At 68.8% G+C, this 88467-nt stretch carries 80 protein-coding genes and 1 pseudogene (1 of these 81 cut by a window edge); 36 read left to right on the forward strand and 45 right to left on the reverse strand.

What is annotated here, in order from left to right; genetic code table 11:
• Positions 1 to 992: the 5' portion of a formimidoylglutamate deiminase gene (locus tag ACRAQ3_RS19780; RefSeq protein WP_432257077.1), read on the reverse strand. 364 nt of this gene lie to the left of the window's left edge; the window shows 992 of its 1356 coding nt (coding positions 1-992); the start codon lies at positions 990 to 992; its stop codon lies beyond the left edge, outside the window.
• A gap of 89 nt (positions 993 to 1081) precedes the next feature.
• Here ACRAQ3_RS19780 and hutI point away from each other — a divergent pair, with 89 nt between their 5' ends.
• The 4 genes from hutI to hutU are packed head-to-tail and all read left to right on the forward strand — an operon-like array spanning position 1082 to position 6283.
• A complete protein-coding gene (gene hutI / locus ACRAQ3_RS19785; RefSeq protein ID WP_432257078.1) occupies positions 1082 to 2290 on the forward strand; it encodes an imidazolonepropionase in 1209 nt (402 codons plus the stop codon).
• Positions 2287 to 3825: a histidine ammonia-lyase gene (gene hutH, locus ACRAQ3_RS19790; protein WP_432257079.1), complete on the forward strand. Its 1539-nt coding sequence runs from the start codon at positions 2287 to 2289 to the stop codon at positions 3823 to 3825. The genes hutI and hutH overlap by 4 nt, the downstream gene beginning before the upstream one ends.
• Positions 3822 to 4619, forward strand: a complete 798-nt coding sequence (gene hutG / locus ACRAQ3_RS19795) for an N-formylglutamate deformylase (RefSeq protein WP_432257080.1) — start codon at positions 3822 to 3824, stop codon at positions 4617 to 4619. Before hutH ends, hutG begins: the two co-directional genes overlap by 4 nt.
• Entirely contained in the window at positions 4619 to 6283 is a 1665-nt protein-coding gene (gene hutU / locus ACRAQ3_RS19800; protein ID WP_432257081.1) for a urocanate hydratase, read from the forward strand. Before hutG ends, hutU begins: the two co-directional genes overlap by 1 nt.
• A 48-nt stretch (positions 6284 to 6331) precedes the next feature.
• Here hutU and ACRAQ3_RS19805 read toward each other — a convergent pair whose 3' ends face one another.
• Complete coding sequence (locus ACRAQ3_RS19805; RefSeq protein WP_432257082.1) at positions 6332 to 7021, reverse strand: GntR family transcriptional regulator; 690 nt, start codon at positions 7019 to 7021, stop codon at positions 6332 to 6334.
• A gap of 399 nt (positions 7022 to 7420) precedes the next feature.
• The gene (locus tag ACRAQ3_RS19810) at positions 7421 to 8281 is read right to left on the reverse strand and encodes an NAD-dependent epimerase/dehydratase family protein (protein WP_432257083.1); all 861 of its coding nucleotides are present in this window, start codon (positions 8279 to 8281) and stop codon (positions 7421 to 7423) included.
• Between the two features lie 92 nt (positions 8282 to 8373).
• Between ACRAQ3_RS19810 and ACRAQ3_RS19815 the strand changes: the two genes are divergently transcribed.
• Both ACRAQ3_RS19815 and ACRAQ3_RS19820 read left to right on the forward strand, forming a co-directional pair.
• Positions 8374 to 9270 (forward strand): LysR family transcriptional regulator, encoded by an 897-nt coding sequence (locus tag ACRAQ3_RS19815; protein WP_432257084.1) that lies wholly within the window; start codon positions 8374 to 8376, stop codon positions 9268 to 9270.
• A gap of 343 nt (positions 9271 to 9613) precedes the next feature.
• The gene (locus ACRAQ3_RS19820) at positions 9614 to 11725 is read left to right on the forward strand and encodes a S9 family peptidase (protein ID WP_432257085.1); all 2112 of its coding nucleotides are present in this window, start codon (positions 9614 to 9616) and stop codon (positions 11723 to 11725) included.
• 30 nt (positions 11726 to 11755) lie between these two features.
• Here the strand turns inward: ACRAQ3_RS19820 and ACRAQ3_RS19825 are convergent, their stop codons facing one another.
• From ACRAQ3_RS19825 to ACRAQ3_RS19860, 8 genes and pseudogenes are all read right to left on the reverse strand, one after another.
• A complete protein-coding gene (locus tag ACRAQ3_RS19825; RefSeq protein WP_432257086.1) occupies positions 11756 to 13036 on the reverse strand; it encodes a TRAP transporter large permease in 1281 nt (426 codons plus the stop codon).
• Positions 13037 to 13047: 11 nt separating this feature from the next.
• Positions 13048 to 13626, reverse strand: coding sequence for a TRAP transporter small permease (locus tag ACRAQ3_RS19830; RefSeq protein ID WP_432257087.1), 579 nt, complete (start codon positions 13624 to 13626; stop codon positions 13048 to 13050).
• A 90-nt stretch (positions 13627 to 13716) separates the two neighbouring features.
• Positions 13717 to 14718: a sialic acid TRAP transporter substrate-binding protein SiaP gene (locus tag ACRAQ3_RS19835; protein ID WP_432257088.1), complete on the reverse strand. Its 1002-nt coding sequence runs from the start codon at positions 14716 to 14718 to the stop codon at positions 13717 to 13719.
• Between the two features lie 37 nt (positions 14719 to 14755).
• The gene (locus ACRAQ3_RS19840; protein ID WP_432257090.1) at positions 14756 to 15799 is read right to left on the reverse strand and encodes an Ldh family oxidoreductase; all 1044 of its coding nucleotides are present in this window, start codon (positions 15797 to 15799) and stop codon (positions 14756 to 14758) included.
• A gap of 102 nt (positions 15800 to 15901) precedes the next feature.
• Positions 15902 to 16522: pseudogene (locus ACRAQ3_RS19845) on the reverse strand (GntR family transcriptional regulator); the annotation flags it as partial.
• A 260-nt stretch (positions 16523 to 16782) separates the two neighbouring features.
• Complete coding sequence (locus tag ACRAQ3_RS19850) at positions 16783 to 18123, reverse strand: mechanosensitive ion channel domain-containing protein (RefSeq protein ID WP_432257089.1); 1341 nt, start codon at positions 18121 to 18123, stop codon at positions 16783 to 16785.
• A 48-nt stretch (positions 18124 to 18171) separates the two neighbouring features.
• A complete protein-coding gene (locus tag ACRAQ3_RS19855; protein ID WP_432256982.1) occupies positions 18172 to 18573 on the reverse strand; it encodes an acyl-CoA thioesterase in 402 nt (133 codons plus the stop codon).
• A gap of 209 nt (positions 18574 to 18782) precedes the next feature.
• Complete coding sequence (locus ACRAQ3_RS19860; RefSeq protein ID WP_432256983.1) at positions 18783 to 19385, reverse strand: LuxR C-terminal-related transcriptional regulator; 603 nt, start codon at positions 19383 to 19385, stop codon at positions 18783 to 18785.
• A 98-nt stretch (positions 19386 to 19483) separates the two neighbouring features.
• On the opposite strand from ACRAQ3_RS19860, the gene ACRAQ3_RS19865 reads away from it, so the two are divergent.
• On the forward strand, positions 19484 to 20011 hold the full coding sequence (locus ACRAQ3_RS19865) for an autoinducer binding domain-containing protein (protein WP_432256984.1): 528 nt from the start codon (positions 19484 to 19486) through the stop codon (positions 20009 to 20011).
• A gap of 52 nt (positions 20012 to 20063) precedes the next feature.
• A complete protein-coding gene (locus ACRAQ3_RS19870) occupies positions 20064 to 20564 on the forward strand; it encodes a hypothetical protein (RefSeq protein ID WP_432256985.1) in 501 nt (166 codons plus the stop codon).
• Between the two features lie 12 nt (positions 20565 to 20576).
• Here the strand turns inward: ACRAQ3_RS19870 and ACRAQ3_RS19875 are convergent, their stop codons facing one another.
• Complete coding sequence (locus ACRAQ3_RS19875; RefSeq protein WP_269397636.1) at positions 20577 to 20861, reverse strand: hypothetical protein; 285 nt, start codon at positions 20859 to 20861, stop codon at positions 20577 to 20579.
• Positions 20862 to 21255: 394 nt separating this feature from the next.
• On the opposite strand from ACRAQ3_RS19875, the gene ACRAQ3_RS19880 reads away from it, so the two are divergent.
• Entirely contained in the window at positions 21256 to 21468 is a 213-nt protein-coding gene (locus tag ACRAQ3_RS19880; protein WP_432256986.1) for a hypothetical protein, read from the forward strand.
• Positions 21469 to 21580: 112 nt separating this feature from the next.
• Positions 21581 to 22231 (forward strand): protein-L-isoaspartate(D-aspartate) O-methyltransferase, encoded by a 651-nt coding sequence (locus ACRAQ3_RS19885; RefSeq protein WP_432256987.1) that lies wholly within the window; start codon positions 21581 to 21583, stop codon positions 22229 to 22231.
• Positions 22232 to 22528: 297 nt separating this feature from the next.
• On the opposite strand, the gene ACRAQ3_RS19890 is transcribed toward ACRAQ3_RS19885, so the two are convergent.
• Entirely contained in the window at positions 22529 to 23245 is a 717-nt protein-coding gene (locus tag ACRAQ3_RS19890) for a Crp/Fnr family transcriptional regulator (RefSeq protein ID WP_432256988.1), read from the reverse strand.
• A gap of 223 nt (positions 23246 to 23468) precedes the next feature.
• On the opposite strand from ACRAQ3_RS19890, the gene ACRAQ3_RS19895 reads away from it, so the two are divergent.
• From ACRAQ3_RS19895 to ACRAQ3_RS19920, 6 genes are all read left to right on the forward strand, one after another.
• Positions 23469 to 23891: a hypothetical protein gene (locus tag ACRAQ3_RS19895; RefSeq protein WP_432256989.1), complete on the forward strand. Its 423-nt coding sequence runs from the start codon at positions 23469 to 23471 to the stop codon at positions 23889 to 23891.
• Positions 23892 to 24259: 368 nt separating this feature from the next.
• Complete coding sequence (locus ACRAQ3_RS19900) at positions 24260 to 24472, forward strand: hypothetical protein (protein ID WP_432256990.1); 213 nt, start codon at positions 24260 to 24262, stop codon at positions 24470 to 24472.
• A 56-nt stretch (positions 24473 to 24528) separates the two neighbouring features.
• Positions 24529 to 24681, forward strand: a complete 153-nt coding sequence (locus tag ACRAQ3_RS19905; RefSeq protein ID WP_432256991.1) for a hypothetical protein — start codon at positions 24529 to 24531, stop codon at positions 24679 to 24681.
• Positions 24678 to 25067: a hypothetical protein gene (locus ACRAQ3_RS19910; RefSeq protein ID WP_432256992.1), complete on the forward strand. Its 390-nt coding sequence runs from the start codon at positions 24678 to 24680 to the stop codon at positions 25065 to 25067. Before ACRAQ3_RS19905 ends, ACRAQ3_RS19910 begins: the two co-directional genes overlap by 4 nt.
• 168 nt (positions 25068 to 25235) lie before the next feature.
• On the forward strand, positions 25236 to 25628 hold the full coding sequence (locus ACRAQ3_RS19915) for a hypothetical protein (protein ID WP_432256993.1): 393 nt from the start codon (positions 25236 to 25238) through the stop codon (positions 25626 to 25628).
• 286 nt (positions 25629 to 25914) lie between these two features.
• Positions 25915 to 26688 carry an SDR family NAD(P)-dependent oxidoreductase gene (locus ACRAQ3_RS19920; protein WP_432256994.1) on the forward strand — a complete coding sequence of 258 codons (774 nt, stop codon included), beginning with the start codon at positions 25915 to 25917 and terminating at the stop codon, positions 26686 to 26688.
• Here ACRAQ3_RS19920 and ACRAQ3_RS19925 read toward each other — a convergent pair.
• Positions 26661 to 29438 carry an AMP-binding protein gene (locus ACRAQ3_RS19925; RefSeq protein ID WP_432256995.1) on the reverse strand — a complete coding sequence of 926 codons (2778 nt, stop codon included), beginning with the start codon at positions 29436 to 29438 and terminating at the stop codon, positions 26661 to 26663. The two genes, ACRAQ3_RS19920 and ACRAQ3_RS19925, sit on opposite strands and share 28 nt — an antisense overlap.
• 215 nt (positions 29439 to 29653) lie before the next feature.
• Positions 29654 to 32050 carry a bifunctional diguanylate cyclase/phosphodiesterase gene (locus ACRAQ3_RS19930; protein WP_432256996.1) on the reverse strand — a complete coding sequence of 799 codons (2397 nt, stop codon included), beginning with the start codon at positions 32048 to 32050 and terminating at the stop codon, positions 29654 to 29656.
• A gap of 421 nt (positions 32051 to 32471) precedes the next feature.
• Between ACRAQ3_RS19930 and ACRAQ3_RS19935 the strand changes: the two genes are divergently transcribed.
• The gene (locus tag ACRAQ3_RS19935; protein WP_432256997.1) at positions 32472 to 34781 is read left to right on the forward strand and encodes a PAS domain S-box protein; all 2310 of its coding nucleotides are present in this window, start codon (positions 32472 to 32474) and stop codon (positions 34779 to 34781) included.
• A 37-nt stretch (positions 34782 to 34818) separates the two neighbouring features.
• On the opposite strand, the gene ACRAQ3_RS19940 is transcribed toward ACRAQ3_RS19935, so the two are convergent.
• The 5 genes from ACRAQ3_RS19940 to ACRAQ3_RS19960 all read right to left on the reverse strand — a co-directional run bounded on the left by ACRAQ3_RS19940 (position 34819) and on the right by ACRAQ3_RS19960 (position 40879).
• Positions 34819 to 35367 carry a sarcosine oxidase subunit gamma gene (locus tag ACRAQ3_RS19940; protein WP_432256998.1) on the reverse strand — a complete coding sequence of 183 codons (549 nt, stop codon included), beginning with the start codon at positions 35365 to 35367 and terminating at the stop codon, positions 34819 to 34821.
• 13 nt (positions 35368 to 35380) lie between these two features.
• Positions 35381 to 38374 (reverse strand): sarcosine oxidase subunit alpha, encoded by a 2994-nt coding sequence (locus ACRAQ3_RS19945; RefSeq protein WP_432256999.1) that lies wholly within the window; start codon positions 38372 to 38374, stop codon positions 35381 to 35383.
• Positions 38371 to 38670: a sarcosine oxidase subunit delta gene (locus ACRAQ3_RS19950; RefSeq protein WP_432257000.1), complete on the reverse strand. Its 300-nt coding sequence runs from the start codon at positions 38668 to 38670 to the stop codon at positions 38371 to 38373. The genes ACRAQ3_RS19945 and ACRAQ3_RS19950 overlap by 4 nt, the downstream gene beginning before the upstream one ends.
• A gap of 9 nt (positions 38671 to 38679) precedes the next feature.
• Complete coding sequence (locus ACRAQ3_RS19955; protein WP_432257001.1) at positions 38680 to 39933, reverse strand: sarcosine oxidase subunit beta family protein; 1254 nt, start codon at positions 39931 to 39933, stop codon at positions 38680 to 38682.
• A gap of 115 nt (positions 39934 to 40048) precedes the next feature.
• Positions 40049 to 40879, reverse strand: coding sequence for a bifunctional allantoicase/(S)-ureidoglycine aminohydrolase (locus ACRAQ3_RS19960; protein WP_432257002.1), 831 nt, complete (start codon positions 40877 to 40879; stop codon positions 40049 to 40051).
• A 190-nt stretch (positions 40880 to 41069) separates the two neighbouring features.
• Between ACRAQ3_RS19960 and puuE the strand changes: the two genes are divergently transcribed.
• The 3 genes from puuE to ACRAQ3_RS19975 are packed head-to-tail and all read left to right on the forward strand — an operon-like array spanning position 41070 to position 44467.
• Positions 41070 to 42503 (forward strand): allantoinase PuuE, encoded by a 1434-nt coding sequence (gene puuE, locus ACRAQ3_RS19965; RefSeq protein WP_432257003.1) that lies wholly within the window; start codon positions 41070 to 41072, stop codon positions 42501 to 42503.
• Entirely contained in the window at positions 42500 to 42988 is a 489-nt protein-coding gene (locus ACRAQ3_RS19970; RefSeq protein WP_432257004.1) for an ureidoglycolate lyase, read from the forward strand. Before puuE ends, ACRAQ3_RS19970 begins: the two co-directional genes overlap by 4 nt.
• Before the next feature lie 51 nt (positions 42989 to 43039).
• Positions 43040 to 44467 (forward strand): uracil-xanthine permease family protein, encoded by a 1428-nt coding sequence (locus tag ACRAQ3_RS19975; RefSeq protein ID WP_432257005.1) that lies wholly within the window; start codon positions 43040 to 43042, stop codon positions 44465 to 44467.
• 58 nt (positions 44468 to 44525) lie between these two features.
• Here ACRAQ3_RS19975 and uraH read toward each other — a convergent pair whose 3' ends face one another.
• The 4 genes from uraH to ACRAQ3_RS19995 form a co-directional block, all read right to left on the reverse strand.
• Complete coding sequence (gene uraH / locus ACRAQ3_RS19980; protein ID WP_432257006.1) at positions 44526 to 44879, reverse strand: hydroxyisourate hydrolase; 354 nt, start codon at positions 44877 to 44879, stop codon at positions 44526 to 44528.
• A 233-nt stretch (positions 44880 to 45112) separates the two neighbouring features.
• Positions 45113 to 46891, reverse strand: coding sequence for a gamma-glutamyltransferase (ggt, locus tag ACRAQ3_RS19985; RefSeq protein WP_432257007.1), 1779 nt, complete (start codon positions 46889 to 46891; stop codon positions 45113 to 45115).
• A 78-nt stretch (positions 46892 to 46969) separates the two neighbouring features.
• Positions 46970 to 48031 carry an ABC transporter ATP-binding protein gene (locus ACRAQ3_RS19990; RefSeq protein WP_269397614.1) on the reverse strand — a complete coding sequence of 354 codons (1062 nt, stop codon included), beginning with the start codon at positions 48029 to 48031 and terminating at the stop codon, positions 46970 to 46972.
• Positions 48024 to 48851, reverse strand: a complete 828-nt coding sequence (locus ACRAQ3_RS19995) for an IclR family transcriptional regulator (protein WP_269397613.1) — start codon at positions 48849 to 48851, stop codon at positions 48024 to 48026. The genes ACRAQ3_RS19990 and ACRAQ3_RS19995 overlap by 8 nt, the downstream gene beginning before the upstream one ends.
• Positions 48852 to 48995: 144 nt before the next feature.
• Between ACRAQ3_RS19995 and ACRAQ3_RS20000 the strand changes: the two genes are divergently transcribed.
• From ACRAQ3_RS20000 to ACRAQ3_RS20025, 6 genes are all read left to right on the forward strand, one after another.
• A complete protein-coding gene (locus tag ACRAQ3_RS20000) occupies positions 48996 to 50261 on the forward strand; it encodes an ABC transporter substrate-binding protein (RefSeq protein ID WP_269397612.1) in 1266 nt (421 codons plus the stop codon).
• 72 nt (positions 50262 to 50333) lie between these two features.
• The gene (locus ACRAQ3_RS20005) at positions 50334 to 51284 is read left to right on the forward strand and encodes a carbohydrate ABC transporter permease (RefSeq protein ID WP_432257008.1); all 951 of its coding nucleotides are present in this window, start codon (positions 50334 to 50336) and stop codon (positions 51282 to 51284) included.
• On the forward strand, positions 51281 to 51646 hold the full coding sequence (locus tag ACRAQ3_RS20010) for an MmcQ/YjbR family DNA-binding protein (protein WP_432257009.1): 366 nt from the start codon (positions 51281 to 51283) through the stop codon (positions 51644 to 51646). Before ACRAQ3_RS20005 ends, ACRAQ3_RS20010 begins: the two co-directional genes overlap by 4 nt.
• Before the next feature lies 1 nt (position 51647).
• Positions 51648 to 52496, forward strand: coding sequence for a carbohydrate ABC transporter permease (locus ACRAQ3_RS20015; RefSeq protein ID WP_269397609.1), 849 nt, complete (start codon positions 51648 to 51650; stop codon positions 52494 to 52496).
• On the forward strand, positions 52493 to 54580 hold the full coding sequence (locus ACRAQ3_RS20020; protein WP_432257010.1) for an alpha-galactosidase: 2088 nt from the start codon (positions 52493 to 52495) through the stop codon (positions 54578 to 54580). Before ACRAQ3_RS20015 ends, ACRAQ3_RS20020 begins: the two co-directional genes overlap by 4 nt.
• Positions 54581 to 54591: 11 nt before the next feature.
• Positions 54592 to 56502 carry a beta-galactosidase gene (locus ACRAQ3_RS20025; RefSeq protein ID WP_432257011.1) on the forward strand — a complete coding sequence of 637 codons (1911 nt, stop codon included), beginning with the start codon at positions 54592 to 54594 and terminating at the stop codon, positions 56500 to 56502.
• An 18-nt stretch (positions 56503 to 56520) separates the two neighbouring features.
• Here the strand turns inward: ACRAQ3_RS20025 and ACRAQ3_RS20030 are convergent, their stop codons facing one another.
• The gene (locus ACRAQ3_RS20030; RefSeq protein WP_432257012.1) at positions 56521 to 57258 is read right to left on the reverse strand and encodes an SDR family oxidoreductase; all 738 of its coding nucleotides are present in this window, start codon (positions 57256 to 57258) and stop codon (positions 56521 to 56523) included.
• Between the two features lie 8 nt (positions 57259 to 57266).
• Positions 57267 to 59045: an IlvD/Edd family dehydratase gene (locus ACRAQ3_RS20035; RefSeq protein ID WP_269397605.1), complete on the reverse strand. Its 1779-nt coding sequence runs from the start codon at positions 59043 to 59045 to the stop codon at positions 57267 to 57269.
• A gap of 128 nt (positions 59046 to 59173) precedes the next feature.
• Between ACRAQ3_RS20035 and ACRAQ3_RS20040 the strand changes: the two genes are divergently transcribed.
• Together ACRAQ3_RS20040 and ACRAQ3_RS20045 are read left to right on the forward strand one after the other, a co-directional pair.
• Positions 59174 to 59899, forward strand: coding sequence for an AzlC family ABC transporter permease (locus tag ACRAQ3_RS20040; protein WP_269397604.1), 726 nt, complete (start codon positions 59174 to 59176; stop codon positions 59897 to 59899).
• Positions 59896 to 60216, forward strand: a complete 321-nt coding sequence (locus ACRAQ3_RS20045) for an AzlD domain-containing protein (protein ID WP_432257013.1) — start codon at positions 59896 to 59898, stop codon at positions 60214 to 60216. Before ACRAQ3_RS20040 ends, ACRAQ3_RS20045 begins: the two co-directional genes overlap by 4 nt.
• Here ACRAQ3_RS20045 and ACRAQ3_RS20050 read toward each other — a convergent pair.
• A complete protein-coding gene (locus ACRAQ3_RS20050) occupies positions 60201 to 61124 on the reverse strand; it encodes an NAD(P)-dependent oxidoreductase (protein WP_432257014.1) in 924 nt (307 codons plus the stop codon). The genes ACRAQ3_RS20045 and ACRAQ3_RS20050 overlap by 16 nt on opposite strands.
• 104 nt (positions 61125 to 61228) lie before the next feature.
• Here ACRAQ3_RS20050 and ACRAQ3_RS20055 point away from each other — a divergent pair, with 104 nt between their 5' ends.
• From ACRAQ3_RS20055 to ACRAQ3_RS20075, 5 genes are all read left to right on the forward strand, one after another.
• Entirely contained in the window at positions 61229 to 62626 is a 1398-nt protein-coding gene (locus ACRAQ3_RS20055) for an FAD-binding oxidoreductase (RefSeq protein ID WP_432257015.1), read from the forward strand.
• 4 nt (positions 62627 to 62630) lie between these two features.
• On the forward strand, positions 62631 to 63767 hold the full coding sequence (locus ACRAQ3_RS20060) for a fumarylacetoacetate hydrolase family protein (RefSeq protein WP_432257016.1): 1137 nt from the start codon (positions 62631 to 62633) through the stop codon (positions 63765 to 63767).
• Between the two features lie 90 nt (positions 63768 to 63857).
• The gene (locus ACRAQ3_RS20065) at positions 63858 to 64871 is read left to right on the forward strand and encodes a TRAP transporter substrate-binding protein (protein ID WP_432257017.1); all 1014 of its coding nucleotides are present in this window, start codon (positions 63858 to 63860) and stop codon (positions 64869 to 64871) included.
• A gap of 52 nt (positions 64872 to 64923) precedes the next feature.
• Positions 64924 to 65886 carry a D-erythronate dehydrogenase gene (gene denD, locus ACRAQ3_RS20070; protein ID WP_432257018.1) on the forward strand — a complete coding sequence of 321 codons (963 nt, stop codon included), beginning with the start codon at positions 64924 to 64926 and terminating at the stop codon, positions 65884 to 65886.
• Between the two features lie 17 nt (positions 65887 to 65903).
• Entirely contained in the window at positions 65904 to 66659 is a 756-nt protein-coding gene (locus tag ACRAQ3_RS20075; protein WP_432257019.1) for a FadR/GntR family transcriptional regulator, read from the forward strand.
• Here ACRAQ3_RS20075 and ACRAQ3_RS20080 read toward each other — a convergent pair.
• The 6 genes from ACRAQ3_RS20080 to ACRAQ3_RS20105 form a co-directional block, all read right to left on the reverse strand.
• Complete coding sequence (locus ACRAQ3_RS20080; RefSeq protein WP_432257020.1) at positions 66656 to 67531, reverse strand: DMT family transporter; 876 nt, start codon at positions 67529 to 67531, stop codon at positions 66656 to 66658. The two genes, ACRAQ3_RS20075 and ACRAQ3_RS20080, sit on opposite strands and share 4 nt — an antisense overlap.
• Positions 67531 to 68247 (reverse strand): SDR family oxidoreductase, encoded by a 717-nt coding sequence (locus tag ACRAQ3_RS20085; RefSeq protein ID WP_432257021.1) that lies wholly within the window; start codon positions 68245 to 68247, stop codon positions 67531 to 67533. Before ACRAQ3_RS20085 ends, ACRAQ3_RS20080 begins: the two co-directional genes overlap by 1 nt.
• Before the next feature lie 10 nt (positions 68248 to 68257).
• On the reverse strand, positions 68258 to 69751 hold the full coding sequence (locus tag ACRAQ3_RS20090; RefSeq protein ID WP_432257022.1) for a UxaA family hydrolase: 1494 nt from the start codon (positions 69749 to 69751) through the stop codon (positions 68258 to 68260).
• A 53-nt stretch (positions 69752 to 69804) separates the two neighbouring features.
• Positions 69805 to 71400, reverse strand: a complete 1596-nt coding sequence (locus ACRAQ3_RS20095) for a TRAP transporter large permease (RefSeq protein ID WP_269397594.1) — start codon at positions 71398 to 71400, stop codon at positions 69805 to 69807.
• On the reverse strand, positions 71400 to 72203 hold the full coding sequence (locus tag ACRAQ3_RS20100) for a TRAP transporter small permease subunit (RefSeq protein WP_269397593.1): 804 nt from the start codon (positions 72201 to 72203) through the stop codon (positions 71400 to 71402). The genes ACRAQ3_RS20095 and ACRAQ3_RS20100 overlap by 1 nt, the downstream gene beginning before the upstream one ends.
• A gap of 85 nt (positions 72204 to 72288) precedes the next feature.
• Complete coding sequence (locus tag ACRAQ3_RS20105; RefSeq protein WP_269397592.1) at positions 72289 to 73302, reverse strand: TRAP transporter substrate-binding protein; 1014 nt, start codon at positions 73300 to 73302, stop codon at positions 72289 to 72291.
• Between the two features lie 154 nt (positions 73303 to 73456).
• On the opposite strand from ACRAQ3_RS20105, the gene ACRAQ3_RS20110 reads away from it, so the two are divergent.
• Together ACRAQ3_RS20110 and ACRAQ3_RS20115 are read left to right on the forward strand one after the other, a co-directional pair.
• Complete coding sequence (locus ACRAQ3_RS20110) at positions 73457 to 74161, forward strand: GntR family transcriptional regulator (RefSeq protein ID WP_432257023.1); 705 nt, start codon at positions 73457 to 73459, stop codon at positions 74159 to 74161.
• A complete protein-coding gene (locus ACRAQ3_RS20115) occupies positions 74158 to 75003 on the forward strand; it encodes a fumarylacetoacetate hydrolase family protein (protein ID WP_432257024.1) in 846 nt (281 codons plus the stop codon). Before ACRAQ3_RS20110 ends, ACRAQ3_RS20115 begins: the two co-directional genes overlap by 4 nt.
• Before the next feature lie 40 nt (positions 75004 to 75043).
• On the opposite strand, the gene ACRAQ3_RS20120 is transcribed toward ACRAQ3_RS20115, so the two are convergent.
• From ACRAQ3_RS20120 to dctP, 11 genes are all read right to left on the reverse strand, one after another.
• Positions 75044 to 75625: a hypothetical protein gene (locus ACRAQ3_RS20120; protein ID WP_432257025.1), complete on the reverse strand. Its 582-nt coding sequence runs from the start codon at positions 75623 to 75625 to the stop codon at positions 75044 to 75046.
• A 101-nt stretch (positions 75626 to 75726) separates the two neighbouring features.
• Positions 75727 to 76662, reverse strand: coding sequence for a 2-hydroxyacid dehydrogenase (locus ACRAQ3_RS20125; protein ID WP_432257026.1), 936 nt, complete (start codon positions 76660 to 76662; stop codon positions 75727 to 75729).
• Entirely contained in the window at positions 76659 to 77450 is a 792-nt protein-coding gene (locus tag ACRAQ3_RS20130) for a hydroxypyruvate isomerase family protein (RefSeq protein ID WP_432257091.1), read from the reverse strand. Before ACRAQ3_RS20130 ends, ACRAQ3_RS20125 begins: the two co-directional genes overlap by 4 nt.
• On the reverse strand, positions 77447 to 78091 hold the full coding sequence (locus ACRAQ3_RS20135) for an aldolase (RefSeq protein ID WP_432257027.1): 645 nt from the start codon (positions 78089 to 78091) through the stop codon (positions 77447 to 77449). The genes ACRAQ3_RS20130 and ACRAQ3_RS20135 overlap by 4 nt, the downstream gene beginning before the upstream one ends.
• A complete protein-coding gene (otnK, locus tag ACRAQ3_RS20140; protein WP_432257028.1) occupies positions 78088 to 79323 on the reverse strand; it encodes a 3-oxo-tetronate kinase in 1236 nt (411 codons plus the stop codon). The genes ACRAQ3_RS20135 and otnK overlap by 4 nt, the downstream gene beginning before the upstream one ends.
• Positions 79323 to 80216: an L-threonate dehydrogenase gene (ltnD, locus tag ACRAQ3_RS20145; RefSeq protein ID WP_432257029.1), complete on the reverse strand. Its 894-nt coding sequence runs from the start codon at positions 80214 to 80216 to the stop codon at positions 79323 to 79325. Before ltnD ends, otnK begins: the two co-directional genes overlap by 1 nt.
• A 159-nt stretch (positions 80217 to 80375) precedes the next feature.
• Positions 80376 to 81878, reverse strand: coding sequence for a malonate--CoA ligase (locus ACRAQ3_RS20150; RefSeq protein ID WP_432257092.1), 1503 nt, complete (start codon positions 81876 to 81878; stop codon positions 80376 to 80378).
• 2 nt (positions 81879 to 81880) lie between these two features.
• Positions 81881 to 83137, reverse strand: coding sequence for a malonyl-CoA decarboxylase (locus ACRAQ3_RS20155; protein WP_269397585.1), 1257 nt, complete (start codon positions 83135 to 83137; stop codon positions 81881 to 81883).
• Positions 83134 to 84453: a TRAP transporter large permease gene (locus ACRAQ3_RS20160; protein ID WP_432257030.1), complete on the reverse strand. Its 1320-nt coding sequence runs from the start codon at positions 84451 to 84453 to the stop codon at positions 83134 to 83136. The genes ACRAQ3_RS20155 and ACRAQ3_RS20160 overlap by 4 nt, the downstream gene beginning before the upstream one ends.
• The gene (locus ACRAQ3_RS20165; RefSeq protein WP_085896972.1) at positions 84453 to 85001 is read right to left on the reverse strand and encodes a TRAP transporter small permease subunit; all 549 of its coding nucleotides are present in this window, start codon (positions 84999 to 85001) and stop codon (positions 84453 to 84455) included. Before ACRAQ3_RS20165 ends, ACRAQ3_RS20160 begins: the two co-directional genes overlap by 1 nt.
• A 56-nt stretch (positions 85002 to 85057) precedes the next feature.
• Entirely contained in the window at positions 85058 to 86038 is a 981-nt protein-coding gene (dctP, locus tag ACRAQ3_RS20170) for a TRAP transporter substrate-binding protein DctP (RefSeq protein WP_432257031.1), read from the reverse strand.
• A gap of 131 nt (positions 86039 to 86169) precedes the next feature.
• On the opposite strand from dctP, the gene ACRAQ3_RS20175 reads away from it, so the two are divergent.
• A complete protein-coding gene (locus ACRAQ3_RS20175) occupies positions 86170 to 86823 on the forward strand; it encodes a GntR family transcriptional regulator (RefSeq protein ID WP_085896970.1) in 654 nt (217 codons plus the stop codon).
• A gap of 3 nt (positions 86824 to 86826) precedes the next feature.
• On the opposite strand, the gene ACRAQ3_RS20180 is transcribed toward ACRAQ3_RS20175, so the two are convergent.
• Positions 86827 to 88164 carry a replication initiation protein gene (locus ACRAQ3_RS20180; RefSeq protein ID WP_432257032.1) on the reverse strand — a complete coding sequence of 446 codons (1338 nt, stop codon included), beginning with the start codon at positions 88162 to 88164 and terminating at the stop codon, positions 86827 to 86829.
• Positions 88165 to 88467 lie beyond the last annotated feature (303 nt).

Below are 88467 nucleotides of genomic sequence, written 5' to 3' on the forward strand. Positions count from 1 at the left end.
ATCCGGAGCTCTTCGGTCAGCGAGATGTTGACGTTGGAATCTGACCCGATCCCGAGGCCGCCGCCGGCCGCGACGTAGTCCGGGCCATTGAACGCCCCGTCGCCGAGATTGGCCTCGGTGATCGGGCACAGCCCCGCCACGGCGCCGCTCGCGGCCATGTCGCGAGTTTCAGCAACCGTCATGTGGGTCGCGTGGATCAGGCACCAGCGGCCGTCCACCGGCTGATTGTCGAGCAGCCATTCGACCGGTCGCGCGCCCAGCCAGTCCTCGATCTCGCGCACTTCGCGCGGTTGCTCGGCGATATGGATGTGGATCGGCCCCTGCCCGTGCCGCGCCACCAGCCGCGACAGTTCTCCGGGGGATGTGGCGCGCAGGGAATGGGGTGCGATGCCGATCCGCGCGTCCCCCGGCAGGTGCCGCAGCGCCGCCGAAGCCGCGTCGAACAGGCGCTCGAAATCGTCCACGCCATTGCCGAAGCGTCGCTGGCCCGCGTTCAGTTCGGCCTGCCCCGCGCCGCCATAGCTGTAGAGAACCGGCAGATGCGTCAGCCCGATGCCGGTCCGCGCCGCCGCCGCGAAGATCCGCTCGGACAGCTCGGCGATGTTGTCGTAGGGCATGCCGCCGGGCTGGTGGTGGACGTAATGGAATTCTCCGACGCTCGCATAGCCCGCCTCGAGCATCTCGACATAGGCCTGCGCCGCGATCGCCTCGATCTGTTCCGGGGTTAGGCGGTCCATGAAACGGTACATCAGCTCGCGCCAGGTCCAGAAGCTGTCCCGGCCGGCCTGTCGGAATTCGGTCATGCCCGCCATCGCACGCTGGAAGGCGTGGCTGTGCAGGTTGCCAAGCGCCGGCAGCAGCGTGTCCACGCGGGTATCATTGGCTTCGGGCCCGGTGCCGGGATCGATCGAGACGATCCTGCCATCGCGCAGATCCAGCCGGACATTCGTCGCCCAGCCTTCGGCCAGCAAAGCCTGCTTCGCGTATATCACGGGCTATATCCTACGATATTAAGGCGGTTATGTATAGACATATAGGCGGGCCGCCGATAAGAGGAAAGCAGAATCTGGAGACATGTCCGATGCCCGATGCGCCCCGGCTGCTGACCAACCTGACCGCCGCCACCCTGATCGGGGACGCGCCCTATGGGCTGGTTTCGGATGGGGCCATCGCCATCGAGGGGGGGCATATCCGCTGGATCGGCGCGCGCGCCGACCTGCCGTCCGATTTCGCCGGGGCCGAGCGGGTCGATCTGGGGGGGCGGCTGGTGACGCCGGGGCTGATCGACTGCCACACGCATCTGGTGCATGGCGGCGACCGCGCCGCCGAATTCGAGATGCGGCTGAACGGGGCCAGCTACGAGGAGGTGGCGCGCGCGGGCGGCGGCATCGTCTCGACCGTCACCGCGACGCGAGAGGCGACGCAGGAGGTGCTGCTGGCCGGCGCCCTGCGTCGCGCCGACGCGCTGATCGCCGAAGGCGTCACCACGCTGGAGATCAAGTCGGGCTACGGGCTCGACCTTGAAACCGAGCTTCGCATGCTGCGGGTGGCGCGGGCGGTCGAGAAGAACCGACCGGTGCGGGTGAAGACCAGCTTCCTTGGCGCCCATGCGGTGCCGGTCGAATACCGGGACCGGGCCGACGCCTATATCGACGAGGTCTGCATCCCGGCGCTTCGGGCCGCCCATGCGGAGGGGCTCGCGGACGCGGTAGACGGTTTTTGCGAGGGCATCGCCTTTTCCCCCGCCCAGATCGCGCGGGTCTTCGACGTGGCGCGGGCGCTCGGCCTGCCCGTGAAGCTCCACGCCGAACAGCTGTCGAATCTCGGCGGCGCGGCGCTGGCGGCGGGTTACGGCGCGCTTTCGGCCGATCACGTCGAATATCTCGACGAGGCCGGCGTGAGGGCGATGGCCGGGGCCGGTACGGTCGCGGTCCTGTTGCCCGGCGCCTTCTACACGCTGCGAGAGACGCAAGAGCCGCCGGTGCGAATGCTGCGCGATCACGGCGTGCCCATCGCGATCGCAACAGATGCCAATCCGGGCTCGTCGCCGCTGACCTCGCTGCTGCTGGCGATGAACATGGGCTGCACCCTGTTCCGCCTGACACCGGAAGAGGCGCTGCGCGGCGCCACCGTGAACGCCGCCCGCGCCCTCGGGCTGGACGATGTCGGGACCATCGCCCCCGGCCAGCGCGCCGAACTGGCGGTCTGGGATGTCGAGGCGCCCGCCGAGCTATCCTATCGCATCGGGTTCAACCCGCTGCATTCCCGCATTTTCGGAGCCGTTCAATGACCAGTCTGACGCTCACCCCCGGCGCGGTGACGCTGGCCGATCTCGCCCGCCTGTATCGCGGCGAAGCCGCCCTGCGCCTCGATCCCGCCTGCCATGGAGCCATCGAGGGGGCCGCCGCCCGGATCGCCGCCGCCGCCAATGGCGAAGCGGCGGTCTATGGCGTGAACACCGGCTTCGGCAAGCTCGCATCGGTCAAGATCGCGGCCGAGGACACGGCGACCCTGCAGCGCAACCTGATCCTGTCGCATTGCTGCGGCGTGGGCGATCCGATCCCGCGCGCGCAGACCCGGCTGATGATGGCCTTGAAGCTGCTCAGCCTCGGGCGCGGCGCCTCCGGCGTGCGGATGGAGCTGATCACCCTGATCGAGGAGATGCTGGCGCGCGGCGTGACGCCGGTGATCCCGGTGCAGGGCTCGGTCGGGGCCTCGGGCGATCTGGCGCCGCTGGCCCATATGGCGGCGGTGATGATGGGCCATGCCGAAGCTGTCTTCGAGGGCGAAACCCTGCCCGGCGCCGAGGCGCTGAGGCGCGCCGGGCTCACGCCGGTGGAGTTTGGCGCCAAGGAGGGGCTGGCGCTGATCAACGGCACGCAGTTCTCCACCGCCTTCGCGCTGGCGGGGCTGTTCGACGCCTGGCGGGCGATGCAGGCGGCGCTGGTCACCTCGGCCATGTCGACCGATGCGATCATGGGCTCCACCGCACCCCTGCAGCCTGAAATCCATGCCCTGCGCGGCCATGCCGGGCAGATCGAGGCCGCCTCGGTCATGCGCGCCCTGCTCGACGGATCGGAGATTCGAGAAAGCCACCGCGAGGGCGACAGCCGGGTGCAGGACCCCTATTGCATCCGTTGCCAGCCGCAGGTGACCGGCGCGGCGATGGACATGCTGCGCATGGCCGGCCGCACGCTGGAGATCGAGGCCAACGCCGCGACCGACAACCCGCTGGTGCTGACCGAGGCGGGGCTGATCGTCTCGGGCGGCAATTTCCACGCCGAGCCGGTGGGCTTCGCCGCCGACATGATCGCGCTCGCCGTGGCCGAGATCGGAGCCATCGCGCAGCGCCGCATCGCGCTGATCGTCGATCCGACGCTGAGCTTCGACCTGCCACCCTTCCTGACCCCCGCGCCGGGCCTGAACTCGGGGCTGATGATCGCCGAAGTGACGACAGCGGCGCTGATGAGCGAGAACAAGCACCTTGCCAATCCTTGCGTGACCGACTCGACGCCGACCTCGGCCAACCAGGAGGACCACGTCAGCATGGCCGCGCATGGTGCGGTGCGGCTGGGCCGGATGGTGGCGAACCTCGAGCGGATCCTTGGCGTGGAATTGCTGTGCGCCGCGCAGGGCATCGAGTTCCGCGCGCCGCTTTCCACCAGCGCGCCGCTGCAAGCGGTGCTGAACCGCCTGCGTATGCATGTCCCGCCCCTGACCGAAGACCGCTACATGGCCCCCGACCTCGAAGCGGCCGCCGCGCTGGTGCGCGGCGCGGATGTCGTCGAGGCGGCTGGCTCGCCGATGCCGGAGTTGGGCGCATGACCCCGGTCGAGGTCAGCCGCGGCGACGGCCCGGTGGTGCTGGGCCTGCCGCATACCGGCACATGGCTGCCCGAGAATGTCCGCGCCCGGCTGAACGCGCGCGGGCGTGGGCTCGGCGACACCGACTGGCACATCCACAGGCTCTATGATGGCCTGCTGCCCGGCGCGACGACCGTGCGCGCCACCTTCCACCGCTACGTGATCGATGCCAACCGCGACCCGTCGGGCCAGAGCCTCTATCCGGGGCGGAACACCACCGGGCTGGTTCCGCTGACCGATTTCGACGGCGCGCCGATCTGGGACGACGCGCCCGACGCCAAGGAGATCGAGGCGCGCCGCGTCGCCTATCATGCGCCCTATCACGCCGCGCTCGAGGCAGAGCTGGAGCGGGTCCGCCAACGCCATGGTGTGGCGATCCTCTACGACTGCCACTCGATCCGCAGCCATATCCCGTTTCTCTTCGACGGCACGCTGCCGGATTTCAACATCGGCACCAACATGGGGGCGACCTGCGCGCCCGCCATCGAGGCCGCGACGCGCGAGATCTGCGAGCGGTCGAAGGGTCACACCACGACCGTCAACGGTCGCTTCAAGGGCGGCTGGACCACCCGCCATTACGGTCGCCCGGCCAATGGCCTGCACGCGATCCAGATGGAGCTGGCGCAATCGACCTACCTGACCGAGGAGGCGCCGCCCTGGGTCCTCGACGTCGAAAAGGCCGACGGTCTGCGCGAGCTTCTCGCTCGCATTCTCGAATCTCTGGCCGACCTGGCCCCGTCCCTTGGAGGCAAATGATGACCGATCCTCGCCACAATATGCGTGACATCTATCCCCCGATCGGCTCCGAGATCACCGCCAAAAGCTGGCTGACCGAGGCGCCGATGCGGATGCTGATGAACAACCTGCACCCGGATGTGGCCGAGAACCCGCACGAGCTGGTGGTCTATGGTGGCATCGGGCGCGCGGCGCGCACCTGGAAGGATTTCGACATCATCGTCGCCAGCCTGAAGGAACTGGAGGACGACCAGACCCTGCTGGTGCAGTCGGGCAAGCCGGTGGGCATGTTCCGCACCCACAAGGACGCGCCGCGGGTGCTGATCGCCAACTCCAACCTCGTGCCGCATTGGGCGAATTGGGACCATTTCAACGAGTTGGACAGGAAGGGCTTGGCCATGTACGGCCAGATGACCGCCGGGTCCTGGATCTACATCGGCAGTCAGGGCATCGTGCAGGGCACCTACGAGACCTTCGTGGAGGCCGGGCGTCAGCACTACGACGGCAAGCTTGCGGGGCGCTGGATCCTGACCGGGGGACTGGGCGGCATGGGCGGCGCGCAGCCCCTGGCCGCCGTCATGGCGGGCGCCTGCTGCCTCGCGGTGGAATGCGACGAGACCCGCGCCGAATTCCGCAAGCGCACGCGCTATGTCGACGAGATCACCCATTCGCTGGATGAGGCGCTGCGGATGATCGAGCGCTGGACAAATGCCGGCGAGGCGAAATCCGTTGCGCTGATCGGCAACGCGGCGGACGTGTTCCCCGAACTGGTGAAGCGCGGCGTGCGCCCGGATATCGTCACCGACCAGACCTCGGCCCATGATCCGATCCATGGCTACCTGCCGCAGGGCTGGAGCGTGGCGGAATGGCGCGACAGGCAGGAAAGTGATCCCAAGGCGGTGGAGAAGGCCGCGCGTGCCTCGATGAAGGTGCAGGTCGCGGCGATGGTCGATTTCTGGAACGCCGGCGTGCCGACGCTCGACTACGGCAACAACATCCGCCAGGTGGCGCTGGAAGAGGGTCTGGAGAACGCCTTCGCCTTTCCCGGCTTCGTGCCCGCCTATATTCGCCCGCTTTTTTGCAAGGGCATCGGCCCGTTCCGCTGGTGCGCGCTGTCGGGCGACCCGGAGGACATCTACAGGACCGACGCCAAGGTCAAGGAGCTGGTGGACGATCCGCATCTGCACAACTGGCTCGACATGGCGCGCGCGCGGATCAGCTTCCAGGGCCTGCCCGCGCGGATTTGCTGGGTGGGACTGGGCGTGCGCCACAAGCTGGGGCTGGCCTTCAACGAGATGGTCCGCAATGGCGAGTTGAAGGCGCCGGTGGTGATCGGCCGCGATCACCTCGACAGCGGCTCGGTCGCCTCGCCGAACCGCGAGACCGAGGCGATGAAGGACGGCTCGGACGCGGTGTCGGACTGGCCGCTCCTGAACGCGCTGCTGAACACCGCCTCGGGCGCGACCTGGGTGTCGCTGCATCACGGCGGCGGGGTCGGCATGGGGTTCAGCCAGCACTCCGGCATGGTGATCTGCTGCGACGGCACCGAGGATGCCGATCGCCGGATCGCCAACGTGCTGTGGAACGACCCGGCCAGCGGCGTGATGCGCCACGCCGATGCGGGTTACGACATCGCCAGAACATGCGCGCGCGAGCACGGGCTGAACCTGCCCGGCATACTCTGACCGCCCGCCGAAACCCGCGCCCGCCTCCGTCGGGGCGGGCTTCGCGCCCTAGTACTGCGTGGTCATCCTGTGACCGCGCCGATAGGTCAGCCGCACCAGCGTGATGGCCTTTCCTTGAAGCCAGGTGGTGCGCTCGGCGCGAAACAGCGCGTCGCCGGTCGAACACCCGAGATGATCGGCGAGATCGCGGTCCGCCTCGACGGCCGAAAAGGCGATCTCGGCGTTCGAGAACGGAAGCTCGGCCACCAGCCACTCGTTCGGGCCGGTGGTCGAGAAATCCGCCTCCGTCACGCTCGGGACGACCTCTGGATTGATCCAGCGATCCTCGTGCTGGTAGGGCATGCCGCCCGCGTAATGCATGCACACCAGATGCAGCACCTGCTGACCGGCGGTCAGCTCCAGCCGGCCCCGCAGCCAGTCCGGCACCTCCTGCATCTTCCGATCCACCAACGCATAGCGATACTCCGCCCCCTGGGCCGCAATCTCCTCCCGCACGATGGGGATCGAGAAGCGGGCCTGCCGGATCGGCGTCATCCGCACCCTTGTGCCGGCCTTGCGCTTGCGCTCGACGATGCCCTCTTCGGCCAGCTCCCGCATCGCCCTGTTCACCGTGGCCCGCGCGCAGCCATAGCTCTCGGCGAGGTCGATCTCGTTCGGCAGGAGGCTGCCCGGCCGCATCACCCCGCGCGCGATCTGGTCGAGCAGGTCGGCCTTGACGTCCTTGAAGGTCACGCTCATCGATCCGCCTCTATTCCCACCTCGGCGGATCCGGGCAACGGACCGGCCCAGCTTGGTTATCGCCGGTCCGCCTCTGAAAAGAGCATACATAATATAATAAGAACAGACAATAGTATCGACTCGCGGGGTCGCCCAAAGATCGTCCGGTCTGCATTGGCATGGGGTATCCCCGCGCATTTTCCCTCAAAAGTGTCGGGAGACGTCGCCGCAAAGACCCGTGCCGATCCGTCAACCCTGACCGCAGTTGTCCAAAGAGAGGGCTCCGACCCCGACGAACCGCTCCGTTGCCTTGCCAGACAATCCGGGATGGCGTGGTCATGCTGGCCCCGGGACACGGAGCCGATCGGCAGTCCACGGTCGACACGATACTTTATGACCCACCATGCGACACGCTGGATTTCAATGGGTCTGGGGCCCAATCCGTGCCAGAACGACCTGTCGCAATTCGGTCGGGCGGAACTCGGGTAGCAGCTGCGCGAGCTTTTCGGGGGAAAGGCTATGCGGCGTGTTCCACAGATAGCGCATCTCGCGCAGCTCGCGCGCTAGTTCCCAGACCGGCGACAGGAGGGTCATCGCCCACCAGGGAAAGCGGGCGAAGCGCAGCGCGCGGCCGGTCGCCCGCTCCAGCTCCGCCTTCAGTTCAAGCGCAGTGAAGGCATGGCCCGGGAAAGGCACGTCCTCGAAGCGTTCGAGAGTGTCACGGCGCTCGGCCAGCATCACCGCCGCCCGCGCCCAGTCCGGAACATAGGCATAGGCCTGCAACACGTCGGCACCACCCGGCAGCGTGATCCGGCCCTTGCGGATGGCGCGCAGGAAGACGGCGCCCATCACGTCGCTGTCATGGTCGGGATCGATGAAGTTTCCGGCGCGCAGCACCACGGTCCGCACGCCCGAGGCGCGATAGGCCCGCTCCATCTCCACCCGGATCCGGCCCTTGCGCGCGACCGGGCGGTGCGGTGTCGCCTCGGACCACATGCCGCCTCGATCGCCGAAATTATAGACGTTGCCGGGAAGGATGACGGTCGCACCGGAAGCCCGCGCCGCGTCGATGACCCGCGCGGTGATCGCCGGAATGATCCGATCCCAGTCGTGATAGGCGGGCGGGTTCAGCCCGTTGACGATGACGTCGCAACCCGCGGCGGCCTTGGTCATGTCGGTGCCCCGGGCGTAGCGGCGCACGGTCCAGCCGGCGCTGGTAAAGGCATTAGCGGAATGGGCACCGATCTTGCCATTGGCGCCGAGGATCAGGACGGTGGGCATGGCTCTCTCCATTCAGGGTCCGGTAGAGAGGATGTGCGGCTCGGCATTGAATAGGAATTGCCAGATCTGGCATGATGCGTATTCATCAATGAATGGATACATCATTCGCCAATCTCGACTGGTCGCTGATCCGGGCCTTTCTCGCTGTGGCCGAGACCGGTTCGCTCTCCGCCGCCGCGCGGGCCTTGAGCACCTCGCAGCCCACGCTCGGGCGACAGGTGAAGGCGATGGAGGCGCAGCTCGGCGCGGAGCTTTTCCATCGCCGCCCCAAGGGCCTCGATCTGACCGAGACGGGCGCGGCGCTGGTCGAACCGGCCCGCGCCATGCGCGCCTTCGCGAACAGCATCGCGCTTGCCGCCGCCGGTCGCGAGGCGCGGCTCGAAGGCACGGTGCGGATCGCCGCGAGCGTCGCCATGGCGCTGCATCACCTGCCGCCGATCCTCGCCCGGATCCGAGCGGACGAACCTGCGATCCAGATCGAGCTCGTGCCCTCCGACAGCAGCAGCAACCTGCTGTTCCGCGAGGCCGATATCGCGGTGAGGATGTATCGCCCGCGGCAGCTCGACCTCGTGACAACCCATCTGGGCGATATCGAGCTGGGCCTGTTCGGCGCCACCGGCTATCTCGACCGGAGCGGCCGTCCCGTGCGGCAGGACGAGCTGCTGGAGCATGACTTCGTCGGCTACGATGCGAACCCGGCCATCCTCGACGGCTTCCGCGCCGCTGGCTTCGCGCTCTCGCGCGAATGGTTCGCCACGCGCTGCGACGATCACGCGGTCTATTGGGAGCTGGTGCGCGCGGGCTGCGGTCTCGGCTTTGCGCAGGCCAGCGTCGGCCGCGCCTGCCCCGGCGTGGAGGAAATCCGTGTCGGCCTCGAACTGCCGAGCCTCCCGGTCTGGCTCACCGCGCATGAGACGATGCGGCGCACCCCGCGCATCCGCCGTGTCTGGGACATGCTGGCCAAGGGGCTCGCCCCGCTCGTCGCTTGAGCCGGATAGCGGGGCACCGCAGGTTCATGGGTTTGTGCAGGGCCGCCGGACCCGCCGGGTTCCGGTACGTTCCGAGCGGGGCGGGGCGGGGTTGTCCGCGCGATAGGGCTTGGCCTTAAGCCGAAACGGGGAAGTTTTGCCAAGCACAGGCGTTCGGCTGTCAGGCGCCGGACAAGGGGGCGACGAGCCGCATCCTTCCAAGCCCACCGATGCCTTACCCTGCGCCTTGAGGCCCCCATGGGCGCATGCCGGGCGTGGCCGGCGATCGGCTACGGCTCTCGCGGGTCATTGTCATCCCGGGGCTGCGTCTCCACATTGCGCTCGAAGGATCCAAAGGACCGATATGCCCCGTTCGTTCAAAGCCTTGCCCGGCGCGCCCGTCGCGGAACGCCGCCCCTCCATCGCCCATGTCCACGGTGTCGATCTGCATGACGACTATGCCTGGTTGCGCGCGTCGAACTGGCAGGAGGCCATGCGGGAGCCGCAGAAGCTGCCCGCCGACATCGCCGGCTACCTGGAGGCCGAGAATGCCTATTACGAGGCGGCGATGGCCGACACGGTCGATCTGCAGGCACGGCTTGTCGAGGAGATGCGCGGCCGCATCAAGGAGGATGACAGCAGCGTTCCGCGCGATCACGGCCCCTTCGCCTACGCGATGCGTTTCGTGGAAGGGGCGGAGTATCCGCTCTTCACCCGCACGCCGCGCGACGGCGGCGCGGAACGGGTCGTGCTGGACGTGAATGCCGAGGCCGCGGCGCAGGCGTATTTCCAACTGGGTCGCAGGCAGGTCTCGCCCGACCACAAGGTCCTGGCCTGGACCGCCGACGTCAACGGCTCCGAGTTCTACCGCCTGTCGTTCCGCGACATCGATGCCGGCACCGATCTCGACTATCACATCGAGGATGTCGCGTCGCTCGCATGGGCCGATGCGCGGACGCTGTTCTACGTGCGCGTCGATGCGCGGCATCACCCGAACAAGGTGTTCCGCCACGTGCTCGGCAGCGATCCGGCCGAGGATGTCCTGGTCTTCACCGAGGCGGACACCCGCTACGGCGTCGCCGTCCACCGGCTGCGGTCGGGAGAGTTCGTCGCGCTGTCCACCGGCATGAACGACGAGAACGAGATCCACGTGATCCCCACCGGCGATCCGCAGGCCGCGCCGCGGGTGATCGAGCCCCGGACCCGGGGTCTCGAATACGAGGTCGAGCAGCAGGGCGACAGCTTCCTGATCCTGACCAATGCCGACGAGGCCTTCGACTTCAAGGTGGTACGCGCGCCGGTCTCGGCCCCCTCCCGCGCCAACTGGGTCGACCTGATCCCGCACGAGCCCGGCCGGATGATCGTGAGCCTCGCCGCCTATCGGGGCTGGACGATCTGGATGGAACGGCGCAACGCCCTGCCCCGCATCTGCTATGTCGCGCAGGGGCGGCCGATCTCGGAGGCGCGGCCCATCGCGTTCGAGGAACAGGCCTATTCGCTGGGAAGCGATCCCAGCCCGGAATACGACACCGACAGCTTCCGCTTCACCTATTCCTCCCCCACCACGCCCCCGCAGGTCTTCGACTACGACCTGTCGAGCGGCGAGCGGGTGCTGCGCAAGACCACCGAGATCCCCTCGGGCCACGACCCCGCGAACTACGTGACGATCCGGATGACGGCCACCTCGCATGATGGCGCGCAGGTACCGGTGACGATCCTGCACCACAAGGACACGCCGCTGGATGGCACGGCGCCCTGCCTGCTCTATGGCTATGGCTCCTACGGCGCGAGCATGCCCGCCGCCTTCTCCGCCAACCGGCTGAGCCTGGTGGATCGCGGCTTCGTCCATGCCATCGCCCATGTGCGCGGCGGCGAGGAGCTGGGGCGCAACTGGTACGAGGCGGCGAAATTCGGTGGCAAGCCCAACACGTTCCACGACTTCATCGCCGTGGCCGAGGCACTGGTCGATGGCCGCTATGCCGCCCGCCGCCGGATCGTCATCCAGGGCGGCTCCGCCGGGGGGCTGCTGGTGGGCGCGGTTCTGAACATGCGTCCCGATCTCTGGGCCGGGGCCATCGCCGACGTGCCCTTCGTCGACGTGCTCGCGACGATCCTTGACGACACGCTGCCGCTGACGCCGGGAGAGTGGTCGCAATGGGGCAACCCGATCGAGAGCCGCGAGGCATTCGACGACATCCGGGGCTATTCGCCCTACGACAACGTCACCGCGCAGGACTACCCGCCGATGCTCGTGACCGCCGGCGTCTCGGATCCGCGCGTCACCTATTGGGAGCCGGCCAAATGGGTCGCGCGGCTGCGCGCCACCAAGACCGACGACAACATCCTGATGCTGCGGACCAACATGAGCTCGGGCCATTTCGGCAAATCGGGACGCTTTGCCGCGCTCGAGGATGCGGCGCGCTCCTATGCCTTCGCGATCAAGGTCACCGGGACGGAGGACGGGGCGCGGAGCTAGCGCGCCCCGGCGCCCCGCACCCGACCGGCCCTAGCGATAGATCAGCGTCGGCAGCCACATGGTGACCGCCGGCACGAAGGTGATCAGCACCAGCACCAGCACCAGCGGGATCAGGAACGGCGCGGTGGAGACGACGCAGCGCTCGAACGGGATCCTGGCCACGCGCGCGAGCACGTAGAGCACCATGCCGACCGGCGGGGTGAGCAGGCCCAGCATCAGGTTCAGCACCATGATGACGCCGAAATGCACCGGGTCGATGCCGAGCTCCATCGCCACCGGCAGCAGCACCGGCACGAGGATCGTGATCGCCGCGACGGTCTCCATGAAGCAGCCGACGATCAGCAGGATCAGGTTGATCAGCAGCAGGATGGCCCAGGGCCGGTCCGAGGCTGAAAGCAGCATGCCCGCCACCGCCTCGGGCACCCGGTTCGAGGTCAGGATCCAGGCGAAGATCGCCGCCGCGGCGACCACGAACAGCACCACCGCCGTGGTCTCGATCGTGTCGAAGGTCACCCGCAGGAACCGCCGCAGGGTGAGCGTGCGGTAGATCACGAGCCCGAGGAACATCGCCCAGGCGCAGGCGGCGACGGCGGCTTCGGTCGGGGTGAAGGCCCCCGACAGGATGCCGCCGACGATGATCACCGGGGTCAGCAGCGACAGGAAGGCGCGCCCGAACGAGCTGACCAGCAGCGACATCTCGAACGGCTGGTCGCGCGGAAAGCCCCGGCGCCGCGCGAAGAAGGCGACCATCAGCATCAGCGACACCGCCATCACGATGCCGGGCACGAAGCCCGCGGCGAAAAGCTGGCCGATCGAGGTGCCGGCGACCACGCCGTAGATCACCATCGGCAGCGATGGCGGGATGATCGGACCGATGGTCGATGAGGCGGCCGTCACCCCCACGGCGAAGCCGGCATCGTATTTGGCGTCGCGCATCGCCTTGATCTCGATCGCGCCGAGACCGCCCGCATCGGCCACCGCCGCGCCCGACATCCCCGCGAAGATCACCGAGGCGCCGACATTCACATGGCCCAGCCCGCCGCGCATCCAGCCCACCAGCGCCAGGGCGAAGTTGAAGATGCGCTCCGTGATCCCGGCGGTGTTCATCAGGTTGCCCGCGAGGATGAAGAACGGCACCGCGAGCAGCGGGAAGCTGTCGACGCCGTTGATCATCCGATGCGCCACCACCATCGGCGGCGGCATCCCGTTGGCCAGGATGAACACCGCCGAGGACCCGGCGAGAGCGATGGCCACGGGCACCCCGAAGAGCAGCAGCGAGAACAGGATGATGAAAAGAAAGGCGATTTCCACGGCGGGCGCTCCTAGTCCATCGCGCGCACGGAGTCCGCGTGCTGCTCGGGGTCGATGAGTTTGCTGGTGCCGCTGCGCAGGTGCAGCCAGGCGTTGCGGATGGCATAGGCGGCCATCGCGGCGAAACAGGCGGCGACGAACCAGTAGACCAGGGATTTCGGCACGTCGATCGAGACCATCATCTGCCGGGTCCGGCCCGCGAGCTGGCCCGACAGGTAGGCAAGCCCGGAGTAGAAGGCGATCGAGACGAGGTCGATCAGCGTCTGCGCGACCCGGCGCAGCGGCCGCGGCACCCAGCGATACAGGAACTCGACCGCGATATGGGCATTCTTGCGCACCGCCATGACCGAGCCTGTGAAGGTGACCGCGATCAGCAGGAACCGCGCGATCTCCTCGGTCCAGCCGAGCGAGTCGTTGAGCACGTAGCGGGTGAAGAACTGGAGAAACACCACGAAGGCGAGCACCCAGAAGATCACCATGACCAGCGCATCGTCCCATCGCAGGTCCGACAGGTCGATCTCCTCCTCCTCGAGATGCAGCGCCGGCGTCGTCTCCTGCGGCGCTTGGGAAGTCCGGGGTCCTGATTTCATGGTCACTCGTCCCTATGGGGCATGTGGACCGGCCCCACTCCCGGGGGCCGGTTGGTCACGGTATGCGACGCGGGGACACGCGCGCGCGGGTCAGGACTCCTGGCCGATGGCCTGGAGCCGGTCGTAGGTCTCCTGATCCCAGCTGGCCATATCGCCCATATGCATGGCCTTCACCGCCTCGATGAACGGCTCCCGGTCGACCTCGTTGACGTTGACGCCCTGCTCCTTGAACCATTCGACCAGCTCGGCCTCCTGGTCGCGGATCGCCTCGGTGGCGCAGGCGGCGGCGTTGTCGATGGCCGCCGAGAGCGCCTGCTGGTCGGCCTCGTCCATGCTGCTCCAGGCCGGGCCGCCGACGATGGTCAGCAGCGCGTCGGTGATGTGGCCGGTCAGGTTGATGTCCGACTGCACCTCGTAGAACTTCTTGGCCTGGATCGTCGGCAGCGGGTTCTCCTGCGCGTCGACGGTCCCCTGTTGAAGCGCCAGATACACCTCGGCGAAGGCGATCGGCGTCGGGTTGGCGCCGACGGCCTCGGGGAACATCATGTAAAGAGGCGCGTTCGGCACGCGGATCTTCAGCCCGTCCATGTCCTCGGGCGTGGTGATCGGCTTGTTCGAGGTCACGTGGCGGTTGCCGTAATAGGTCAGCGCCTCGATCTGGTTGCCGGTCGCGTCGGCGTAGCCCTGGCTCAGCTCCTCGAACAGGTCGGAATTGCGGAAGGCGTCCCAATGCGCGTAGTCGCGGAACATGTAGGGCGCGCCGCCGATGGCGACCGGGCCATAGGCGCGGCCGGCAAAGAGCTGGCCGGTATAGATGATGTCGACGGTGCCGAGGCTGAGGCCTTCGTTGATATCGACCTCCTTGCCGAGCGACGAGGCCGGGAAGACCTCGATGCCGTAACGGCCGTCGGTCGAGGCGACCAGCTCGTCATGCGCCGCGACGGCACAGGTGTGGTAGGCCTCACTTACCTCGTAGACATGGGCCCATTTCAACATGCGTTCGGCGTCCTGCGCCGCGACCGGCCCGGCGGCGGTGAGCGCGGCCACCGCCGTGGTGGCCAGCGCGACGGTCTGGGTCAGCTTCGGTGTCATCGGTCTTCCTCCCTGGTTGATGTCTGACGTGATCCCGTCACCGCCCTCCCGAACGGTAGCGGAGCGGCTCGATCCCATGTGTTTCGGCAAAGCGCGCCAGCGCCTCGACCGAGCCGCGGTCGAGCTTCATCCCCTGCGCGCGCCGCCGCTCGGCCTCGGCCCATTCGCGCGCGCCCGGCGCCAAGACGGTTTCGCCCGGTGCGGCCGGCGACGCGGCGATGGCGGCGAGGTAGCGGCGAATGACGGCCTCGAAGACGGCGCGACCGCCGAAGGCCTCGGGGTCCAGCGCCATGACGAAGGCGCCGAGCCTGCGCGGTGTCGCCATGTCGTCGCTGATCATCGGCGGCAGCTCGAAGCTCAGCGGCGCGTCGGAAAAGGCGGTCGAGAAGATCTCGGCCAGCCCCGCGAGGCCCGCTCCCTTGTAGCCGAAAAGCGCGCCGCCCAGCGGGGCCAGCATCTCGACGATCGCCGGATCGGTGACGTTGACGCCCCGCGCGTCCGAGGCCACGTCCTCGGGCAGCGCCGCGCCGAGGCTGCGGTTGAGCTGCACGCGGTTGAAGGGAATGGCGCTCGTCGCCATGTCGAGCAGCCACGGCTCCCCCTCTCCGGCCGGCGCGGCGGCGGCGATGGGGTTGGTGCCGTGGAACCGCACCGCGCCGCCATGCAACCGCACGAAACTGTCGGAATTGCAGAAAGCGAGGCCCATCATGCCATGGCGCGCGATCTCCAGCGCATAGGCCCCGGCGGCTCCGAAATGCGACGAGCCGCGGATCGCCACCGCCGCGAGACCATGCTTCCGCGCCAGTTCCAGCGCCCGCGCCACCGCCGCGTAACCGGCCCGCGCGCCATGCGCGTCATCGGCCTCGAGAACGCAAGCGCCGCCGGTCTCCTGCACGATCTCGAGCTTCGGCGTCCGGTTCAGCCGCCCTTCGGAAAGCCCTTGCAGGTAATGCGGCAAAAGCCGGAACCCATGCGTGTCCACCCCGAGGGCCGAGGCATGCAGCAGCGCCTTCGTCACCGCCTCGATCGTCGGATCATCGGCCCCCACCGCCGCCAGCGCCGCGCGCGAGAAACGCTCCATCTCCTCCAGCGCGACCCGGACCGGGGTCAGCGCCTCCGACGCCGGCTCCGCCTCCGCCGCGAGCCGGGCGAGATAGGCCTCGATCGTGTCGCCGATATGCGTGGACAGGAGCGCGACCGCCGCTTCGCCGCGCCCGGCCGCGACGGCCTCGGCGATGGCGATATGCTCGCCGAGGGATTTCCGGTTCAGCGCGTCGTCGAGCGACAGGCGGTTGCGCAGCGCCTGCACCCGGAACGACAGCCGCCGGAAGTTGTCGCGCACGAAGCTGTTGCCGCAATTGTCGAAGATCGCGTCGTGGAAGTCGTGGTCGAGCAGCTTGTAGGCCCCGGTATCACCGCGCGACAGCGCCTCCTCCATCCGCGCAGCGATACCCTCGAGCGCCGCCCGAAGCGGGCCGGGATTGCGTTCGAGCGCCATCCGCATCGCCTGCAACTCCAGCATCTGCCGGAGCTCGCCCAGCTCCGCGATCTCGGCCGCGCCCATCGAGAAGACCCGAGCGCTTCGGCCCGCCGCCATCTCGATCAGCCCCTCGCGCTCGAGCTGCAGCAGCGCCTCGCGGATCGGACTCTTGCTCATGCTCAGCAGCTCGACCAGCTCAGCTTCGGGCAGCTTGCGGCCCAGCGGAAACGCGCCCTGCACGATCCGGTCGCGGATCGCCTCGCGCGCCTGCTCCGACAGTTTCTGGCGGTCCAGCCGCGCAGTCGCCGCAATGCTCTCCGACATTCAGCGCTCTCCCCGACTCAAAACGGTATACGATATATCGTACAGCGCAAGATTGCAGATCGGGCGTACTCGGGTGCGAGCCGGGCAGATGTCGTTGCGAACGGCGATGTGGATCGGCGGGTCGGGATCATGGGCGGGCCGGACTGCATGTCATGCCTGATCCGAAGCCGCGCATGCGCATGGACGGCGAGGCGGTGCCCCGCAAGTCCACCACGTCGAGGATACGGCCATCGGTTCGCGCCGCCCTGTCACCGGAGCCGTCACTCCCTCGGCGCGTCCTTGTGCAGCAGGTCGTCCGTCTCCTCGCGTTCGGCCTGGACCAGCGGGATCAGCGCCTTTTCCTCGGACTGGTGGAACGCGGCCGGGCCCGGGACAGGGCGCGCGGGTCGCGTCGGCGCGGACCGGGGCCCCTCCCCGCGCTCGGCCCCGGCGACGGGCATCGAAGCGCCTTCGAGCCGGATGCGATAGGTCGTATCGGGGATCGCGACCCCCGCCGCCTCGATCGCGCCCTTGACCAGACGGATCGCGTCGCCGCGCGCGGTGGCAAAGCCCGTGGCGGCCTGATCGATCCAGGCGCTGGAGCGAAGGATCGCCCCCGCCTCGGTCACGTCCTCGATCCACACCAGCGGCGCGGGCTCGGCCAGCACGAAGGGCAGGCCCGCCAGCGTGTCCTGCGCCAGAAGCCGCGTCGCCTCCAGATCGGCATCGGGGTCGATGCCAATGTCGAAGCTGAAGCGGCGCTCGGCATTGCGGGTGAAGTTGACGATGCGGCTCTTGAAGACCACCGCGTTGGGGATGCGGATGTGGTTGCCGTCGAGCGACAGCAGGATCGTCGCCCGCGATGTCAGGCGGATGACGCGGCCGGTGTCGCCCTCGATCTCGACGAGATCGTTGGGCTGGAACGGCTGGCGCAGGCTGAGCATGATCGAGGCCACGAAGTTCTCGACCGTGTCGCGCACCGCGAAGCCGAGCGCGAGGCCGACCAGCCCCGCCGCGCCGAGGATGGTGCCCAGAAGCGCCGCCGCCCCGGCCACGTCGAGCGCCACGACGAGCCCGGCGATGCCGATCGCGACCCGCACCCCCTGCCGGTAGAGCCCGGCGATGAAGGCGTTCGGCGCCAGCCTGTCCCAGAACCGGGCCCTCGCGACCAGAAGGCCGAGGCCCAGGATCAGCGCGAAGATGGCCAGCGCCACGAGCAGGAGCGGCAGCCGCCCCGCCGCCTGCCGCAGCCGCGTCGTGAAGCGGTCGAGCGCCGGGTTCAGCTGTTCGGCGATCTCCTGCGTCGCGGCGATCGCGCTTCGGACCGCCACCACGCCCTCGACCCGTTCGCCGATCGCGGTGAGTTCGGCGATCTCGGCCTCCTCGGCGACCTCGCCCGACAGCGTCACGACCCCCGCTTCGACCCCGACCGCGATGTCGCCATGGCCAAGCGCCGCGAGTATGGCGCCCAACCGCGCGGCGATCTCCTCATCAGGGCGCACCTCCGCGACCGCGATCGGAGCGGCCGGGGCCTCGGGCGCCTCCTCCTGCGCATGCGCGACGCCGCCCGCGGGCAGGCAGGCGACGAGCAGGATGGCAAAGAGGTTTGGCCAGCGAAGCATGGTGGCACAGCTAGGGCGCGACGGGCGCCGCTCCAGCGCGCGGTGAGGCTAAAGGTCGGGAAGCGCGCGCGGTTGGCCGTCCTCGTCGAGCGCGACGAAGACGAACAGCGCCTCGGTGACCGGGAAGCTTTCGGTCTCGAAACGGTTGCGGGCCCAGGCCTCGACCCGGATCTTCATCGAGGTCCGGCCCGCGGATTGCAGTCGCGCATAGAGCGTGACCTCGTCACCGACCTTGACCGGGCGCAGGAACTGCATGCCGTCCACCGCAACGGTGGCGTTGCGCCCGCGCGACCGCGCGGCTGCGAGGTTGCCCGCCGCGAGGTCCATCTGCGCCATCAGCCAGCCGCCGAAGATGTCGCCTGCCGGGTTGGTGTCGGCCGGCATCGCGATGGTGCGGATCACCAGATCGCCCTCGGGCTGCTTAGCCGCCCTGCCCCGATCATCGCCCATCATTCCGCCCCTTCGTCGCTATCGGCCCGTGCTGACCCGGTTCACAGAAGCAGCCGACGCGGCGGGGTTCAATCGCGAAGGCGCATGGGGACGGCTCCGTGTCACCGTGGCTGCACGACACGGCCGCCTGCTTGCGATCGAGCCGCTTTATCGAGCAAGGCGAGCTTCGGGGATCATCGGGTCACCGCCTCGCCCGGTGCCAACGGCCCTCAGATCAGGCCGAAGGTGGCGGCGAGCGAGGCCGCCTGCGTGCCGTTGCTCGCATTGAGCTTGAGGCGGGCATTCTTCAGCCGCTGCTTGATCGCGCCTTCCGACACGCCGAACTCAGAGGCGATCTGCTTGAGCTTGCCGCCATCCTTGATCCGCCGGAGCACGTCGAGTTCGGCCCGCGTCAGCGTCTGCGGTGGCGCCAGCTTTCGGTGCAGCTCCATGACGTAATCCGCAAGAAGCGCGAGCTCGGCATCGTCGTATTCACGGTCATCGCGGTAGAACAGCCCGTAGCTGCGCAGCCCGCCATCCTCGTTGTAGGAGGCGACGGCGCCGTGGCGCAGCCCCTGCTCCCGCGCCTGCGGGATGATCCGCAACGGGTCGTCCTCGCTCAGCTCCTGCAGGCGGATCGCGCCTGTGTGTTCATAAGACCACTTCAGGGAGGGGTCCGCGAAGAAGAACTTCTCGCGGGAGTAGAGTTCGACCCAGGAGCGTGGCAGGTGGATGGCCTCTCGGGCGGGAAAGGCAAAGCGGATCCGCAGCCCGAGGTAGAACCCGGACGGCCCCAAACGCTGTGCGACCTCGTAGGACAAATGCTCTGTCATCTCTTGGGCCTCATCGACTGATTGCCGCCCCGGAACCGCCTAACTGGACAAGGTTGACTGGCGGATCAACCAAAAAACTGCTCGGAGCCTGAAAAGCCATGTTCAATTCCGCCCATGATCCCCGTGGGACAGTAGATGATCCCGGCACGGTCGTGATTGCGACGTTGGGTCGCCTGATCGAGATCGCGCCGGCGGGGTTCGCGATCGGTCTGCATATCCGCTACATGACGCCGGCCTACATGTTCGAGAGCTACCCGGCCGAATGGCTCGACCTCTATGCGCGGGACGGGCTGTTGATGCGCGATCCCACGGTTCGCTGGGCGATGCATCATCATGGCGCGAAGCGGTGGGCGGAACTCGAGGAGCAGGATGGCGCCGGGGTTCTGGCCCGCGCCCGCGAATACGGCATCGTCCACGGCCACACCCGCTCGATCCACGAGGGCGACGACATCAGCTTCGGCGGTCTCGCGCGCAGCGATCGTGATTTCATGGCCGCCGAGATCGAGGAGGTCGGAGAGCTGATCCAGACCCTGCACGACGTCACCGACAAGCGCATGACGCTTGGCACCGAGGCCAGCGCCCGGATCCGCGACATGGCGGTCGTCATGACCGAACGGACCGGGTAGCGTCGTCGCGACGGCGGCAGGGCCGATAATCGCATGACGGGATAGGCTGGGGATGAAGCTTGCAGTGGCGGTTCTCTTGGCGGGACTTCCCGCCGCCGCTCAGGCCGGTTGCTTCGGCGCCGGTGAGCCGCTGTTCCATTGCCGTATCGAAGGGAGCGCCAAGCAGGTCGATATCTGCCTGCAGGACGGCGTCGCGCTCTACCGGTTCGGGCCGATGGACGGCGCGGCGGAGATGATCCTCGCGCGGCGGGTCGAGGATGTCGACCTACAGCCGTGGAACGGCATCGGCCGCTGGCTGCACGAGGCACTGCGGTTCACCAATGGCGAGACGGCGTACGAGATCTCCTACGGCATCGACCGGCTGAGCGAGACCCATGTGGTGGAGGCCGGGATCGCGATCCACGAAGCCGGTCGCGAAATCGCCCGGCTCGCCTGCCGTCCCGAGACGGCCCTAGGCCTCGATTTCACGCCGCTCTTCGAGGCAAAGCTGGCCGCCGGCCAGAACAGGTGCCCCGAGGCCGGCGAATGGCGGGCTGACTGCGTCGCGCAGTAGCCGGACCCGCGTTCAGATCGCGGCGCTGCGCCCCTTCGAAGTCGGCAGCGCCGCCGCGAGCAGACCCGGCATGTCGCCGATGATCCGCGCGTCACCGCCGAACTCGGCGCGGGCCTCGTCCGCGATCTGCTGCGCCTTCTCGATCGTGTCCGCCGGCTTGCGCCACAAGAACTCCTTCCTGCCTTTCGAAACCCGCCGGGCCACGACGTCGTATTCGGTGGCAGCCCTGAACTTGGTCCGGAGACGAAGCCCGGTTTCGGTGCAGTGGAGGGGGACGATCTCGATCGAATGGGTCATGAAGTCAGTCGCTTGCTGTTTCCGATGCCCGACGCCTAGCGCAATTCGCCTCGCGATGTAACCGGGGGCCGGACAAACGCCCGTGGGCTGTGTCGCTGTCTTTATCCGCTGACGGGAAGGGCCCTGCGCATCCGCCTTGCCAAGGTGGGAGTGCGCCGCATTGCATGGCCGGTCAGCAGCCCGAGGCGGTGGCCGGACAGGAACCGAGCGCCGGCTCCGCGTGGCGTCGGTGGCCATTCCGATCGCCCGTCACCACGTTTCACCCGGAGGGCGGGCTGATCCGTCGGTGTCACGGCAGGATGCCCGCCCACATAACGAGGGGAACGCCACGTGGCGCGGGGAACTGCGTCAACTCCGTCAGGGTTTTGAAGGCAAAGCCGCAGGAGGACGGATGATGACTGGCAAGGATGAGCGCGGGCACAGCGACCCGGCGCGCAAAAAGGATCTCGATGACGGCTACGAGTATCCCGGGCGGCGCACGCCTCCCGGGCATGTTCCAAATTCGATCATGGACGACCCCGGCACCGGCCTGACGGATGCCGAACGCCGTCGTCCGCCGGAACCCGAGGGCGACACCGCACCCCTCGGCACGACGAAGCCGCGCTGAGGACGGCATATGGAGTCCGAGGGCCATCGCATAGTGGCCCGAAGAGCATAACGTCAGCGCCCCGACGAGCCGCCGGGACGCGCCCCCGACCGACCGAGCAAGGGAGGGCACGATGTCGATGCAGGAAGCCCGGCAGGACATGGTCGCCCGTCAGCTCGCGGGACGCGGCATCGCCGATGAAGGGGTGCTGCGCGCGATGGGCGCGGTCCCGCGAGAGGCCTTCGTGCCGCCCGCGCATCACGGCCTCGCCTATGCCGACGGACCGCTGCCGATCGGCCGGGGCCAGACCATCTCCCAACCTTGGATCGTGGCCCGGATGATCGAGGCCGCCCGGATCGGGCCGGGCAGCCGGGTGCTCGAGATCGGGGCCGGATCGGGCTATGCCGCTGCGGTGATGGCGCAAATGGGTGCGCATGTGCTGGCGATCGAGCGCGACCCCGCGCTGGCGGAGGCGGCGCGCCTGCGGCTTGAGGATCTCGGCTACGAGCTGGAACTGCTGTGCGGCGATGGCAGCGCCGGCGCGCCGCAATCCGCCCCATTCGACGCGATCATCGTCTCGGCCGCCGGGCCACGTCTGCCCGAACCGCTGCGTCGCCAGCTGGCCCCCGGCGGGCGGCTGGTGATGCCGGTGGGCAGCGCCGAGGCTCAACGCCTGTTGCGGCTGACGGCGCCCGACCCGCCCGGCTCCGGCGACCCTCACATTGAGGATCTGGGCGGGGTGCGCTTCGTGCCATTGCTCGGGGCGGAAGGCTGGCCCTCGTAGGGCATGACGCCCGAACGGCGTTGCACATCTTCTCGGCGCGGCGGGGCTACGGCGATACGCGTACGACTTCCGCGACATGTTGGCGGTCCATCGATCTCTCGCCGCCGCCAAGGGGTCGCATCAGTGGGATCTATCCCCCAAAACCAAGCTACCATAAGCGGACACGGCCGGGTCCCGAATGCGAGGCGTTGTTCCGGATCGCGGAGCGCATGCCAGTCACATCGCCCGATGAGATCGATCAACCCGCCGCCGCCGAGGCGGAAACCTGACCCCTTCGGCGCGCGAGGCGCCGGGGGTTCACATCACGGTCGAGCCTTGTCCCAGCAAGCGGCGGTGATGCGCTTCGGGACCGCCATAGAACCCGTTGGTCACGTCCAGAAGCCCCTCGCGGTCGCGGATCAACACCCGTCCCCGGGTCGAGCGGATCAGCGCGCGGCCTTCGAGTTCGTGCAACGCCACGGTGACGCCGGCGCGTCGCACCCCCAGCATCAGCGCCATGAAATCATGCGTGAGTTCGAGCTCGTCCCCCACCACCCGGTCGTGGCACATCAGGAGCCATCGGGCGAGCCGGGTCTCCAGCTTGCCCCGCCCATAGGCCAGCGCGGTACCCTGTATCTGGGCTATGACCGTGTTGACGTAGCGCAGTAGTCGATCCCGGCAGGCCCCGTCTTCCATGAGACGCCGAACGGTGTCGGCGTCGGCGCGCCAGCCCGTCCCCGCCACCTGCATTATCACGTCGCTGGTGCTTCGGTCGTCGCTCAGCACGAGTGGCAAGCCGGTCATGCCTTCGCGCCCCACCAATGCCGCCTCGATGGTGAGGCCCCCGTTCTCGCTCGAGACGATCGAGGCGATGCCGCTCGTGAGGAAATAGGCGTATTCCAGCGGTCTGTCGTACCGCTCGATCTGCGTGCGCGCTGGCAGATCGACAAAGCTGAGTGATCTGCGCAGCCCGGACATGGTTCCGGCAGGCATGCCCCTGAGCAACATGTTCGACTCGGTGGATATGACTGTCATGCAACCTCCTCGCATGTTGGGCGAGAGGGTACCCAATCTCCCGACGACCATGCCCATCTGCGCTGGCGATCGATGGCCGCACCATATCAGTTGCGTCCCGGCTTCCCAAGCCAAGGCCGACGAAAGCGTACCAAATTGTCCTCTCGGACCAACGGTGCCACTCTGTAATCCTCGGGGAGGAAAGGCCACAGTCACACTGTTCCAATGAATTATAAAGGTTGCCGTGGGCGTGACCCAGGGCGAGCTTGCGAGCAATGTCGCGCGGCACGGTGCGCTCACCACCGAGGAGGGCCGGATTTCCCTGACCTGGGACCGGGCGGGCGACCGCGTGACGCTAGGCTGGCACGAGATCGGCGGCACCGGCGCGCCCGACGGGGCGGTCGATGGCTATGGCCTCGATCTGGTCGCGGCGCAGGTCGAGGACCCAACTGCATGGAAAGATGGCAGCGGGCTTCTCGCGAGACGGCCTCGTGTTCGAGCTGAGCTTTTCCTTGGAGCGCTGAATTATTTCAAATGGCAGGTCGCACCCGATTCAGAAGCACGGTTTTCGTTGCCTGCCATCGCCGAAACGCATTCGTTTTTCATGCGCCCACTCGAAGTGCGAAGGATATGTGACGTTCCGAATCGTTCGAAACGGTTCGCTTGAAGGAAGACCTTGGAGAAGCGATTCCCTTGAGCGCAGACCCCCTGCTCCAATGCATTTGAATGCAAAATACTTATAGGACAAGGCATCCATTCTCTGGGTAAACCACATATCCACAATATAATTTTCATGACAAACATATATGCGAAACCTGCCTTTCGGGGTGGGCTTCCGTAAATTCGTCGCCCCTGAAAACCCAATTCCGAGAACGGGTTCGCGCGCGATGGCGGTATTTGGCCTATACCTTCGTACGGGATTGAACCGGCTATTGTGGCGACGTCGCGTAACTGGTCTCATGTTGGAGGGGCCGTTCGGGCGCGAGCGCCGTTCGACCTTTCCAAAAGCCAATCTTTCTTGGGAGGGAATGATTGATGAGACGCGAACTCGGAAGCAATTCCGTGAGCAAGCAAGAACGGCTTCGCTTCGAATCCTTGGCAATTCTTTTGGAAGCCCAGCATGACAATACCGATGCCCGCATGCGCCATTGCCGCGAAGCCGCCGGAATCCTCAGACAGTTGATCGGGCGCATCGAGGCGGCCGAACGCCAGGCGGCCCGGCCGCGCTTCGTGTCGCAGGTCAGCTAGCGGTGAACAACGACGCAACGGTTCTGCAGCGCGCCCCCTCTGCTGGCGGGACGGAAATGCTGCTCGACCTCATGGCGGATGCCCTGAAGGACATGCTGCGCGCGCATGATGCGCCGACGGCCTCTCTGGCACGCAGATCTGCCCGCAACGCGCTGCAGGCCTATGCGTCGCTTGCCGATTGTTCCGAAAAGAAAGGAGGCCTGCGATGACGGCCGAAGTCAGACTGGCAAGGGTGCTCGGGCGCGAGTTTCCGCGTCTTCCCGTCACCGGGCGCTTCGAGTCCGGTGCCAATCAGGAGGCCGACCACGTCACGGTCACCGACAGGCAGGGTGGGATCTGGACGCTCACGCTGTTCAGCCGCGCGCCGCATGGCCGCCGCAACGGCCTGCTGCGCGAGCTTGCGGCGGCGGCGCGACGCTGCCGTCTGCACTCTGTCGATCGGCTCGGATACCGCGAGATCTCGGCCTTCGAGGTCACCGATTGGGTGGACCCGGCCCATCCCGGCCAGCCCGCGAAGCTGCGCCTGCGCGCCACCAAGCGGCTCGGACATTCCGACGAGGCCGATACCGACGCGAGGGCGGAGGATTTCGCCTGATCTCCGCGACGAACCACCCGGCCCGTAGCGCCTCGACGTCTTCGACGCAGACGGGCCGTACCACCCCGGGGGCCGAGTGAAACGACCGCCAACGTCCGCATCCGCACCCTCGATTTCCCCAAGGGCAGGCAACGTCTATTCTCTTTGTTCACAGGGGAGGACACGAGCATGATCAAGCACGCGAGCCACGCCGTGGAAGGCCGGATGCTCGATGCCGCGGGCGTCGCGGGGGCCTTGCGACGTTGGGTGCCGCTCGGCGCGACCGTTGCCGAGAACTGGGCACGGGAGTGGCGGATTCTCGGTGTCGCGCGCAATGGCGCGACCGCCTACCCGGCTTGGCAGTTCGACCAGGCCGGGCTGCCGATCAGCGCCATGCGCGATATCATCCTGTCCCTCAGGCCGGCGCTCGACGCCGAAGAAATGCTGGCTTGGCTGCACGCGCCCTGCGCGGCGCTCGGGGACCGCGCGCCCTGCGACGTGCTCCGCGAGGATCCCGAGGCAGTCAAGGCCGCCGCACGAAAGCGCGGGGCCGAGCCGACCCGCTATCCCATGGCGGGCTGACCCCGCTTCGGAAGCGAAGCGGTCGGCGAAGCCCCCATAGCCTCGTCAGCGGTCCTTCGGGCCGCGGGTCGTCACTCCTCGGCCACGGCCGTGCGGCAATTCGTACGTTCCTGCCGCGACCCCATGGCCTCTCGCAAATCCCGCTCGGAAATGTCGCAGCGCCGTCTGCGCCCGGACATTCACGCTCATGCCAGGCCCAGCCCCCTGCGCTTGGCATGTTTCGCGGTGCAGCCACGGAGGAATCGGCGTAGCAAGTCCCGAATGGCTCAGAAACGATAGGAACGGCATGACCCAAGTCACCAGAACCGCGATCGTGACCGGAGGGCTCTCGGGCATGGGGCTGGCCATCGCCCGCCGGCTGGCCCGCGACGGCGTCGACGTGACCATCGGCGCCCGCCGGGGCGGCGATGCCGACGCGGTGCGCGACATCCTCGGGGCGCAGGGCATCGAGGCCCGCGCCGCCGCGCTCGACGTGCGCGACAGCGACAGCGTCGCGCGCTTCGTGTCGGATGTGGTGGCGCGGCGCGGTGGCGTCGACATTCTCGTCAACGCGGCGGGGGTCTACTCCGAGGCCCCGGTCGCCGACCACCCCGACGCGGTCTGGGACGACCAGATCGACACCAACCTGTCCGGCACCTTCCGGATGATCCGCGCGGTGATGCCGCACATGACGGCGGCGGGCTGGGGCCGGATCGTCAACCTCGCCTCGGTCGCGGCGCATCAGGGCATGGCGAACAACGCCGCCTATTGCGCCTCCAAGGCGGGGCTTCTGGGCCTCGGGCGCTGCGTCAGCCTCGAAGGCGCCGCGCATGGCGTCACCTGCGTCTCGATCAGCCCGACCTGGGTCGAGACCGAGATGCTCAAGCAGTTCATCGACGCCGACATCGCCGCCAGCGGCAAGTCGCGCGAGGAGGTCCGCGCCAACTACGCCGCCTCGAACCCGCAGCACCAGCTGGTTCAGCCCGAGGAGATCGCCGAGCTGGCCGCCTTTCTGGTGAGCGATGCCGGCCGGGCGATCACCATGGAGGATGTTCAGGTCAATGCCGGCTCGCTCTGGTAGGCCGCGCGCCGCCGCGCCAGCAGCGCGGCGGCGTCACTGATCGCCTCGAAGGGCAGCTCCGAGACCCGCGCCCAAGCCTTCCGCGCCGCGGCACTGTCGAAGCTGGCGTCGGCGCGCAGCGTCTCGGGCGTCTCGGCGATCACCCGGGCGATGCCGGATGGCAGATCGACCGCCTCGACCCAATCCCGCGCCGGGAGCGCGCCGTCATGGGCCACGCGGGTTTCGGCCACGAGGTTGTAGATCGGCACCCCGGGCCCGGTGACCGGACCCAGCAGCATCGCGGCGGCAGCGGTCACGTCGGTCATCGGGAACGCCATGTCCTGCGGAAAGACCCCGGCCCGGAGCGCGGCGGCGAGGATGATCTCGCAGATGTCGCGCGGGTTCGGCGCGTCGAGATCGTAGAGCGAGGGCAGTCGAATGATGGCGGCGGGGACCCCGGATGCGGCGATCGCCGACTCGGCCGCGATCTTGGCGGCGCCGTAGCCGGTGCAGCCTTCCCATGGCCGCGCCGGTCCCTCGGGCCATGGGCCGCCCTGTTCGGGGAACACCGCGCTGGAGGAGCTGAACCGCAGGTCCGCCCCGGCGGCGCGGCAGAAGTCCAGCACCGTCTCGATGCCCCGCGCCGACCAGTCGAGCATGTCGTCCCGGCCGATCGCCATGTTCACCGTGGCGGCGCAATGGACGACCGAACCGACGCGCGCCGCCAGCGCGTCATGCGCCGCCTCGCCAAGCCCGAAGCGCGGCGTATCCAGCGTGCCGGGCACCATGACATAGCGCTCGGGCGCGACCCCGTGACGGCGCGCCGCCTCGGCCAGTCGCTCGGCGGCGTCGCGCCGCTTGTCGCGCACCAGGCTATAGACGACATGGCCGGGCGGAAGGTCGCGCGCGGCCCGCGCCAACACGTGGCCACCGAGGAAGCCCGTCGCCCCGGTCAGCAGGATGCCGGGCCGGTCGAACTCCGCGCCCGTGGCGGCATCGCGCGCCTCCGTCAGCAACCTGTGCAACCGGTCGAGCGGCACGTTCATGGCCAGCTCGAAATCCACCGGCCTGTCATAGCAGCGCTCCAGTTCGAGGATCAGGCTCACGCACATCAGCGAGTCGCCGCCCTGATCGTGAAAGCTGAGCGCCCCGTCGATCTCGTCCGGCGCCCGCCCCATCACCCGGGCCGCGGCGGCGATCACCGCGTCCTCCGTCCCGGCGCCCGCCTCTGCCGTCTCGGTCACCGGCGGCAGCGCGCGCAGATCGGCCTTGCCCGAAACCGGGTGCAGCGGGATCGCGTCGAGCTGCACCAGATAGGCGGGCACGCAATAGACCGGCAGGACGCCCCGCAGCTCGGCCGCGAGGGCGGCGGGCATCCGGTTGGTGCCGGGCCGCAGCCCCCAGCGCTCGGCATTGGCGCGGGCCTGCGCGGCATCGACGGCAAAGTAGAAGATCAGAGCCTGTCCCCGCGCACCGACCTCGCCCACCCATGGCACCGCCTGCGCGAAATCGAGGCGGCCGCGCATCGTGTCGGTCAGCTCGCGCGTCTGGATCGAAAAGCCGCGAAGCTTGAGCATATGGGCGACGCGGCCGATGATGTGCAGCGCGCCCTCCGCGTCGACCCATGCCTGGTCGCCGGTGTCGTAGAGCCGCGCCTCGCGACCTTCGATATTCAGCATGCGGAACCGCAGCCCGGTTTCCTCGGGGCGGTTCACGTAGCCCGGCCCCAGCATGCGCGGCCCCTCGAAATGCAGCTGCCCCGGCACGTCCGGCGGACAGGGGCGGTCGCTCTCGTCGAGGATCACCGCGCGCAGGTGCCGCATCGGCACGCCGACCGAGGCCGGGCCGTCGCCGCAGGGCCCGGTGAGCCGCGACATGCAGACGTCATGCGTCTCGCAGATGCTGTAGAGGTTCCACAGCTCCGCCCCCGGCAGCTTGGCGAGCGAGGCCGTGATCAGCCCGTCGCCCACCACCTCGCCATTGAGCACGACGCGGCGCAACGGCAGCGCGGCCGCGGTGTCGCGGTCGATCGCGGTCAGGAAGCTGTTATAGAAGGACGGGGTGAACAGCATCTCGTCGATCCGGTTGCGGATCAGGAAACCGGCGAGGCCGCGCGGGTTCATCAGCGTGTTGGGATCGGGAAACCACAGCTCCGCCCCCATGCGCAGCGGCCGGAACATCTCCCAGATCGCGAAGATGTAGATCCCGACCCGCATGCCCGGCGCATAGGGCGTATAGGAATCGCGCCATTCATAGGAGAGCTGGGCCGAGTCCTGCGTGACCGGGATGCATTTCGGTCGTCCGGTGGTCCCGGAGGTCGCCACGAGATAGATCGCGGCGTCCGGCCGGACCGGCGCCGCCTGCAACGGCGCCATCGGGGCGTCACCGATGGTCTCGAAGAGACGCCGCGCGTCCAGCACCTCGCAGCCCTGCGGCAGGTGGCCCGGCGTGACCGGCTGACAGGTCAGCACCAGCGTCACGCCCAGCTCCTCGCAGATGTTGTGCAGCACCGCCTGCGGCATCGCCGGGTCGAGATGCACGAAGGGCCGCCCGTGGATCACGCAGGCCGTGGCGCTCGCGGCCATGGCGAGGCCGGGCGCCCCGAAGACGCCCACCGCCGGTGCGCCCCTCAGATGCGGCGCGCTGCGTTCGACGAAGCTGCCCAGCTGGCCATAGCTCAGCCCGCCCGCCTCGTCCGCCATGGCGGGGCGGGACGCATGGACCGAGATGGCGCGCGCCAGCGCGGCGCCGACGGTTTGGGGGAGGGTCATGGCAACTGCTTCCTTGGAATCTGCTACGCGAGGGGGCCGACGGGACGTCTCCAAGGCGCGCGCGCCCCGGCGCGGCGCCGGGAAAAACCCCGCGCCGCCCGGATATGTGACCAAGATGCGTTGGAACTACAACCATGCGCAGAAAGCCCCCGCGCGCAGCGGCGGCGAAGCGCCTTACCTCAGGTCCCCCGGATGATCCCGCCCGGCCGCGCTCGTCATTCCGCCGCGACGGGCTCCGGGGCGGTTTCGGCCGCCCGCGCCAGAAGCGCGCCTGCCTCGGCGCCGCTCATCGGGCGGCCCAGAAGGAAACCCTGTGCCACGTCGCAGCCGAGCTGCATCAGCCGGTCGATCTGCTCGGAGGTCTCGACCCCCTCGCCCACCGCCCCGACCGACAATTCGCGCGCCATGCTGGTCACCGCCTGCGCCACCGCCCAAGCCTTGTGATCGCTCTCTGACACGTTGACGAAGCTGCGGTCGATCTTGATCTGGTCGAGTTCGAAATCGCGCAGATGGGTGAAGGAGGAATAGCCGGTTCCGAAATCGTCCATGGCGATCTTCACCCCCATGGCGCGCAGCGCCACGAGGTTGCGCGCCAGATGCGCGCCGTCGCGCACCAGCGCGGTCTCCGTCAGTTCGAGCGTCAGCCGCGCCGGGTCGAGACCGTGGCGTTCGAGCGCCTGTCGCACCACCTCGACGATCGAGGGCAGGCGCATCTGCACCGGCGAGACGTTGATCGCCACATGCACGGTGCCGGGCCATTGCGTAAGCTGGCGGCAGGCCTCGTCGATCACCCATTCGCCGATCTGCACGATCATGCCGTTCTCTTCGCAAAGCGGGATGAACTCGGCCGGTGGCACCAGCCCGCGCAGCGGGTGGCGCCAGCGGATAAGCGCTTCGAAGCCGAGGATCTCGCGATCGGACAGCCGGCAGATCGGCTGGTAGTCGAGCTCGAACTCGCGGCATTTGTGGGCCTGGACGAGATCGCTTTCCATCTGGCGCCGCTCCAGCGCCTTTTCCATCATGCCTTCCTCGTAGAACTGGATCCGGTTGCGGCCCAGATTCTTGGCGCGGTAGAGCCCCAGATCGGCGCGCTGCAGCGCCTCGGAGGCGCCGAGCCCGCCCTCGGTCAGGCTGGCGCCGATGCTGCAGCCGATGGAGATCTTGTGGCCGTCCACCTCGAAAGGCCGGCTCAGGCTCTCGATGATGGCGCGGCCGATCTCCGTCGCCTCGACCTCGCCTGCGCCGTCGAGCACCACCACCATCTCGTCGCCGCCGAGCCGGAACACCGTGGCGCCGTTGCCCGAGGCGTCGAGCAGCCGTCGCGCCACCTGAATCAAGAGGCCGTCGCCGACCGGGTGGCCCAGAGTGTCGTTGACCACCTTGAAGTGGTCGAGATCGAGCATCAGCAGCGCCTGCGGATTGCCCTCGGGATGGAGCGCGGCCATGTGGTCGCGGAAGCTGCGCCGGTTGGGCAGCCCGGTCAGCGCGTCGTGGAACGCCATATGCGCGATCTTGGCCTGCGCGGCGCGGTGCTCGGTGAAATCGTCGAAGGTCAGCACCACCTCGCCCGTGGGCATGCGCCGGCTCGAGATGCACAGGATCCGGCCATTGGCGAACTCCTCCTCGCTGCGCAGCATCTCGGTGCCGCTCAGCCGCTCCAGATGGGTCCTGACCACCGAGGCAAAGCGCGCGCCACCCCAGGCCCGGCCGCCCTCGACCACCTCGATCAGCCGCTCGATCCCGTCGCCGGGGCCGATCTCGGCCTCGGGGATGTCGAACAGCGCGTGGCAGCGCTGGTTGATCGCGGTGATCCGGCGCGCCTCGTCGATCATCACCAGCGCGTTCGACATGTTCTGCAGCGCCGCGACGAAGGAGGCCTCCTTGCGCTCGATCTCGCGACGGGCGCTGGTCAGGTGGCGGCGGTGCAGCATCGCGGTGACGGCGGCATAGCACAGCGCCAGCGTCGCCAGCGTGGTGAAGCTCGACAGCAACTGGCGATCGATGCCCGGCTCGACCGCGCCGATCACCCTGATGCTGAGCCCGGACATCGCGGTGAAATGCAGCGCGCAGACGCCGCCCACCAGCCCCAGCCCGCGCAGCCAGAGCCCCCGCAGGCTCGTGCCCGAGCAGCCCATCGCCGGCGCGAAGAAGCCTGCGCCCAGAAGCACCGCCAGCACCGAGGACGCCGGATCGTGATGCATGTTGTTCTGCATCGCCATCATGCCGGTGAAATGCATCGCGCCGACCCCGAGCCCGGCCAGCGCGCCCAAGGCGGCGCGGGGCCAGCGGCGGCGCAGCGGGCTGGCGAGCGCGAGCGGCAGGCCGACGCCGATCACCCCGACCAGCGCCGACAGCGCGGTGATGGCGGGGTCGTAGCTCAGCGTCGCGCTGGGGATGTGACCGATCATCGCGACGAAATGCGTGGTCCAGACCCCGAGCCCGGCCACCAGCGCGATCCAGCCCAGCGGCGCCAGCCGTACCGGCGACCCGGCTAAAGCGACCTGCCGCATCAGCGTCACCAGCGTCAGCGCCATGCCGGCGCAGACGATGATCGCGGTGACGAGGTAGTGGGGGCTGGTCTGCTGCAGGCCCTGCAGGATCGTCGTCACCATGTCTCGTGCCCCTCTTGCCGTCGCGCGCATATCTGCGGGCGAAACTCGACCGAATAATGGCGAAAACGGTGTTTTTGCAATCGGATCAGGGTTCGACGATGCGGAGTGGCCTGCTCTCCGCCCGACCAGAGCCATGAAGATGTGCGCTCTCACGCTTCCTCTCGACCGACATCGGACCCGCCGGAGCATGGGCAGAACGCGGCGACGGACCCCGAGATGGCGCATATCAGCCGGCCCGAGGACCCGTGTCATCCGCAACACCTGCAGCACCGAAACAGATGCGCCGCATGTCGGGCATCGGCGCATGGAATGCCCCGGAAACTTTTGCCGGCGCGTGAACCCGCCGTCCCGATCGGTGACCACTTCCGCCCGGGCGCAAACTCCCATATGCGTGAATTCTGATCACACCGAGCGTGACCGGATGAGAACCATCGATTTCCTGCAAGGGCTCGGCGTGGGCGGAAGCGACCGTGTCGACTGGCCCGCCGTGTTCGACCGCCTGCATGAGGGGCTGGTCATCGCCGAAGTGGTGCATGACGCCCGAGGGCGCGTCAACTGGCGTTACCTGCATGTCAACGAGGCCTGGTCCCGCCTCACCGGGCTGAGCGCCGAGGGTATCGCGGGCCGCCTCGTGACCGACGTCATCCCCGGCGTCGAACAGCACTGGGTCGAGGATTTCGCCGCGGTCGCCCTCGAACAGGAGCCCCGCAATTTCGTAGGCCCGGTCTCGGAGCTCGGGCGGATCTACGACATCCGCGCCTTCCCGATCTCGAAGGACCGCTTCGGGCTGCTGTTTCTCGACGTCACCGAACGCGAGGAAAACGAGACGAAGCTCAGGGAGCGGGCCGAGGTGCTGGAAGCGCGGATCCGCGACGAGTTCGGCGCCCGGGCCCGGGTCTGGGACGTGTCACCTGATATCCAGGTGGTCGCCAATCACGCGGGCTATTTCGAACAGGTGAACCCCGCGGCCACCGCCATCCTCGGCCATCCGAAGGAGGTTCTCCTCGCCACGCCCTTCATGGAGCTGATCCATCCCGAGGACCGCGTCGGCACCCTCGCAGCCTTCGAGAACGTGAAGCAGGACCAGCCGGTCCTGCGCTTCGAAAATCGATATCGCCATGCCGATGGCAGCTATCGCTGGCTGTCCTGGGTCACCGTGCCGCATGAGGGCAGGATCTACGCCACGGCGCGGGACGTCACCCAGGAGCGGGCCCATGCCGAGGAGCTGGAGCTGCGCCGGGCCGAGCGCAGCAATCTGTGGTCCGCCTCGCGCGACCTGCATCTGATCTGCTCGCTCGACGGCATCTACCAGGAGGTCAGCGACGCCTGGCAGTCGCAGCTCGGCTTCGCCCCGGAGGAGCTGGTCGGCATGCGCTTCGATGCGCTGATCCACGAGGACGATCTCGATTTCGCGCAGCGGCTCTTCGCGGAGCTTCTGGAGACCGGCTCGGTCGGCCATGTCGAGCTGCGCATGCGCGACCGGGCGGGCGAGTTCCACTGGCTCGGCTGGAGCGCGGTGATCAGCGGCGGCGTCATCTTCGCCACCGGCCGCGACCTCGGCGAGAAGCGCCGGCAGGAAGAGCAGCTGCGCCTCGCCGAAGAGGCGCTCGCGCAGTCGCGCAAGCTCGAGACGCTGGGCCAGCTCACCGGCGGCGTGGCGCATGACTTCAACAACCTGCTCGCGGCGATCCAGACCAATCTGAGCCTGCTGCGACGGCAGATCGAGGCGCCCGACGACCGGACCGTCACCCTGCTCGACCGCGCGCAGGCGAGCGCCGATCGCGGCGCCAAGCTCGTGCAGCACATGCTCGCCTTCGCGCGCCGTCAGGATCTCACCCCGCGCCCGGTCAATGCCTGCGCGCTGCTCGATGACATGGAGCCGCTGCTGCGCAGCTCGATCGGCCCGGGCGTCAGGATCCGGCGCCAATTCGACGAGGACGCACCCCTGGCCCTGGTCGATGCCAACCAGCTCGAGATGGCGGTGCTGAACCTCGTCGTGAACGCGCGCGACGCGATGGAGGGGCGCGGCACGCTCGACCTGAGCTGCCGCCTCGTCGAGAGGGTCGATGAACCGGACCTGTCGCCCGGCAGCTACGTGGTCATCGAGGTCAGGGATGACGGACCCGGCATGGATGCGGCGGTGCTGGCGCAGGCGACCGAGCCGTTCTTCACCACCAAGGGCGTGGGCAAGGGCACCGGGCTCGGGCTGAGCATGGTGCACGGGCTGGCGCGCCAGTCGGACGGCGCGTTCCGCCTCGACAGCGCCCCCGGGCGCGGCACCACGGCACGGATCTTCCTGCCGGTCGCCGTGACGGCCGACACGGACGCGCCGGAGCGACCTGGCACCAGCCGCGCCGCCGGGCCCGAACGACCGCTGAAGATCCTCGTGGTGGATGATGATTTCCTGGTGCTGATGGGCACGGTCGGCATGCTCGAAGCGCTCGGGCACGAGGTGCTGGAGGCGGCGCATGGCGAGGCGGCGCTCGATCAGCTTCGGGCCCACCCCGACATCGACCTGCTGATCACCGATCAGGCGATGCCGGGCATGACCGGGGCGCAGCTTGCCGAGGCCAGCCGGGCGCTGCGCCCGGAACTGCCGGTCCTGCTCTGCACCGGTTATGGCGAGCTGCCGCCGGGCAGCGAAAGCGTCATCGCGGGCCGGCTCGGTAAACCCTTCACCGAGGCCCAGCTCGGCGAGGCGATCTCCGGGGCGGTCGGCACCACGGGCTGAGGGGCCGAAGGCCCCGAAAGGCCGGGCGGAAGCCGCGTCAGAGCCCGGCCGCAAGCTCCGCCTGACCGATCTCCAGCAGCGCCCGGACATGCGGCGCGAAGCTGCGCCAAACGTCGAGCCGGAACTCCTGCGGCCCGTCGCGCCACAGCACCACCTGCACCGTGTCGAACACGGTGCGGACCGCACGTCCCGGCTCCAGAAGGTCGAGGTCGCGCGGGCAGGCGATGGTCAGCAGTTCCTGCGCCGCCGGGCCGCTGATGCGGTAGCTGATCTCGCGATCGGAAATCTCGGTGAGGTTGTGCGGCGCGGCCTCATACGCATCCCGCGCCGCGGCGAGGATCGCGTCACGGGCCGCCTCGGGCGCGCAGATCAGCCATTCATCCGGGCCGAGGCACAGCGCCGTGCGGCCCTGCGCCTCGGCGGTCCGCCCGATACGGTCGGGCAGATCGAGCCCGAGCGCCCGGCCCAGCGTCGCCGCCTGCGCGGGACGCACCCGCAGCGAAAACCGCGATACCGGCGCCAGCTCGTCGATGCGGACCCGCGCGGTGGCCTCCGCCAAGGTGAAATCATGCGTCTGGTTGGTCATCATCGCGCCTTCCTCAGAGCTTCAGCCGGTCGCCGTCGGGGTCATAGAAGGCGGTCGAGGTGATCTTCGCCCGCACCACGCCCTCGGGCATCGGCACATACACCGTCTCGCCCTCGCGATCGCGCCCGCCCTCGATCAGCGCCATGGCGATGGAGCGGCCCAGCGTGGCGCTGTGATAGGAGGAGGTCACGTGGCCGACCATCTTCATCGGCTTGGGCTGGTCCGGGTCGAGCACGATCTGCGCCCCCTCCTCCAGCTTCACCGCGCCGTCCTCGGTCAGGAGACCGACCAGCTGCTTGCGCTCCGGGGCGACGAGATCGGGCCGCGCCAGCGACCGCTTGCCGACGAAATCGGGCTTCGCCTTGCCGATCGCCCAGCCCAGCCCCGCATCCTCCGGCGTCACCGTGCCGTCGGTGTCCTGCCCGACGATGATGAAGCCCTTCTCGGCGCGCAGCACATGCATGGTCTCGGTGCCGTAGGCGGTGATGCCGTGCGGCTCGCCCGCTTGCATCAGCGCCTCCCACAGCGCCAGCCCGTGCCGCGCCGGCACGTTGATCTCGAAGCCCAGCTCGCCGGTGAAGCTCAGCCTGAACAGCCGCGCCGGGAAGCCCGCGACGCGGCATTCGGCGATCGACATGTGCGGAAAGGCCTCGGCCGAGATGTCGCAGCCTTCGACCAGCCCCGCCAGCACCTCGCGGGCCTTGGGCCCGTTCAGCGCCACGGTCGCCCATTGCTCGGTGGTCGAGGTGAGCCAGACGTCGAGATCGGGCCATTCGGTCTGGAGGTAATCCTCCATCATGTTGAGCACCCGCGGCGCGCCGCCCGTGGTGGTGGTGACGTGGAACAGGTCCGGCCCGAGCCGCCCGATCACCCCGTCGTCGCGGATGTAGCCGTCCTCGCCAAGGAGTACGCCATAGCGGCAGCGCCCCGGCGCCAGCTTGGTCCACGGGTTGGTGTACATGCGGTTCATGAACTCGACCGCGTCCGGCCCCGCCACCTCGATCTTGCCCAGAGTCGAGGCGTCGAAGATGCCGACCGAGGCCCGCGTGGCGCGGCATTCGCGCGCCACCGCCGCCTCCATGTCCTCGCCGCCTTGCGCAAAATACCACGCGCGGCGCCACAGCGAGACCGGCTCGAACACCGCGCCGTTCGCTTCGGCCCAAGCGTCGATCGGCGTGCGCCGCGTCACCTCGAATGTCGTGCCCCGGTGGTAGCCCGCGAAGGCGCCGAAGCTGGTCGGCGTGTAGGGCGGGCGGAAGGTGGTGAGCCCGACCTCGGGCGGGGCCTTGCCCACCGCGTCGGCGGCGATCATCAGACCGTTGATGTTCGACATCTTGCCCTGATCGGTCGCCATGCCGTTGGTGGTGTAGCGCTTGACGTGCTCGATCGAGCGCATCCCCTCGCGCACCGCCAGCCGGATGTCCTTGGCGGTGACGTCGTTCTGGAAATCGATGAAGGCGCGGACGCGGCTCGACTTGCGGTCGGTCGGCAGCTCCTTGTGGCTCTCGCCCGTCCCGGTCCGGTCATGCGCGACGGCAAGGGTCGTGGCCCCGGCCGCCCTGCCGAGCGCCGTCGCCGCCTCCGCCCCCGCCTTCGCCCCGTCGGCCAGCGCCGCCTCATAGCCCCAGAGACCGCGCCCCGCGCCCGCGATGTGGCAGTCCTCGGTCATCCGCCCGGGCAGGAAGGTCCGGCTCTCCTCATCCCATTGCAGGCTGCCCTTGGTGTGCGAGAACAGGTGCAGCGACGGCGTCCAGCCGCCCGACATCAGCAGGCAGTCGCAATGGATCATGCGGGGATCGCCGACGCGGCCCGCTTCGACCGGGTTCACCGTGACCGAAGAAATGCGCAGCCGGCCGCGCGTGCCGGTGACGGTGTGGCCCGCCAAAACCTCGATGCCGCGCACCCGCGCCTCGGCGCGCAGGTCTTCGCGCGGGGTGTCGCGGATGTCGACGATGGCGACGATCTTGGTGCCCGCCTCCGCCAGATCGAACGCCGCGTACCAGGCGCTGTCTTGCGAGGTGACGATCACCGCCCGATCGCCCACTTTCACGCCGTAGCGGTGCAGGTAGCTCTGCGCCGCGCCCGCCAGCATCACGCCGGGCCGGTCGTTGCCGTGGAACACCAGCGGCTTTTCCAACGCGCCTTGCGCCAGCACCACCCGGGCCGCCCGCACCCGCCACATCCGCTCGCGCGGGGCGTTCGCGGGGATCTCGTCGAGATGGTCGGTGAGCTTCTGACAGAGCCCGATCATGTTCTGGTGGTAGTAGCCGATCGCCGTGGTGCGGGTCATCAGCCGTACGCCGAGAGCGGCGAGCTCGGCCAGCGCGTCCGAAAGCCACTCCCAAGCCCCCAGCCCGTCGATCTCCACGCCGGGATCGGACAGGAGAGCCCCGCCCATCTCGGGGTTCTCGTCCACCAGCGTCACCCGCACGCCCGCCCGCGCCGCCGCGAGCGCGGCCATGATACCGGACGGTCCGGCGCCCACGACCAACAGATCGGTGTGCAGGTAGCGCGAGGCATAGCTGTCGGGATCGACCTCGGTGGGTGCCTTTCCCAATCCCGCGGCGTGGCGGATCACCGGCTCGTAGAGCTTGTCCCAGAAGCTGCGCGGCCACATGAAGGTCTTGTAGTAGAATCCGGCCGGAAACAGCGGGTGCAGCGCGTCGTTCACCGCGCCGAGATCGAAGGCGAGCGAGCCGAGCCGGTTCTGGCTTTCGGCCACCAGCCCCTCGCGCAACTCCTGCACCGTGGCGCGCGTGTTGGGCTCGAACCGGCCCTTTCCACGCGAGGTGCCGATGAGCGCGTTGGGCTCGGCGGAGTCCGCGGTCACCGGCCCGCGCGGGCGGTGGTACTTGAAGGACCGGCCCATCAGGTGGACCCCGTGCGCCAGCAGCGCCGAGGCGACGGTATCGCCGCGCAGGCCGTCATAGGACTTGCCGTCGAAGCTGAAGGTCACCGTCTCGGCGTGGTTCACCCGGCCCTTGCCGGGAATGCGGAACTGGCTCACTGCGCGGCCTCCAGCGATGCGAGGTCGGGGCGCGGCGCGCCCGCCTCGTAGGTCAGAAGAAACCGGTCGCTCACCGTGTCGCGCACCGCGTTGAAAAAGCGCGCGCAGCCATGGACATGGCGCCAGCGCTCGAAATGCGGGCCGCGCGCGTTGGTGCGGATGAACAGGAAGTCGCGCCATTCCTCGTCGGACATCGCCGAGGGGTCCTCGGGCCGAATGACATGCGCCTCGCCCGCATAGGCGAACTCCAGCTCCGGCAGGGTCTCGTCGCAATAGGGGCAGTGGATCAGCAGCATGTCGTCACCTCAATGCGCGACGGCGGCGGCCGCCGCCTCGTCGATCAGCCGCCCCGTGCGGAAGCGGTCCAGCGTGAAGGGGGCGTTGAGGGCATGCGGCTCGCCCGTGGCCACCGTGTGCGCCAGCACATGCGCTGCGCCCGGCGTCGCCTTGAAGCCGCCGGTGCCCCAGCCGCAATTGACGAAGAGGTTCTTGACCGGCGTCTTGCCGATGATCGCCGAGCGGTCCGGCGTCACGTCGACGATGCCGCCCCATTTCCGCAGCATCCGCATGCGGTTGAAGATCGGGAAGATTTCGCAGATCGCCGCCACCGTGTGCTCGATCAGCGGCAGCCCGCCGCGCTGCGAATAGCTGGTGTACTGGTCGGTGCCCGAACCGATCACCAGCTCGCCCTTGTCGGACTGGCTGATATAGGCGTGCACCGTGTTCGACATCACCACGCAGGGAAACACCGGCTTCACAGGCTCCGAGACCAGCGCCTGCAACGGGAAGCTTTCGAGCGGCATCCGCACGCCCGCGCTCTCCATCACCACGCTCGTGTGCCCCGCCGCCGAGACCGCGACCTTCTTCGCGCCGATGAAGCCCTTGGCGGTATCGACCCCCGTCACCGCCCCGTCGGGCCCGCGCCGGATCGCGATCACCGGGCAGTTCTGGATGATGTCGACGCCCCTCGCCGCCGCCGCCCGCGCATAGCCCCAGGCCACCGCGTCGTGCCGCGCCGTGCCCGCCCGCATCTGCAGCGCCGCGCCCATCACCGGGTAGCGCGCCTCCCGGGAGATGTTGAGCGGCGGGCAGAATTCCTTGGCCTCCTCGGCCGAAAGCCAGCGGTTGTCGACGCCGTTCAGCCGGTTCGAATGGACGTGGCGCTGGAAGGACTGCACGTCGTGGACGTTGTGCGCCAGCATCATCACCCCGCGCCGCGAGAACATGACGTTGTAGTTCAGCTCCTGTGACAGCCCGTCCCACAAATCGAGCGCGTGGTCGTAGAGCTTGGCGCTCTCGTCATAGAGGTAGTTCGAGCGGATGATGGTGGTGTTGCGCCCGGTGTTGCCGCCGCCGAGCCAGCCCTTGTCGATCACCGCGACATTGGTGATGCCGTGTTCCTTCGCAAGGTAATAGGCCGCGCCGAGGCCATGCCCGCCGGCGCCGATGATGATCACGTCGTAGCTCTTCTTCGGCTCCGCATCCGGCCATTGCTCGCGCCAGCCCTTGTGACCGGTGAGCGCGTTCTTCACCACGGCGAAGGCGGAATAGCGGGGCATCGGGCAATCCTCGGGCGGGGGCATCGCCCCCGCAGTGCCACGATCGCGCCGCCCCCGAGTGGATGGATGCGACGCATCGCGGCGGCGTTTGCGACATCGCCCGCCGGGCGGCGGCCTAGCGCCGGGGCAGGAAACCCGCGTGCCGGTTCACGTCCTTGTAGAGCAGGTAGCGGAACGGCCCCGGCCCGCCCGCGTAGCAGGCCTGCGGGCAGAAGGCGCGCAGCCACATGAAGTCGCCCGCCTCGACCTCGACCCAGTCGCGGTTGAGCTTGTAGACCGCCTTGCCCTCCAGCACGTAGAGCCCGTGCTCCATCACGTGGGTCTCCTCGAAGGGGATCACGCCGCCGGGCTGGAAGGTGACGATGGTGACATGCATGTCGTGCCGCAGATCGGCGGGATCGACGAAGCGGGTGGTGGCCCAGCGGCCCTCGGTGCCCGGCATCTCCGAGGGTGCGACCTCGGCGTCCGAGGTGACGATCGGATCGGGCTTCTCCAGCCCCTCGACCGGCTCGTAGAGCTTGCGGATCCAATGGAACCGCGCCGCCCCCTGACCCGCATTGCGCAACGACCAGCGACTGTCGGCGGGCAGATAGGCATAGCCGCCCTCGCCCATCTCGTGGCGGACCCCTTCGATCTCCAGCGAGAGCCGCCCCTCGACCACGAAGATCACCCCCTCGACCCCGGCCTCGGTCTCGCCGCGCTCCGAGCCGCCGCCGGGCTGCACCTCCATCAGGTATTGCGAGAAGGTCTCGGCGAAGCCGGTGAGCGGGCGGGCGATCACCCACAGCCGCGTGGCGTCCCAGAACGGCAGGTAGCTGGTGGTGATGTCGCGCATCGTGCCTTTCGGCAGCACCGCATAGGCCTCGGTAAAGACGGCGCGGCCGGTCATCAGCTCGGTCTGGGGCGGGTGGCCGCCGGTTTGGGCGAAATAGCTGCGCTCGGTCATGACGATCTCCTGTGCGGTCGCAAGGCAGTCTCGCACGGCCCGCCGGGCCACGGATAGCGCCGCTCAGGCACAAGGTACTTCAGCCTGCGCTTGATAATCGGGCGGGGTGTGAACGAGACAGCTTCAAATATTTTCATAAGATTCCCGACGCAGCGCTTTGCTAAGCTGCCCGCATCAAAGGAGGCCCCAAGTGAACCGCTACCCCCGCGACATGATCGGCTACGGCGCCGAGACCCCCGACCCGAAATGGCCGGGAGGCGCGAAGATCGCGCTGCAGATCGTGCTGAACTACGAAGAGGGCGGCGAGAACAACATCCTGCATGGCGACGCGGGATCGGAGGCGTTCCTGTCGGAGATCGTCGGCGCCGCCGCATGGCCGGGCCAGCGGCACTGGAACATGGAGTCGATCTACGAATACGGCGCGCGCGCCGGGTTCTGGCGGCTGCACCGGATGCTCAGGGACCTGCCCGTCACCGTCTATGGCGTGGCCACCGCGCTGGCGCGCAGCCCCGAGCAGGTCGCGGCCATGAAGGACGCAAACTGGGAGATCGCCAGCCACGGCCTGAAATGGATCGAGTACAAGGACGCCGACGAGGCCTCCGAGCGCGCCGACATGGAGGAGGCCATCCGGCTGCACAGCGAGGTGGTGGGCGAGCCTCCGCGCGGCTGGTACACGGGGCGGTCCTCTGACAACACCGTCCGGCTGGTGGCCGAGCAGGGCATCTTCGCCTATGCCGCCGACACCTATGCCGACGATTTGCCCTACTGGTCACGCTTCGGGGATCTCGACCAGCTGATCGTGCCCTACACGCTCGACGCCAACGACATGCGTTTCGCCACGCCGCAGGGTTTCAACTCGGGCGACCAGTATTTCTCCTATCTCAAGGACAGCTTCGACTGCCTCTACGAGGAAGGGCTCGAAGGCGCGCCCAAGATGATGTCGATCGGCCTGCACTGCCGCCTCGTCGGGCGGCCCGGCAGGGCGCAGGCGCTCAAGCGCTTCCTCGACTATGTCCGCCGCCACGAGGGCGTCTGGTTCGCCACGCGCTTGCAGATCGCCGAGCACTGGGCCGCGACGCATCCGCCGGTGGCGCGCGAGCGGCCCTCCGAGATGGAGCGCGACGCCTTCGTCGCCCGCTTCGGCGGCGTGTTCGAGCATTCGGCCTGGATCGCGGAGCGCGCGCATGGGCTGGAGCTTGGGCCCGCGCATGACACCGCCCTCGGGCTGCACAACGCGCTCTCGCGCGTCTTCCGCTCGGCCTCCGAAAGCGAACGGCTCGGCGTGCTCACCGCGCATCCCGATCTCGCGGGCAAGCTTGCGGCGGCCAAGCGGCTGACCGCCGAGAGCACCGCCGAGCAGGCCAGCGCCGGGCTCGACGCGCTCACCGACCAGGAGCGGGCGCGCTTCACCGAGTTGAACGATGCCTATGTCGCCAAGTTCGGTTTTCCCTTCATCATCGCGGTGCGCGATCACGACAAGGCGAGCATCCTCGCGGCCTTCGAGCGGCGCATCGACAGCGACCGCGACACCGAGTTCGCCGAGGCCTGCCGGCAGGTCGAGCGGATCGCGCTGCACCGGCTGCGCGCGATGCTGCCGCCGAGCGGGGGCGGGAACCCGGCATGAGCGGCGAGATCCGCACCGAGCCGCTGACCCGCGCGGCCTTCGCACCATTCGGCGACGTGATCGAGGCGGCGGGCGCGCCTGACAAGATCATCAATGCCGGGCTCTGCGGGCGGCATCACGACCTCGCCCGGCTCGATTTCGGCGCGGACGGCCGCGCCGGGATCTCGGTCTTCGACGCCAAGCCGCGCAGCCTGCCCTACACGCTCGACCTTGTGGAGCGGCACCCCGATGGCAGCCAAGCCTTCATTCCGCTCAGCCTCACCTCTTTTCTGGTCATCGTCGCGCCGGACGAGGATGGTCGGCCCGGTCGCCCGCGCGCCTTCGTGACGACGCCGGGCCAGGCGGTCAACCTGCTGAGGAACACGTGGCACGGCGTGCTGACGCCGCTCGAGGCGCCGGGGCTCTTCGCGGTGGTCGACCGCATCGGGCCCGGCGCAAATCTGGAAGAATACCGGTTCGAGGTGCCCTGGCGCGTCACCGGCTGATCGCGGGACCCGGCGCCAAGACCGGGCCCGCCCAAACACAGGGAGACAGGAATGGCCGATACCTCGATCGGAACCCCGGAACAGCTGCGGGATCCGAACTACACCCCCGCCCTGCACAAGGCGATCCCGCTGGGCATCCAGCACGTGCTTGCCATGTTCGTGGCCAACGTCACCCCGGCGATCATCGTCGCCGGCGCGGCGGGGTTCGGCTTCGGCTCGAACTCGCCGGATTTTCCCGAACTCCTCTACCTGATCCAGATGTCGATGCTGTTCGCAGGCCTCGCGACGCTCCTGCAGACGATCACCCTGGGCCGCATCGGCGCGGCGCTGCCGATCGTGCAGGGCACCAGCTTCGCCTTCCTGCCGATCATGATCCCGCTCGTGGCGGGCAAGGGCATCGACGGGCTGGCGGCGCTCTATGGCGGCATCGTGGTGGGCGGGCTGTTCCACGCCTCGCTCGGCCTCGTCATCGGCCGCATCCGCTTCGCGCTGCCGCCGCTGGTCACCGGCCTCGTGGTGACGCTGATCGGGCTGGCGCTGGTGCAGGTCGGGATCCAGTACGCGGCGGGCGGCGTGCCGGCCAAGGCGGCGGGCGCGGCCGAATACGGCTCGGCGCTGAACTGGTCGGCGGCGCTCGTGGTGATCGCGGTGACACTGGGGCTGAAGTTCTTCACGCGCGGCATGCTGGCGGTCTCGGCGGTGCTTCTGGGGCTGATCGCGGGCTACGCCTACGCCATGGCGGTCGGCATCCTCACCCCGGCCGAGGTCGCGGGCTCGTGGTCGAACGCCGCCGCCTTCGCCCTGCCGGACCCGTTCCGCTACGGGGTCGAGTTCACGGCGGCCGCGATCATCGGCTTCTGCCTGATGGCCTTCGTCTCGGCGGTCGAGACGGTGGGCGACGTGTCGGGCATCACCAAGGGCGGCGCGGGGCGCGAGGCCACGGATCGCGAGATCGAGGGCGCCACCTATGCCGACGGGTTCGGCACCGCGCTCGCGGGGGTGTTCGGCGGGCTGCCCAACACCTCGTTCAGCCAGAATGTCGGGCTGATCGCGATGACCGGGGTGATGAGCCGCCACGTCGTCACCTGCGGCGCGATCTTCCTGATCATCTGCGGGCTGGTGCCCAAGGTCGGCGCGGTGATCCGCACCGTGCCGATCGAGGTGCTGGGCGGCGGCGTGATCGTGATGTTCGGCATGGTGGTCGCGGCGGGGGTCTCGATGCTCGCCGATGTCGACTGGAACCGCCGCAACATGGTGATCTTCGCGGTCTCGCTCAGCCTCGGCCTCGGGTTGCAGCTGGAGCCGGAGGCGGTGCAGTACCTGCCCGAGACGGCGCGGGTGCTGCTGACCTCGGGGCTGCTGCCCGCGGCCTTCCTCGCCATCGTGCTGAACCTCGTCCTGCCCGAGGCGCTGGCCGACGAGGCACCGGCCCCCGCGCCCAAGCCGCACGGCCTGCCATTCGAGACGCCGCGCCACTGACGATCCTTCGAGCGGGAATGGCCAGCCCTTCCGGGGCTGGCCACCCGCCCGCGCGGCTTCAACTGCCGCGATAGGTCGAATAGCCGAAGGGCGAGACCAGCAGCGGCACGTGGTAGTGGTCGTCCGCCGACATGCCGAAGCGCAGCGGCACCGTGTCGAGGAAACGCGGGCTCTCGGCCGCCACGCCGCAGGCGTCGAGATAGTCGCCCACCGCGAAGCTCAGCTCGTAGGTGCCGGTCTCGAATTCGGCCTCGGGCAGGATCGGCGCGTCGGTACGGCCGTCCGCATTGGTCACCATCTCCTTGAGCACGACCCGCCGGTCGCCCTCGATCCGGGCCAGCTCGATCCGCATCCCGGCGGCGGGGCAGCCCCGCGCGGTGTCGAGAACATGGGTGGTCAGGTAGCCTGGCATCGCGTCACTCCTTGCAGCGTCGCCCGCAGAGTAGCGCGGCGCGTGGCGGAGGGAAAAGCGCCGCCCGGGCCGGGGGTGTTTCAAGTTCTTCCTGAGGATCGGGCGCGGCCCGAACGCTCGCGGCCCCGAGGCGGATGGTCAGTATCACCGGCGACCGGCCGGCCAGAAGGCGGGGCCGCCCGAAACGGCGACCCCGCCTTTCCGTCAATGGTGATCGCCCCCCAGACCGACACTCATTGCCCGAGCGCGATCCCCTCGCGGCGCGGATCGGCGCCGCCCGACAGCACCTCGCCGATCTCGATCGCGTGCAGCCCCGAGGTCAGGTCGCGGATCTCGGTCTCGAAGCCGATCTCCTGCAGCGGGGTCTGCAGCGCCTCGGCCTCGGTGCCCGCCTCGATGTCAAAGGTGCCGAAGCGGTTCACCAGATGCGGCGCGGCGACGGCCTGCTGCACGTCCATGCCCCAATCGGCCCAGTTGATGATGGTCTGCGCGACATAGCCGATGATCCGGCTGCCACCGGGCGAGCCCACCACCAGCACCGGCGTCTCGCCCTGCATCACGATGGTCGGCGCCATCGAGGAGCGCGGCCGCTTGCCCGGCTCGACCCGGTTGGCGATCGGGCGGCCCTCCTCATGCGTGGCGAAGCTGAAATCGGTCAGCTCGTTGTTCAAGAGGAACCCCCGCACGAACAGCCGCGAGCCGAAGCCGTTCTCGATCGTCGTGGTCATCGACAGCGCGTTGCCATCGGCGTCGACGATGGAGATGTGGCTGGTCGAGGGCAGCTCGATCGACATGTCGTCGCCCCAGAGCATCGCGTGCTGCCATTCCGGCTCGCCCGGGGCCACCTCCGGCAGCGCGTCGTCGCCCGCGAGCAGCGCCGCGCGGCCCGAGAGATAGGCCGGATCGACCAGCCCCTCGGTCGGCATCGGCACGTAATCGCTATCGGCCATGTAGCGGCCGCGATCCGCGAAGGCGAGCCGCGAGGCGTCGCCGATCAGCCGCCATGCCTCGGCGCTGTCGGGCCCCATCGCGCCGAGATCATAGGTGCCGAGCATGCCGAGGATCTGCCCCACCGTCAGCGCACCTGAGGATGGCGGCCCCATGCCGCAGACGTCGTAATCGCGATAGGCGGCGCAGACCGCGTCGCGCTCGACCACCTCGTAGAGCGCGAGATCGGTTTCCGACAGCACGCCCGGATTGCCCTCGGCGCCCTGCACCGTGGCGACGATGTCGGCGGCGATGCCGCCCTCGTAGAAGGCGTCGGCCCCGCCTTCGGCCATGGCGCGCAGCACCTCGGCATAGTCGGGATTCTTCAGCGTCGCGCCCTCGGCGATGGCGCTGCCGCCGGGAAAGAAATACGCGGCCGTCGCCGGAAAGCGCTGCAACCGCTCGGCATCCTCGGCGACCAGCGTGGCAAGGCGCGGCGAGACCGCGAAGCCCTCCTCGGCATGGGCGATGGCGGCGTCGAACAGCCCGGCCCAGTCGGATTTGCCCCATTTCTCATGCGCCGTCTCGAGCAGGCGCGGCGTGCCGGGGGTGCCGACCGACAGACCGCCCACCACCGCGTCGAAGAATTCGAGCGGCTGGCCGCTCTCGTCCTGAAACAGCGTCGGCGTCGCGGCCAGCGGCGCGGTCTCGCGCCCGTCCAGCGTGGTCAGCTCGCCGCTCTCGGCGTCGTACCAGACGAGGAAGGCGCCGCCGCCCAGCCCCGAGCTCTGCGGCTCGACCAGCCCCAGCACCGCCTGCACCGCGATCATCGCATCGGCGGCCGAGCCCCCTTCGCGCAGCACCTCCGCGCCCGCCTCCACGGCGAGCGGGTTGGCGGCGGCCACCATCCACTCCTGCGCCTCGACCGGGCGGCCCACGCGCTTGGCTTCGACCGCGGCCTGCGCCGCTTCAGACAGCCCCGCGATCTCGCCCGAGGAGGTGCCCTCGGTGGTGACGGCATCGGCGGCCTGCTGCGCGGCGGCGGGCCAAGCGGCCAGCAGCAGCGGGATCACGGCGTGTCTCATCGGTCTGCTCCTCTGCGAGTTGCAGACATTAAGCGCGCTACATGCCCCTGGGGCAAGCCCGGGCAGCCATCCCCGGTCCTAGCGCAGCCGCCGCTCGGTCGCGGCGTCGAACAGCATCACCCGCGCCGCATCGACCTGAAGGCCCACCCGGCTGTTCGGGCGCGGCGCGGGGTCGTCCTCGCGCAGCTCCACCACCAGCCGGTCGCCGGTCGCCGCGACCAGATAGGCATAGGAGACACCGCCGAGCCGCTCGACCAGGTCGACGAGGTGGCTGTCGCCCTCCGCGAGCGCGAGATGCTGCGGCCGCACGCCGACGGTCACCTCGGTTCCGGCCTCCGGCAGGCGGGCCGGCACCCGCAGCGTCTGCGCCCCGAGCCCCGGCGCCAGCACCCCCTCCGCGGCGGCGCTGCCGCTTACGAAGTTCATCGCCGGGCTGCCGATGAAGCCCGCGACGAAGCGGTTGTCGGGATCGCGGTAGAGATCCATCGGCGCGCCGACCTGCTCTATGTTGCCACCCCTGAGCACCACGATCTTGTCGGCGAGCGTCATCGCCTCGACCTGGTCATGGGTGACGTAGATCATCGTCGCGCCGATCTCCTTGTGCAGCCGCGCGATCTCGACCCGCATGTCGACCCGAAGCTCGGCGTCGAGGTTCGACAGCGGCTCGTCGAACAGGAACACCTCCGGGCCCCGCACGATGGCGCGGCCGATCGCGACGCGCTGGCGCTGCCCGCCCGAGAGCGCCTTGGGCTTGCGCTTGAGGTAATCGTCGAGCTTGAGGATGCGGCTCGCCTCGCGCACCTTCTCCTTGATCTCGGCGCTCTTGTGGCCGGTCATCTTCAGGCCGAAGCCCATGTTCTCCTCGACCGTCATGTGCGGGTAGAGCGCGTAGGTCTGGAACACCATCGCCACGCCGCGATCGGCCGGGTCGGCGCGGGTCACGTCCTGATCGCCGATGCGGATCTCGCCGGCGCTGGTCGCCTCCAGCCCGGCGATCATCCGCAGCAGCGTGGACTTGCCGCAGCCCGAGGGGCCGACGAAGACCACGAATTCACCGTCGCTGATGTCGAGATCGACGCCGTGGATCACCTCCACCTCGCCGTATCGCTTCACGAGCTTGCGCAGGGTGACGTCAGACATCTTTCTCTCCCTTGTCGCGGGCCTGCCCCTGATCGGGGAAGCGCCACGCCTCCATGTCCTTCGAGATGCACGCCGCCGTCTCGCGCAGCAGCGGCACCATCTTCTCCAAGTCGTCCAGTGTCTTGCGGGCGGTCACCGAGGTGACCGAGAGCGCGCCGATCACCCGGCCGCGCGCCGAGAGGATCGGCATCGCCACGCAGATGATGCCCGGCTCGTGCTCCTCGCGGTCGAAGGCATGGCCGCGGTCGCGGATCTCGGCCAGCTCGGCGCGCAGGGCTTGCGCATCGGTGATCGTCTGCGGCGTGAACCGGTAGAAGCTCTGCAGCGCCACCGCCCGGTCGAGCGCCGCCTCGTCGAGAAAGGCCAGCATCGCCTTGCCGACCCCGGTGCAATGCGCGGGCCCGACCTTGCCGGCCTGGCTGAACATCTCGACCGGGCGGGACGGCACCCGCTTGTCGACATAGAGCACCTGTCCCGCGTCGAGCTGCGCCAGATGCACGGTCTCGGCCGCCCGCGCCGCGAGCCGCGACAGATGCGGCCGTGCCACCGGCGCCAGCGAGGACTGCTCCCAGGCGGCATGGGCGAGCCGCATCAGCCGCAGCCCCGGCGCGTAGGTCTGCCGCTCCGGATCGAGCGCCAGCAGACCCTGATTCGTCAGCGTCTGCAGCAGCCGGTAGAGCGTCGCCTTGGGATAATCCGAGCGCTCGCGCAGCTCGTTGAACCGGACGGGGCGTTCGAACCCGGCCACAAGATCGAGCACCGTCACCGCCTTGCCGATGGTCCCGTCGCCCACCTGCTGTTCGCTTCGCTGCGCCCTCATCCTGCCCCCTCCGTTGCGTCCCGGCCCGTCAAAGCGTGCCTCGGCTGTTGACAAGCATAGGGCAGACCGGCGTATGATTTCAATATGCAAAACCTGGTCTCAGATAATGAGACTAGATTTGCCGGAGGAAATGGGGAGGAGACCATGGTTACTCACTACCGGGCCGCGCTTGCCGCGCTGGCCATGTCGACGTCGCTGGCCAGCGGCGCCTTTGCCGAAAGCCACGAGATGGCGCTTTCGGGCGAGCTGAAGATCTTCTCGGACATGTCCAACCCCGCGCCGCGCGCGGTGATGGAGGGCATGGTCGAACGATTCGGCGAGATGCATCCCGATCTGGACATCGAGCTGACGGTGATCGACCGCGAGGCCTACAAGACGCAGATCCGCAACTTCCTGACGGCGAACCCGCCGGACGTGGCGAACTGGTACGCGGGCAACCGCATGGCGCCCTATGTCGATGCCGGGCTGTTCGAGGACGTGTCCGATCTGTGGGAGGGCGAGCTCAGCGAGAACCTCGCCTCGACCAAGGGCGCGATGACGCTCGACGGCAAGCAATGGGGCGTGCCCTACACCTACTACCAGTGGGGGGTCTATTACCGGAAGGATCTCTACGAGGAGCACGGGCTTGAGGAGCCGCAGGACTGGGAGGCCTTCAAGGCCAACTGCCAGACTCTCCTGGACAACGACATCAAGTGCTTCACCATCGGCACCAAGTTCCTATGGACCGCCGCCGGCTGGTTCGACTACCTCAACATGCGCACCAACGGCTTCGACTTCCACATGGCGCTCGCCAATGGCGAGGTCGAGTGGACCGACGAGCGGGTGAAGCAGACCTTCGCCAACTGGCGCGAGCTGATCGACATGGGTGCCTATGTCGACAACCACACCGCCTATAGCTGGCAGGAGGCGCTGCCCTTCATGGTAAACGGCGAGGCGGCGGCCTACCTGATGGGCAACTTCGCCGTAGCGCCACTGCGCGAGGCCGGGCTCTCGGACGATCAGCTCGACTACTACCAGTTCCCGGCGATCAACCCCGACGTCGAACTGGCCGAGGACGCGCCCACCGACACGTTCCACATCCCCTCAGGGGCGCAGAACAAGGAGGCCGCGCGCGCCTTCCTGAAATTCGTCACCTCTGCCGAGAACCAGACCGCGATCAACGCGGGCGACGCGCTGGGGCAGCTGCCGGTGAACAGCGGCTCCTCGGTCGATGACGACAAGTTCCTGAAAGAGGGCTTCGAGGTGCTGTCATCGAACAGCCCCGGCGGCGTGGCGCAGTTCTTCGACCGCGACGCCCCGGCCGAGATGGCCAAGGTGGCGATGGAGGGCTTCCAGGAATTCATGGTCAAGCCCGACAATCTCGACCGCATCCTCGACCGGCTCGAGCGCGCGCGCCAGCGGATCTACTGATCCGCGCGACGCATGATCCCCGGGGGCGGTGCGCCGCCCCCGACCATTCCGTTCTCTCCCGAAGGTGCAGCCATGGCCCCGCTCCCGCCCTCCACCGCGCCCCGACCGGCAGCCATCCCCGCGAGCGGGCCCGCGCCGCGCGGCTGGTGGCGCCGCAACCAGATCGCGATCACGCCATGGCTGTTCCTGGCGCCCGGCATCCTGTTCTTCGCGATCTACGTGCTGATCCCGGTATTCCAGAGCTTCAACGTCTCGCTCTACGAATGGGACGGGCTAGGCGAAGCCGAATATGTGGGCTTCGCCAATTACGAGGAGATGTACTGGGACGACGCCTTCTACACCTCGCTGAGAAACAACGTGATCTGGCTGGTGCTCTACCTGCTGGCGATCCCGATGGGGCTCGCCATCGCGCTGTTCCTGAACCAGACCGTGACCGGCATCCGGATCTACAAGTCGCTGTTCTTCTTTCCCTTCGTGATCTCGCAGGTGGTCGTGGGCCTCGTCTTCAGCTGGTTCTACGACCCGTCCTTCGGATTGCTGAACGTGATGCTGGGCTGGTTCGGTGCGGGCCCGATCAACGTGCTGGGCGACGAGCGCTGGGTCACCTACGGCATCATTGCCGCCGGTCTCTGGCCGCAGACCGCCTATTGCATGATCCTCTATCTCACCGGCCTGAACGCCGTGGATCCCGAGCAGATCGAGGCGGGCCGCCTCGACAACGCCAAGGGGTTCCGGATGCTGTGGCACATCATCCTGCCGCAGCTGCGCCCCGCCACCTTCATCGCCTTCGTCGTCACCATCATCGGTGCGCTGCGATCCTTCGACCTGATCTCGATCATGACCGCGGGCGGGCCGTTCGGCGAAAGCCGGGTGCTGAGCTTCTACATGTTCGAGGTGGCGCTGTCGGAATACGGCTTCCGCATGGGCTACGGCGCCGCCATCGCCGTGGTGCTGTTCCTGATCATGCTGGTCTTCATCACCTACTTCCTGTGGTCGATGTACCGCGAGGAGCGCGGCCGATGACCCGGGGCGAATTCGACGCGCTCTGCGCGGCACGGCCCGGCGCGGTGCGGTCGGGCCCGGGCGAGCTCGACTCGTGGAAGATCGGCGGCAAGATGTTCGCCTGCTGGGGCGACGGCGAGACGCGCGCGACCAATACCGACACCGTGGTCGTCGCCACGCCGGACCGCGAGACCGCCGAGATGCTGGTCGAGGCGGGGGCCGCGCATTGGCCGCCCTATTTCCGCGGCGCCTGGGTCGGGCTGACGCTCGACGGGCTCGACCCCGAAGAGGCCCGCCACCGGATCGCCGTCAGCTACGGCCGTGTGCGCGCGGGCCTGAAGAAACGGGCGCAGGCCGAACTGCCGCCGATGGAGGAAATCTGAGATGTTCCCGACCCCGATCGACAAGCAGCCGCGCGGCGCGCAGATCGCCTACCAGTCGCTGATCCCCATAGCCCTCATCCTGTGGCTCCTGCCGCTGATCGCCGTGGCGATCTTCTCGATCCGCCCCGACGCCGATTTCGCCAACGCCAACTACTGGGGCTGGCCGTCCTCGTTCGAGGGTGTGACGAACTACTCCAAGGTGTTCTTCGAAAGCGACATGCCGCGCTACCTGTTGAACTCGGTGCTGATCACCGTGCCCACGGTGATCGGCGCGGTGGCGCTCAGCTGCATGACCGGCTTCGCGCTCGGCATCTACAAGTTCCGCGCCAACATCTGGATCTTCTTCCTGTTCGTCGCGGGCAACTTCGTGCCGTTCCAGATCCTGATGGTCCCGGTCCGGGACCTGACGCTCGATCTGGGCCTCTACAACACCAAGACCGGGCTGGTGCTGTTCCACATCGCCTTCCAGACCGGCTTTTGCACCCTGTTCATGCGCAACTTCATCCGCGCCCTGCCCTTCGAGCTGATCGAAGCGGCCCGCGTCGAGGGCGTCTCGGAATGGCGCATCTTCGTCTTCGTGGTGCTGCCCCTGATGAAGCCCGCCATCGCCGCGCTCGCCGTGCTGATCTTCACCTTCATCTGGAACGACTATTTCTGGGCCGTGGTGCTGACCCAAGGGGCCGAGAGCCAGCCGGTGACGGCAGGCATCACCTCATTCAACGCGCAGTACCGCGCCGCCTATCACCTGATGAGCGCGGGCAGCATCGTCGCCGCCCTGCCGCCCGTCGCCATGTTCTTCCTGATGCAGCGACACTTCATCGCTGGCCTCACCCTCGGAGCCGTGAAATGACCACCGACTGCTGGCGCCTCGACAGCTTTGCCCAGACCCTCGTGCTGGCCGCGACCGACGCGCGGCTGCCCGAGGTGGTCTATTGGGGCGCGCCGCTGCCCAGGGCCACCGACCTCGCCCCCATCGCCCGCGCCCATGCGATGGACCGGACCGGCGGCATGCTCGACGCCAATGCGCCGCTCTCGATCTGCCCCGAGGCCGATCGCAGCTTTCCGGGCCAGCCGGGGCTGAGCCTGCGCGACGCCGATGGGCGGGTGCTGCGACCACGGCTGCGGCTCGTGGAGGTCGAGGCGGCGCGCGACCGGCTAGTGGTGCATTGCGCCGATGCCGATCTCGGGCTGCGCTACGCCGCGCGGTTCGAGATCGACCCCGACACCCATGTGCTGGGCCTTTCGGCCGAGATCGAGAGCGACGCGCCCGTCATCATCGACTGGCTCGCCGCCCCGGTGCTGCCCGGGCCGCAGCTCTCGGACGAGATGATCGACATGGCGGGCCGCTGGATCGGCGAGTTCCGGCCGCAGCGCACGCCGTGGTCCTCGGGCATCCGCCTGCGCGAGAGCCGCACCGGCCGCTCGGGGCACGAGCATTTCCCCGGCCTGATCGTGCCGGGGCGCGGCACCACCGACACCAGAGGCGAGGCCTGGGCCTTTCACTATGGCTGGTCCGGCGGCCACCGCATGGTGGCCGAGGAGCTGCCCGACGGGCGGCGGCAGATCCAGTTCGGCCATGCCAGCGCGACCGAGTTGGCCCCGGTCACCCGCGCCGCCACCGCCCAGCTTCTGGCGAGCTATTCGCGCGCCGGGCTCAATGGCTGCGCCATCGCGTTCCAGCGCCACATCCGCGACCGCGTCGTCACATGGCCCGACCCCGACCGCCCGCGCCCGGTGCATTACAATTGCTGGGAAGCGATCTATTTCGACCACGATGTCGAGGATCTGAAGGCGATCGCCGACCGCGCCGCCGCCCTCGGCGCCGAGCGCTTCGTGCTCGATGACGGCTGGTTCGGCCGGCGCGACGACGACACTTCGAGCTTGGGCGACTGGTGGATCGACGACCGCAAGTATCCCGACGGGCTCGGCCCGCTGATCGAGCATGTCCACGGGCTGAACATGACCTTCGGCATCTGGTTCGAGCCGGAGATGATCAACGCCGACAGCGACACCCACCGCGCCCATCCCGACTGGGCGATGGGGCCGCGCGACCAGATCGAGGGACGCCAGCAGCTGGTGCTCGACATGACCCGCGAGGAGGTGCGCGACTATCTCTTCGACCGGATCGGCGCGGTGCTGCGCGACCACCCGATCGACTACATCAAGTGGGACCACAACCGGCTGCTCCCCTACCCGGACGCCGAGCAGACGCGCGGCATCTACGACCTGCTGGACCGGCTGCGCGCCGCGCACCCCATGGTCGAGATCGAAAGCTGCGCCTCCGGCGGCGGCCGCATCGACGCGGGCATCCTGTCGCGCACCCAGCGGGTCTGGCTCTCGGACAGCAACGACGCGGTCGAGCGGCTCAGGATGCAGCACGAGGCGGCGCTGTTCCTGCCCGCCGCCATCACCGGCAGCCATGTCGGTCCGCGCCGCGCCCATACCTCGGGACGGGTGCACGACATCCGCTTCCGCGCCTGGGTCGCGGCGCAGCGGCATATGGGCTTCGAGATGGACCCGCGTGAACTGACCGAGGAGGAGGCGCAGGTGCTCACCCGCGTCACCGCGTGGTGGAAGAACAACCGCGACTGGACCATGCGCGCCGACATCCACCGGCTCGACAGCGCCGACGGCGCGGTGATCGCCGAGGCGCAGATGGCACCCGATGGCGGCCGCTTCGTGGTCTTCGCGGGCTATGCCGAGAGCGCGGCGCAGATCCTGCCCCGGCCGCTGCGGCTCACCGGTCTCGACCCCGAGGCGAGCTACCGCGTCGCGCTGGTGAACCCCGAGGATCTGGGCGTGCTGTCGCGCGGGCCGCTGGCGCTCAAGGACGGCGCGCTCGACCTGCCCGGCGGCTATCTGATGAGCCACGGGCTGCACCTGCCATCCGCCTTTCCCGATACCATGTGGGTGCTCGAGGGCACCCGTCTCTGACGGACATCGCCATGACCGATCTCATCCGCACATTGGGCTGCTGCTACTATCCCGAGCAGTGGCCCCGCTCGATCTGGGCCGAGGATGCCCGCCGCATGGCCGAGACCGGCCTGACATGGGTGCGGATCGGCGAATTCGCCTGGGCGAAGCTGGAGCCCCGCCCCGGCGAGCTGCGCTGGGACTGGCTCGACGAGGCGATTTGGACGCTGGGCGAGGCCGGGCTCAAGGTGGTGCTCGGCACCCCCACCGCCACGCCGCCGCGCTGGATGCTCGATCGGCACCCCGACATGCTGGCGGTGGATGCGCAGGGGCGCCCGCGCAAGTTCGGCTCGCGGCGGCATTACTGCTTCAGCCACGAGGGCTACGCCACCGAGAGCGACCGGATCGTCGGCTTGATGGCCGATCGCTTCGGCCGCAACGAACACGTCGCGGCGTGGCAGACCGACAATGAATACGGCTGCCACGACACCACCATTTCCTATTCCGACGCGGCCCGCGCCGCCTTTCGCCGCTGGCTGCGCGCCCGTTACGGCGACATCGACGGGCTCAACACCGCCTGGGGCAACGTGTTCTGGTCGATGGAGTATCGCGATTTCGACGAGATCGACCTGCCCAACCTCACCGTGACCGAGCCGAACCCGGCGCATGCGCTGGCTTTCCGCCGCTTTTCCTCGGATCAGGTGGTGGCCTTCAATCGCCGCCAGGTCGAGATCATCCGGGCCCGCTCCTCGGCCCCGATCACCCACAACTACATGGGCCGGATCACGGATTTCGACCATTTCGCGGTCGGCGCCGATCTCGATTTCGCCTCGTGGGACAGCTACCCCTTGGGCTTTCTCGAAGACCGCGCCGGCGCCACGCCGGAGCAGCAGCGCGATTACGCGCGGCAGGGCGACCCGGATTTCCAGGCGCTGCACCACGACCTCTACCGCGCCGTCGGACGCGGCCGCTGGTGGGTGATGGAGCAGCAGCCGGGGCCGGTGAACTGGGCCCCGCACAACCCCGCCCCGCTCCCGGGCATGGTGCGGCTCTGGAGCTGGGAGGCCTTCGCGCATGGCGCGGAATGCGTCAGCTATTTCCGCTGGCGGCAGGCCCCTTTCGCGCAGGAACAGCTTCACGCGGGGCTCTTGCGCCCCGACAGCCAGCCCGCGCCGGCGCTGGAGGAGGCACGCCAGGTCGCGCGCGAGATCGCGCAGGCCCCTGCGGTGGCGACCGCCGCCGCCGAGGTGGCGATCCTCTTCGACTACGACGCCGATGCCGCGTGGGCGGTGCAGCCGCACGGGCAGGGTCTGAGTTATTTCGGCCTCGTGCTCGATCTCTACAAGGCGATGCGCGGGCTCGGGCTCTCGATCGACATCCTGCCCGCCACCACGCGCGACTTCACCGGCTACCGGCTGATCGCGGCGCCCGGGCTGATGCACATGCCGGATGCGCTGAAATCGGCGCTGGCCGCCACCGATGCCGAGGTGCTGATCGGGCCCCGCGCGGGCGCGCGCGATGCCGAGTTCTCGATCCCGGTGCCGCTGCCCCCGGCCTTTCCGGGCCTCGACGTGACCGTGGCCCATGTCGAGAGCCTGCGCGCCGACCGGTCCGAGCCGCTCGACCAGGGGGGCGCCTTCACCGGCTACCGCGAAGCGCTGGAAGGCGCGGCCAAGATCGTCGAACGCACTGCGTCGGGCGCCCCGGCGCTGATGCGCGAAGGGCGGGTGAGCTATCTCGGCGGCTGGCCCGACTCGGTCGCCGCAAGGCGCATCATCGCCGGTCTGTGCACGCGCGCGGGCCTCGACACGGTGGAGCTGCCCGACGGCATCCGCCGCCGCGACACCGGAACGGAGCGGTTCTGGTTCAACCACACCGAGCGGGCGGTGCAGATCGAGGGGCTCGACCTGCCGCCGATCTCGGTGACGCGGCTGTCGCGCTGAACCGGCCGGGCGCGGCGCTCAGCCGCGTCCGATGAAGGGCATCTTGGTCGCCATGACGTTCATGAACTGCACATTGGCCTCGGGCGGCAGCGATGCCATGTGCAGCACCGCATCGGCGACATGGCCCACATCCATCACCGCCTCGACTGCCGTGGAGCCGTCGGCCTGCGGCACGCCGCGCGTCATCGCCTCGGCCATGTCGGTGAGCGCGTTGCCGATGTCGATCTGGCCGCAGGCGATGTCGAAGGGCCGCCCGTCGAGCGACAGCGTCCGCGTCAGCCCGGTCACCGCGTGCTTGGACATGGTGTAGGGCGCCGAGCCCGGCCGCGGCACATGCGCCGAGATCGAGCCGTTGTTGATGATCCGCCCGCCCTGCGGCTGCTGGCGGCGCATCAGCCCGAAGGCGCCGCGCGCGACGAGGAACATGCCGGTGATGTTGGTGTCGCAGACCCTGAGCCAGTCCTCGACCGGGATCTCGTCGATCGGGCGGCCCGGCGCGTTGGTGCCGGCATTGTTGAACAGCGCGTCGAGACGGCCCCACTTGCTCTCGATCGCGGCGAACAGCGCCTCTACCGAGGCCGGGTTGGTGACGTCGCAGCTCTGGACCAAGGCCGTGTCGTAGCCATCGGCGGTTTCCTGAAGCGGCGCCTCGCGACGACCGGTCAGCGCCACGCGCCAGCCCGCTTCGAGGAACCGCCGCGCCGTGGCGCGGCCGATGCCGTTGCCCGCGCCGGTGATCAGGATCGTCTTGCTCATCTCTCGCCTCAATGATTGTCGCGCGGCAGGTCGCGGCCGACCTTGTGATAGGCCGTGGCCAGTTCGAGACAGCCGCCATCGGCGAGCTGGCCCACGTTCTTGCGGTAGATCTCCTGCCACGGCGTCTGGTTGCGCAGCTCGGGCGGCGACCACGCGGCGCGGCGCGCGGCCCATTCCTCGTCCGGCACCAGCGCGTCGAGGCGGCAGGCCCCGAGGTCGAGCCGCACCCGGTCGCCGGTCTCGAGCAGGGCCAGCCCGCCGCCCACCACCGCCTCGGGCGAGGCGTTGAGGATCGAGGGGCTCTCGGAGGTGCCCGATTGCCGCCCGTCACCCACCGTCGGCAAGTGGTTGATCCCGGCCTTCAGCACCGCGTCGGGCGGCTGCATGTTCACCACCTCGGCCGAGCCGGGATAGCCGACGCAGCCGACGCCGCGGATGAACAGGATCGTCTCGGCATCGATCTCCAAGGACGGGTCGTTGATCCTCTCGTGGTAATCCTCGGGCCCCTCGAACACCACGGCGCGGGCCTCAAAGATGCCTTCATGGCCCGGCCGGGACAGGTAACGCTCGCGGAAACCCTCGGAAATCACGGAGGTCTTCATCAGCGCGCTGTCGAACAGGTTGCCCGAGAGGACCAGAAAGCCCGCATTGATCCGCAGCGGCGCGTCGTAGGGCAGGATCACGTCGGTGTCCCGGCTCTCCCAGCCTTCGAGGTTCTCACCCATGCTCTTGCCCGAGGCGGTCATCGCGCCTTCATGCAGGCGGCCCGCCTTGCGCAGCTCACCCATCACGGCGGGCACGCCGCCCGCGCGGAAGAAGCTCTCGCCCAGATACTTGCCCGCCGGCTGCATGTTGACCAGCAAGGGCACGTCGAAGCCGATCTTCTGCCAGTCGGTCACGTCCAGCTCGACGCCGGCATGCCGCGCGATCGCCTGAAGATGCGGCGGCGCGTTGGTCGAGCCGCCGATCGCGGAGTTGGTGACGATGGCATTCTCGAAGGCCTCGCGGGTCAGGATGTCCGAGGGCTTCAGATCCTCGTGCACCATGGCGACGATGCGCCGCCCGGTCTCGTAGGCCATCGCCATGCGCTCGCGGAACGGCGCCGGTATCGCCGAATTGCCCGGCAGCGTCATGCCCAAGGCCTCGGCCATCGCGTTCATCGTGCTGGCCGTGCCCATGGTGTTGCAATGCCCGAGCGACGGGGCCGAGGCGCAGACCCGGCCCATGAACTCGTCATAATCGATCTTGCCCTCGGCCAGCAGGCGGCGGCTTTCCCAGATGATCGTGCCCGAGCCCGCGCGCTCGCCCTTCCACCAGCCATCGAGCATCGGCCCGCCATTGAGCGCGATGGCGGGGATGTCGACCGTGGCCGCGCCCATCAACATGGCGGGCGTGGTCTTGTCGCAGCCCGTCGTCAGCACCACGCCGTCGATCGGGTAGCCATGCAGCACCTCGACGAGGCCGAGATAGCTCAGGTTGCGATCGAGCGCGGCCGTGGGCCGCTTGCCGGTCTCCTGGATCGGATGCACCGGGAATTCCATCGGGATGCCGCCGGCGTCTCGGATGCCCGCCTTGATCCGGTCCATGAGAAAGACGTGGATCTTGTTGCAGGGCGCGATGTCGCTGCCGGTTTGGGCGATGCCGATCACCGGGCGTTCGCCCTGCAACTCGCCCTGCGTATAGCCCTGGTTCTGGTAGCGCTCGATATAAAGCGCGGTCATCCCCGGATTGTTGGGGTTGTCGAACCATTCCTGGCTGCGGAACTTGCGCTTCGCGCGGGTGTCCATGGCCCTCTCCTCCCTCTCGGCGGCGTCCCGACATCGCGGACCGCCTGTCTGCTTGTGGCAGGATCGCGAGATGGTATACCAGATGCAAGAGCCAATCCGGCTCTGTCGCATCATTACCGGAGCCACCCATGCCGCCGCCTCGCCATCCCTTCCGCGCGGGATTTCGCGACTGCCTGCCCTTCGTGTTGATCGTGATCCCGTTCTCGACCCTCTTCGGTGTCGTCGCCCGCGATGCGGGTCTCGACCTCCTGCAGGTGATGTCGATGTCGGTGATCGTCATCGCCGGGGCCTCGCAGTTCACGGCGCTGGCGCTGTTGCAGGACGGCGCGCCGGTCTTCGTGGCGCTTCTGGCGGCGCTGGCGGTGAACCTGCGCATGGCGATGTATTCCGCCGCCTTGGTGCCGCATCTGGGCGCGGCTCCCTTGGGCGCACGGGCACTCGCGGCCTATCTCATGGTCGATCAGAGTTTCGCCGTGGCGGTGCGCCGCTACGAGGACAGCCCCGGCATGACGCTGTCGCAGAAGCTGCGCTACTATTTCGGCTGCATGGCCGTGGTCTGCCCGATCTGGTATGGCTGCACGCTGGCGGGCGCGCTGATGGGACAGGCGATCCCGGCCTCGCTCTCGCTCGATTTCGCGGTGCCGGTCTGCTTCATCGCGCTGCTCGCGCCCTTGCTGCGCAGCCTGCCGCACCTGCTCGCAGCGCTGGTCTCGTCCATCGTCACCATCGGCTTTGCCTGGCTGCCGTGGAATCTCGGCCTGCCGATCGCCGCCATCGCCGCGATGATCGCGGGCGCGCAGGCGGAGCTGTTCCTGCGCCGCCGGGCAGCGCGGCGTTCGGAGTGCCCGGCATGATCGGCGCGAGCGAGTTCTGGAGTCTGACGCTGGCGCTCGGCCTCGGCACCTTCCTGATCCGGTTTTCCTTTCTCGGCCTCCTGGGCGGACGCCAGCTGCCCGACTGGCTGCTCTTGCACCTCAAATACGTGGGCGTCGCGGTGTTCCCGGCGCTGATCGTGCCCGCCGTGCTCTGGCCCGCCGCCACTGGCGGCGAAACCGAAGCCCCCCGGGTCATCGCGGCGCTTCTCGCCGTCGCCGTGGGCCTGCGCTTCGGCCCGATCGGCGCGATCACCGCCGGGCTCGCGACGCTCTACGCGGCTCAGGCCTTGCTCTGAGCCACCGCGCCTTCGAGGTCGAGCCCGTTCAGCGCGGCCACGTGATCGGCCAGCCACGGCACGTAGTCGCCGCCCTTCCCCGCCGCCTCCATCTGCGCGAAGGCATCGCGGATCGCCGATCCCATCGGATTGGCCATCCCCGCCGCCATCGCCATCGAGGCGGCATAGCGCGTGTCCTTGGCGGCGTTGGTGATCGAGAACTGGTGCACGTCGCGCTCGCGATCCACCGCCGCGCGCATGAAGGTCTCGAAGAAGCCGTTCGACAGCCGCGAGCCGCCGATCACCGATTGGATCGCCTGCGGGCTCAATCCCGACTTCACCCCCATGACCAGCGCCTCGGCATAGAGCGCGGCATAGCCCATGGAGATGAAGTTCATGACCAGCTTCATCCGGTGCCCGGCGCCCGTTTCCCCGACATGGTTGATGTTGCCGGCCCAGACCTCGATCACCGGTCGCACCTCGGCAAAGGTCTCGGCGTCGCAGCCGACCATCGCGTCGAGCGTACCCGCCTCGGCCTCCTTGGGCGTGCGGCCGAGCGGGGCGTCGACCAGCGTGACCCCCGCCGCCGCCATCTCCCCGGCCAGCGAAGCGGTCGAGACCGGGTCGGCGGTGGTGGTGTCGATCACGATCAACCCCTCGCGCGCGCCCGCCAAGATCCCGTCTTCGCCACGGATCACCGCCTCGACCTGTTTTGAGTTCGACAGGCAAAGATGGATGATGTCGCAGCTTTCGGCCATCTCGCGCGGGCTTGCCGCCTCGACCGCGCCTTGGGCCACCAGCGCCTCGACCGGCGCGCGGTCGCGGTTGCCCTTGACCATCATCGGATGCCCGGCCCGCAGCAGGTTCGCGGCCATGCCCCGCCCCATGTAGCCGAGCCCGATGAAGCCGATCTTCGACTTGTCCGTCATTGTTCCTCCCTCGCCGCCACCTGCGGCTTGATGCCTCGCAAAAATGGTATACCAATCGGGGTGGAGGACAAGCGCGGGTCGCGAGCCCCGCGCCGGGAGGACAGATGCAGACCATTCACCCCGCCGCCCCGGCGGCCATCGCCGCGCTCGCGCCGCTCTTGGGCGACCGGCTCTCCACCTCGGAGGCGCTGCGCGACCAGCACGGCGCGAACGAGGCGCATTACCCGCCCGCGCCGCCCGACGCGGTGGCATTTCCCGAAACCACCGAGGAGGTCGCGGCGATCCTGCGCGAATGCCACGCCCATGGCTGCCCGGTCACGGCGCAGGGCGCGGGCAGCGCGCTCGAAGGGCATCACCTCGCCATCCGGGGCGGCATCGCGCTGAGCCTTTCGCGCATGGACCGCATCCTCGCCGTGCACCCCGAGGACATGGACGCGGTGGTGCAGCCCGGCGTCACCCGCTCGCGCCTAAACGAGGAGCTGCGCGCCACCGGGTTGATGTTCCCGGTCGATCCGGGCGCCGACGCCTCGCTTGGCGGCATGGCCGCGACGCGGGCCTCGGGCACCACGGCGGTGCGATACGGCACGATGCGCGACAACGTGCTGGCGCTTGAGGTGGTGCTGGCCGATGGGCGGATCATCCGCACCGGCAGCCGCGCCCGCAAATCGAGCGCGGGCTACGACCTGACCCGTCTGATGATCGGCTCGGAGGGTACGCTCGGCATCATCACCGAGATGACGCTTCGGCTGCATGGCCAGCCTGAGGCGGTCTCGGCCGCGACCTGCCGCTTCGGCGGCGTCGCCGACGCGGTCGACTGCGTCATCGCCACGATTCAGTCCGGCCTCGCCGTGGCGCGGATCGAGCTTCTCGACGAGATGATGGTGCGCGGCTTCAACGCCTATCAGGGCAGCGACCTGCCCGAGGCGCCGCATCTCTTCGTGGAGTTCCACGGCACCCCCACCGGCGTCGGCGAACAGGCGCAGGCCTTCGGCGAGCTTGCCGGCGAATACGGCGCCTCGGCGATCCGCTGGACCGACCGGGCCGAGGAATGCCGCGAGCTGTGGCGCATGCGGCATCAGGCGCATTACGCCACCGGCGCGCTCGATCCCGGCAAGCGGACGCTGGCCACCGATGTCTGCGTGCCGATCTCGCGGCTGGCCGAGGCGGTGACCCATGCCCAGGGTCTCGCCCGCGAACTGCGCCTCACCTCGACCATCGTCGGCCATGTCGGCGACGGCAATTTCCATTGCGGGTTGCGGGTCGATCCCGCCGATGCCGACGAGGTCGCCCGCGTCCACCGCTTCACCGCCGCGCTGGCCGAAACCGCGCTGCGGCTCGGCGGCACCGTCACCGGCGAGCATGGCGTGGGCCTGGGCAAGATCGCCCACATGGCCGAGGAGCACGGCGATGCCGTCGCGGTGATGCGGTCGCTGAAAACCGCCCTCGATCCCAAGGGCATCCTCAACCCGGGCAAGATGCTGCCCGCCGACGACGAAGGCTGAACCGATGCTTCCCCAAGACCATTCCCGCGCCCTGCTCGCCGGTCGTGTCCAGCGCGACCAGGGCCCCGCCCTCGTCACCCTGCGCGAGGGCCGGGTGATCGACATCACCTCGCGCGAGGCCCCGACGATGCGCGACCTGATGGAGCGCGACGACCTCGCCGATTACCTGCGCGGCGCGCCGGGCGAGGATATCGGTGCCGTCGAGGAGATCTTCGCCGCCTCGACCGAAACCCCCGGCACGCCGCATCTCCTCGCCCCGGCCGACCTGCAGGCGATCAAGGCCTCGGGCGTCACCTTCGCCGAGAGCATGGTCGAGCGGGTGATCGAGGAGCAGGCGGCGGGAGACGCCGACCGCGCGCAGGAGATCCGCGCCCGGGTGCAGGGCGTGATCGGCGACAGCCTGTCGGGCATCGTCCCCGGCTCCGACAAGGCCGAGCAGGTCAAGGCGGTGCTGCAGGCCGAGGGGCTCTGGTCGCAATATCTCGAGGTCGGCATCGGCCCGGATGCCGAGGTCTTCACCAAGTGCCAGCCCATGGCCGCCGTCGGCTGGGGCGCCAGCGTCGGGCTGCACCCGATCTCGAACTGGAACAACCCCGAGCCCGAGATCGTGCTCGCCGTCGACAGCCGGGGCCGGATTCGCGGCGCGAGCCTGGGCAACGACGTGAACCTGCGCGACGTCGAGGGCCGCTCGGCGCTGCTTCTGGGCAAGGCCAAGGACAACAACGCCTCTTGCGCCATCGGCCCCTTCATCCGGGTCTTCGACGAACACTACACCATGGACGACATGCGCGCCGCCGAGCTGCGGCTCGACGTCACGGGCGAGGACGGCTTCAGGCTGGAGGGCCGTTCCTCGATGTCGAAGATCAGCCGCGACCCCGAGAGCCTCGTGGCCCAGACCATCGGCCGCCATCACCAGTATCCCGACGGCTTCCTGCTGTTCCTCGGCACGCTCTTCGCGCCGATCCAGGACCGCGACGCGCCGGGACAGGGCTTTACCCACAAGACCGGCGACGTGGTGATGATCGAGGAGGACCGCCTCGGCGCGCTGCGCAACACGGTGCGGCTCTCGACCGAATGCCCGGAATGGTGCTTCGGCACCGGCGCTTTGATGCGCAACCTCGCCGGGCGCGGGCTGCTCTGACGATTTTCTCGCGTCAGATTGTCGAATTGTCTGGCAATCTCGATGACCCTGCGGCAGGCTCCCGGGGGAGGATTTCACAGGGAGGGAACCATGAAGATCGTCTCGTCGCTCGCCGCCATCGGCACCGCGGCCCTGCTCGCGGGAACCGCGGCCGCGCAGACCACCACGCTGCGCATCCAGACCCAGCAATCGCCTGAATCGCCCGCCGGCCAGCAGGCCGCGCAATGGGTCGAGAAGGTCGAGAAGATGTCCGGCGGGGACATCTCGATCGAGATGTTCTACTCCTCGGCGGTGGTCAAATCCGCCGAGACCTTCGACGCCGCCGCCAACGGCATCCTCGACTGCGACATGACCAACGGCTCCTACCAGACCGGAAAGAACCCGGCCTTCCAGTTCGTGGCCGACGTGATGGGCGGCTACGACACGCCGCTGCAGTTCCTGGCCTGGATCCAGCATGGCGGCGGTCGCGAGCAGATCAACGAACTCTACAACGCCAACGGCATGGAGTTCGTCGGCGCCTGGCTCGGCGGGCAGGAATCGCTCAACTCGACCAAGCCGCTGAGCGGCATCTCGGACCTGCAGAACTTCAAGTTCCGCTCGCCCCCGGGGATGGAGTCGGAGATCTTCGCCGCGCTCGGCGCCAAGCCGGTGGTGATGGATTTCACCGAGATCTTCACGGCGCTGGAGACCGGGATCATCGACGGCGCCGACGCCTCGACGCTGGCCAACAATGTGGGCCTGGGCATCTACGACATCGCCACCCACACCACCTATCCGGGCTTCCACTCGATGTCCTCGGACCACCTCGCCTGCTCGACCGCGACATGGGAGGCGATGCCCGAGGCGCATCGCGAGATCCTCAAGGTCTCGATGGACAGCCTCGCGCTGGGGCTGATGACGCAGGTCATCGTCGACAATGGCGAGGCGCTCGACGCGCTGCCCGAGAAGGGCGTGACGCTGCATGACTGGTCGGCAGAGGATCGCGCCACCTTCCGCAAGGCCGCGACCGACACCTGGGAGGTCTGGGCCGCCAAGACGCCGGAGGCCCGCGCCATCGTCGACAGCCACCTCGAGTTCCTCGAGCGGATCGGCCTGCGCGACTGAGCCGTCCGGGGGGCCGCTCCGGCCCCCCGCCCCCAGACTGGAAAGTGACCCAATGAACATCCTGATCATCGGCGGCGGCGGCTTTCTGGGCCAGAAGCTGGCCCGCCGCCTCATTGCGCGCGGGGAACTGCGCGGCCGCGAGATCGCCGGGCTGACGCTGGCCGACATCGCCGCCCCCGCCCCGCTCGACGCGCCCTTCGAGGTCGCCCGCACCGCCTGCGACATCACCGACCGCGCGGCGGTGGACGCGCTCATCGCGCCGGGCTTCGACGCGGTGTTCCTGCTCGCCGCCGTGGTGTCCAGCCACGCCGAGGCTGAGTTCGAGGACGGCATGAACGTCAACCTGCACGGCGCGCTGAACGTGCTGGAGAGCCTGCGCCTGCAGGGCCGCGCCCCGGTGCTGGTCTTCACCTCCTCGCTCGCGGTGTTCGGCGGCGAGGTGCCCGACCCGATCCGCGACTGGACCATCCCGAACCCGCAGACCTCCTACGGCACCCAGAAGGCGATCGGCGAGCTTCTGGTCAACGACTACGCGCGCCGGGGCTTCGTCGATGGCCGGACGCTGCGCCTGCCGACGATCTCGGTACGCCCGGGCCGCCCGAACCGCGCCGCCTCCTCCTTCATGTCCTCGATCATCCGCGAACCGCTGAACGGCGAAGAGGCGGTCTGCCCGGTCGATCCGGAATTCCCGCATTACTACCTGAGCCCGCGGCTCTGCGTCGAGAACCTGATCCGCGGCGCCGAGATCGAGGCCGCCGATCTGGGCCGGAGCCGCACCATGACGATGCCGGGCCGCACCCTCACCATCCGCCAGATGATCGAGGCGATGACGGCGGTGGCGGGGCCCGAGCCGGCAAAGCTCATCCGCTTCGAGGACGACCCGGCGATCCGTGACATCGTGTCGGGCTGGCGTTTCGACTACGATCCTGCCAAGGCGCTGGCGCTCGGGCTCGAGGCCGATGCGAGCTTCGAGGAGAACGTGCGCTACTATCTCGAGGACGACCGGCCGGCTTGAGCCGCAGAAAGGATCGCGTGAAGCCCATCATCCAGACCCCGCGCTACCGGCTCGTGGCCGATGAGATCGCCGCCGCGATCCGCGCGGGCGATCTCGCCCTCGGCGCCAAGATGCCCGCCGACAAGGATCTGGTCGAGCGCCTGGGCGTCAGCCGCACCACGGTGCGCGAGGCGATGATCGCTCTGGAGCTGATGGGCTATGTGGTCACCCGTTTCGGCGCCGGCGCCTGCGTCGCCGAAACGCTGCCCGAGGCACCCTCCGAGCCGCCGGCCCAGCCCGGCTTCTACGAGTTGGTCGAGGCACGCTACCGGATCGAGCCCGAGATCGCCGCCGCCGCCGCGCCCTTCGTGGATGCCTCGGATCTGGCGCATCTGCGCGGGCTGGTCGCCGGCATGGCCGACCCCGCCTTGCCGCTCTCGGAGGTCGAGCGGCTCGACCGGGACTTCCACGTCACCATCGCGCGGGCCACCGGCAACTCGGTCTTCGTCGGCATCGTCGAGGAGTTCTGGCGCGCCCGCCGGCGCTTTCCCGAATGGACCCGTGCCAACAACCGCCGCGACGCGGCCGACGTGGCGCGCTTCTACGAGGCCGAGCACCTCGCGATCCTCGACGCATTCGCCGACGCCGACGCCGAGGCCGCGCGCCGCGCCATGCGGGTGCATTGCCGCAATTCGGGCCAGCCGCTGCTCGACCGCTGGCGCGAGCGCGAGGAGGGCGGCGCGCCGGACGCCCGCGTCGCCGACCGCATCCGCGCCTGGGGCAGCGGTGCCTAGCGCCGCTCGCGGTTCCAGATATAGCCCCCCGCCGCGACGATGATCGCGCCGCCCAGAAGCGTCCAGGGGGTGGGCCATGTCGCGAAGACGAGGATGCTCGCCAGCGAGGCGAAGAGGATCTGGATATAGACCACCGGCGCCAGCAGCGAGGCATCGGCGAAGCGATGCGCCACGGTGGCGAGGATGTGGCCCACCCCGCCGAACAGCCCGATCGCGCCAAGCATCACCCCCTCCAGCAGGGTCGTGGGCCATTGCCAGACCGGCAGCACCATCGGCGCGATCACCAGCGTCGACAGCCCGCTCGACCAGAGCTGGCTCGTCGCCGTGCTCTCGGCCCCGGCGATCATCCGCGTCAGCACGAAATAGAGCGAAGCGCAGCTCAGCGCGCCCAGCGACAGGATCATCGCCGGGTGGAACGCCGCGCCCCATGGCTGCACCACCACCAGCACGCCCGAGAACCCGACCAGCACCGCCACGAGACGCCTTATGCCGACCCGCTCGCCCAGCATCGGGATCGACAGGAGCGTCACCGCGATCGGCCCGGCGAACATCACCGTCGTGGTGACGGTCAGCGGCAGGTAGTTCAGCGCCGTGAAGTTGAGAAAGGTGCTGCCCAGCAGGAAGGAGGAGCGCAGGAATTGCAGCATCGGCCGCGCCGAGCGGAACTGCGCCAGACCGCCGCCGGGCATGTAGAGCGCCAGCGACAGCAGCAGGTGCCCCGCATAGCGCGCGAAGACCACCTGCAAGGCCGGGAACCCGGCGAGGATCAGCCATTTCGCCGAGGTGTCGATGCAGGTGAAGAACCCCACCGCGCAGCCCATCAGCACCAGTCCGAAGCCGGTCCGTTCCTCGCGCGGGCGCACCGCCTCCATCAGCCGTTGGCCCAGCCGCCATCGATGATATGCGCCTGTCCGGTGGTGAATGCCGCCTCATCGGAGCCCAGATACACCGCCAGCGCCGCGACCTCCTCCGCCCGGCCGATCCGGCCCATCGGCTGGCGCGCGATGAAGGCGGCCATCGCCGCCTCGTAATCGCCCGTGGCCCGCAGCCGGTCGTGCAGCGACGGGCTGTCGACGGTGCCGGGGCAGATCGCGTTGGCGCGGATGCCCTGCGTCACGAAATCCTTGGCCACCGACTTGGTCATCGCGATGACCGAGGCCTTGGTGGTGCCATAGACGAAGCGGTTCGGCGCCGAGAGGATCGAGGAGCAGACCGAGGCGATGTTGACGATCGCCCCCCCGCCCCGCTCGACCATGCCCGGCAGCGCCGCCTGCATCGCGTGGAACTGCGCCCGCACGTTGAGCGCGAAGGCGAAGTCGAGATCGGCGTCGCTGGCCTCCATGATCGAGCCCGCATGCACGATGCCCGCGCAGTTGACGAGGATGTCGGGCGCCGCATCACGCACCGCCGCCTGCAGCGCCGCCTTGTCGGTCACGTCGAGCGCGCGGCCGCCGATATCCGCGACCTTGCCGCCGTCGAGATCGGTCGCGACCACCTCGGCCCCCTCGCGGGTATAGGCCTCGGCGATGGCCCGGCCGATCCCCTGCCCCGCCGCCGTGACGAAGGCGCGCTTGCCTGCCAGTCTCATCTGCCTCTCCTCACATCACCGCCCCGACCTGCCAGGGCACGAACTCGTAATCGCCAAGCCCCTGCGCCTCGGATTTCGATGTCTCGCCCGAGGCCATGCGCAGCCATGTCTCGTAGATCTCGCGCCCGACCTGCTCGACCGTCGCGCCGCCCGTCAGGATGCGGCCCGCATCGATGTCCATGTCCTCCTCCATCCGGGCGAACATCTCGGAATTGGTCGCGATCTTCATCGAGGGCGACGGCTTGGCGCCGAAGGCCGAGCCGCGCCCGGTGGTGAAGGCCACGAGGTTGCAACCGCTCGCGATCTGCCCGGTCACGCTGGCCGGATCGTAGCCGGGGCTGTCCATGAAGACGAAGCCCTTTTCGGTCACCGGCTCGGCATAGCGGTAGACCCCCATGAGCGGCGTCGTGCCGCCCTTGGCCGCCGCGCCGAGCGATTTCTCGAGGATCGTCGTCAGCCCGCCCGCCTTGTTGCCGGGCGAGGGGTTGTTGTCCATCGAGCCGCGGTTGCGCGCGGTGTAGTCGCGCCACCACTCGATCAGCCCGATCAGCTTCTCGCCCACCTCCGGCTTCGCCGCGCGCGCGGTCAGCAGGTGCTCGGCGCCGTAGATCTCGGGCGTCTCGGCCAGCACCCCGGTGCCGCCCTGCGCCACCAGAAGGTCGCAGGCGTAACCGACCGCCGGGTTGGCGGTGATCCCCGACCACGCGTCCGAGCCGCCGCATTGCAGCGCCACCATCAGCTCCGAGGCCGGGCATTCCTCGCGCCGCGCCCTGTCGACCTCGGGCAGCATCTCCTCGATCGCCGCCACACCGGCCTCGACCGTGCGGCGCAGCCCGCCCACGTCCTGGATGTTCATCGTGCGGAACAGCGGGCCGGGGGTAAGGCCGTAAGCCTCGATCAGCCAGTCGATCTGCATCATCTCGCAGCCCAGCCCCGCCATCAGCACGCCGCCGACATTGGGGTTGCGCGCATAGCCCCACAGGGTGCGCTGCAACAGCTCGAACCCGGTGCCGTCGCCGCCCATGGCGCAACCCGTGCCATGCACGAAGGCCACGACACCGTCGACATTCGGATAGGCGGCCAGCTTCTCGGGCGTGAAGGCCTGCGCGATCAGCCGCGCCGCGGTGGCCGAGCAGTTCACCGATGTGAGCACCGCGATGTAGTTGCGGGTGCCGACCCGCCCCGTGGCCCGTCGGTAGCCCATGAAGTGATCGCGCCGCTCGGGCGCAGGCGCGGGCCGCAGGTTCGAGCCGAAGGCGTGTTCGTGGTCGATGTCGCGGAAGGCGAGGTTGTGGACATGCACATGCGCCCCCGCCGGGATGTCCTCGGCGGCGTAACCGATCACCTGCGCGTATTTTGTCACGGCCGCCCCTTCGGGGATCGGCTCCAGCGCCATCTTGTGGCCGCGCGGCACCGGGGTCGTCGCCCCCTCTTCGCCGGGGCTGATGGCACGGCGCGCGGTGGCGACGTTGTCTGCGGCGTCTAGTCGGATCAGGGCGGACATGGGCGAGGTCTCTCGAATGGGAGGGGCGGGCCGTCACGGCCCGCCCGGTTGGCCTAGAGGAACACCGACACCAGCGGCGGCCAGATCAGCAGCAGGGACAGGGCCGCGAGCTGGATCGCGATGAAGGGCAGGAAGCCGCGGAAGATGTCGGTCAGCGAGATCTCGGGCGGCGCCACGGATTTGAGGTAGAAGGCCGCCGGGCCGAAGGGCGGGCTGAGGAAGCTCACCTGCATGTTCATGCAGAACACCACCCCGAACCAGATCGACAGATGCGCGGGCTCCAGCGTGCCGAACAGGCCGATTTCCTCGATCGGCAGCCGCAGGATGATCGGCAGGAACACCGGGATCACCAGGAGCACGATGCCGACCCAGTCCATGAAGGCGCCCAGCACCAGGAAGATCGCCATCATGATCAGGATCACCCCCATGGTGGGCAGGTCGCTGCCGACGATGGTCGAGGCGATGAAGGTCGGCCCGCCCGCGATGGTATAGGCCCCCGCCAGCGCCGTCGCGCCGATCGTCACCCAGATGATCGTACCGGTCGATTTCAGCGTCCGCTTGAGCGCCTCCCACAGCAGGTTGAAGCTCATCTCGCCCCTGAGCGCCGCGATCACGCCCACCGCGATGACGCCCATCCCGGCCGCCTCGGTGATGCCGGTGATGCCGCCATAGATCGAGCCCAGCACCACCCCGATGACGACCATCGGCCCGACGAGGCCCTTGCCCATCGACCACGAGGTGCGGAACCGCTCGCGCCCCATCACCCCGAAGATCAGCCCCAGCGCCGCCAGCGTCACCACGCCGAAGATCGCGACATATGCCGGGGTGCCGAAGGCGATGTCGGCCACGCCTTCGCGCGCCGCGTTCTGCCCGGTCACGGTCAGGAACAGGGCCCGCAGGAACAGCGCGCCCGCGAAGCCGCCGATGATCGTCAGAAGGAAGGTCCCGAACAGCTTGCGCTTCTCGGCCAGCTCCGGCTCGGACGGGTCGAGATCGGGCAGCGGCGCCAGCGCCGGGTTCAGGCGGGTGCGCACCACGATGTAGATGATGAAGAACGAGGCGAGAATGAAGCCCGGCAGGAACGAGGCGGTGAACAGCGCCTTGATCGAGGTCTCGGTGATCAGCCCGTAGATGATCAGCACGATCGAGGGCGGGATCATGGTGCCCAGGGAACCGCTGGCGCAGATCGTGCCGATGGCGAGGTTGCGGTCGTATCCCAGCCGCAGCATCTGCGGCAGCGCGATCAGGCCCAGAAGCACCACCTCGCCGCCGATGATGCCCGACATCGCCGCCATGATCACCGCCATGATCGAGGTGACGATGGCGATGCCGCCACGGGTCCGGTTCAGCCAGACATTGAGCGAGTTGTACATCTCGGCGGCGATGCCGGATCGCTCCAGCAGGTTCGCCATGAAGATGAAGAGCGGGATCGATATCAGCACGTAGTCGGTGAGCAGGCCGTAGATCCGCTGCGCCAGGATGTTGAGCGGCCCGGTGCCGAAATTGGCGAAGAGCAGGTCGGGGCCGAACTTCATCACCAGCACGCCCACGGCGAGCACGGCCGAGGCGAAGCCCAGCGGCATGCCGATGGCCAGAAGCCCGAGCATCGCCAGGAGCAGCAGCGTCGAGATGGTTCCGATATCGAACATCAGTCGTGTCTTCCCTGTTCGTGCTGCGCGCGGGCGGTCTGGATCATGTCCTCGACCTCGCCCTCGTCGATCACCCCGTGGCTCTCGGGGCCCTTGTTCCAATCGGCGATCAGGTTCGCGATCGCCTGAAGCGAGACCAGCACGATCACCAGAAGCACCAGCGGCTTGAGCGTGGCGGGGATCGGCGGGTCGAAGGCGGTGCCGAAGGTCTCCCAGCGCAGGAACTTGTCCCGCGCCTCGTTCCACGAGCCCCAGATCATCGCGAAGGCGAAGACGCAGATCAGCGCGGTGGAGATCACGTCGCAGATCCGCTGCACCGGTCGCGGCAGCACGTCGTAGAGCAGGTAGATGCGGATGTGGTTGCGCTGCTGCATCGAGTAGAGCCCCGAGAGCAGGAAGATGAACCCGGCCATCCACAGGCTCAGCTCGTTGGCCCAGAGCGTCGGCCGCTCGAAGATGTAGCGCAGCATCACCTCGTAGAACATCACCGCCACGAGGATCACCACGAGCAGCATGGTGACCCGGCCGAGGAACAGGCTGAGCCGGTCGATCGGCGTCTCGATCACCCCTTCGCCCGCGGTGGTGCGGGCATGGCGCAGCCCCATCACCAGCGCCACGACCGCCCCGGCCATGATCGCGAAGTCGATCGGCCCGGCGCCGAGATAGCCCGAGTTGAGGTTGTCGTTGGCCAGCCCCGCGAAGACGATGAACCGCGGAAAGTACCAGACCAGCCATGCCATGCAGGCGGTGAAGACCGCCGGCCACAGGATGTCCTTGATGGATGTCGTCGCCCTGATGGACACTGCCCTCTCCCTTGCCGCCTTGCGGGGTTCTGTCGTGACCGGCCCCCGACGGATCGGGGGCCGGGTTTCGCTCAGCCGGGCCGGATCACTCGGCGGCGATCAGACCGAGCTGCTGCATGAAGGCGATGTGGCTGTCGACCAGCGCCTTGGTCTCGGGGGTCTTGGTGGCCCAGTCGGCCCAGGCCGCCTGCGCCGCCTCGCGGAACACCTTGCGGTCCTCGTCGGACCAGTCATGCAGCGTCACGCCCTTCTCGCGCAGCTCGGCCGCCGCCTCGTTGTTGGCGACCTCGAAGGTCAGCGCGGTCTGGAAGGCCAGCTTCTGCATCGCGGTGTCGATGATCCGCTTATGCGCGTCCGACAGGCTCTCCCACTTGTCGAGGCGGCAGGCGAGGTGGTCCGAGGGCATCGAGTGGAAGCCCGGATAGGTCGCGTGCTCGACCAGATCGTACAGGCCGAGGCCGACATTGTTGGCCAAACCGGAGGCGTCGGCGCCGTCGATGATCCCGGTCTCCAGCGCCGTGAAGATCTCGGTGAAATCCATCACCACGGGCGAGGCGCCGAGATTGGCGAAGATCTCGGTCTCCATCCCCGGCGGCGAGCGGAACTTCCAGTCCTTGAGATCCTCGGGCCCGGCCAGCGGCTTGGTCGAGGACATGGATTCCTGGCCGTAGATCCACCAGCCGACGAGCTTCATGTTGAAGCCGTTGTAGAGCTCGTCCGCGGTCTCGAAGCCGCCATTGTAGAGCCAGGCATATTGCTGCCAGGGCGTGTCGTAGCCGCCCATGATGTCGCCCACGAACTGGAAGGCGGGGTTCTTGCCGGTCTGGTAGGCGCCGCCGGTCATGTCGCAGTCGAGAATGCCGTTGGCGGCGGCGTCGAAGGCCTCCACGGTCTTCACCACCGAGGAGGAGAAGAACATCTCCACGTCGATCTCGCCACCCGACATCACCTCGACATCGTCGGCGAATTGCTGGGCCAGCTTGCCGGATTCCGTTTCGGGCGCGTAATGCGTCTGGATGCGCAATGTTTCCTGCGCCAGCGCCGGCAGCGCCGTGGCGGCCATCAGCGCGGTGGAGAGACATACGATACTGGTCTTCATCACTTTCCTCCCTCGGCGGGTGTTCCGCCAGTTCCGCGGCCTGCCTTCCTCCCCAGGATGGTATACCAGCCGCAGGGTCACGCTAGCGAGGGGCTGCTCGACAGACAAGAATTTTTTGGTATACCAGATTCAGACGCCTCGAACCGACCAAGCAATGGACAAGATGACCGCATCACCACTGGCCGAGCAGATCGCGCAGAAGCTGCGCCGCGACATCCTCCGAGGCAAGCTCGCGCCCGGCGACCCGATCAAGGAGCGCGACAACGCGGTCGATCTCGGCGTCAGCCGCACCCCGCTTCGCGAGGCGGTGCGCATCCTCGCCAAGGAGGGGCTGGTGCAGCTGCGCCCGGCGCGCAGCCCGATCGTCGCCGACCCCTCGCTCAAGGAGGTGCGCGACTCGGTGATGGTACTCAAGGCGCTCGAGATCCTGTCGGGCGAGCTGGCCTGCCGCGAGGCCTCTGACGCCGAGATCGCCGAGATCCGCGACCTGTCCGAGCGGCACCTCGCCCTGAGCGAGACCGCCGAGGGCGACGCGCTGATCGAGCTGTTCGAGATCGACATGGCGTTCCACACCGCCATCGCGCGGGCCTCGCACAACCCGGCGCTGGCCGAGACCCATGCCGCCTATCTCGCGCGGATGTGGCGCCAACGCTATCTTTCCGCGGTACAGCGCCGTGCCCGCGAGCGGGTGCGCACGCAGCACGAGAACATCGTGCGCGGGCTCGAGACCCGCGATCCGGCCCGGGTCGGCGCCGAGATCGACGCGCATCTCTCGGCGCTGATCGTCAATCTCACCCGCCTGTTCGAACTGCGCGAATCCGGGCGCGACCTGACCACCAACGAGAAGGACATCGAATGAAACTGCTGCGATACGGCCCGGCCGGGCAGGAAAGGACCGGGATGCTCGACCGCGAGGGCCGGGTGCGCGATCTCTCGGGGCATGTCGACGACCTCGCCGGCGACGCGGTGTCGCGCGCCGCGCTCGACCGGCTCCGGGACATCGATCCCGATAGCCTGCCGCTGGTCGAGGAGCCGGGGCGGATCGGGTCGTGCCTCTCGCGCGTGCCCAACTTCTTCTGCATCGGCCTGAACTACGCCAAGCACGCGGCCGAAACCGGCGCGCAGCCGCCCAAGGAGCCGATCATCTTCTCCAAGGCCTCCTCGGCGCTGTCGGGCCCCTTCGACCCGGTGATCATCCCGCGCGGCTCGGAGAAGGCCGACTGGGAGGTCGAGCTCGGCGTGGTGATCGGCCGCGAGGCGCTCTACGTCTCCGAGGCCGATGCGCTCGATCACGTGGCGGGCTACTGCACCATCAACGACGTCTCCGAGCGCGCATTCCAGATCGAGCGCGGCGGCCAGTGGATCAAGGGCAAGTCGGCCCCCTCCTTCGGCCCCGTCGGCCCGTGGCTGGTCACGGCGGACGAGGTCGAGGACCCGCAGGCCCTGCGCGTCACGCTCGACCTGAACGGCGAGCGGGTGCAGGACGAGACCACCGGCGACATGATCTTCACCGTGGCCCAGATCATCAGCCACATGTCGCAGTTCATGAAGCTGATGCCCGGCGACGTCATCGCCACCGGCACGCCCTCGGGCGTCGGCATGGGCATGACGCCGCAGCGCTTCCTCAAGCCCGGCGACGTGATGGAGATCGAGGTCGAGGGGCTCGGCCGCCAGCGTCAGGAGGCGGTCGCCGCCGACTGAGCCGCAGCGGCCCCGCCGGTCGGGCGGGGCCGTGCCTTGCTCAGTGGCCGGCGTGGTCGCAGCTCACGTTCGGGTTGAAGGGCTCAAGCTCGCCCGACGGGTTCTCGCGAAACAGCCAGACATGCTGGTCGTAATGCGGCATGAAGCCATGCGCCTCGTCCCCGTCGGTGGCCGGGTCGTCGGCCATTGCGTCCCACATCCGGCCGTTGATCTCCGGCGGCCCGTTGTGACCCGCCTCCTCCCAGGCCTTCATGAACACCAGGTTCTCCACCCCGACCAGCTCCAGCGAGCCGTCCGCCTGCGGCTCGTAGAGTAGGATCGCGGGCTTCATAAAGTCGGTATGGGTGCCTGTGCCATCGACCCGCTCGCCGGGTTCGGCGAGCTGCAGCATGGCCGGGTGCAGGTAGTGGATTCCCATCGCACCCAGCTCCGGCGGCAGCCCCTCCGCCGCCGCCGAGACGCAATGCCCGGACAGGTCGGGGATGTAGCCCTCGGCCAGCGCCACCTCGACATCGCGGAATTTCTCAGCCGCGGCGCGCAGCGCCTCGAAATCGTAGGTTTCGGCGGCGACCGGCGTGACCAGCAGCCCCAGCGTCACGCTCGCAAGACTTGTCCTGAACATCTCAACCTCCACGAAACGCCCGTCCCGGGCTGGGGCGGGCGACGCGGAGTATAGCGCAGATCCGACGTTTCCGCGCCGGTCGCGCTACGGCTCGGAGGCCTTCAGTTCACCGGCGTGAGGAGGTCGCGCCCGTCGAGAAACGCCGCGATGTTGTCGCGCTGTAGCTTCCCCATCGCGGCGCGGGTCTCATGCGTGCCCGAGCCCTGATGCGGTTGCAGCACGACCGTCTCCAGCGCGTGGAACCGCGGATCGACCCGGGGTTCGTCGCGGAACACGTCGAGCCCGGCGCCGCCGAGCCGCCCCGCCTCCAGCGCGTCGAGGAGCGCCGCCTCGTCCACCGTCGAGCCGCGCGAGATGTTGATCAGCACGCCCTCGGGCCCCAGCGCCTCGATCACCTCCTTCGAGACGTAGTTCTCGGTCTCCGGTCCGCCGACCAGCGCCACGACGAGGTAATCGACCTCGCGCGCCAGCGACACCGGGTCGGCGTGATAGGTCCAGCCCGGCGTCTCCTTTTCCGAGCGCGCGTGATAGTGCATCTCCATCCTGAACGCCGCCAGCCGATCGGCGATGTCGCGCCCGATCCGGCCCAGCCCCATGATGCCTGCGCGCCGGCCCGAGACCTTGCGGTTGAGCGGAAAGCTTTCGCCACCGGCCCATGCGCCCGAGCGCACATGCGCGTCGCCCGCCAGCATCCGCCGCTGCTGCATCAAGAGCATCGCCACGGCAAGGTCGGCGACGTCGTCGTTGAGCACGTCCGGCGTGTTGGTGACCCGCACCCCGGCGGCGTCCGCCGCGTCGATCCGGATCGCGTCGTAGCCGACCCCGTAATTGGCGATCACGCCGAGCCCAGGCAGCAGCGCCATCTCGTCGGCACCGAAATCATGGTGGCCCTTGTAAGCCACCGCGCGCACCGCCGCGCGCTCGGCCTCGGGCAGCCCACGCATCGCGTCGAGGCTTTCGACCACGCGCGCGCGCATCTCGCGCAGCCCCTCCATGTCGGTCTCGGTGTAGCTGCCGATCGCCAGTATCTCGCTCATGCCGTCCCCCCTGCCCGCTCCTGCGGGAATGCGTCCATCCATCCGAGCCCGTCCTCGGTCCGCCCCGAGCGCGGCTTGTATTCCGCGCCGATGGGCGCGCCCCATCCCCTCTCGCGGAACGCCGCGACGAGGTTCGGGTAATGCAGCTCGCCGCCATCGGGCTCGCCCCGGTCGGGCACGCCCGCGATCTGCACGTGGCCGATCATCTCGCGATGCGTCTCGAAGCGGCGGATCAGGTCGCCCTGCATGATCTGCAAGTGGTAGCAGTCGAACATGATCTTCAACGCGTCCGAACCCACGGCCGCCACCGTCGCCGCCGCCTGCTCGATATGGCTCAAATGATAGCCCGCCACGTCGCGCCGGTTGATCGGCTCGATCAAGAGCCCGATGCCGCGCGGCGCGGCGAGATCGCAGGCCGCGCGCAAAGTGCCGCGAAACAGCGCCTCGGCGGCGTCGAAATCCTCGGTCCGCCCGGCCATGACATGCACGTTTCGCGCGCCGATCTCTGCGGCGTAATCCAGCGCCTGCTCGATCGCGGCCCGCGCCTCGCGCTCGCGCCCCGGAACGGCGGCGAGGCCGAAATCACCGGAAGCGGTGTCGCCCGGCACGGTGTTGATCCCGAGCATCTCCAACCCGGTCTCGTCGAGCGCAGCGCGCACCTCGCGCGCCGGGGTGTCATAGGGGAAATGACATTCCACCGCGCCGAAACCGTGGCGCTTGGCGGCGCGGATCGCCTCGGGCAGCGGCCGGTCGGTGAACAGAAATCCCAGATTGGCCGAAAACATCAGTCCCACTCCACGTCGAATGTCGTCACCACGTCGCGGATCTGCGCCTCGCTCAGCATCCGCGGGTTCGCGCCGCGCAGAAGCAGCGCCAGCTTCGCCGTCTCCTCCAGTTCCTCCATCGCGTAGACCGCCGCCTCCAGATCCTTGGCCGCCACGACGGGGCCGTGATTGGCCAGCACCACCGCGCTCCGCCGCCCCGCCAACCCGCGCACCGCGTCGCCCATGGCCGGATCGCCGGGCCGGAAATAGGGCAGCAGCTGCACCTTGCCCAAACGCATGATCGAATAGGCGGTGAGCGGCGGCAGCATGTTCTCGGGGTCGGTCTCGGGCAGCATCGACAGCGCCACCGAATGGGTCGAGTGCAGATGCACCACCGCCCCGGCGGTGCCGCGCGTCTCGTAGAAGGCGGCGTGCAGCGGCATCTCCTTGGTCGGCCTGTCGCCCGAGACCTGCCGTCCGCTCGCGTCGAACTTCGCCAGCCGCGCCGGATCGAGGCTGCCGAAGCTCGCCCCCGTGGGCGAGACCAGGAGCCCGCCATCCTCGCAGCGCGCCGAGATGTTGCCCGAGGCGCCGCCGGTCAGCCCGCGCGCGAAGAGCGACGCGGCCCGGGCGCAGATCGCCTCGCGCAGACCCGCCTCGCTCATGCGTCGCGTCCCAGCATCGCCTCGGCCTCGGCAAAGAAGTCCGCGCCGCCGAAATTGCCGGATTTCAGCGCCAGCACCAGATCCGGCCCGGCGCGCAGGCAGGGCACGCCCGGCGCGATCTCCGGCCCGATCTCGAGCGCCTTGGGCGCCAGCGCCTCGACCACCGCGCCCGAGGTCTCGCCGCCCGCCGTGATCAGCCGCGTCACCCCATGCGCCACCAGCGCCCGCGCGGACTCCGCAAAGAAACCCTCGACCTTCTCGGCCACCGCCTCGCGGCCGAACCGCTCCTGCGCGGCGCGCACCGCCTCGGGCTCGGCCGAGCTGTAGACCAACGGCAGCCCCTCCTGCGCCAGCGACCACTCGGTGGCGCAACGCGGCGTGATCTCATCGGCCATCAGCGCCTCGATCCGCACCGGCAGGCTGGGTCCGGCATGGGCCGCGACCTGGCCCCGCGTCGCGTTCGAGCACGAGCCCGACAGCACGACCGCCCGGCCCTTCTGCCCCCGCCAGCCGCCCGCCGCGCCGGACAGCCGACCGGCGCTTCGGAACGCCTCCGGCAGCCCCATCGCGATGCCCGATCCGCCGGTGACCAGAGGGTGGCCCTGGGCGGCGCGCCCGAGCGCCAGCAGGTCCTCGTCGCGGATCGCGTCGCAGATCAGGTGCCGCGCTCCGCTGGCGGCGAAGGCCGCGCGGATCGCCTGGGGCCCCTCGAAAACCTGCGCGGCCGCGACATGGCCGACCTCGCCCCGCACCTGCCGCGCCAGCCAGCGCCGCAAATCCGGGTCGGTCATCGGCGTCAGCGGGTGGTTCTCCATCCCGCTCTCGCTCAAGAGCCGGTCACCGACGAAGAGATGGCCCTGATAGACCGTGCGCCCGGCCGCCGGAAAGGCGGGGCAGAAGATCACCTGCTCGGCCCCGAGCCGGTCGGCTAGGGCCTCGGCCACCGGCCCGATATTGCCCTCGGGCGTGGAATCGAAGGTCGAGCAGTATTTGAACAGGATCTGCTCGCAGCCCTGCGCCATCAACCAGTCCAGCGCCGCCAGCGACTGGCGCACCGCCTCTGCGACGGGGAGCGACCGCGATTTCAGCGCGACGATCCCGGCCTCGACCCCGGCCTCGGCGGGCCGGTCGGGCACGCCGACATACTGGACGCTGCGCATCCCGGCCTTGGTCAGCGTGTTGCCCAGATCGCTCGAACCGGTGAAATCATCGCCGATACAACCCAGCAGCATCACGCATCCCCCGGAAGGGAAAGGCCCGCGGCCCGCGCATAGACCCGCGTCACTGCGGCGTCGTCATCGGCGCCCCAGCCCGCCTCGACCGCGGCCTCGAACTGTCCCAGCGCGGCTCGGGTGAGCGGCACCGGCAGCCCCGCCGCCGCCGCGATGTCCGAGACGATGCCGAGATCCTTGGGCCAGATCGTCACCGCCGAGCGCGCCGCGTAATCGGCCTCGACCACGTGCGGCGCCCGGTTCTCGAACATCCACGAGGTCCCGGCCGAAGCCGAGATCACCTCGACCACCCGGCCCAGATCGAGCCCCTGGCTCGCCGCCATGGCCAGCGCCTCGCCCATCGCGGCGATATGCACGCCCGCGAGAAGCTGGTTCACCGCCTTCATCGCCGAGCCCGCCCCGGCGTCGCGACCCAGATCATGCACCGTTTCGGCCATCGCATCGAGCGCGGGCGCGGCGGCGGCGAAGGCGGCCTCGCTGCCCGAGGCCATGATCGACAGCCGCCCCTGCGCCGCCTTGGCCGCGCCGCCCGAGATCGGCGCGTCGAGATAATGCAGCCCCATCGCCTCGGCTTTTGCTGCCATCGCCCGCGCGGCCTCCGGCGGTACCGTGGCGGAGGAGATGATCGCCGCACCCGCGCGCAGCCGCTCGGCGCAGCCCTCGGGCCCGAACAGCACCGCCTCGGTCTGCGCCGCGTTGAGCACGACGCTGACCACGATGTCGCTTTGCGCCGCGGCCTCGCGCGGCGTGCCCGCCTCGCCGCCCTCGGCCAGAAGCGGAGCCGCCGCACCATCGCGCAGGTCGCAGCCGATCACCCGGTGCCCCGCGCGCCTGAGCGACAGCGCCATGCCGAGCCCCATCGATCCCAGACCGATCACCGTGATCACCGCCATGCGCGCCTCCCGTTTGGTATACCATTTGGTCCCATGCTTCGCCGGGCCTGTCAATCGGCGGCGGCGACGAACCGCACCGCCCTACCGATCCGGGCCGCCGCGCATGACGAAAGGCGCCGCGCGGTCGCGCGACGCCTTGTCTCTCTCCCGGTCCCGGAATCAGCCCGCGAAACGCTCGCGCAGCAGGTTCTTTTGCACCTTTCCCATGGTGTTGCGGGGCAGCTCGTCGACGATCTCGATCCGGCGCGGCTGCTTGAACCGCGCGAGGCTGCCCTGCATCGCCGCCATCACCGCCTCGGGGTCGATCTCGGCACCGGGGCGCGGCACCAGCACGCCGACCACGCTCTCGCCGAAATCGGCGTCCTTCACGCCGATCACCGCGCTCTCCAGCACACCGGGCTGCTCGTCGAGCAGGAGCTCGATCTCCTTGGGATAGATGTTGTAGCCGCCCGAGATGATCAGGTCCTTGTCGCGTCCGACGATCGAGACGTAGCCATCCTCGTCGATCCGCCCCAGATCGCCGGTGAGGAAGAAGCCGTCCTCGCGCAGCTCCGCCTTGGTCTTCTCGGGCATCTGCCAATAGCCCTTGAACACGTTGGGCCCGCGCACCTCGATCAGCCCGACCTCGCCCTGCGGCAGCTCGGCCCCGGTCTCGCGGTCGGTGATCTTCAGCTCCACACCCGGCAGCGGGAAACCCACGGTTCCGGCGCGCCGCTCGCCGTCATAGGGGTTCGAGGTGTTCATGTTGGTCTCGGTCATGCCGTAGCGTTCGAGAATCCGGTGCCCGGTGCGCTTTTCGAACTCGACATGCGTCTCGGCCAGAAGCGGCGCCGAGCCCGAGATGAAGAGCCGCATGCCCGCGGTCAGTTCGCGGGTGAACCGCGCGTCGCCAAGGAGCCGGGTGTAGAAGGTCGGCACCCCCATCATCGAGGTCGCCTCGGGCATCAGCTCGATCAGCGCGTCGAGGTCGAATTTCGGCAGGAAGATCATCGACGCGCCCGCCACCGCGATCACGTTGGTCGCCACGAACAGCCCGTGGGTGTGAAAGATCGGCAGCGCGTGCAGCAGCACGTCCTCATCCGTGAAGCGCCAGTGCTCGACCAGGGTCACTGCGTTCGAGATGAGGTTGTCCTGGGTGAGCATCGCGCCCTTGGAGCGACCCGTGGTCCCCGAGGTATAAAGGAACGCCGCAAGGTCCTCGCCCGTGCGCGGCACCGTCTCGAACCGGTCCTCGTGCCGCGCCGCCTGCGCCGTCAGCCCGCCATGACCATCGGCGCCCAGCGTCAGGATCTGCGCCCCGAGCCGCTCGGCCAGGGGCGCGAGATCCGCCTCGCGCGCCGGATCGCAGATCACTATCCGCGCGCCGCTATCCTCTATGAAATAGCTCAGCTCATCGACCGTGTAGGCGGTGTTGAGCGGCAGGAACACCAGCCCCGCCTGCGCGCAGGCGGCATAGAGCGCCAGCGCCTGCGGGCTCTTCTCGACCTGCGCCGCGACCCGGTCGCCGGGCTTCAGACCGGCATCGACCAGCGCATGGGCGATGCGCGCGGCCTGGCCCAGGAACGCCGCATGGCTGATCCGGGCGCCATCGCGCAGGATCAGGAACGGCGTCTCCTTGCCGGCGTGACGCCCGAACAGCGTGTCGTAAAGCGGGTTGGCCATGCTCATGCCCCTTCCTTGCGGGCCCGGCCCTGGCGGGGAAGGAGACCGCGCACGGCATCCGACGCCGCCACCTCCTGCCGCTTGGCAAAGCCTTCGTGGTTCTGGGTGATCTTCCCCAGGTCATAGAGATAATTCACCATCGCGCCGCAGCTCTCGGCGCGGCCCTTGGGCGAGATGTCGGCATTGGCATGCACCGCGTGCAGCTGCGCGCCGTTGCCCAGATGGAACCGCGCCACCGGGTCGAGCGGCATGCCGCCCTCGCGCTTGGCCGTCAGCAGGTAGGTCGCCGCGATGCGCCTGAGCGCCTCGTCGTCGAGCTTGGTCGGATCGATCTCCTGCCCGTCCATCCAGCGCCGCAGCCCCGGGATCGGCGACAGCGTCACGAAGGTCCTGAGCCCGGGCAGCTCGGCCGAGAGATCCGCCACCACCTGCTTGATCAGCGAGTTGCCGAAGGAGATGCCGGCGAGCCCCGACTGGCAGTTCGAGATCGAGTAGAACACGGCCGTGTCCGCCTCCGCCGCCTCGACCTCCTCGCGGTCCTCGGCCAGAACGCCCTGGATCGAGCCGGGAATGCCACGGGTCAGCGCCACCTCGACGAAGATCACCGGCTCGTCCGGCATCGCCGGGTGAAAGAACGCGAAGCAGCGCCGGTCGGTGGGCTCGACCCGGCGGCGCAGATCGTCCCAGCTGTCGATCGCGTGCACCGCCTCGTAGGCGATGATCTTCTCGAGGATCTGCGCCGGGCTCTCCCAGCTCACAGGGCGCAGCACCAGGAAGCCGCGGTTGAACCAGCTCTGGAACAGGTGCCGGAAATCCTGATCGAGCGCGGCGCGCGGATCGTCGCGCCTGAGCAGCCGCAGCAGGTCGGCGCGCATCGCCACCAGCCGCGCCGTGGCGCCGGGCACCCGGTTCAGCCGCCGCACCAGCTCCTGCCGGGGCGGCTCGGCGGCCTCGAGAAAGGCGCGGTAGCTCTTCGGCCCCGGCTTGGCCTCGTAGGCGTCGAGCGCGCTGCGCACCGTTTCGGGATCGATGTCCAGCTCCTCCGCCAGATGCGCGAAGAAGGCGATCTTGGCGGCATCGTCCTTGTGAGCATAGCGTTCGAGCAGTTCGCGCGCCGAGGTCAGCCCCGAGATCTCGCCGGCGTTCGACAGCAGGTCCGCGATCAGCGCCGCGTCCGAACGGTGGTCGGCCTCGCGCGCCGGCTGCCACGGGTAGCGGCGCTCGAGGATGGTCGAGAGGACGTCGGACAGGATGCTCATATGGCTTTCCCCATGACGGCGTCGGGCAGCCAGGTCGCCAGACCCGGAAACACCGACAGGAGCACGATGGCCGCGATCATGCAGCCGACGAAGGGCAGCGAGCCGAACAGCACCTTCTTGAGCGAGATGTCTGGCGCGATGCCGTTGATGACGTAGAGGTTGAGGCCCACCGGCGGCGTGATCAAGCCGATCTCCATGTTGATCGTCACGATCACCGCGAACCAGTAGGGATCGAACCCCGCCGCCGTGATGATCGGCAGAAGGACCGGCGCCGACATCAGGATCACCGCGACCGGGGGGAGGAAGAAGCCCGCCACCAGCAGGAACAGGTTGACGATCGCCATCAGCACCCAGCGGTTCACGTCGAGATCGCCGATCCAGGCCGCCACCGACTGGGTGATGAACAGCGAGGACAGCATGAAGGAGAACACCCCCGCCGCGCCGATGATGAACAGGATCATCACGCTCTCGCGGGTGCTGTCGCGCAGGATCGCCCAAAGCGCGCGGGGCTGCACCATCTTGTAGATGATCATCACCACGACGATGCACAGAAGCGCGCCGACGGCGGCGGTCTCGGACGGCGTCGCGATGCCGCCGTAAAGCGCGTAGAGCACGCCGAGGATGATCGCGAGGAAGGGCAGCACGCGCGGCAGGATCTCGATCTTCTGGCGCCAGCTATAGGTGATGCCCGACAGCGCCACGCCCGCCGCACCGCGCCGCCAGGTGTCGAAGATCGACCAGGCGATGAACAGGAGCGTCAGCACGAGGCCGGGAATGACGCCCGCGAGGAACAGCCGCCCGATCGAGGTCTCGGTCGCGATGCCGTAGACGATCATCGTCACCGATGGCGGGATGAGGATGCCCAGCGTGCCGCCGGCGGCGATGGACCCGGCGGCCACCTCGTCGGGGTAGCCGCGCTTGCGCATCTCGGGGATGCCCATCTTGCCGATCGCGGCGCAGGTCGCGGGGCTGGAACCGGACATCGCGGCGAAGAGCGCGCAGGCGCCCAAGTTCGACACCAGCAGCCCGCCCGGCACCCGGGTGAGCCAGCGCTCCAGCGCCTCGTAGAGATCGGGCCCGGCGCGCGAGGACGAGATCGCCGCGCCCATGATGATGAACATCGGGATCGACAGCAGCGCGAAGCTGTTGAGCTCGCCGAAGAACAGCTCGGGCAGTGCCTCGAGCGAGCGCGCGCCGTCGACGAAGAACAGGAACCCGGTGGCGACCACCAGAAGGCCGGTGCCGACGGAGATGCCCGAGAACAGCACCAGCACGGTGAACAGCGCGACCAGCGCGCCGAGGGTGAGCGGCTCCATCAGTGTCTCCGGTCTTCGGGGGCGACGTTGGGATCGGCGTCGTCATGCCCGGTGGCGACGGCCCAGAGATCGGCCACGAGCTGCAACGCGAAGAGCGCGAAGCCGAGCGGGACCGCGAGATAGGGAATCCAGAGCTTCACGCCCCAGACGGTTTCCGAGCGCCAGTTGCGCTCCCAGGCGAGGTGGAACATCTCCCAGCCATAGAACAGCATCAGCCCGATCATCACGATCGTCGCGGACAGCACCGCCAGCGCCAGCGCCTTGCGCGCGCCCGCCGGCAGCAGCCCCGGCACCAGGTCGACCCCGACATGGCCGCGCAGCTTCTGCACATAGGGCAGGCCCAGCAGCGTCGCGCCGATCATCATGTAGATCACGGCTTCCGTCTGCCAGACGGTGGATTGGCCCAGCACCGCGCGCAGAAAGATCATCTGGCAGGTGATCAGCACGGAGACGAAGATCAAGGCGGCCGCCACGACCCCGCACAGGGTCGAGACATGGCCGATCGCGCGGATCGCGGCGGGGGCGTCCCGCCGGGTCATCTCGGTCATGGAATGTCCTCGGGAAATGGGGTCGGCCCCGGCGCGGCGCCGGGGCCCGCCTCGGCTCACTCGACGGCGAGCGCCTTGTCGAGCAGCTCCTGGCCGTTCGGGGTCTCCTCGACGAAGACCTTGAACGCGGTCTCCTTGGCCAGCTCGCGCCAGGCCTCGAAGTCCTCTTCGCTCATCTCGGCGATCTCGACCCCGGCCTCGCGGAAGGTCTCGCGCGCCATGTCGTCGCCCTTCTTGCCCTCGGTGAGGTAATAGGCCTCGGCCTTCTCGGCCGCCGCCATCAGCGCCGCCTGCTGCTCCTCGGTCAGGCCCTCGAAGGTCGTCTTGTTCATGATCAGCGGCTGGTACATGAACCACAGCGCGGTATCGCCCGCGGGCGTGTAGCACTCCAGCTGCTCGTAGAGCCGGTAGCTCACGAAGCTCTCGGACGAGGTGTTGGCGGCGTCGAGCACGCCGGTTTGCAGCGCCGGGTAGATCTCGGACGAGGCCATCGAGGCGATCGAGGCCCCTGCCCCCGCCAGCATCTCCTCGAAGCTCTTTCCGGCGGCGCGGATCGTCACGCCCTGGACGTCCTCGGGCGCGGTGATGCAGCCCTTGTTCGAGCCGAAGCCACCGGCGAGATAGCCGTCGACCAGCACCATCACGTCATCCTCGGCCATGGTCTCGCGGATCGCGTCGCCGAACTCGGATTTCGACAGCCGGTTGCCGTGCTCGAGATTGCGCACGAGGCCGGGCATCAGGGTGAGGTTGTAGGCGGGCTGCTGGCCGCCGGCATAGCTCAGCGGCAGCACCGTCATGTCGAGCTGGCCGCGCGACAGCGGCGTGTACTGCTCGCGCGCCTTGAACAGGGTCTGGTTCGGAAAGATCTGGATCTCCAGATCGACATCGGCGGCGGCGACCTCCTCGGCCACCATCTGCGCGACCTGATGGCGCACGTCGCCCTCGGCCCATTGATGCGACAGCCGCAGCGTCTCGGCATTGGCGGCCAGCGGCGCGAGCAGCGCGGCCCCGGCCGCGAGCAGGGTGATCTTGTTCATTCTCGTCCTCCCAAACGACGCGCCGCGATGCTCCCCCATCCGACGCCGGGTCACGCTGCGCGGGATTGTATTCGGAGTCAAGCTCTCGTATACAAGAATGGCTTTTCTGCATATGCGAAGGGATCGGCGCCATGAGCCGCAGCCGCAGCGACCTGATCGCCGAGACGCTCGAGGACGAGATCCTGCGCGGCCGGTTCCGCCCCGGCACGAGGCTCGACGAGACCCGGTTGGCCGAGGAGCACGGGGTCTCGCGCACGCCCCTGCGCGAGGCGTTCCAGAAGCTCGCCGCCGCCGGGCTGATCGAGCAGCAGCCGCGCCGCGGCGTCTTCGTGCGCGAGGTCGGCGCGGTCGAGCTGCTGGAAATGTTCGAGGTGATGGCCGAGATCGAGGCCAGCTGCGGCCGCCTCGCCGCGCAGCGCATCACCGACGCGGCGCTCGCCGATCTCGACGCCGCCAACGACCGCTGCCGCGAGGCGCTGGAGGCCGGCGAAAGCGATGCCTATTACCGCGAGAACGAGGTGTTCCACCACCTGATCTACGAACAGTCCGGCAACCGGTTTCTCGCGGCCGAGGCCGGGCGGCTGCATCGCCGGCTCAAGCCGTTCCGCCGCACCCAACTGCATCTGCGCGGCCGCATGGCGCAGTCGATGACCGAGCATCAGGCGATCGTCGCGGCGCTGCGCGCGGGCGAGGCCGATCGCGCGGCGCGGCTGCTGCGCGAACACGTCGCGGTGCAGGGCGAGAAATTCCACCACCTGATGGCGGGGCTGCGCGCCGCCGAATAGGCGTCACTCGGGCGGCAGCTCCGGCAGCTCCTCGAACAGCCCGGGCTGCATCTCCTCCCAGAAGGCGAAGATGGCGCGGGCGTTGAGCGCGCTCTCCCAGCCATGGCGGCGGAAATCCTCGCGCTCCAGCTCGCCTTCGAGCTGGCTCAGCATCAGCCGCCGGTCGGCATCGCGTTGGGTCGGGTTGCGCCGCTTGACCGCCTCGGCCACCGCCTGGAACCGCGCCACCCGCGCCGCACGCCGCGCCGCGCGCATGTCGATCTCGGCCTCCGCCTCGGCCTGCCGCGCGATCCGGGCATCGGCGGCCTTGCGGGCCGCGTCGCTCGGTTCGGGCGCGGGGGCCTGAGCGGGCGGCGCCCCCTCCCCCGCCCAGCCATTGTCGAGCGCGGCGCGCAGGAACCCGACCGGGCTGCGGACATTGTCGCACCCGGATACCCAGTCGAGCTTTTCGGCCACCGCCTCGGCGCCATGCTCGGAGATCCATTGCCGCGCCAGCCGGTCCGACACGCCCTGCGCCCGCAGCCGCTCATAAACCGGCTGGCTGCGCAGCGCCTGCCCGTCATCGATGTCGAGCATGGCCAGCTGCGGGTTCTCCCGGATCAGGAATCGCAGCTCCTTGACCGAGCGGCCCATGCGCTTGAACTCGGGCTCGATCAGGATGTTCGAGGAGCGGTTCACCTCCTCGACGCTGGGCTTGATGACCTTGGCGTTGAGATGCTTGAAGCTGCGATAGTAGTCGCTGTCATCCACCCCCATCAGCCGGCGGAACACTTCGAGCGGCCACCAGCCGGTCGAGCCGGTGCGCACGAAGCGGTAGCAGTTCTCGTAGAGCGCCAGCCCGTGCCCGGAGGTGAAGCGGCGCTGGATGTCGAGATTGATCAGCGCGAAGACCCGTGGGTCGTGAAGCTTCTCGGCCAGCGCCGGGGAATAGGCATAGTCGCAGACCCCGTCGCGCAGCCGCGCATGGGCAAGGAGCGCCGAGACCCCCCATTCCTGTCGCCCCTTCTCGTCGAGCATGTCCCATTCGGCCACGGTCTCGGCCAGCCCGCGCAGCGCGTCGCGCAGGCTGTCGATGTCGTTCGAGTTGTAGCCGATCATCAGGCACAGGGTGCGCGCGTCGATCCGGTGCACGCTCTGGCTCAGCAGCGTGTCATAGGCGTTGAGCAGCAACACGTTCGACAGCTTGCGCTGCAGCAGCGTCAGCTTGCCACCGATATGGATCGCGGCGACGTTCTTCTTCACGGTGCCGCGGCGGAGCGCGCCGCTCAGCCCCTCGACGTCGATCCGTGCCGGGGTCGTCGCCCTGACCTTCGTGCCCTGTGCCTGCCGTTCGCCCGCCATAACAATCCCTTGCCGCACCCGATCCGGCGCGTGCCGCAGGCTGCACCTTGTGGCACCTTCACGCAAGCGCGATCTGGGTACCTTCGCGCCATTCCGATCCTATCCCGTAAAGGGGTACCTTTCCGTGACCGCAGCGCGCGTTGCGCAGCGGGCATCCCGAAACCGGGTACCCTGCGCCCCCGGCAGCGCGAATCGAGGCGGTTTCGGGGGCGCCAGTTGCGCCGAAACCCGTCAATATCCCCGTATCGAGATGGGTTTCGCGACCGTTGCACGGCCCTGAATCCGGGAACCTCCGCTCCTGCA

The sequence above is a fragment of the Limimaricola sp. AA108-03 genome (assembly GCF_050847355.1).
GTDB lineage: Bacteria > Pseudomonadota > Alphaproteobacteria > Rhodobacterales > Rhodobacteraceae > Limimaricola.

Coding starts and splice junctions, on each gene's coding strand:
- hutI (WP_432257078.1), top strand. CDS start 1,082: ATGCCCGATGCGCCCCGGCTGCTGACCAACCTGACCGCCGCCACCCTG.
- hutH (WP_432257079.1), top strand. CDS start 2,287: ATGACCAGTCTGACGCTCACCCCCGGCGCGGTGACGCTGGCCGATCTC.
- hutG (WP_432257080.1), top strand. CDS start 3,822: ATGACCCCGGTCGAGGTCAGCCGCGGCGACGGCCCGGTGGTGCTGGGC.
- hutU (WP_432257081.1), top strand. CDS start 4,619: ATGACCGATCCTCGCCACAATATGCGTGACATCTATCCCCCGATCGGC.
- ACRAQ3_RS19805 (WP_432257082.1), bottom strand. CDS start 7,021: ATGAGCGTGACCTTCAAGGACGTCAAGGCCGACCTGCTCGACCAGATC.
- ACRAQ3_RS19810 (WP_432257083.1), bottom strand. CDS start 8,281: ATGCCCACCGTCCTGATCCTCGGCGCCAATGGCAAGATCGGTGCCCAT.
- ACRAQ3_RS19815 (WP_432257084.1), top strand. CDS start 8,374: ATGGATACATCATTCGCCAATCTCGACTGGTCGCTGATCCGGGCCTTT.
- ACRAQ3_RS19820 (WP_432257085.1), top strand. CDS start 9,614: ATGCCCCGTTCGTTCAAAGCCTTGCCCGGCGCGCCCGTCGCGGAACGC.
- ACRAQ3_RS19830 (WP_432257087.1), bottom strand. CDS start 13,626: ATGAAATCAGGACCCCGGACTTCCCAAGCGCCGCAGGAGACGACGCCG.
- ACRAQ3_RS19835 (WP_432257088.1), bottom strand. CDS start 14,718: ATGACACCGAAGCTGACCCAGACCGTCGCGCTGGCCACCACGGCGGTG.
- ACRAQ3_RS19840 (WP_432257090.1), bottom strand. CDS start 15,799: ATGGAGCGTTTCTCGCGCGCGGCGCTGGCGGCGGTGGGGGCCGATGAT.
- ACRAQ3_RS19850 (WP_432257089.1), bottom strand. CDS start 18,123: ATGCTTCGCTGGCCAAACCTCTTTGCCATCCTGCTCGTCGCCTGCCTG.
- ACRAQ3_RS19855 (WP_432256982.1), bottom strand. CDS start 18,573: ATGGGCGATGATCGGGGCAGGGCGGCTAAGCAGCCCGAGGGCGATCTG.
- ACRAQ3_RS19860 (WP_432256983.1), bottom strand. CDS start 19,385: ATGACAGAGCATTTGTCCTACGAGGTCGCACAGCGTTTGGGGCCGTCC.
- ACRAQ3_RS19865 (WP_432256984.1), top strand. CDS start 19,484: ATGTTCAATTCCGCCCATGATCCCCGTGGGACAGTAGATGATCCCGGC.
- ACRAQ3_RS19870 (WP_432256985.1), top strand. CDS start 20,064: ATGAAGCTTGCAGTGGCGGTTCTCTTGGCGGGACTTCCCGCCGCCGCT.
- ACRAQ3_RS19875 (WP_269397636.1), bottom strand. CDS start 20,861: ATGACCCATTCGATCGAGATCGTCCCCCTCCACTGCACCGAAACCGGG.
- ACRAQ3_RS19880 (WP_432256986.1), top strand. CDS start 21,256: ATGACTGGCAAGGATGAGCGCGGGCACAGCGACCCGGCGCGCAAAAAG.
- ACRAQ3_RS19885 (WP_432256987.1), top strand. CDS start 21,581: ATGTCGATGCAGGAAGCCCGGCAGGACATGGTCGCCCGTCAGCTCGCG.
- ACRAQ3_RS19890 (WP_432256988.1), bottom strand. CDS start 23,245: ATGACAGTCATATCCACCGAGTCGAACATGTTGCTCAGGGGCATGCCT.
- ACRAQ3_RS19900 (WP_432256990.1), top strand. CDS start 24,260: ATGAGACGCGAACTCGGAAGCAATTCCGTGAGCAAGCAAGAACGGCTT.
- ACRAQ3_RS19905 (WP_432256991.1), top strand. CDS start 24,529: ATGCTGCTCGACCTCATGGCGGATGCCCTGAAGGACATGCTGCGCGCG.
- ACRAQ3_RS19910 (WP_432256992.1), top strand. CDS start 24,678: ATGACGGCCGAAGTCAGACTGGCAAGGGTGCTCGGGCGCGAGTTTCCG.
- ACRAQ3_RS19915 (WP_432256993.1), top strand. CDS start 25,236: ATGATCAAGCACGCGAGCCACGCCGTGGAAGGCCGGATGCTCGATGCC.
- ACRAQ3_RS19920 (WP_432256994.1), top strand. CDS start 25,915: ATGACCCAAGTCACCAGAACCGCGATCGTGACCGGAGGGCTCTCGGGC.
- ACRAQ3_RS19925 (WP_432256995.1), bottom strand. CDS start 29,438: ATGACCCTCCCCCAAACCGTCGGCGCCGCGCTGGCGCGCGCCATCTCG.
- ACRAQ3_RS19930 (WP_432256996.1), bottom strand. CDS start 32,050: ATGGTGACGACGATCCTGCAGGGCCTGCAGCAGACCAGCCCCCACTAC.
- ACRAQ3_RS19935 (WP_432256997.1), top strand. CDS start 32,472: ATGAGAACCATCGATTTCCTGCAAGGGCTCGGCGTGGGCGGAAGCGAC.
- ACRAQ3_RS19940 (WP_432256998.1), bottom strand. CDS start 35,367: ATGACCAACCAGACGCATGATTTCACCTTGGCGGAGGCCACCGCGCGG.
- ACRAQ3_RS19950 (WP_432257000.1), bottom strand. CDS start 38,670: ATGCTGCTGATCCACTGCCCCTATTGCGACGAGACCCTGCCGGAGCTG.
- ACRAQ3_RS19955 (WP_432257001.1), bottom strand. CDS start 39,933: ATGCCCCGCTATTCCGCCTTCGCCGTGGTGAAGAACGCGCTCACCGGT.
- ACRAQ3_RS19960 (WP_432257002.1), bottom strand. CDS start 40,879: ATGACCGAGCGCAGCTATTTCGCCCAAACCGGCGGCCACCCGCCCCAG.
- ACRAQ3_RS19970 (WP_432257004.1), top strand. CDS start 42,500: ATGAGCGGCGAGATCCGCACCGAGCCGCTGACCCGCGCGGCCTTCGCA.
- ACRAQ3_RS19975 (WP_432257005.1), top strand. CDS start 43,040: ATGGCCGATACCTCGATCGGAACCCCGGAACAGCTGCGGGATCCGAAC.
- uraH (WP_432257006.1), bottom strand. CDS start 44,879: ATGCCAGGCTACCTGACCACCCATGTTCTCGACACCGCGCGGGGCTGC.
- ggt (WP_432257007.1), bottom strand. CDS start 46,891: ATGAGACACGCCGTGATCCCGCTGCTGCTGGCCGCTTGGCCCGCCGCC.
- ACRAQ3_RS19990 (WP_269397614.1), bottom strand. CDS start 48,031: ATGTCTGACGTCACCCTGCGCAAGCTCGTGAAGCGATACGGCGAGGTG.
- ACRAQ3_RS19995 (WP_269397613.1), bottom strand. CDS start 48,851: ATGAGGGCGCAGCGAAGCGAACAGCAGGTGGGCGACGGGACCATCGGC.
- ACRAQ3_RS20000 (WP_269397612.1), top strand. CDS start 48,996: ATGGTTACTCACTACCGGGCCGCGCTTGCCGCGCTGGCCATGTCGACG.
- ACRAQ3_RS20005 (WP_432257008.1), top strand. CDS start 50,334: ATGGCCCCGCTCCCGCCCTCCACCGCGCCCCGACCGGCAGCCATCCCC.
- ACRAQ3_RS20010 (WP_432257009.1), top strand. CDS start 51,281: ATGACCCGGGGCGAATTCGACGCGCTCTGCGCGGCACGGCCCGGCGCG.
- ACRAQ3_RS20015 (WP_269397609.1), top strand. CDS start 51,648: ATGTTCCCGACCCCGATCGACAAGCAGCCGCGCGGCGCGCAGATCGCC.
- ACRAQ3_RS20020 (WP_432257010.1), top strand. CDS start 52,493: ATGACCACCGACTGCTGGCGCCTCGACAGCTTTGCCCAGACCCTCGTG.
- ACRAQ3_RS20025 (WP_432257011.1), top strand. CDS start 54,592: ATGACCGATCTCATCCGCACATTGGGCTGCTGCTACTATCCCGAGCAG.
- ACRAQ3_RS20030 (WP_432257012.1), bottom strand. CDS start 57,258: ATGAGCAAGACGATCCTGATCACCGGCGCGGGCAACGGCATCGGCCGC.
- ACRAQ3_RS20035 (WP_269397605.1), bottom strand. CDS start 59,045: ATGGACACCCGCGCGAAGCGCAAGTTCCGCAGCCAGGAATGGTTCGAC.
- ACRAQ3_RS20040 (WP_269397604.1), top strand. CDS start 59,174: ATGCCGCCGCCTCGCCATCCCTTCCGCGCGGGATTTCGCGACTGCCTG.
- ACRAQ3_RS20045 (WP_432257013.1), top strand. CDS start 59,896: ATGATCGGCGCGAGCGAGTTCTGGAGTCTGACGCTGGCGCTCGGCCTC.
- ACRAQ3_RS20050 (WP_432257014.1), bottom strand. CDS start 61,124: ATGACGGACAAGTCGAAGATCGGCTTCATCGGGCTCGGCTACATGGGG.
- ACRAQ3_RS20055 (WP_432257015.1), top strand. CDS start 61,229: ATGCAGACCATTCACCCCGCCGCCCCGGCGGCCATCGCCGCGCTCGCG.
- ACRAQ3_RS20060 (WP_432257016.1), top strand. CDS start 62,631: ATGCTTCCCCAAGACCATTCCCGCGCCCTGCTCGCCGGTCGTGTCCAG.
- ACRAQ3_RS20065 (WP_432257017.1), top strand. CDS start 63,858: ATGAAGATCGTCTCGTCGCTCGCCGCCATCGGCACCGCGGCCCTGCTC.
- denD (WP_432257018.1), top strand. CDS start 64,924: ATGAACATCCTGATCATCGGCGGCGGCGGCTTTCTGGGCCAGAAGCTG.
- ACRAQ3_RS20080 (WP_432257020.1), bottom strand. CDS start 67,531: ATGGAGGCGGTGCGCCCGCGCGAGGAACGGACCGGCTTCGGACTGGTG.
- ACRAQ3_RS20085 (WP_432257021.1), bottom strand. CDS start 68,247: ATGAGACTGGCAGGCAAGCGCGCCTTCGTCACGGCGGCGGGGCAGGGG.
- ACRAQ3_RS20090 (WP_432257022.1), bottom strand. CDS start 69,751: ATGTCCGCCCTGATCCGACTAGACGCCGCAGACAACGTCGCCACCGCG.
- ACRAQ3_RS20095 (WP_269397594.1), bottom strand. CDS start 71,400: ATGTTCGATATCGGAACCATCTCGACGCTGCTGCTCCTGGCGATGCTC.
- ACRAQ3_RS20105 (WP_269397592.1), bottom strand. CDS start 73,302: ATGAAGACCAGTATCGTATGTCTCTCCACCGCGCTGATGGCCGCCACG.
- ACRAQ3_RS20110 (WP_432257023.1), top strand. CDS start 73,457: ATGGACAAGATGACCGCATCACCACTGGCCGAGCAGATCGCGCAGAAG.
- ACRAQ3_RS20115 (WP_432257024.1), top strand. CDS start 74,158: ATGAAACTGCTGCGATACGGCCCGGCCGGGCAGGAAAGGACCGGGATG.
- ACRAQ3_RS20120 (WP_432257025.1), bottom strand. CDS start 75,625: ATGTTCAGGACAAGTCTTGCGAGCGTGACGCTGGGGCTGCTGGTCACG.
- ACRAQ3_RS20125 (WP_432257026.1), bottom strand. CDS start 76,662: ATGAGCGAGATACTGGCGATCGGCAGCTACACCGAGACCGACATGGAG.
- ACRAQ3_RS20135 (WP_432257027.1), bottom strand. CDS start 78,091: ATGAGCGAGGCGGGTCTGCGCGAGGCGATCTGCGCCCGGGCCGCGTCG.
- otnK (WP_432257028.1), bottom strand. CDS start 79,323: ATGCTGCTGGGTTGTATCGGCGATGATTTCACCGGTTCGAGCGATCTG.
- ltnD (WP_432257029.1), bottom strand. CDS start 80,216: ATGGCGGTGATCACGGTGATCGGTCTGGGATCGATGGGGCTCGGCATG.
- ACRAQ3_RS20150 (WP_432257092.1), bottom strand. CDS start 81,878: ATGGCCAACCCGCTTTACGACACGCTGTTCGGGCGTCACGCCGGCAAG.
- ACRAQ3_RS20155 (WP_269397585.1), bottom strand. CDS start 83,137: ATGAGCATCCTGTCCGACGTCCTCTCGACCATCCTCGAGCGCCGCTAC.
- ACRAQ3_RS20160 (WP_432257030.1), bottom strand. CDS start 84,453: ATGGAGCCGCTCACCCTCGGCGCGCTGGTCGCGCTGTTCACCGTGCTG.
- ACRAQ3_RS20165 (WP_085896972.1), bottom strand. CDS start 85,001: ATGACCGAGATGACCCGGCGGGACGCCCCCGCCGCGATCCGCGCGATC.
- dctP (WP_432257031.1), bottom strand. CDS start 86,038: ATGAACAAGATCACCCTGCTCGCGGCCGGGGCCGCGCTGCTCGCGCCG.
- ACRAQ3_RS20175 (WP_085896970.1), top strand. CDS start 86,170: ATGAGCCGCAGCCGCAGCGACCTGATCGCCGAGACGCTCGAGGACGAG.
- ACRAQ3_RS20180 (WP_432257032.1), bottom strand. CDS start 88,164: ATGGCGGGCGAACGGCAGGCACAGGGCACGAAGGTCAGGGCGACGACC.